Here is a 115,343-nt window from a genome sequence, read left to right on the forward strand (position 1 = left end):
CATGAACCTTGGTTACCAACGGACAGGTCGCATCAAAAACTTTCAGGCCACGCGCTTGTGCTTCTTCACGTACAGCCTTGGATACGCCATGAGCAGAGAAGACAACAATGGCACCCGCAGGCGCCTCATCGAGTTCGTCAATGAAAATGGCACCCTGCTTGCGCAGGCTTTCCACCACAAAACGGTTATGCACGATTTCATGCCTGACATAAATGGGCGCACCATGCAGCTCAAGGGCACGCACCACGATATCAATGGCCCGGTCAACACCGGCACAAAAACCTCTTGGATCAGCCAGAAGAATTTCCATTCCCGCTGCCATTACATAACCCCCAACAAAGAGACGTCCACCTTCAGGTCAAGGCCTGCCAGGGGATGGTTAAAATCGAACAAGGCCCAGGTATCGCCCCACTCCTTGAAAATACCGGAGTAGCGCCCGCCATTGGGTGCCGTGAATTCAACCATATCACCACTTTCAAACGTAGCGTCTTCTCCGGCATGTTCAGCCAGCATGGCTTTGGTCACCCGCTGCAAAAGCTCGGGGTTTCTTTCCCCATAAGCCTGTGCCGCCGTAAGGGTAAAACTGAACGAGTCTCCCTCTTTCTTGCCCAACAGGGGCTCTTCCATGGCGGGCAACCATTGATTGGACCCCATCAGAAGTGTGGCAGGGTTACCGGTAAAGGTATCCATAAACACCGATCCCGCACCTGGACCGGAAGCCAGGGTAATACGGTAGTGCAAGGTTAAATAAGAATTGGCGTGGACAATATGATTCACTTTCTCTGACTTCCCGATCAAAATCTGTCACCTTAATGGTGTCTGAAAATCACCATTTTAACTGTTATGTCAACTTACCGCTTTATTTCCGACCAGGAACGGCCAAGAGAGCGTCTGATCAGCCATGGCCCCGAGGTCTTGACCACCCCTGAACTGCTTGCCATAGTGCTGCGAACCGGCATCAATGGCTGCGATGCCGTTAATTTTGGCGCACGCCTGTTACATGAGTTTGGCGGGCTGCGCAACCTGCTGGCCGCAGATATTACCCTGCTGAAAAGTGTAAAAGGTCTGGGCAATGCCAAAACCTGCCAGTTGCTGGCCATTCACGAATTGGCCAAACGCTCCCTGGAAGAAGAGCTGCAATCGCGCAACGCCCTGGATCACCCCCATAAGGTCAAGGCTTATTGCAGCAGCAAACTGGCCCACCTGAAGGTAGAGCATTGCATGGCCATTTACCTGGACACCCGTTACCGGCTTATTTGCAGCGAACAAATATCGCAGGGCACACTCTCGCAGGCCTCGGTATATCCACGGGAACTGGTCAAGTCATCCCTGAAGCACCATGCAGCGGCGGTCATTATTGCCCACAACCACCCCTCGGGCATTCCCGAACCCAGTATGGCCGATATTTCCCTGACCAAGCATATTCAAAAGGCACTTCAACTGGTGGACATCAAGCTGCTGGACCACCTGATCGTGGCGGCAGACAAAGCCGTTTCCCTGGCAGAAAAAGGGCATTTATAACAGCCCTCCTGTTTATCGCCATGATTTTCATCTTAATTGTCATTCACATGACGGCTAAACTCATATATAGTGGCTATGGTTAACTCAATTATTCATTTTTACCTGACATTAAATGTGAGAGATCAATATGCGCTGTGATGTTACCTTTATTTTTAGCCCAAAAGAATCTCTGGAAATCAATACCAGTATTGAGTACAACACCGAGAATATGGAAAAATCCCGTGAATGGATTGCCAACAAATGGGAAGAACTGGGTTGCGAACCTTTAAGACCCAGTGGCAAGGTACTTTTGCTGGATCGCGTTCTGGCCATTACCGACACCCTGGGCCATGATTGGTTAAGCGAACACGCAGAGCAGGCTGAAGAACTGGCCCGCCACTTCGCCATTGCACTTGACTCCATGCGTGTCGTGGTAGACTTGCCCGGCCTGTCCATTCACTCCTCCTGATGCATGATTGTTGCAAATTCACTACTTGATGACGCCTCATAACCGGACTGCAACGTACCTGCATTAGGCAAAAAAGCAGGCAGTCAATAAAACTGTGGTAAAATTTGCTCCTGATTTTTTGGATACGTTGCTTTCAGGATAGACTGAGAGCTGGCGACCCGTTTAACCAAGGAAACCCCATGAAAGAAGGTATTCACCCAGACTACCGCGAAGTCGTTTTTGTCGACTTGCAAACCGGTTCTAAATTCATCACACGTTCAACTGTTAACACTCGTGAAACCATTGAACTTGATGGCAAAACATACCCATTGTTCAAATGTGACGTTACATCAGAATCTCACCCATTCTATACAGGCGCACAAACACGTATTGTTGAAACCGGCCGCGTTGAAAAATTCCGTGCCCGTTTTGCCCGTACAGCAGGTACATTGAAAAAATCTTCTTGATAATCACGGCAAATTTATTTGCCCAAGCAGATTTTCTTCAAAAAAAGCAGCCTTTATAGAAGGCTGCTTTTTTTATGGTTTAATAGGCCTCAATCCGATTGCTAAATCCAACACTACTAATATTCTGCATTCCGTGTCCTCATACCAACAAACCACCCCTGCCCGCCTGACCGAACCAGCCACACGCAAACTTCCCCGAATCGCCCTGCTCATCGTGGGAGCATTGTATATTTTTGCCGGACTTTTTTTTCGTGATCCCTGGAAAACCAATGACCTGACTGGTATGGCCACCATGATGGATGCCTATCGCGAATCGGCTTGGTTATTGCCCCAGATCGGCAATTTTGCCTTTGCCCAGGAAGGACCGCTCACCACCTGGATGGGCGCCCTTTCCATTGGCCTCTTCAGCCCCTTATTTGGCGTGTTCACTGATCCTTTAACTGCCCAGATCACTGCTGCCCGCCTGCCCACCATCCTGTATTTCTTCCTGCTATTGTGGGGGGTATGGCATGGTACCTACTTGCTGGCCCGTCGTCCCGAGTGCCAGCCCCTCCCCCTGCCCTTTGGCGGTGAACCACACCCGCGCGATTATGGACGCATGCTTGCCGATGTTGCTTTTTTGTTCATCCTTGCAACCATTGGCATTATTATTCCCATTCACGAAACCTCCTCTTTTCCGCTGCTGCTGGCCTTGTTTTCAATTGCGTTTTATGGTCTGGCCAGAATGCTGGACCACCCTGTCCAGGGCAGCATTATTCTTGGCCTGGCCCTGGCAGGCTCCCTGCTTACCCACGGTTTTATTGGCGCCACCCCCATTCTATTTATGGTTGCCTGCGCGCTGGTTTCCAGGGTATTCACAAGTCACGACAAACTGACCTTCCTGATTACCCTTTTCCTGGGCGCTGGCTGCTTTTTGGCCTGGTTCATTCCCGCACAAGCCACTAACCCTTACTGGACATCCAGCTGGCTCCACTGGAATTACTCATCATTTGGCTTCAGCAACCCCCAACTCTTCCTCAAGTCACTCAGGGACCTGCTTTGGTTTACCTGGCCAACCTGGCCATTTGCCCTGATCGCGCTGTGGAATTGGCGCAAATGGCTTCGAGCCCCCCATATTTTCATACCAGGCACCATGGCGCTAGGCAGTTTTCTCACTATCGCCCTGGTAAAGGACGCTTTTGAACCGGAATATGCCATGCTCACCGTTCCCTTTGCGGTTTTGGCTGCCATGTCCATTCCCACCCTGCGCCGCAATATTATCAATACCCAAGACTGGTTCTCCATCATGATCCTTTCCCTGTCCATGATTACCGTCTGGCTTGGATGGATTGCCCTGCATTTTGGCTGGCCCCAACAAATCAACCACAACATTACCCGCCTGTTAACCGGCTATGAACCCCGCATTTCACCACTGGCGCTATTGGCCGCCATTGTCGTAAGTATTCTCTGGTATTCGATGGTGTCATGGCGCTTGCGTATCAATCCACAGGCTTTATGGCGAGGTCTGATCCTGTCTGCTGCCGGCCTGACCTGCACATGGATTTTGCTGGCCCTGCTATGGCTCCCTTCGATTAACTACAATCGCAGCTACAAACAGGTTTCCCAAGAGCTGGAACAGGCCCTTGAAACCCACGTAAAACCAGGTGAATGTGTTCGCGAACAAGGCCTTGGCATGGGGCAGCGCGCTGCCTTGCGGGTGTTTGAAAACATTACCTTTACCTACGACACAACCTGCAAACTGGTTTTGCTGCAAACCACCCGGCAACATCTGAAAGAACGGACCTTACCTTATGCTGACAACGCCCGCATCCTTTGGCAAGGTTCGCGCAAATCCGAGCGCCATGAAATTTTCCTGCTTTTGCATCTGGACAAATAATTTTCATGCCAATTGACAGCAAAATCGGACTTTCTTTTTCTGGATGTCTTAAGCATATCCTGAAACAGGCTTGGCCAATCCTGATCAGCCAATGGGCAGGTATCGCTTTTGCCGTGCTGGACAGCATGATGCTGGGACACTACAGCCCCGACTCTTTGCAGGCCATGGCACTGGCCACTTCCATTTTCCTGACTGTCAATATCGGACTGATGGGTGTGGTGCATGCACTGATCCCCATCTGCGCCCAATTGCTGGGGGCAAATAAAAAAGAAGAAATTGGCCGCTTCTGGGGCCAGGGCCTGTGGCTGTCTTGCACGCTTTCCTTATTGGGTGGACTGGTTCTGCTGTTCCCTGAAATCTGGCTATCGATGTCCGGAGACGTACCCGACAAGGTACGCCATGAGGTGGCCATTTACCTGCGCATTATTTTTATTGCCTTGCCGGCATCCCTGATGTTCCGGGCAGTTTACGCTTTATGCACGGCAGTCCAGAAACCCAAACTGGTCATGCAAATCAATCTGTTCAGTATTGTTTTAAAAGCCCTGCTGAACTGGTTGCTTATTTTTGGCCAGTTTGGCCTGCCCGCCCTGGGCAGCGCTGGCGCCAGCACGTCCACCGCCATTGTTTCATGGCTCATGTTCTTCGCCGGCCTGTGGATCCTTTTTCACACCCCCTTTTACCGCCAGTTCAATCTGACCCTAGGCCGCCCCCAGCGCAAATATCTGGCTGAAATCCTAAAACTGGGGATCCCCATGGGTGGCTCCTATCTGGTGGAAGTAAGCGCATTTACCTTTATGGCCCTGCTCGCGGCCCGGGAAGGCACCTTTGTATCGGGTGGACACCAGGTATTATCAAACCTGGCTTCCATTCTGTATATGATGCCCCTGTCACTGGGCATCGCCACCTCAGCCCTGGCAGCCAGCGCAGTCGGCAGCCGAAACTTCCGATTTGCCCACCAGATCGCCAAAAGCGGACTGTTTCTCAGCCTGATCGGTGCTGGAATCAGCATTGCCATCGTTTTAATGGGCAAACCGCTTATTATCCAGGCCTATACCTCCGATGCCCAGGTTGCCGTCATCGCAGGCGCCCTGCTAACCATTATGCCACTGCTGCATTTTGCCGATACCACGCAATGCATGATCTCCTATATCCTTCGCGCCTATAAAATTGCCACCATTCCCTTCATTTTGCAAACCGTTTTATTGCTGGGACTGGGACTGGCGGGTGGCTGGTATTTTGGTTTTGGCAACGGAACCGGGTTTTTGCAACCCCTGAATAATCTGCTCACGCCGGGTGCACCGGTGGGCGTCTCCAGTTTATGGATCATGTGCAGTTTGAGTCTGCTGATCTGCGCGTTTTTTTTACATGTCTGGTATTGGAAAGTGATCGATGAAAAAAGAAAATTTTGGTAATAAAATTCCGTTCTGGCTACTCCTGATGGCCTTGATTACTGCCCTGGGGCCCATCACCATCGATATGTACCTGCCCACATTCCCGGCCATTGCCCAGGACCTGCAAGTACCCCCACACCAGATTGAGCTCACCGTTTCATCCTATCTGATGGGCCTGTCCCTGGCACAGTTATTCATCGGCCCCATCACCGATCGCTACGGTCGAAAAAAACCCCTGCTTTTCGGACTCAGCCTGTACTTGCTGGCCACCATCAGCTGCGCACTTTCCACTTCCTTTGAAATGCTCCTGGTCGCACGCACCCTGCAGGCTTTTGGTGCCGCGTCTTGCATTGTCATTCCCAGAGCCGTCATCAGGGATCACTACAATACCCAGGATGCGGCACATGCCCTGTCCCTGTTAATGCTGATCATGGGCCTGGCCCCTGTCCTGGCACCGGTTGCCGGCAGTTTCCTGGGGCCCATCGTCGGTTGGCGCGGCCTGTTCGCCATCATGCTGGTCGTGGCTCTTCTGTTAATTGCGCTATGTGTATTGAAACTGCAAGAATCACTGCCCCCCGAAAATGCCGTCAAACTTAGCGCAAAAACCATCAGCAGCAACTATTTTGGCCTGCTGTGCCACCGTAACTTCATGGCTTTTGCCCTTTCCGGCGGTTTGGGCATGGCTGGCCTGTTTGCCTTTATTGCTTCCTCGCCCACCATTTTCATTACGCAGTTTGGTATTGCCCCGGAAAATTTCGGCTTCTTTTTCGGCCTGAATGCCGCCGGCTTAATCCTGGGCTCCCAAATAAGTGTCCGCATGCTGCGTAAACACGCTTCAATCAAGGTTCTTAAAACAGCGCTGCTACTGGGCCTGATCAGCAGCGTAACCGGTTTGCTGCTTACCCTTACCCATCTTATCAACCTGCCTTTGTTCATGATCTGCATGTTTAGCCTTAGCGCTTGCCTGGGCCTTATCAACCCCAACTCAACAGCGCTGGCCCTGAAAGAACAGGGAGCCCGATTGGGTGTAGCCTCGGCCCTGATGGGTTGCATGCAGTTTCTGTTTGGCACGCTAGCCAGCAGCCTGGTCAGCCATTGGCAAACCGGCACCGCCCTGCCCTTGTTTACCTGCCTGTGTGTGTGCATCGGAATTTCATTTATTTGTGGCAGACATATTGGCCGGGCCTGAAAATCATGAGAAACGCACATAATCGCCAGCCCCTCATCTGCCACCGAAAAGGCAAACCCGAACTAAAAACCACACATTTCCCTTTATTTATCATGGAAATACATAATAACTTGCTAACAACATGATTTTCATATTAAAATTGATGGCTTAGCTGATTGTTAAGGGCGTTTATTGAAACCGTGCATTAAAACGCATCAATAAATGCCTTTACAAAAAAGAAGCGGGAAGTGGTAAAACACAAAGCCACGCAAAGCAGTAAAAACACATAAAGCGGCAAAACCTGTCACTGATTAATTAATAATCAGTCAGTCATATTTGCCTGAAATATTTTTCAGAAGGCTGGCCCGAGCCAAAAATCCGGCCTATAACTTAACGAGGTGTTAATCATGGCTAAAGTATGCCAAGTAACCGGCAAGCGCCCCATTACCGGTAATAATGTTTCTCACGCTAACAACAAAACCAAACGTCGTTTCCTGCCTAACCTGCAGTCTCGCCGTTTCTGGGTTGAAAGCGAAAACCGTTGGGTTCGCCTGCGCGTATCCACAAATGCACTGCGCACCATTGACAAAAAAGGCATCGATGCTGTTTTGGCTGAAATGCGCGCCAACGGTCAATCTGTTTAAGCCTTGGGTGCTTAAATATTTTCTGAATTTATTCCCAGGAGCTTAAAATGGCAAAAGGTATTCGCGAGAAAATCAAACTTGAATCTACAGCTGGCACAGGTCACTTCTACACAACGACCAAAAACAAACGCAACATGCCAGAAAAAATGCTGATCAAAAAATTTGATCCCGTTGCTCGCAAGCACGTTGAATACAAAGAAACAAAACTGAAATAAGCTTTGTTCTCTTGCAAAAGCAGCCCTTTTAAAAGGGCTGTTTTCGTATCTGTCGTATCAAGACCATACGCAACCATCCCATCCCAGCCCCTCCCTTCAATTACCTGCAGCACAATTATTCAAACATCTTTTTTCAATAAAAATTAATAGTTGATTAATTTTAACTATCATAGAAATACGAAATCTCCATTTTACTTTACAAACAATAATGATTATCATTTAATAAATGAATTCAGCCTGGAGACGAAAATGATCATCATCGAAAAAATTAGCCAGACATTGCTCCACATGAGTGTTGCTTTCAGCGTTGCCTTCGTTTTTACGGGTTCCCTCTCGGTGGGTGGATTAGCCGCTCTTGTTGAGCCCGTTTGTAATGTCCTGTTGCTGCCCTTGCATGATCGGACCTGGAAAAAAATCCGCATGCGCCTGGCCAAAAGCGAATCCAACACTGCCCTGGCCAACTGACACCTTGTTTTTCAAGTCAGACCCAGTCCCTGGCAGGACAAGGGAAAATGAGCTGCTCAAACGCCTGCGCTAGACAGCCACCATGGACAAAAAGTTATCCATGAGTCGTCCACGATAGCGCTGCTTGTGATAAATAATGGACAACTTCCTGTCCAGGTTTAAAAAAGGTGTATCAAGCCGCGCCAGGCGACCTGATTCCAAAGCATAAGTGACCGCGACCTTGGGTAAAAATGCAATACCCAACCCTGCTATAACCGCCTGCTTAATGGCCTCCACCTGGCCCAATTCCATCACAACGTGCCCTTGCGGCAATCGACTCAGCTCCCGCTCACACAACAGCCGTGTCGCAGACCCCTGTTCCCGCAAAATCCAGCGCTGATTCTCGAAATCGCTTTCCTGCAGGTGTTTTTTCAAGGCCAGGGGATGATCCGGTCTGGCGCATATCTGCAACTGATCATCACGCCAGGCGATCGCTTCGATGTCCGTATTGACCACCTCACCCTCTATACAGGCAACATCCAGTGAGTGCTCCAGAATTCCCTTGACGATTTCATCGCTATTGGCAACCTGAAGATGCACCGTAACTGCTTCGTGCCGATTGACAAAATGGCCCAATAAATCGCCCACCAGATAATTGCCTACCGTATTACTGGCACCCACCCGGAAATTTCCCCGCAAAGTATCCTGTGCGTCACTGGCCCTTTGCTCCAGTTCACGCATGCGCTCCAGGATTTCCTGGGCCAATGGAAGCAAGTCTTTCCCCTTCTCATTCAGGAAAAGCCGCCCCTTGTCACGATCAAACAGGGAGGAACCCAGTTGTTTTTCAAGTTCAGCCAAGGCCATGCTGGCTGCAGGCTGAGTTAAATGCAATACCTTGGCGGCGGCCTTCACACTGCCTTGCAGGGTAATGGCGACAAAAACTTCCAATTGCTTGGGACTGAATGAAATCATATAAGAAACCCTTATTCTATTTATAAATTATATTATCTTTATTTATATTTAACAAAGGTTTAATATACCAATAACTCATAAACATATAAGTATTGATTATGTCAGCCTATAACCCTGCTCATATTGTTAACCCTACTGTCGCAGCCCCCTCCCGGCAAGGTCTGTTCAAAAAAAGAAACAGTCTGATTCCCGGCCTCTTGCTGACTTTGGGCATCGCCAGCATTGCCTGGTTTGCCGGCAAACAGTTCCCGGTTATTGGTGGACCGGTTTTTGGTATTATCCTGGGTATTATTTACAGCAATGCACTGGGCATCAGAACCGTCATGCAGCCCGGCATTGTATTTTCCAGCAAAAAAATCCTGCAATGGTCTGTGATTTTACTGGGATTTGGCCTTAGTTTCGGGGAAATCGTCAGTACCGGCGGTGAATCCCTGGCCGTTACCTTCGTGACCATTAGCGTGGCTTTCATCAGCGCCTGGTTACTGGGAAAAATACTGGGCATCCAGGGCAAATTACGTACCCTGATCGGGGTTGGTACCGCGATTTGCGGTGGCTCGGCCATTGCTGCCGTCACCCCCATCATCAAGCCCGAAGACCATGAGACCGCGTATGCCATCTCAACCATCTTTCTTTTCAATATCATCGCTGTTTTGCTTTTCCCTGCCCTGGGGCATATGCTGCAACTGAGCGATTACGGCTTTGGCTTGTGGGCGGGCGCCGCCATTAATGACACCTCATCGGTGGTCGCTGCAGGCTATGCATACAGCCAGCAAGCTGGCGATTACGCCACGATCGTCAAGCTAACCAGAGCCACGCTGATTATTCCCATTTGTCTGTTCCTGGTTTTTCTTGAGGCCTGGCGACAGAAAAAAAATAACATGCCCAACGTGGCACTGGCCCAAATATTTCCCTGGTTTATCCTTTGGTTTTTGGTGGCCTCAGGCGTACGCAGTACCGGCCTGCTGCCAGAAGCCCTCTTGCCCTGGCTGTCTGGCGCTGCCAAATTCATGATCATTATGGCCTTGAGTGCGATTGGCCTGTCCACCAACCTGCGCAAAATCGTCAGCACCGGCATACGCCCCATCCTGCTGGGACTGGGCGTATGGGTCGCGGTAGCGGTTAGCGCGTTACTGGTTCAATATGGCATGAACCAGCTTTAAACAGCCCGGGTTCTTTCCTGTAACCATTGCAAGGCTGCGCCTTTAACCAAAGGTTGCAGCCTGTTTCTTACCTGCTCATGATACTGATTCAGCCAGTTTATCTCAGACTCATCCAGCAAGTGTCGCGCAATACAACGGGTATCAATCGGACACAGGGTTAAGGTTTCAAACTTAAGGAAACGGCCAAACTCGGTTTCATGAGCAGCCACATTGCACACCAGGTTTTCAATCCGGATACCCCATTGTCCGGGACGATACAGTCCCGGCTCATTTGACGTGATCATGCCTTCCTGCATACCGGTATTCGGATTACGGTAACCACGATGGGAAATACCTTGCGGTCCTTCATGTACATTCAGGAAGTAACCCACACCGTGCCCGGTGCCGTGACCAAAATCCAGGCCCTGCTGCCACAAGGGCATACGGGCAATCGGATCTAGCAACGGTGCCGGAAACCCTACCGGGAAAACCGCCCGCGACAGGGCAATCATGCCCTTAAGGACCAGGGTGAAGTCCTCTTTTTGGCTATCGGACACCTGGCCAACCGGTACAACCCGGGTAATATCGGTAGTGCCATTCAGGTATTGGCCACCCGAATCAATCAATAGCAGGCCATTGCCTTCAATAACCGCATGCGATTCGGGTGTGGCCCGATAATGAGGCATGGCACCATTGGCATTGAAACCGGCAATCGTGGCAAAACTGGGGCAGACAAAATGCGGCTGACGCGCGCGGGCAGCATTAATCTGCTCATCAATAGTCACCTCGCTCACGACCTCACCACTGGCCATGGCCTGTTCAAACCAGGCAAAAAATTCACACAGGGCGACACCATCGGCCTCCATGGCTTTACGCACATTCTGGATATCCGCCGGTGTTTTACGTGACTTGAACAACTGGGACGGGTTCAGCGCCTCTACCAGCTCCAGGCTGGCTGCCGCCTGGCAGATGCCAATGGTGGTGCGTGCCGGATCAATCAAGAGTTTCACCTTGTCTTCAAGCCCGGCCAGCCCCTGGGTGATTTCATTGTAAGGCCTGATCAGAATCTGTTCAGCCACCAGCTTTTCAGTCAGGGCCGGATTGAGCTTGGCCTCATCCACAAACAGCTCGCACTGCTCGGGGCCGATTAGCAAATACGACAGAAACACCGGATTATATGAAACGTCAGCGCCACGTAAATTCAAGATCCAGGCAATATCATCCAGCGATGAAAGCAGATGCCACTGCGTCCCCAGGCTGGCCATCTGCTTGCGCACCAGCGCCAGTTTGTCTGCCCTGCTTTGCGATACAAAAGGCACTTCATGTTCATACACTGCCTCTACCGGCAAGGCGGGTCTGTCAGGCCAAATATTGTCCAGCAATTTTTCATTCCAGGAAAATCGCAGCGATACCCCCTCAAGGGCCGCCTGCAAATCATGGGCGGCACGCATGCTTAGGGTAAAGCCATCGGCCCCAACCGTCATGCCGGCCTGCAATTCGCTGCACAGCCAGTCATTCAAATCCGGTACGCCATCCTGCCCCTGTCGCATCAGGACAATCTCACTGCCTTCAAGCTGGGCCAGGGCCTGCTCCCAGTAGCGACTGTCGGTCCATAAACCGGCAAATTGAGCGCTTACCAGCAGGGTTCCCGCCGAGCCGTCAAAACCACTCAGCCAGGTGCGGGCCTGCCAGTGTTCAGGCAGATATTCGGATAAATGCGGATCGGCGGATGGAATAATATAAGCATCAATACCGCGTTTTGTCATCTGTTCGCGCAATAGCGCAATTCTTTGTTTGAATAAATTCATTGCTCCAACCAACAAGTCAGCAGGCCTGCCACCCGTTAAAGGTAGCCAGGCAATAAGTAAAAATAGGATTTTCGTTTACCATGCCCATGATAAACAAATAAGGCTGTTTGCAGGCCGGTCAAACGAACCAAGCACCATAAAACATCATTGTCCCGCATGTTGATACGCATAAACGAGCCATCCTATCCAATCTGGCGTACCACATCTCCCAGGGCATCGGCAAGGCCTTCCGGCGTGAAACCTAACGATTCAAGGCTGTTTTCAATGTCAGTCAGTAAAAACGGACTGTTTTTTTCAAACTGTCTGCGGGACATTTCGATTGAAACGCGTAATCTTTCAGGTATTTTGCTGGCCTCTGCGCCGCTTCGCCGGGCAACATCCCTGGGGTTAACGCAGTTATCGAATTGTTTAATCAGCTGCCGATAGCCCTCCATCCGCTGACTAATGGCCTCTGCCAGCATCAACTGCCTATCAGCAACGTCAGCAATATCAACTGCATTGTCAAGCAACTCAGTGGCTCGCTCGAACCACTCTTTGCCTTTGTTGGCTACGGTCAACGCCACTTTGTCGGGATTATCCAGAGCGGCATCAAAGCGTGTTTTATCGAGCATTTTCTTAAGGTCAGTGCCATAGCTTTCCGCGTGCCCCAAAACATCCTCAATCACCGTTTGATCGGTTTTTTTCCCGTAGCGACTTGAAAAATCAGCATCCTTGCTCTTGAAACCTTTCGAGGCTTCAAAAAAAACTGTCGTTATAAACCTGTTCGGTGATGTGCTGATCAAAATAGGTGTATTCACCTTTGGAATTGATGTAAAAGGCCGTCCAGTCGCGATCAATAGTGACTTTCCTTCCACGTTTCATCAACGCTTGCGATGATGAACTGGCATTCAGAATCTGTATTTTTCCGGGAGGAATTCCGGTCATGGAAGACAATCTGTCTATGGCCAGGGTATCGGCACGATGATAAAAAGTCGCCAGCGTTTCGTTAAACGATTGCCGCACAGAATTCAGGCCTTCATCGGCATAATCCTGCAGCGCATACATGGCCAACTTGTTCTGCTGGACCTTAATAGTCATTTCGTTCATCAGCTTTCGATTGGCCGGGGTAGGATTCAGCTCGAATTGCCAGGCTGCCGCTTGCAGATTGTTCACCTGCTCTTGAGCAAACTGTCGGCCTTCGCGCAACGCGTCATCCCACTCGACTTGCCATATGGTTTCCTTTTGCTAAGCAGGAATTCTAACTTCCTTTATACGTTTCTTTATACGGCAAGAACGTGCGGTTTGGTGCATGCTTGTGATGTCAGTTGAGACAAGCTAAACTAGATGATATTGATTTATAAGGGAATTTTCAGAGGATTTGAGGCCGCGTGAAACTCTATGATCCGCGGGTTGGCATGCCACCCTGTCCGCCATAGTTTTAAATTAAGCCCTTGATCATCAAGGGCTTTTTTTGTTTATGTCGAAGTCAGCCTGACATTCATCATGCCCCTGGACCAAACTTGATGGCGGCTTCCAAGAGCGTGCCCATTTCACTGATCACTTGAGGAATATCCTTGCCACCGGTCAAGCTGCGGATCGTCCGGTCAGCCGTGATCGGGTCAATATTATTTTTGCCAAAGTCAGACATCACTTTACTGATTTGTTCCCAATGCGCACGAGACGCCTTGAAGCTGTCGACACTGCCCGCACCGGGCTTGATGCGATCCAGCATGGGCGTGACTTTGGTATCAAAGTCTTTGGCGGCGCCGCGGCTAACTTCTTGCAAGCGCTCGAAATAACCCAGGCCTTCGGCGTCATGCATCATGTGCGAAGTTTTATACAGGGTCACGTCTGCCGCCTGTTGACCCCAAGCCTTGCTGACCCTGGACTTGTCGGCGCCCAACCATGCCTTGTCACGGTAGCTTTCGGCATGCTTGCTGGTCGTGACACTTTCCCACGCCTGTGGGGCGCTTTTGCCCGTAACCTTGGCATAAGCGTCATTCCAGGATTGCTGAGCATCGTTTTGCCAGTTGTAGAGCATGGCAGGTTCGCCATTCTTGGTCAGAGACTTCATGGCTGTTTCGTCAAGACCAATGTCGTAGTCCATGCCGACTGATCCGGCACTGGCTGCGTTACGCATTTCTTTCAAGTCCTGTTGATTCCAGCCTTTCGCATTCTGGTTCGCGTCGAACTCGGTTTTAACCTTGCCATGCACGTCTTCCAGATGCAGCACATACGTGCGCTGGGTTTGCGGATCGCCCTTGTACTTCAGGTAATTCTTCGCATTGGGATTCCCGTTGACGTTCAACACCTTCTCGCGGACTTGCCTCTGAAGCTCAAGTAACTCTTCAGTCGGACGCCCGGCACTGCCCGCATCCGCCAATCGTTGTTGAGCATTACGCATATCCTGGACCAAATCCTCTCCTTGCTTACGCGCGCGCTTGAACTGCTCAAGGGCTTCGCGCTCGAAGGCGGTGGGTCGCGCGGGACCCGGGCCCGTATCACCATCAAAGGTTTTAGACGCGGGAGCACCATCAATTGCCGCTTTGGTCCGGGGAGCGCCATCGATAGCGGCTTTTGTCCGGGGAGCGCCGTCGATAGCGGCTTTTGAGGTGGGCGCACCGTCGACATTGGCCCGGCCGGCTTTGGTGCGGGCCAATATCTTGCCTGCCCCATATTGAAGCAGCCCGCCTTTAATAACCGCCCAGGAACCCTGTTCTATTGCCTGTTCCAGCCCACCTTCGCGGTAGCCTCGCAATGTTTCGACAGCCCCATCGGCCAGTGGACCGAAGCTGCTGACCGTTCGCAAAGCCGCTTCAGCAGGGCCTCCCTCGATGTAGCCCGTCAAGCCCTGATAGGTGCTGTCAATGGCTTGGCCACCGAAAAGCGACGTCGCCATCATGCCGTAATCTGCAGCAGTTTTAACATTTTGTGCCGCCTCCAGGCCCAGGTTGGCCAGTGCCGCATCCTCTTCGTCTTTGGCTTGTTGGCCCTGGTAATACCCTTCGACTTTTTTGCCAATCGCGCTGGCGATTTTCTTGACAGCCCCCTCGTCCATCCTGGTACGGACTTCAGGCGTCAACTGACGTTCGACGAATTCGCGGGCACTCTGGCCTTCAGAGCCAGGCAACATGGCCGCAAGCCGCAGCAGCGATTCAGTATTGCGCTGGAATTGCGCCATTTTCTGATGGGTTTCATGAATATTGGCGATCAACGCGTCGTGCGCATAGTCATCAAAAGGCGAACGCGTGCGCACCAGGCGACCGGTCTCGATCGAAGCGATCAGGTCTTTTTCACTTTGGATATCAGATAGTTCTCCGATGATGCGCAACTCAAGCGCAGCACGGCGTTGAGGATCCGCTTCTTTGGCCAGTTCGGCCTTGTCCTTGGCCAGATTAGCTTCAACAAAACGAATGTTGTGTTGATGGAACTTGACGCGATCAAGCAAGGCCTGTTCTTCAGCTTTGCGATCTTCATCAACCTTTTGGGTGCTTGCCGCAGTATCCGTGGGTACTGGTTTGGCAGTGATCTTGCCCCCTTTTGCAGGGCCTACAAAGCTGGCCACGATCGAAGACAGCTGCTTGCGGTCTTGCTCAAGGGTGGAATCTTCGGAAAAGGGCCGTTCTTTCAGCCACTTTGTGGCTGCAGCCACAAAAGCGGGTGTCAGCTCATGATGGCGACGCAGGTCTTCAAGTTGGGACTGGACCATCATTTCGCTGACTTTATTACCCAGCACGTTGGACGCCATCATGGCCCCTAAGTCCATGTTACGGCCACCGGACTCTTTGGCTTCTTCCTTCCTGCGCCTGGCTGAGGCCCCCAACGTTTCTTGAGCCGCTTTCTGGGCAAGTTCCATACTGGCGCCGGCAGGGTATTGAACGACTCCGTCGGGACCTAACACGTTCGCCTTGACGGTGATAGACCATGAGTAAGTTTCACCGTCTTCTTCGTCCACCTCGGTGATATCGAAACTCTTGTTGATCCCTCCATTTTTCATGTGGGGATAAAGCGCCGGCAGAGGCGTATCTTGATCCTCGTGCATTTCAAGCACGTCGATATAGGGGTCGGTTTTTTCATCGTATGTGTCGGCATCAAGCGTGAGGGCACGGTACCGCTTGTTGGCGGGCGGCCCAACCGAATACACCACGAAGACCAAAGGCAACTCGGTGATGCCATCAATAAACACACCTTCCTCATGGACCATGACCCCGTACCAGATCCCTTCATGCCCGTCAGTTGGCTTCAACAGGTCGAGCAAAGTATCTGTTGCCTTACGATGAACGTTTGAAGCCGCATCTTGCGCCGCCAAGGCATCAGGCGGCTCACCCAGATTCTGCAGGGCCTGAGCAATCATACGGGCGCGGGCCTCAAGGGCGACCAGGTAGTCTTTAAGCAGTATGGCTTGCGCCAGTGAGGCCTCGGCGTAGGCCTGGTTGTCGTATTCTGCGGCGGCCGATGCCTCTGCCCAGGTGTTATCAAACGCAGTCGCTGTCAGTGCGATAGCTTCGCGCACATTCAACAGCTCTGTCAGCAAAGGCGTGGCTTTACGGAAGTACTGCAAGATGTTGTCGGCGGGGAAAGCGTAAAAGCCCGCCCATCGCTGCTCGACACGTGCAGAATCGGCCGCTGATAATGGCCCCATCAAGGCCAGTGTCGCTTCTTTGGCCGTGGTGATCATGCCAGCATATTGTGCGCTGCCCAGCGTGACCATGGGCAAAGCCGCAGGTAAAGAGAACGGGGGCAGATGGGCAATATGCGACGACGGTTGACCTAAAGATACGGGCAGCTGAACTGGCGCTTGCTGCGCTTTGCCCGAGACGACAGATTGAAGCCCCTGACGAGAGGCTATGGCTTGGGCGGCTGGTGAAGAGGACGCCAGAATTTTCTGGTAAAGCAAAGGATCTTGAGCTTCATACGCCATACTCATGACCTCGTCGTTGATTTTTCCGGCCTGATAGCCTTCCTTCAGTTCCTCCCAGCGCCTTCGTTGCGACCGGAGATCTTTTTTGACTTGCTCGAATTTTTTTCGCTCATCGGCCGAGCGACGGTTAATCACGCTTTTGCCGGGGTCAAAATATTCATCTCGCCCAAGAACCAGAACACTCCCTTGGTCATCCATGACCTGCTGCAGCGTCAGGTACGCTCTGATCGCAATGTCTATTGCGTCCCGCTTCATTTTGTAGAGCACGTCTTCCTGACGCTTATCGACCACAGGTTTGATGTGATTCTTCCAAACGTCGTTACCGGCCCAGGCCCCAACAATTGAAGCACCTGGCACAAAAGAACTGGCCATGGCACCTGCCCTTTCGGCAGGGAGTTCGAGCCCGCCTTGCCAAAGGGTGCCTATCGCCCCTTTAGTGCTGCTTTCTGCCAATGCAGAACGACTGTCGGCACTGACTGGAGCAACATCAAGTTGTTTGAGGAATGGGCCTAATGTTGACAAGAATTCAGCTGTTTTCTTCGAGTTACCCAGCTTCCTTTCTGCAACCCCGATTTTTGAATCGTACTTTTGAGTGACCTCTGCCAAGGCCTTGGCCGTGACGTGCGCAGCATGACTGCTCGATTTTTTTTGTTCCAGATTTTTGGTTAGCTGAACCAGTTTCTGATCTTTCTTTTTTTGCTTTTTAAGCGCTGAGATCAGATTTTCGAGATTGACAGCGCTTTTAATGGCTTGTATGCGAAGCCCGTTAATGGCTGAATCAAATGGGCCATATTGCGAAAAATCACCGATTTTGAGAATGCCTTTCTCAAGGGAGCCAAAGCTGAAATCCAGACCTTCATGCACCCATTGCGCCGATACCCAGACCGGGCTTCTGCCTTGAATTTGCTTCTCAGTTGATGGGATCATCAGAAAACTGCTGGGCGGCGGCATGATGACCTTTGTCTGAGCCCAGACAGGTCCGGCAATACCCAGTGACAAACCAAGCGCGGTTAGTAAGCGAGTGTTCATTGGTTGTCCTTGTTGATGAAGCCGGAAAAGCTGTAAAACCCAAAATCAATGATTTCAGCAACGGACTTGTCGCCACGCAGGGTCAAGGCTGCGTAAATATCAGGATTCGCCGAAGAAGCAAAAAGTGACACGACGGTATTACCGGATTCTATGTAGGCCACCGGCTCGAGGGTCGACCAGAGAGCTGGGTCAACCGCCTTTAATAGTCTGACCGGGATGTTGGGCGGCAGTATGTTGTCTAGCGTGCCACGTTGACCCGCCACAATGATTTCATTCCAGGCAAAGCGCGTCGCCCGTGCCTTGGCTTGATCATCAAACAGGGGCAGCACAGTTGCCTGGTGCGCCATCCATTGCAACGCAGCACCTGCAACCATGGCCTGGCGACCCTCTTCTCCCAGATCAGCAAACGGACTTTCTGTTTTACCCGCCTCAACACTGGCGATGGCCGTCGTGGTAGCTGCGTTCAGCACCCCTACCGCGTCAGGCGCATAGCGTTTTTCATTCATCCAGGCCAGCCCCGTGGGAAACGGAGCTTTGGCACCACGCGCCACGCTACCCATGACCATATCTGCGGTCACAATCTGCATACGGTTATCAGTGGGGCTACGTGCCCACCCCGTCAGCAGGACAATGTCGGCCCAGGGGTGTTGAAAGGCAACGGTTTCAACCTGGTCGCCGCTGGCGACAAAGTTGATTAGGCTGTGACGAAAGAACACCGACCAGTCATCAGAGCCCGCATCATCTTGCCATAACAGTACGCCCAACTCTGCAAGCTGCAGGTTGGCTTCGGGGGTAGACATACTACGCAGTGCTGCCAAGAAGTTTATCGACGCCAGAGATCTGAACGCTTCGGCTTCCGCCCACAGCTCGATAGACAGTTTTGTGTCTTGTGGTTGTGCTTGCGCCAAGCGCGGAATGACACACACCCACAACGCAAGCACAAAAAACAGGGGCCGAAAGGCAACGGCGAAAGCGCTCATGGCAAATGTCCGGTTGTGGTGCATTATTAACAGGCTTACCTGAAATTTCGCACCGGGTTTCGTGGATTTATGTCAGTTCAGGCTTGCGCCGCACTGGTCACAAAAGTTAGCGCCAGGAACAATCTCTTGCCCGCATTGACTGCAGAATCTTGGTGTGCCGCCGGTTGTGAATGTGTCAGGTAGGGCCAGATCTTTGTCTTGATCGGCGATGAACAACCAGTCGATATCTTCCTCGTCTTCGCACAAACCAATCGAGCCCCCATCAGACACAACGTAGAAGCTGTCTTCATCAATCGGGTCTTCGGCATCGCTGGTTTGCGCCAGTACCAACAAACCTTCTGAGGCATACGCCGTATCGGAATTGATAAAAGACCACTGACCCGAAAGGCTTGTGGCATATTCGGCTGCGTCGTGCAGAGAGTTAAACTGTTTCATAAAAACTTCCTTATGTGATCATATTGTACAATATGTAAACTTGCACTACAGCAGTGGCTACCCTATTTGACGCACCGCATCTCCCACCGCATCGGCAAGGCCTTCCGGCGTGAAGCCTAACGATTCAAGACTGCTTTCCAGATCCGTCAATGAGACCGGGCTATCAATGTCCAACTGACGGCGACACATTTCAACCGAGACACGCAACCTTTCAGGAATTTTACTGGCCTGCGCACCGCCTCTTCTTGCCACATCCCTTGGATTAATGCAATGGTCAAACTGTTTGGTCAGCTGGCGATAGCCCTCCATTCTCTGGCTGACGGCGTCTGCCAGCATCAGCTGCCGGTTGGCAGGGTCGGCTATTTCCCCCGTTTTTTTCAACAGCGCACTGCCCCGCTCAAACCACTCCTTACCTTTATTGGCAACCGTTGTCGCGACTTTATCAGGATTGTCCAGCGCCATGCCATGATAGGTTTTATCCAGCATTTTCTTCAGGTCAGTGCCATAGCTTTCGGCATGACCCAGCACGTCTTCAATAACGGTTTGATCGGTTTTTTGGCCATAACGACCCGAAAAACCCGCATCCTTATTCTTGAACCCTTTTGAAGCCTCAAAGAAACTGTCGTTATAGATCTGTTCGGTCATGCCCTGATCAAAAAAGACATGTTCGCCTTTGGAGTTAACATAATAGGCGGTCCAATCACGATCGATTGTGGTTTTCCTGCCGCGCTGCATAAGCGACTGTGAAGAGGAACTGGCATTCAGAATTTGAATTTTAGCTGTCGGAATCCCCGTTATGGAAGCGAGCTTTTCTTTGGCAAGGGTGTCGGCACGGTTGTAAAACACACCCAATGTTTCATTAAATGATTTACGCACGGAATCCAGACTTTCATCTTTATAATTCTGCAACGCATACATGGCCAACTTGTTTTGCTGAACGCTGATGGTCATGTCATTAAGCAGTTTTCGATTGGCTTCGCTGGGGTTCAGCTCGAATTGCCAGGCCGCAGCCTGTAAATTCTCCACTTGCTGTTTGGCAAACAGCTTGCCTTCACGTAGCGCCTCATCCAGCTCGATTTGGCCGGCTGTCTTGCTTAATCTTCTGCGTCCGGTTTCCAACAGCAGGCTTGCCTGGCTGGCCGCCTGCTTGCCGGCCTTGACAGAGTCCTCAATCGCGGTACGGGTATTCTTGCCACTGATTGCGGTTGTGAAGCGTGCCATACTATCAGCGACATTTTCTTTCGCTTCACGCATGGCTCGCTTCGCTTCAGGACTGCCGGCCACTTTTTTAAGTTTGTCCAAACCGGCATTCATTGCCTTGTCGGAAAGATACTCAAGAGTGACAACTTTAACGCCCACATAAAAGGCTCCCCAGGCGCTATCACCACCGCTATCCACATACGCTTTCATATCGCGCGCCACTTCCAGGGAAGTAAAGACCACATCAGAGCAACCCAATGTAGTCACACCCAGTGCCATGCGCCCCATAAAGCCCAATGATTCTTCAAGGGATTCTGCCGTTTGCAAATAGCTTTCTATATAAAGCTTCACTTCATCGGCAAAGGTCACGGTCTGGGCCTGTGCATTGGCCCCAGCAACCGTTCCTTGCAAAAAACCACCCCAGGTCTGCTTGACGATTTCCACTTGCCGGGCGTCATAGCCATAAGCTTCGTCATAACCGTCCAGCATGACATCGATGAACTTAACCAATGGAAACAGCTTATTCAGGTAGTTCATCTCCCAAATCAGGGTACGAATATGTAGCAGACGTTCGGTGATGTACGCATCCGCTTTCAGCATCGCCATACCGTCTGCCATATCCCTGGACTGGCGCAAAGGCTGGGAACACAGCAGCACTTCTTTTTCAACAATGTACTTTTCATCACCATATGTAGTGGCAAGACGCACCTTGACCCTGAACCGGCTGGGTGCATCCAACGCACCTTTGCAACAGCGAAAAATCAAGGCACGACCTCCTCCTGTCACCTCGTCCATCATTTGACATTGAATGGCGAGCTTTTCCAGCATCGGCTGATCAGCCTCGTGCACGGCCTGAAGCTGGAAGTCCAGACTGTCAGGTGCAATCTGCAAAAGGCTATGGGCTTGCGGATCCCAATCAAACAGCGTGATCATCGCCTTGGACTCGGCAGGCACATACTGCTTGTCTGCCACCGTAAACAGGAATTTATTGCTGCGATGTTTATGCGAGTCATAAGGCTCTACATAACAGGCAATCGAACTGACATCAAGCCTCAACCCCATATGAAAACGGTATATCGGCAAAGTCCCGGTCAGGCTTTGCCCACCACTGACCGCCTTGACTTCCAGGGTATAAGAATCATAATCACCGGCATTGCCACCCGTCTTCTTTTTCTCGGTAATCACGGCATAGTATAGACCCGGCTCGTCTGCAGCCTCTACCGTCACACCATACCCGTCATCACGAATAATACAGGCGGTCACCACCGCGTCTTTACCCATCCCCAACACGGCAAAAGGCAGGCGTTCCGTTTTATCATGGCAGGCCGGCAAAGTAAGGTTGTCCTGGGCGAATACAATTTTTTCTTCCTCAATCTGAAAAACCACATGGTTGGTAAAACTGCCGCCCTCGCTCATGAAACAGAAAGAAACCCGTGCCTGGTCGGGAATTGATTCACCACTGGCAGGTGCTTCCACCTGTGCTGTCTTATAGTCGCCCGCCATGCTTTGCCCACTGATTTGCAAATAATAAGGTGAGCTGATATTGATTTTTGCCGTCAAGTCATGACGGGTATTTTCCTGGCCCTCGGGGGTGATTTCAACAATACGGGCATAAATCGGCACTTTTTTACCCACAGCCAGTGTATTCCCAAAATCCTTGCGAATACGCATTTCATAGCGATTGGGGTTGTCCTCGGGCGCTTCCTTTTCTTCCTTTTGTGGTTTCGTTTTACGCCTGTTTCTGCCCCAGGCAGCGGCGGCACCACCCCCGATAAGGATGCCCGCAATGGCGGCAGGAATCAGGATACCGGTTTCGCCAGCACTTTCATCGGCATCGGTGGTCACCTCGGCATGGACAGCATCAGTCACTTCAAGCCAGAAACTGAACGTGAGCATGCCGCTGCCTCCCCAATAGGTGTTCTCCAACACCCTCCGCATTTCGCTATAGGCCGACTTGTCGTTAAAAGTTTTCACACTGCCATCATTTTCTTTGTACGATATGTCCAGATCCAGCTCATAAAAAATTGCCGGCTTACCATAATAATCACGGCCAAGTTCCAGTTTGAGCCACCCGCTAACGGCATGCCAAGGCTTAATGTCCGTCACAAAGCGATCAAACGTAATTTTGACCGGCTCACCCACCTTCAGGGTCACATCATTTAATTTTTTATGGGTGCCGTCCGCATCAGGACTCTTCTTAATGTGGGAGGTAATATTCACAAAACGAAGTTTCACCGATTCAAGATCACGACTATTCTCCAGTATTTGTGCCTGAGCAGGACAGAAAATCGCAACGGTAAACAGTAGAGCCAACAATATTCTTAAAAATGAATGTGTTTTCATGCCTGTCATTTCACTATCCTTTTAGCCAGCTCACGAATCACATGGGTGAGTAAAGACTTTTGCCCCTCTGTCATGGCAATACGCATTTCACCTGCGTTGTCGGACGCGCTAACCGTCTGGTCAAGTAGCGCTGACAAAGCCTTTTTCACCGGATGGACCGCTTCTTTTTTAACTGCCGTGGCTGCTGTTTCTTTAGCTTTTTCTTTGGCTTTGGCTTTTTCCGTGGTTCTCTGTTTGGTTTTTTCTACCCCCTCTTCCGCCGCCGTGATTGATGCGGCCGGAACTTTGGTGGTTCTCTGTTTGGTTTTTTCTACCCCCTCTTCCGTGATGTGCTCTTTTTGTGCTGCTTCAACATTAGGTGGCAGATCACTCACCTGAACAGAAATAACAGGCTCACTGACAGGGATGTCAACCGTTAATGCCCGCCCAACCCCGGCACCGCATTTCGGGCAGAATTTCATCCCCGTCTTCAACGACGCACCACAGCGGTCACACTGTATTTTTAGTGGTGCAGCCTGTTCAATTCCCGGCAGGGCATGGCCACATTTCATGCAAAATTTGGCACCTTCGTGCAACGCGGTTCCACATTTCATACAGAATTTTGCCATTACCCCATTCCATTCCCGTTAAAAAACACCTTGTCAGACCCTGCTCAGGGACGCGTCATGGCCACCAAGCCGTCAGTACCATCAGGCAACGTCAGGGTACCCACCGCATATTGCGCCCCTTTGTAAGAATAGAACTGCTTGATACTAAGATTCATCGGGCCATACCCGTATAAAGTCCCGTTTTTCCAGTTCATGTTCAGCACCGTGTCTTCCATACTGGTTTCATCAATGTCCTGATCGCCTGCAAACATATGAGACCAATCAAGGATCACGGCACCATTACCCTCTGCCCCAGACAAGGTGAGTGTTAGGAAATCGTACAGCCGGCCCGTGTCTTTACCCTCGGGGTCATAAATAAACAGGCATTTCCAGTTTGCGGCAAGGTTGTTGAAATCGGTTTCTTTAATAGCCCCTTTGGGTACACCGTTCTTTTCAACATCATTTAAATACCACCGAAAATCCTCAATTGAGGGCCGTTCAGTGGTGGAAAGACTGATTCCGTTAACCGGACGGTTTTGCGTTGCCTGTGCCTGTGCAGGCTGGGCAAACAAAATGACACCCGTCATCATCATGGCGGCGCCGGCCATGAGTGCTTTTGCAGCGGTACCGGCTTTTTTCTGACCGACATTATTGGGCCGGTTTTCTTCACTTTTTTGACTATACATGAGTTTTCCTTTTTGCTTGATTGCTTGATTTGGCAGGCCTGATCAGTTCAGCTTTGCACCACATTCATCACAAAAGTTGGCGCCAGGCGCAAGACGATGACCGCATTGGGAACAAAAGCAATTGTCTGTTGAGGCTGAATAAACATCGGGCAGAACAGTGTCTTTTTCAGCATTCGCAATAAACAACCAGTCTATATCTTCCGCATCTTCGCAAAGACCGATTGAGCCGCCTGAGGACACCAGATAAAAGTTATCCTCATCGATCGGGTCTTCTTCATCGCTGGTTTGGGCAAGTGGCAGCAGACTTTCTTTCTCATAGGTCTCACTCGTATTGGCAAAATGCCAGCCATCAGACAGGGTAACGGCATATTCGGCGGCTTCCCGCAGGGAATTGAAGGGTTTCATGGAAATGTTCCTTATTTATTTGAATAGTAAATTGTCACACCGTTTGCAACGATCATTCTTGATGGGATTCATCATTGAGCAGACATTGCAGTAAATGATGCGATCTTTCGACTTGTCATATTTCTCATAGGTACCAAAGGCAGGATGGTAACGCACCCGATCTCCCACGGACAGATAGTCGTACATATGATTTCCGCTGTCCTTTTCAACAATCGTTTTTTTCTTGCCGTCCTGGGTTCTGATGACAGTCGTATACTCAATATAGGTACTGTCATTACTGTCCTCACTGCTTCGGCGTTCACTGCGTTCTTTACGGGTTTTATCCTCTACAACCCCTTCCCACATTGGCCTGCTGGCGCGGCGAAGCGCGAACAAATTCACGATAAACATGACCAGCGCAATACCCACCCCAATAACGACCGCCTCTGTAAAAGGCAGATTCTCAACCAGAAGGCCTGCAACCGGAAAGCCGATGAGCGGCACCAGTGTCAGCACCCACAGACAGCCAATGCCGGTTTTACGGTTTTTCCGGGGGCCGCCTCCAAGATGTCAGGGTGATCACAATAATTGGAAAAACCCGCCCTGACGGGAAAATTGGGGAAACCCGACTCTGGCGCGGGCATGGCCTGCCCGTCGCGATCAGCACCGGCATTCAAAATCCGGGTGCCACAATTTGTACAGAAGACAGCGTCTTTCACCAGGGCTTTACCACAGTTTGTACAAAACATTTGTGCGTTATTCCTTAGTTTTACAGGATGGTGGTCTGGTTGCTTTACCGGCCGCCGGTTTGTTTTTTTCTGCCGTTTTACTGTCCCGCTCACCAGCAGTAGCAAAAGCAGGTAAACCAGTGGAGCAAAAGTATGGTAAATGATAGCCAGCGCCCCCATCTCATCAAAATCGCTTAGCGCACTGGGTTTATTGATATAAGGAAAGAAAGGCAAATAAAGAATTCGCTCAGCCCGCGTGCCCCCCTTTGGAAGGCGTGGCCAGACCTCATCGCTGGCATAAATGACATACCCCCGGTATTGCTTTCCATTCGCGGTAAAATAGTAACCTTTGGAAATCGTGCGGGAACGGTTTTGCCCTGCGCTCCGGCCATCAAGGCGACTATCATAACTGTCTACCGTACCCATCGTGGCCTGTCCCCAAAGCCCCAGAGCAAGCGTACTCCAACTGACATACATGGCAAATAACAAACAGGCGTATATCAACAACAGTATTGGTAAAGGGATGTTATTGTTTTTTATCTTTGTCACGCAGCAAGCTCCTCTGAAGTGGTACACCTGGAAAAAACATAGCTCCCATCATTGGCTAAAAAAACTTAATATATTTACAACAAGATACACTAAGCTATCATGAACGTCAGCAGAAAATTCAATCCATGGCATTTTTTAACAGATACCCTTATCGTATTTTCTGCTTTTTATTGTCATTTTTAAGGAAGTAGTCATGAATACCCGTTTCTATCTTGTTTTCGCCGCGCTCAGTTGCCTGGTTTCGGTTGCCTTTGGCGCTTTTGGTGCCCATGCCCTGAAAGCGATGGTAACTCCCGAAAGACTGACAGTATGGCATACGGGTGTGCTGTATCAAATGACGCATAGCCTGGGATTGTTTATGCTGGTGGCCGTCAGCGCCTGGCTTGCGCCGGTCTGGCAAAAATGGGCGGCCCGCTTTCTGACGGCTGGCATTGTGATTTTTAGCGGCAGCCTTTATTTATTGGTATTAACCAACACGCCTGTACTGGGTGCCATCACCCCGATTGGCGGAGTAAGCTTTTTACTTGGCTGGTTATTGCTGGCCCTGGCCGCCTGCAAAAAACAGGCATAAAAAACCCCGCACACTGCCAGCAGCAAGACGGGGTTTTTGTTGTTGTGATCGCATAAGCGACTAATTGCTTAGCTTTGCTTTGAGCAAGTACAGGCCAAGGCAAAGCAATCGCTCACCTTAAGCGAAAGCGGAAACATCCACTTTCACACCGGTTTTTGACTGCAGTTCCTCAACAGTGACGCCGGGCGCCAGTTCAAGCAGTTTCAAACCATTTTGAGTGACTTCCAGCACACCCAGATCAGTGATGATCATGTTCACCACCCCTAAACCGGTCAGGGGCAAGGTACACTCAGGCAAGATCTTAAGGTCTTCGGTGCCATCTTTCTTGCGTGCAACATGTTCCATTAAAACCAGTACCCGGCCAACTCCGGCTACCAGATCCATGGCTCCGCCCATGCCCTTGACCATTTTGCCCGGGATCATCCAGTTGGCCAAATCTCCCTTTTCAGACACCTGCATGGCGCCCAGAATGGCCAGATTGATTTTTCCACCACGAATCATGGCAAAAGAATCTGCCGATGAAAAAATGGAAGAACCCGGCAATGTGGTCACGGTTTGTTTACCTGCATTGATCAGATCAGGATCAATCTCATCTTCAGTAGGGAAAGGACCAATGCCCAGCAAACCATTTTCAGACTGCAGCCAGACTTCCATGTTGTCTGGCACATAATTGGCCACCAGGGTGGGCAAACCAATGCCCAGGTTGACATAAAAACCATCTTGCAATTCTTTGGCAGCACGGGCTGCCATTTCTTCACGACTCCAAGCCATTTCTTATTCTCCTTATGCCTGACGGACAGTACGTTGTTCAATACGTTTTTCAGGGTTTTCATTCAGCACAATACGGTGGACGTAAATGCCGGGCAGATGTATCTGATCGGGATCCAGTTCGCCCGTTTCAACAATTTTCTCCACTTCCACCACAGTGATTTTTCCTGCCATTGCCACATTGGGGTTGAAATTGCGCGCCGTTTTATTGAATATCAGATTGCCACTGCGATCGGCGATATAGGCTTTCACCAATGACACATCGGGAGTAAGCGAACGCTCCATGACATATTGATGCCCGTCAAACTCGCGAATTTCCTTGCCTTCGGCAACCAGGGTACCCACCCCGGTACGGGTAAAAAAAGCCGGAATGCCGGCACCGCCAGCACGCAGCTTTTCGGCCAGGGTACCTTGCGGGGTAAATTCAAGTTCCAGCTCACCAGACAGATATTGCCTCTCGAACTCTTTGTTTTCACCCACGTAAGACGCAATCATTTTTTTGATTTGCCGTGTGGCCAGCAACTGGCCCAGACCAAAACCGTCTACACCGGCATTATTACTGACACAGGTAAGGTTTTGAACGCCCGTATCCCTGAGCGCAGCAATCAATGCCTCTGGAATGCCACATAAACCAAATCCTCCCACTCCTATCATTTGTCCGTCAGCGACAATGTCCTTTAAGGCCAGGCTGGCGCTTTGATACACCTTATCCATCTATTTTCCTTCGTATTAAATATAAAGCGGTCAATCGCTACAAATACCATGAATTACCCCTTTTCCTGAATTGGGGAATACACTAGAAATCACTACTCCTGGCCGAACAACTCCTGGATGATTTCACGCATTTGCTCGCTCCAGGGACAGGAACGGCCGGTCGCCAGATTGGACAAAACCAGAATCGAACGGGCTGAGGCATAAACAACACCCGGCTCACCCTCTTTTTCGATAGTGATTTTATGTTCCATGCTTGAACGGCCCATACGGGTTAATTCATGCATGACCAAAGCATTACCCGGATAATTCATGGGGCGCAGGAAATCACAGGAAAGATGGCCCACCACCACACCGGTACCCGCTTCAAAATAAGGCCTTATGGCATTAATGAATGCGATACGTGCTTCCTCCATGGCCCGAAAATAAACCGTATTGTTCAGGTGCCCCAGCATATCCATATCGCCCCAGCGCATGGCAAATGAAAAAGAGTGAATCCCATTACTAAAACTTCCCGCCAGATCTGCAGGCAAGCAGAAATTATCCATTTATGTCCTTTTGTTTTTAATACGCAATAAGCTGTTAACTCTATCAGATTTAGATTGACATTTTTTTTATCGCGTGAATTTTGTTGTTTTTCACTGCATAAACCGATTCATTACAATACAATCATGGAATCTGGCAATTTACAATCTATATAAAAGGAGTTGGCGCTCATGTCTGAACGCGAGTCAATGGAATATGATGTAGTGGTTGTGGGCGGAGGACCTGCCGGTCTTTCAACCGCCATCAAACTCAAGCAATTAAGCAACGAAAACAATAAAGATATTTCCGTCTGTGTACTGGAAAAAGGCGGTGAAATTGGTGCCCATATTCTTTCAGGCGCTGTCATGGATCCCCTGGCCCTTGACGAACTGATTCCCGACTGGAAAGAAAAAGGTGCTCCGCTGGACACGGCCGTCAAGGAAGATGAGTTTCTTTTCCTTAGCGAAACCGGTGCCCGCAAAACGCCCCACTGGATGTTGCCCCCCTGCTTCAAGAATGAAGGCAACTACATTGTCCGCCTGGGTGATGTCACCCGCTGGCTGGGCGAACAGGCTGAAAACCTGGGCGTGGATATATTCCCGGGGTTTGCCGCTACCGAAGTCCTGTACGACGACAACGGCGCTGTACGTGGCGTCGCCACAGGTGACATGGGTGTCAATCGTGATGGCAGCCATTCCGACCACTACCAGCCAGGCATGGAACTGCTGGCCAAATACACGATTTTTGCCGAAGGGGCACGTGGCCAGCTGGGTCGTCAACTCATTGAAAAATTCAAGCTGGACCAGGGTCGCGATCCGCAAAGCTATGGTATTGGCATTAAGGAAATGTGGGAAATCGACCCGGCAAAATCCAAACCGGGCCTGGTTATTCACACCTCAGGCTGGCCTCTGGATGCCGACACTTATGGCGGCACCTTCCTGTATCACCTTGATAACAACTTAGTGGTTGTGGGCATGGTGGTGGGCCTTGATTACGCCAACCCATGGCTGTCTCCTTTTGAGGAATTCCAGCGCTACAAGACACACCCCAGCATCAAACCTTATTTTGAGAATGGCAAACGTATTGCCTATGGTGCCCGGGCCCTGACCGCCGGTGGCCTGCTTTCCCTGCCCAAACTGGTCTTCCCGGGTGGTGCCCTGGTGGGTTGTGAAGCCGGCTTCCTGAATGCATCGCGCATCAAAGGCAGTCATGCCGCCATCAAATCCGGCGCACTGGTTGCTCAGGCCCTGTACGATGCACTGGTTGCCGAACGCAGCCACGACATCTTAAGCGATTACCCCATCGCTTTCGAACAATCCTGGCTGTACCAAGAGCTGAACAAGGCACGCAACTTCAAGCAATGGTTCAAAAAAGGTCGTACCGTCGCCACCATCATGACCGGTATCGAACAATTGATTTTCAAAGGCAAAATGCCCTGGACCATTCACCGCACCAAGGCTGACCATGAATGCCTGAAACCTGCCGCGGAATGCGCAAAAATCGAATATCCCAAACCAGACGGCAAAATCACTTTTGACCGTTTAAGCTCTGTGTTCATTTCCAACACCAACCATGATGAAAATGAACCGATTCACCTGACCCTGAAAAACCCCGATATTCCGGTTGAAACCAACCTGAAGGTTTATGCAGGGCCCGAACAGCGCTACTGCCCTGCCGGTGTTTACGAATTTATCAAAGACGATACCGGTGAGGATAAATTGCAAATCAACGCACAAAACTGCGTTCATTGCAAAACCTGTGATATTAAAGACCCAACCCAGAATATTGTTTGGGTGGCCCCACAGGGTGGCGAGGGTCCCGTATACAGTGGCATGTAGTTACAAAAGTCCAATATGGCACGGTCTGGCCCAAATTGGGTCGACCGTGCCTGACAGGCAGCACTGAAAAATGGCATTCACCCATGAATTGCCCAAAACGCCATTCAAGTAATGGCGTTTTTTTCATGTTTTTTACCACAGATACAAACTTATACTTATTTGTTTATTCTCAATCAAATTAACAGCAAAAACATGAATAATAAAAGAATTTAATAACAAAAACGCCTATCTCCCTGCAAAAAGCAGCCAATCATTCACAATAAGATACTTTTTCTTGTGCACAACATTTTCATCTGTGCCAAACACGAAAAATCCGCCCTTCACGGCAACAACGCAAAGGGTAAGTTACTTGCGATGTTATTGATTTTTCTATAGAATTCACTAAGCTTTTTGGATAAAGCAAGTACGAATACCTTACACTTTTAATTATATGTTACGACTATGCATCCACAATTACCCACGCAACGCCGAGGGATAATGGCTTATTGCGGCCGTTTTCTACTCACAATTTCTTGCATCACTCTCAGTTCCCTTGCTTCCGCACAAAACGTTTCCGAAGATCCCATTCGGCAAATCGTCACCACGCAAAAATCCATTGCACTGAATCAGGCCATTGAGGTCAGCGACCAGTATCCCCTGCCCGGCACCAATATCAACTGGTCTCCCAAGCTGTCAGACCCTATTGGAGACCTGATTGTACAGGCCAAACTGGATCGTTCAAACAGGGACGCCTCCATCAGTATCAATAAATCCGGATCCAGTGAACTGGCTCAGGCAGCGCTGAACTATCTGGGCGTACGCTATCGTTTTGGTGGCACAACCCCCAGCACCGGTTTTGATTGCAGCGGCTTTATTTACTATACCGCCAGCAAATATATGGGGGTTAACCTGCCACGCAACTCGCAATCCATGGCAGGCATTGGCTTAAAGGTCTCCAAAGATGCGCTTAAACCCGGAGACCTGGTTTTCTTTAACACCCGTGGATTTTCCAATTCACATGTTGGTATTTATTTAGGTGCCAACAAATTCGTTCACTCTCCACGTTCCGGAACGGTTGTCCGCGTTGAAGACATGAGCAACGAATACTGGACAAAACGCTATAACGGGGCCCGACGTCTTGAAGGCCGCACCCTGGCTGCATACTAAGAGCCAGCATCAAAAAACAAAAAACCTCATCCGCGCAACGCTGATGAGGTTTTTTCATTCAGGCCGGGAAAGTTCATTGTTTCATGGTTAATAGGCTGATCCCAAACCCAAAACATCAATGCGCCACGCCCTGTCTTTTCGGACAACGCTCGCACCCCCCATACCCACATAGTGTCAAGGCCTGCTGCATGCTGCCTAACGAACGCCGGCATGCTACCACGGGAACCCCCGCACGCTGGGCCGCTGAACGAAAAGACCTCATCACATTATGGCCCAGAAAATCGGTCAACAAAATGACCATCTGTGTGCCACTGGGCAGCTGATAGGTTTTTTTCTGATGTGCAGAATCCCTGCCACTAATATGTTGCCTGATTTCAATATTATGCTCTTTAAGCAAACCGGGAATGTTTCCCAAACGATCTGCTCCTACAATTACCGCATTCATGCTCATCACTGATTCTCCTTTAGATGAGCTGAATTATAAATAAGAATCATTATCAATTACAAGTATTTTTGCAAGTACCCTGTTGTTTTACCACTAAGTGCGGAAAGCCCTGACACAGTGGTACCATACTCATAAGACGTCCATATTCTCTTATACAGAATAATGACAAGGCCATTGTGCCCGGATTGCAGGATCGATTCATCCGTTTTCTGCCAGGAGGTTTCCCGTGCCCCTCTTTCAGCGATTGCGTAACTGGCGCAAAAATACGATCAGTGCCTCCATACTGAAGGCTTTCAAGAAAGTATTGCCCCCAATGTCTTCCACAGAAAAAGAGGCTATTGAGGCGGGCACGGTTTGGTGGGAGGCCGAATTGTTCAGCGGGCGTCCCGACTGGCAAAAGCTGATGAATTATCCGGTCCCCACCCTGACTGTGCAAGAGCAGGCTTTTCTGGACAATGAAGTTGAACAGGCCTGCGCCCTGGTGAATGACTGGGAAGTCACCACCCAGGATATGGATTTACCTGAAGCCGCCTGGCAATACCTTAAAGACAATAAATTCCTGGGCATGATTATTCCGCAGGAATATGGGGGTCTGGGTTTTTCGGCCTTTGCCCACTCTGAAGTCATTACCAAACTGTCCACCCGAAACTCGGCCCTGGCGGTTTCTGTCATGGTACCCAATTCCCTGGGACCTGCCGAACTCCTGATTCATTACGGTACCCCGGAACAAAAAAATCACTACCTGCCACGTCTTGCCACTGGACAGGAAATTCCGGCCTTTGCCTTGACCAGTCCCTGGGCCGGGTCCGATGCCGCGGCCATTCCCGATAGCGGGGTGGTCTGCAAAGGAATCCGGGAAGGTAAAGAGGTTCTGGGCATGCGCGTAAGCTGGGACAAACGCTACATTACCCTGGCACCCGTTTGCACCCTGCTGGGCCTGGCTTTCAAGCTGTATGATCCCGATGGATTGCTCGGTGAACAAAAAGAAATCGGCATAACCTGCGCCTTGGTACCACGCGACCATCCCGGTGTGGAAATCGGTCGGCGACATTTTCCGCTAAACGCCATGTTCATGAATGGCCCCACCCGGGGCAAAGATGTTTTCATGCCTCTGGATTTTATTATTGGTGGCCCGGCAATGGCAGGACAGGGATGGCGCATGTTAATGGAATGCCTGGCAGCCGGACGCGCCATTTCCCTGCCATCCTCCAATGTGGGCATGTCACAACTGGCCGTCCGCACGGTAGGTGCCTACGCTCGCATTCGTATCCAATTCAACCTGCCGATTGGGCATTTCGAAGGGGTTGAGGAAGTACTTGCCCGCATGGGCGCCAATACCTATGCCGGCAATGCCGTGCGCATCATGACCGCGGGTGCTGTTGATCTGGGCGAAAAGCCATCGGTGGTATCCTCTATTGCCAAATACCATGTGACCGAACGTGCCCGCAGTGTCATTAACGATGCCATGGATATTATTGGCGGCAAGGGAATCTGTCTGGGCCCCTCCAATTTTCTGGGCCGTGCCTATCAGCAAATCCCGATTGGCATTACGGTGGAAGGTGCCAATATCCTGACCCGCAACCTGATCATCTTCGGTCAGGGTGCCATTCGCTGTCACCCCTATCTGTTAAAGGAAATGCAGGTTGCCCAGGAACCGGACTCCGCGACATCCCTGGACAATTTCGACCGGCTTTTCTGGCAGCATGTCGGCTTCAGTGTCCGCAATGGTCTGCGAACCCTGGCCAGTGGCCTGTTCGGGGCCCGGATATTTACCCTGCGTCACCAGGCCGCCGCCGAAACCAAGAGCTACTACCAACACCTTACCCGGCTTTCTGGCGCACTGGCTTTCATGGCCGACGTGACCATGCTTGCCATGGGGGGCAGCCTGAAACGCCGTGAAAAAATATCGGCCCGGCTGGGCGATGTCCTGGCCCAGCTTTATATTGCCTCTTGCGTACTGAAACAATATGAAAGCCATGGTCGCCAGCAGGATGAGCTGCCATTTGTGCACAAAGCCGTCCAGCAATGCCTGTTTGAGGCACAAACAGCCTTGCTGCAAACCTGCCGCAATTTCCCGAACCGGAACATTGGCCTGCTGTTACGCCTGGTCAGTTTTCCCTGGGGCGCATCATTTTCCGTTCCGGCTGATGCGCTTGACCACCCCATTTGCGAACAGCTGATGCAACCGGGCAGCACCCGTGACCGCCTGACCGCCAACTGTTACTGCCCCACCCATCCTGAAGACCCGGTTAGCGCCATCGAACTGGCACTGGTTTATGCCATCAAGGCCGAACCGGTTGAAGCCAAAATCCGACAAGATGAAAAAAACGGCCTCTTCAAAAATCACCCCGAGGCCAACGTCCGGGACATAGCCCGGCTGGCCTTTGACATGAACCGGATCAGTGCCGAAGAATATGAGCTGCTGGCCACCCGTAACCGGCTCAGGGACACCGTAATCCATGTGGATGACTTCCCCGGTGAGCTGCGAAACCCTGCTGCGTTCATGAATCTCAGGAATACCCGTCAAGGAGACCCAAAATGACATTCCAGCCCGTCTATATTATTGATGGTGCCAGAACCCCGTTTCTGAAAGCACGTAATGCGCCGGGCCCTTTTTCGGCCAGCGAACTGGCCGTACAAACCAGCCGCTGCCTTTTGCTGCGCCAATCCTTCAGTGCCGCTGAACTGGATGAAGTGATTGTTGGCTGCGCTTCCCCTTCTGCCGATGAAACCAATATCGGCCGGGTTATTGGCCTGCGTATTGGCACGGGTGATAAGGTACCCGCCTGGACGGTCATGCGCAATTGTGCCTCGGGCATGCAGGCGCTGGATTCGGCACTGCTCAACATACAAAGCGGACGCTCGCACCTGGTGCTGGCTGCCGGCACCGACGCCCTATCCCATGCGCCCATCCTGTTTTCCGACAAAATGGTGAATTGGCTCAGTCAATGGAATGCCGCCAAAAGCACGGGACAGAAACTGCAGGCCCTGCGCAGCTTCAGGCCTGTCTACCTGGCACCGGTCATTGGCCTGCTAAAAGGCCTGAAAGACCCGGTCATTGGTATTTCCATGGGCCAAACCGCTGAAAACCTGGCCTGGAAATTTAACATTACCCGTCAGGAAATGGACGCCTACAGCGCACGCAGCCATCAACGGACTATTGAGGCGCAAAACCGCAAGCAGTTTGCCGAAATCACCCCCATCATCGATGCCCAAGGCAATCTTTATAGTGACGATGACGGGGTTCGACGCGACTCCACTCCCGACAAACTGGCCAAACTGAAAGCCGTTTTCGACCGTCCCAGCGGCAACATTACAGCCGGCAACAGCTCTCAGGTCAGTGATGGCGCTGCCGCCCTCATCCTGGCCTCGGAAGAGGCCGTCATAAAATGGGACTTGCACCCCTTGGGAAAAATCACCGACTGCCAATGGGCCGCCCTTGACCCGGCTCAAATGGGGCTGGGCCCCGTACATGCCAGCATCCCACTGCTGCAACGCAATGGTTTAAGCTTGCATGATCTCGATCTGTGGGAAATCAATGAAGCTTTTGCCGCTCAGGTACTTGGCTGCATCCGTGCCTTTGAAAGCGACGCGTATTGCCAGGAACATTTCAACACCCCGGCCTGGGGTACCCTGGATCAGGAAAAACTGAATGTGGATGGCGGCGCGATTGCGATTGGCCACCCGGTTGGCGCTTCGGGTGCCCGCATCGTTTTGCACCTGTTACATGCCCTGCGGGCACGCAGGCTGCGTAGGGGAATTGCAACGATTTGCATTGGCGGCGGCCAGGGTGGCGCCATGTTGATTGAAACCATGGGGGATAAGGCATGAATACCGCGTTGAATTTGAACAACTGGTCACTGCAAATTGATGACAGACAAATTGCCTGGCTCAGCATCAACTGCCCCGAACGCAGCATGAATGCGCTCTCTACCCAAGTCATGAAGGAGCTGAAAACAGCCCTTGACCATCTGGGCTCGCAGACCATCAAGGGCCTGGTCTTTTTATCAGGCAAAAACAACGGCTTTATTGCCGGCGCCGATATCAATGAATTTTCCGGTATCAGCAGCCCCGAGGGCGGCAAGCCACTGATTGAAAGCGGCTGGAACCTGTTCAACCGCATTGAAAAACTGCCCTTTCCCACCCTTGCACTCATTCATGGGGCCTGTCTGGGCGGTGGTCTGGAACTGGCCCTTGCCTGCACATACCGCATTTTGATTGACACACCCAAACCCGCCCTTGGCCTGCCCGAAGTCATGCTGGGCATTTATCCTGGCTGGGGCGGCCTGCAACGGCTGCCTGCCTTGATTGGCCCGCAAGAGGCCTTAAACATGATATTGAGCGGCAGAACCCAGGATGCCCGCAAGGCAAAAGCACTGGGGCTGGTTGACTGGGTGGTTGCCCCGCGCGTGGCCCGCCAAAGCGCCGCTGAATGGGTGCTGTCGGGACGCCCGCGCCGCCAGGCCAGGGGGTTGGCCAAATGGCTTAACAGGCAGCCCCTTAAGAAGCTGGTTGCGCACCAGGCCCGAAAAACCGTGCTCAGCAAAGACCCCGATGCCCATTACCCCGCCCCCCGGTCGATTATTGATTTATGGGAACAGCACAATGGTGATGGCCTGGCCGCGCCAGACATTGTCAACCGGCTGTTGAACTCGCCGGTAACCGCCAACCTGATCCGGGTTTTTCACCTGCAGGAAAGGCTCAAGGCATTTGGCAAGCAAAGCGGCCTGCCACCGGTATTGCATATCCATGTGATTGGAGCTGGTGTCATGGGCGGCGGCATTGCGGCCTGGTGCGCCTTGCAAGGCATCAAAACCACCTTGCAGGACACCGACTACAGCCGCATTGCCAGCGCCTTCAAGGCCGCTGCTCCGCTCTTTGCCCGCAAAGACCGACTAACCGCCCAGGCTGCCCGCGACAGACTGATTCCTGACCCCGAAGGGCATGGTATTACCACCGCCGACCTGGTGATTGAAGCCATTTATGAAGACGAGCAAGCCAAACAGACCCTTTACCAGCAACTTGAAGCGCGCATGAAGCCGGATGCCATTCTGGCCAGCAATACCTCCAGCCTGTCAATTCAGGCATTACGCACCGGCCTGAAACGGCCTGAACATTTTCTGGGTATTCACTTTTTTAATCCCGTGTCAAAAATGCCACTGGTTGAAATTGTGCATACCGAAGGCATCAGCCAGCAAACCATTGACCGTGCCTGCGCCTTTGCAGGCCAAATCGGCAAACTGCCATTGCCCGTGCAGGACACCCCCGGCTTCCTGGTCAATGCAGTGTTGGCCCCCTATATGCTGGAAGCCATGCAGTGCATTGACGAGGGTATAGACCCTGAAGTGATTGACACCGCCATGCTCAAATTCGGTATGCCCATGGGACCAATCGAACTGGCCGATACGGTAGGACTGGATATTGCCCTGGCAGCGGGCAAACAATTATCGGCAGATAAACCCGTCCCCAACTGTCTTACCCGTCTGGTGGAGCAAAAAAAACTGGGCATCAAGACAGGTGAAGGCTTTTATAACTGGAAAAACAGAAAACACGGCAACCGTTCGAGTAAACCTGTTCCGGATGGATTGGCCCAGCGCCTGATTACACCATTCATTGAACAGGCCAAACGACAAACCGAAAAAGGCATTACCCAGGATGCCGATCTGACCGATGCGGGCATCATTTTTGGCACCGGATTTGCCCCATTCAGAGGAGGACCGCTTCATTACAGCAAAACCGGTTGCGGGAAAATCCGCTGAAAACACGATTATCGGGCTCGGCTATACTTAGCGGTAAATACCAGTGATAACAAGAGGACGGAAGAGGGACAGAATGATGAAAAAAACATGGCTTACCAACTATCCACCGGGCGTCCCGGCTGACATTGATGCTACCTGCTACTCATCATTGGTGGACATCTTCAAGCAGAGCTGTCAGAAATTCGCTCCTTTAACCGCCTATATCTCCATGGGCAAAAGTCTTAGCTATGCCCAACTGTCCAGCCAATCCAGAAATTTTGCCGCCTGGCTGCAAAGCCGGGGCATCAAACCGGGCACCCGCATTGCCCTGATGATGCCCAACCTGTTCCAGTACCCGGTTTGCCTGTTTGGCGCCTTGCAGGCCGGTTGTACCGTGGTTAATTGCAACCCCCTGTACACGGCCCATGAGCTTGAACATCAGCTGAATGACTCGGAGGCTGAAGTCATTGTTATTGTTGAAAACTTTGCCGCCACCCTGCAGGCAGCACTGCCAAACCTGAGTTCGCTGAAAACCATCATCGTAACCTCTATTGGCGAAATGCTGGGACTAAAAGGGCATTTCATGAATTTTATGGTGCGACACATAAAGCATCGGGTGCCCAAATGGTCGCTGCCCAATCCTGTCCGGTTAATATCCGTTTTAAACGGATCCGGCAAACTGCCCTTTACGCCCCCGACTCTGGGCCATAACGACATTGCCTTTTTACAATATACCGGTGGCACAACCGGGGTTGCCAAAGGAGCCATGCTAAGTCATGGGAATATGGTGGCCAATGTCTGCCAGGCCTGCGCCTGGGTAAAGCCACATACCGCCGAGGGTAAAGACTTTATTATTACCGCCCTGCCGCTCTACCATATCTTTGCCCTCACGGCCAACTGCCTGACCTTCCTGATGCTGGGAGCGCGTAATCTGCTGATCCTGAACCCGCGCGACGTGCCCGCCCTTGTCAGGGAAATTGGACAATACCCGTTTACCGCCATTACCGGTGTCAATACCCTGTTCAATGCCTTGCTGAATGATGAAAATTTTAGCAACCTTGATTTCAGCCATTTGCACTTTACGCTGGGTGGTGGCATGGCAGTACAGCGTCCGGTTGCCGAACGCTGGAAAATAATTACGGGCAAACCACTCACACAGGCTTATGGCTTAACCGAAACCTCGCCTGCGGTCACTATTAATCCGCTGGACCTGTCTGAATTCAATGGTTCAATCGGATTACCCCTTCCCTCAACCGAACTGTCCATTCGTGATGATAATGGTCGTGAAATGGGCACGGGAGATATCGGAGAAATCTGTATCAAAGGCCCGCAAGTCATGAAAGGTTACTGGAACAATCCTGAAGAAACCCAAAAGATTTTTGACCCGGACGGTTTCCTGCATACCGGAGACATGGGCTATGTAGATGCAGAAGGATTTGTCTATCTGGTTGACCGGAAAAAAGACCTCATTATTGTCTCGGGTTTCAATGTATACCCTAACGAAATTGAAGAGGTCGTAGCCAGCCACCCCGACGTACGGGAAGTGGCGGCCATCGGTGTTGACAACGGTGCGGCCGGAGAAATCGTGAAAATATTCGTGGTGCGAAAAAGCCCGTCGCTGACAGAAAAACAATTGATTGATTTCTGCCGCCAAAGCCTGACGGCCTACAAAGTCCCCAAACTGGTGGAGTTCAGGGATGAACTGCCCAAAACCAATGTAGGCAAAATCCTGCGACGGGCACTCAAAGAATAGATAAACCGGCCTTTACTCGACACTATCAAAAGTCACTTCGCTGTCAATATTTTCACGGGTCAGGTTGGGGGCGCACATGCTCAGGAATGCATACACATAATCCCGTAAAAACGTCCCTTTTTTCAGACCGATGCGGGTCACGTGCTCACCAAACAAATGCCCCACAGGAATACCCACCAGTCCGGGATCTCTTCTGGGGTCAAAGGCCACCCCCGCAATAATACCCACGCCCATTTCAACATCGACATAAGTTTTGATCACGTCGGCATCAAGCGCCTCCAGAACAATATCAGGCACAATGCCCTTGCTGGCAAAAGCACTGTCTATCGAATTGCGGCCCGTAAACGCACGATCATAGGTAATGATGGGGTACTGCGCCACCTGCTCAAGGGTAATGTTTTTAGCCTGGGTTGAGGTCAGACTGGTCAGAGGATGATCAGGCGGTACAACCAGCGTGTGTTCCCATGCATAACAAGGCAAAGTGGTCAGGCCCTCGACATTGGCCAATGTTTCGGTAGCCAGGGCCAGATCAGCCTGTTCCTGCAAAACCATATTGGCCAGTTGCGAAGGACTGCCTTCGGCCAGCGACACACGCACCTTGGGAAAACGCTTTCTGAACTCAGGAATCACCTTGGGCAGGAAATAACGGGCCTGTGTATGCGTACAGCCAATCACCAGGCTTCCCTCATCGCGCTTGGCAAACTCATCACTGACTTTTTTCAGGTTGTCCACTTCACGCATGATGCGGTCAATAATGCCGGCAACGGCAGCGCCCGGCTTGGTCAAGCCCTTGATGCGCTTGCCATGCCGCTCAAAAACCTTAATACCCAATTCATCTTCGAATTCGATGATGGCCTTGGAAACCCCCGGCTGGGAGGTAAACAAAATCCGGGAGGCTTCCGTCAAATTGAAATTTCTTCGGATGGTTTCCCGGATAAAACGAAATTGCTGTAAGTTCATAGCGATCTATCCTTAATTTAGATAGATTATAAGTTATATAAGAGTTTATGTTTATAACTTATGGCTATATATTTATATTTTCTATTGCTTAGGCTTTTTGAGTGTTAAACGTTTGCGGAACAAATACACACACAGTAAAAACACGGTACCATGCAACAAGATCATGCCAGCCATCATGTCTATTTTATCGCTGCTAATCCACCCCCTGACCAGATTCATGGTATTCATGTAAAGCAAACCAATCAGCCCGGCCAGCACCAAATCGCCAGAGCGGCCAAGCCGCGGATTCACCGCCCCCAGCGGAATGGCCAGCAAGGCCAGATTAAGCGCAGCCAATGGCAATGAAATACGCCACATGATTTGTGAATCGCTTTTACTGGTTTGATCCTCGAACAGGCTGCCCGTTGGCCTTGCTTTCATCACATTCAGCGCTGCATTCCGGATATTTTCTTCGGTATTTTCTCCACCCTTGCTTTCAAGACGCATGGTGTAATTGTCAAACTTGATCATTCGAAACTCGGCACTGCCGGGTTTCATGTCATAACGGTTACCGGGACCAAGCACCAAAAAACGATCGCCATTATCTTCTTCACGCAATTTTGCATTATCGGCAGTAATGGTGCTATACCAATGCTCGTCCTCAACCCTGGCAAACACTTTGCCCATTTCATGCTCAGGATCGGTGGGTTCCTCTATGAAGAACACCCGTTTACCCTGCTCGGACTCAATAAACTGGCCAAACGCGATTTTGGCAATCTCCGAGCGCTGTTCAAAGCGCTGCCGGTACTCTTCTATTTGTCGATATGCCCAAGGCGAAGCCTGCAGGGTAAGCACGGCAATCAGCACGCAAACCGGAAGCGCCACCCGCAAGACCGGTCGAATCCAGTCAAGCAGGGAAACACCGCTGGCAAACCACACCACCATTTCAGATTCCCGATAATTGCGTGAAATGGTTGACAAGACGGCAATAAACAGGGAAACGGATAGTATGGTTGGCAGTGCCGTAATACTGGACAGGGCGGCAATACCAAATACAATATCGGCACCAATGCTGCCTGCGGCGGCTTGCCCCAACAGCCTGACTAGTAATACACTTAGCCATACAACGATAAGCGTGGAAAACACGATACCGATATGGCTGCTTATTTCAGCGACAACCGATCGTTTAAATAGCGACATGATTCATCTTGCGAGATAATAAACGTCTTTATTGACGCCTTAGGTAAATAAAAATGGAATTTAACACACAATCAACCCGATCATTACAACAACTCAAGGCTGCCGCCCTGTTCATTGGCGTCTACACCGATGGCCAGTTAAGCGAAGCGGCTGACATCATCAACCGCGCCAGCTACGAAAGCATAAGCACCGTACTTAAAAAAGAATTCAAGGCTGCCGTAGGCAGTATATTGGTGTTGCGCAATCTGGAAGGTGTCAAGGCTGAACGTGTTATTTTGGTTGGCCTGGGCAAAAAGGAAGATTATAACGCGAATGCCCTGCTCAAGGCACATGCCGGCATTGCAGCCTATTGCATCGAAACCTCACTGACCGATGCAACAAGCACCCTGCTCGAAGAGCCCTGCCAGGAACTGGACATTAAAACACGCGCACGTCTGGCCGCCCGCGCCATTGGCAATGCGCTATACCAATATGACGGCACGTTCAGCATGGCAAACCGTCCCACCCCCTATCCGCTTAAAAAAATCACCTTCATTACCGAACGTAAAGATGACAAACAGGCCAAAATGGGTGCGGAACAAGGTGCTGCCATTGCCAATGGCATGATTGCAACCCGCCAGTTGGGCAACCTGCCTGCCAATATCTGCACCCCCACTTATTTGGGTGAACAGGCCAAAATGCTGGCCAAGGAATTCAAATCCATCAAGGCTGAAGTCCTTGAAAAGAAACAGATCGAAGCGCTTAAAATGGGCTCTTTCCTGTCTGTGGCTGCCGGCTCCGACCAGCCACCACGCTTTATCGTGCTGAAATACACCGCTGCCAACAACACCAAAAAAGATGAAGGCCCGATTGTCCTGGTAGGTAAAGGCGTTACTTTTGATACCGGTGGCATTTCCCTTAAGCCAGGCCTGGGCATGGATGAAATGAAATTCGACATGTGCGGTGCCGCCAGCGTTTTTGGCGTTTTAAGGGCCATCGCCGAAATCGGCCTGACCCGGGATGTGATTGGTATTATTCCCGCCACCGAAAATATGCCTAATGGTAAAGCCACCAAACCCGGTGATGTCATTACCAGCATGTCCGGCCAAACCATTGAAGTCCTGAATACCGATGCCGAAGGTCGCCTGATCCTGTGTGATGCCCTGACCTATGCTGAACGCTTCAAACCATCAGCCGTCATTGATATTGCCACCCTGACCGGTGCCTGCGTGGTGGCGCTGGGCCATGTCAATAGCGGCCTGTTTGCCAGCGATGACACCCTTGCCGAGCAATTGCTGGCCGCCAGCAAACAGGCACAAGACCCGGCATGGCGCTTGCCCCTTGATGACGCCTATCAGGAACAGCTCAAGAGCAACTTTGCCGACATGGCCAACATTGGTGGCATGCCGGCCGGTTCAGTCACCGCTGCCTGCTTCCTGTCACGCTTTACCAAAGCCTACCGCTGGGCCCACCTGGATATTGCCGGTACGGCCTGGAACAAAGGCAAGGAAAAAGGCGCCAGCGGCCGTCCGGTTCCCTTGTTAACCGAATTCCTGCTGGCACAGCAGGACTGAAAGCTTGATGTCAACCATCGACTTTGCCTTCGGCGCGGAACACCGTATCCAAAAAGCCTGTGAAGTTGCCTACAAGCACTTCCAGGCAGGCCATCAGGTACTGGTTTACTGCACCGATGCAAAACGCATGCAGGCCTTTAGCAAAGGCCTGTGGGGCATAGAGCAAACCGCTTTTGTGCCCCACCTTGATGTCAAAGATCCCAATGCCGGCATGGTATTGATTCGCACCACAGCGGAAAACCCGGCCAATGCCCTGTTACCCGGCCAGGATCCACCCTGGCTGCTCAATCTTGATCTGGCCTGTCCGCCCGGTTATGAACAGTTTGCCCGCGTTCTGGAAATTGTTTCAGGGCACGAGCAAGACAGGCAACTGGCCCGGGAACGCTGGAAGCAATATTCAGCCAATCCCGTCAATATCGTCAAGGCGCACTCTGTCGCGTCCTGATGATATTGCCAATAACTGCAAAATACGCTCAACATTAACCTTAAATTCAGTTAGAATTCAGGGAACTGTCAGCTTTCCAGGCTGTCTTTCCTGAAGAACAATGTTGATTCAACCATCCGTATTACTGGAGACTCCATGAGTGACTTTAATCAGCCCCTTTCGCGTGGCGGCTATGCATCCACCCCCGCAGTCAAGAACCGCGTACTAAGAAACACCTACTGGTTGCTGGCCGCTTCCCTGATTCCCACCATCCTGGGTGCCGCACTGGCGTTGCAATTAAACCTGAACGCCATGCTGTCTCCTGGCCTTTCCACCATTGTGTTCCTGGTGGGCGCCTTTGGTCTGATGTTTGCCGTTGAGCGCAATAAAAACAGTTCCGCCGGTATTGTATGGCTAATGGCCTTTACTTTCTTCATGGGTATCATGCTGTCACGCATGCTGGGCTTTGTGCTCAGCATGAACAATGGTGCCCAGCTGATCATGATGGCCTTTGGTGGCACCGCCGCCATTTTTGCAACCATGGCAACCATTGCCACCACCAGCAAGCGTGATTTTACCGGCATGCAAAAAACCCTGTTTATTGGTGCTGTTGTGCTTATCCTGGCGGCCATTGGCAATATTTTCCTGCAAATCCCGGCCCTGATGCTCACCATTTCCGTACTGGCCATGGTCATTTTCTCGGCCTTCATGCTGGTTGATATCCAGCGCATCGTCAATGGTGGCGAAACCAACTATATTTCCGCCACCATGGCCATTTACCTGGACATCTACAACGTATTTGTCAGCCTGCTATCCATTCTGGGCATTACCGGTGGCAACTCCGACTAAACACAAAACCAACCGCTCAAGCGTATAAAAAAACGGCGTTCAGTTTAATCTGACGCCGTTTTTTTATGGGAAACAGGTACTCACCAGGCACTCTTCAATCGCAACCGTTCAAGGCAAACCCGTTACATCAACCTCATTGGGGTAGCCCACTGAAAACTTCTGCACCACGGTTTTCTTTTCCTTGGGTGCCAGTTTGATACGCTGCTCATAACGACCATCCGCCTTAAGGGTGATTTCCTTGTCAGAAGGGCTGATCCGCCTGATTTCAATTTTCTCATTGCGGGAAAGCGGGAAACGGTCATGTAAAACCAGCTCGACGGCCTTATCTCGGTTATTCTGGATAACCGTTTGATATTCATAGCTGATACGTTTGCCACTGCCGGTCAGGCCCGTGCTTTCAGTAAAACGCTTAAGCGGCTCACGCCTGACGGAAATGGACTCATCGGTTCCCATAGCCAGCTCAAGAGGTTCTCCCGGGAATACCGTCTTGATATTGCTGCTGGCAATCAGCTGCCCATCCAAAAATGCGTTCAGATCGCCTTGCAACAGGGGATAATCGTTGCTATTGGTGGCCTTAACCGTTAAAAACACGGCTTCCTGCAAGGCTGGCACCAGCTGATAGGTTTGATCGGTTTTAAATTCACTGACCGAAATAGCCACTTTCTTTTCTTCCGGTCCGGTAGGTACCGTTGCTTTTTTTTCTATATTGAAAACCGTATTGGCCAGACCTCTTTCTGCTGTGGCAGTATTAAATGAGGCTTCGGCCTGCACCTGCCCCGTTGAGGTATCCATGATGGGTGCCATGGCACGCCGCTGCTCTGGCATCGCCTGCAAGGCCTTTTGTCTGGCCATGGCAACCGGGGCAGGCATCTCGGGACGAGGAACCCGGATATCCACCACCCAGGGATCCAGTTCAGGCAAAACGGCCCCTATCATGGGTTGCGCGGTTGACAGCACCAGTTTGACATCATCCCAGTCTTCACCGGTTTGCTGGGAAATTTGTGCATAATAAGACACTTTAAGCTTATTGTCGGACGAGTCAAAGCTGGCATCATAATTGGGCCACCAGCTTGCGCCAGGCACCACATAAGACAGGCTCAGATCCAGTTGATCTGCCTCAGGAGCATCCAGCTGAACCACCACGGTTTTACTTCTGACCGTCTCTTCATGGGGAATTTGACCCCGTTTTTCCTGCAAGGCAGCCAGTTCAGCCTGCAATTGCGCTATTTTATTATCCAGTTCACGCTGGGCGGTGTAGTTTTCAGCCAAAATGGTCTTGCTGAAATTCATGATTTCAAGCAATTCCGACGTGCTTAAGCGAGGCATATCTTTACCCGGCTGCACACTGCCCTTCTGGTAAGCTTCCAGATAATCGCTTTTGTTCTGCAGAATCTTGCGCTGGTCTTCCAGCCGGGCAAGCTGGTTCTCAATGTCTTTGATTTGCCTGTCCAGTTCAGCAATACGCTCATGCTGGCTGATCGCCTGGAAATCATCCCGGGAACTGATATCTAAAATACGGACGGATTGCTTGCCTTTGGCATTGAACTGTAATGAACGCTGATCAAGCCAATAAGGCAGGTCTTTGAACACCAGTTCATGTTCTCCGGCCGGTATTTGCTGTTGCCCGTCCCGCTTGACCAGGGCCCGGTCTGAAAATACGGTAACCTCTCCGATACTGGAAGAAACCGGAATAACATCGGCCTGCGCCCACCCAGGCAATAACAAGCCGGCCATCATCAAGGCCATGGCAACTGCATTGCCCGATTTGAAAACCACTGCATCCAGCGGCGGCTCGGATAGCTTCCTCAACATGAACTGACTCCTTAATCACAATATAAGGCAAATATTTTCTGGCCAGGATTGGACAGAACAGTTCATATTCAATCACATCATGAAAAATGCCGCAAGGAATGCAGTACCTTGCGCGTTAACAGAGAGCGGTTTTCCAGATGCTCATTGATCCTTTCACGCAAGGCCAGACGCAGGGCCGGCTCTGCACTGCGATCATCAAAATCCGGAACTTCACCTTCTATGGCATAACCGGTTTCGTTCAGCAAGGTCCATTCAAAGCGACGTAAAGCACCCGTAGCCGGTGAGCCATCAGCCAGCTGGGCCAGCGCATCGGCATAGGCATCAAACAACACCTGATGGGGATCTTCCTTGGGCAACAGTTTTAATAACAATTCATTCATGTACCAGCCCGACATGAGAGAGCGCCCCCCCAGCGGCAGCAAACCTGCAATCTCGGCACGGGTCAGGGTTTTGATTTCACCCTGCCCTGACCAGGACAGCAACAGAGGTTGGAAGGCTGACAAAATGGGGCGCAAAACGGAATAAGGCCGCTTTGCCCCTTTGGCGATCACGGTAACGATACCGTAGTCACGGGAAAAAACCTGGGCAATGATCGAAGTTTCACTCCAGTTGGTGGCATGCATTAAAAATGCCTGCGCATCCAGTATCCGGTGCTGCCGTTTACTCATATCCCAGGTCACGAAGCGCGCTTTCCTTATCGGACCAGCCTTTGCGCACCTTGATATACACTTCCAGAAACACCGGTTTATCCAACAGCTCCCGGATATCCTGACGGGCTTCACTGGCAATGCGCTTCATGTGCATGCCTTTGGCACCCAGCAAAATGGGCTTGTGGCTTTCACGCTCTACCACCACACAGGCAGAAATATGAGCCCCACTTTCATCTTCTTCCCATTTTTCAATCACGACCGTGCAGGCATAGGGCAACTCATCGCCCACCAGCCGAAAGATTTTTTCCCGAATCAGTTCCGCCGCAATAAAACGGATGGAGCGGTCCGTCAGGGCATCCTCTTCAAACATGGGCTCCCCTTCAGGCAAGCGCCGGGATATTTCATCAAGCAAAGTATCAAGCTGGATTTTCTTGACGGCACTTAAGGGAACCACGGCATCGTAACTGAACTTGCTCATGATCTTGCCAACAAAATCAAACATCTCATTTTTATTTTTCAGGGTATCAACCTTGCTGATGACCAGAATGCACTTTTTGGACGATGGCAGCAGCGGCACGATATTATCATCTCCCACCGACCATTTACCCGCCTCAACCACATGCAGCACCACATCCACATCGGCCAGTGCCTGGGTAACCACGCGGTTCATCATACGGTTCATGGCACCGCCATGACGGGTTTGAAAACCGGGGGTATCCACAAACACAAACTGTTCCCGGCCACGGGTCAGCACACCATGAATACGATGGCGGGTGGTTTGCGCCTTGCGCGAAACGATGGAAATCTTGCTACCGATAAGCGCATTGGTAAGTGTGGACTTGCCCACATTGGGGCGCCCCACCACCGCAATAAATCCGGTTTTGAAAGGTGTTTCCTGGGTCATTTTCTATCCTGTTCCACAGCAACGGGCAAGCTCAGCTGGGCTGCCACTTTGCGTACTTGTTTGGCGGAGCCCTTTTTTTTGGGCAATATTTGTTCCAGTTGGGCCAACACCAGTGCTGCAGCGGCCTGCTCAGCAGCGCGACGACTGCTGCCACTGGCCTGTGCCCTGACATCCAGTTCGGCAATCAGGCACTCAACCTCAAACTGCTGATCATGGGCGGCCCCCGAGGTGGCAATCACATTATAGGCAGGCAGAGCGAACTTGCGTCCTTGCAACACTTCCTGCAACAGCGTTTTGGCATCTTTGCCCAAGGTGTTGAAATCAACCGTTTCCAGAATGGGACGGTACAGGGACTTGATCACCTCATGAGCCCGATCACTGTTCGAATCCAGGTAGATGGCACCAAAAATGGCCTCAACGGCATCCGCCAGAATGGAGGGTCGACGAAATCCGCCACTTTTCAACTCTCCCTCGCCCAACCTGAGAAAACGGGATAAATCAAGTCTGCCCGCAATATCGGCCAGCGTACCCTGTTTGACCAGACTCGCTCGAATACGGGACAGGTCACCCTCATCAACATTGGGCAACTGATGAAACAAAATGGCGGCAACCGCAAAGTTCAGGATGGAGTCACCCAAGAACTCAAAACGCTCATTATGCATGGCACTATGGCTACGATGCGTTAATGCCTGTATCAATAAACGCTGGTCTTTAAATTTATAACCCAGTCGGGTTTCCAATTGCGTTAAATTCATTATTTGATTGAACCAATCCGGCCCAGGTCTCCAAAATTCATCCAGACAAAGAATGCCTTGCCCACCAGATGGTTATCGGGTACAAAGCCCCAATAACGACTGTCTTCACTATTGTCGCGGTTATCTCCCATGACAAAATAATGACCTTCTGGCACGGTACACTTGAAATCGGTAGCGGCATATTCACAATTTTGCGCAAATGGAAACGATCGACCGGAAAGATAAGCACCGTCACCCGGCATATTCAGGGTTTCATACGTTTTGCCATCTATTTTTTCCTGCAGCTTCAGCGGATTTCCCGCTTGCTGCGAAGGATTGACATAAGGACCCAACGCCGTGGTATCGACCGCTTCGCCATTGATGAACAGACGTTTTCCAATATAAGCCACGGTATCACCAGGCACGCCGACAATCCGTTTGATATAATCAATATCGGGATTGACAGGGTAACGGAACACCACAACATCGCCCTTCTGGGGATCGCCAAGCGGAATGATTTTCTGGTCAACAATAGGCAAACGGATACCGTAATTGAATTTGTTCACCAAAATCATGTCGCCATCCTGCAAGGTGGGTAGCATGGAACCCGAAGGAATGCGAAAAGGTTCTACCACGAAAGAACGCAAGATGAACACAAACAGGATCACCGGAAAAAAGCTGACAGAGTACTCCACCCACCACGGCCTGTAATCTTCCTGCTCTTCCCCGTACTGCTCAATACGGCGCGGTTTAAGCACAACCTTGTCAATCAGCTTGATGACTGCCGTCAGCAGCAGCAATACAAATAAAATTAAAGCAAAATCCATTCTGTAATCTCTTGTTTTTCCAGTTGTTTATTTATCGTCAACCTGAAGGATGGCCAGGAAAGCTTCCTGGGGGATTTCCACACTGCCAACCTGCTTCATCCGTTTCTTACCCGCTTTTTGTTTTTCAAGCAGTTTTTTCTTACGGCTGATATCACCGCCATAACACTTGGCCAACACGTTCTTGCGCAAGGCCTTCACGTTTTCACGGGCAATCACTTCGGCACCAATAGCGGCCTGAATGGCCACATCATACATTTGACGGGGAATCAGGCCACGCATTTTGGACACCACTTCACGACCACGGTAACGGGCATTGGCACGGTGAACAATCATGGACAGCGCATCCACCCGGTCTCCGTTAATGAGCAGGTCAACCCTGACCACATCGGCAGAGCGGTACTCGAGGAATTCGTAATCCATGGAGGCATAGCCGCGCGACACCGATTTCAGGCGGTCGAAGAAGTCAAGAACGATTTCCGCCAGTGGAATTTCATAAACCAGATGCACCTGCCGGCCATGGTAACTCATATTCATTTGAATCCCCCGCTTGGCCGTACACAGGGTAATCACGGCGCCAACATACTCCTGTGGCATGAACAGGGTGACCGTAACGATAGGCTCGCGGATATCCCGAATCTGACCAATGTCCGGCATCCGCGAAGGACTTTCAATCATGATGGTTTCACCATCATTTTTTTCAACCTCATAAACCACCGAAGGTGCGGTGGTAATGATGTCCATATCGAACTCACGTTCGAGACGCTCCTGCACGATTTCCATATGCAGCATGCCCAGGAAACCGCAACGGAAACCGAATCCCAATGCCTGTGACACTTCGGGTTCAAACATTAAGGCGGCATCATTCAGCTTGAGTTTTTCCAATGAGTCACGCAATTGATCATATTCGCTGCTTTCAACCGGATACAGTCCAGAGAAAACCTGTGGCTTGACTTCCTTGAACCCGGGCAAAGGCGCCTCGGCCGGCTTGTTGGCCAGGGTAATGGTGTCTCCTACCTTGGCGTGCTCAAGTTCTTTGATACCGGTAATAATAAAACCCACTTCACCGGCCGACAATTGCGTACGGGCCACCGATTTGGGTGTGAAAACGCCCAATTGCTCACACAGGTGTGAAGCACCGGTTGCCATGAACGTGATTTTATCCTTGACCTTGAGCACGCCATTAACGATGCGCACCAGCATGACCACGCCAACGTAGTTGTCAAACCAGGAGTCGATAATGAGTGCCTGCAAGGGCTTTTCAGGATCACCAACCGGCGGCGGCACTTTGGTCACGATCTGCTCGAGAATTTCATCAATGCCCATGCCTGTTTTGGCACTGGCTTTGATGGCTTCGCTGGCATCAATACCAATCACGTCCTCAATTTCTTCACGGGCCGCTTCAGGTTCGGCGGAAGCCAGATCCATTTTATTAAGGACCGGTAAAACCTCGACCCCCAGTTCAATGGCGGTATAACAGTTGGCCACCGTTTGCGCCTCTACCCCCTGGCTGGCATCCACCACCAGCAAGGCTCCCTCGCAGGCGGACAGTGAGCGGCTGACCTCATAGGAAAAGTCAACGTGTCCGGGGGTATCAATCAGGTTGAGGTTATAAATCTTGCCATCATTGGCCTTATACTGCAGGGAAGCGGTTTGAGCCTTAATGGTAATCCCCCGTTCCCGTTCGATATCCATTGAGTCAAGAACCTGCTTGGACATTTCCCGGTCTGCCAGGCCTCCGCAGCGCTGAATCAGGCGATCGGCCAGGGTGGATTTTCCATGATCAATGTGGGCAATAATCGAAAAATTGCGTATATGTTGCATATAAGGCTGAATAAAGTTTTTGTAGGGGACTCATAAAAAAAGGGCGCGATGCGCCCTTTTAGCGTATGTCGTATTGTAGCCTTATTTTGACGGCGTTACAGGCACCCACTGGGTTAAATTTGCACGTCGAATCAATAAAGCGGCTGCTTTGTCTTTGGACAGCTTGCCAACCGTCTCTTCAAACTGCTTGACATCCTTGATATCCTGATCATTGACGGCAAGAATAATATCATCAACACGCAGACCGGCTGCCTGTCCAGGACCATCTACCTCGGTAATCTTGACGCCCCCCTTGATACGCAGCTTGGTCATGGTTTCCTGGGATAAATTACCCACAACCAGTCCCAACCGATCAGCCTTGGCAGACTTGTCTGCTTCCGTCTTGCTGGCGGCAAGCTCCTCGCCCGGGCTGGAAGGCACTGCACCCACGGTGATTTTCAGGTTTTGTTTCTTGCCGCGACGCCAGACTTCGATCATTGATTCGGTATCCGGTTTTGTCTGACCCACAATACGTGGAAGATCCGACCATTTCTTGATTTCCGAACCATCAAATCCAATAATCACGTCGCCAGCCTGGATGCCCGCCTTGTCTGCCGGACCACCCTGCTCGACATTGCTGACCAACGCGCCAGAATCGTTTTCAAGCCCCAAAGCCTTGGCAACCTCACCGGCCACCTCACCAATTTGTACGCCAATACGACCCCGGGTAACCTTACCGTTTTCCTTGAGTTGCTCAACCACCTGCATGGCATCATCAATGGGAATAGACAGGGAAATACCCATGAATCCGCCACTTTGGGAAATGATTTGCGAATTCACGCCCACCACCTCTCCATTCAGGTTAATCAAGGGACCACCCGAGTTGCCCGGGTTGACCGCTACGTCAGTCTGAATGAAAGGCAGATACTCACCCGTATCACGATTGATGGCACTGACAATACCCGATGTCACCGTGGAATCCAGTCCAAATGGAGAACCGATTGCCAAGACCCACTGACCTTTTTTCAGGCTATCGGAATCGCCAATTTTAAGGGTAGGCAACTTTTCATCGCTGTCGATTTTAAGCAAGGCAATATCGGTGCGCTGATCAGAGCCGATAACCTTGGCGGTATGTTCTTTGCCATTATTCAGGGTCACCAGAATTTCTGAAGCACCGGAAATAACATGGTTGTTGGTGATGATATAACCATCATCGGAAATGATGAAACCGGAACCGACACCACGTGGCACTGACCTTTCAGGCTGTCCATTACCACGATGACGGGGTTGCGGCGTGGCGCGTGGCGGCATGAAGTCGGGACCGAAGAAGAAACGGAACAACTCAGAGGGATCACCGCCATAAGGATCATAGCCATGGGAACGGTTTGAGATATTTTCCATGGTACGGATATTAACAACCGCATTTTCTGTTTGGTTAACAATGGGTGTGAAATCGGGCAAACCGACAATACTGGTGCCCACGTTCGCATTTTGTACATCCTGGGCACTGGCAACATCACCACCAACATAAGAAAGCCCGGCATACGCGGCACTCAGCCCGATCACGGTATACAGCACACTGCGTTTCAATTTATTATTAAGCATTTGTTTCATGAAAATCCCTTTCCTAATTCAATTTGGATGATACGGGTGGAATAAATTTAGCTGAAACAGCCATTTCTTCAAGTGTATTCATGGGCACGGCACCAATGACGGTTACCCAGTAATCATCCACGCGTTGACGAAAAACATTCAGGGAACCTACTTGTACTGCACCATGAGCCTGCAACGTCTTTTCCGCCTCTGGCACTTTTTGCACAAACACGGAAATCGAAGAAAGGCCGTCTGAGAGAATTAGGTGTTTAACTTGCTGATTAGTTCCTTTCGGTCGGATAATACTTAAAATCGGCACGTATCCCTGAGGGGCACGCAACTTCCAGCCCTCGCGGGCGAAATCGACTGAAACAAGTTCTTCTTTTTCGACAACCCAGTCCTTGAGTTTGTAGCCAGGTGTCAGCAAAGCGGTATCAACATCCTTGCCCATAACCAGACCGGTAAAAGTGATCTGCTCAACCACTTTATTATCCAGTCCGATCGTTTGAGATCTTAATAACAATTTTGATTTGACATCAACACACAAACGATAACCATAACGATCCGGGGTGCGCGGTGCCAATTCGAGCTGCTGGCATTCATAACCGGCAACCCGCTCTTTTTTGCCACTCAGGGTGGCAGTATAGTACTGGTTTAAATGCGTGGCTTCGGTTTGCAAAAATGCCGGAAAGCGGTCCTTGCGGGCCGGGGTCAAAATAATTTTCTTTTGCTCCGGCACAAGACACTGCACAACATCATTGGTCCGCAGATACTCCTGGGGATCACCATCAAGCAGCTCCAGCCGCTCTTTGACACCTTCGCCATCAACAATGTGCGTAACACGTGAGGACATGATCTGATCGCCTTGCTGATAGGTGAAAACACCACTGTAATCATTAGTGACCGATGCCTTTTGCACTTGCTCAAGAAATGCGACCAGATCATTGCCTGTAAGCAGCGTTGCCGTTTTGGCCATGGCCGGTGTCGCAAAAAGGACGCCAAGAAGAACCAGTGACAGCCATTTTGTTTTTGCCTTTCCTGCCACCCTGCTTGATGAATAATGCAACATTAGCGATTAACTCCGTACTCATAGGAAACCAGATGTACGGGACGTGCCCCCACCATTTGACGATGGGCATGAATATAATCACTGTAATCCCGATTCAGCTCAGTACTGGATGAGGTTTGCGACGCCACCACGGGTGCGGATACGGCAGGCGCCACCTCATCTTCAGCCATAAATGGCTGAACCACCCACACCACCGATGCCACGGCCGCCGCCACGGCCAGTCCGGACAAGCCCTGACGCAAGCCAAAACGGCGCGCGGGCACCACAGGAGCCGGTTCGGCATCAATGGCCTTGCTGACCCTTGCATAAAAAAGGTCTGAAGGCTTGATGGCCAGCTCATCGCTACGCATGACATCACCAATCAGGTGATAGGTATCCCATACCTGCCTGCCATAGGAGTTATCCAGGTTTTCCAGATCAAAATTAATATCCTCACCATCGATAAGCGCCGATATGGATTCATCCCAATCAAGTGACTGCGATTCATTTAATGTTGAATGTCTTGTGTTCATGTATCAGCTCCTTACCAGCGACGATCGTTATCCTGGCCTAAAACAGGCTTAAGGCGGGCAGCAATCGCTTCCCTGGCCCTGAAAATCCTGGATCTGACGGTTCCAATGGGGCACTCCATGGTTTGGGCAATTTCTTCATAGCTCAAACCCTCTATTTCCCGCAGTACAATGGCCGTCCGTAAATCCTCAGGCAATTCTTCAATAGCCTTGTTAACGGTCTGGGCAATTTCACTGGAAACCATACGTGACTCAGGTGTATCAATGTCTATAAGATTGTCTGATTGAGAAAAAGTTTCGCCCTCTTTCGTTTCAAAAGTATCTGGCACCAACATTTTTCGCTGATTGGATGAAAGCCAGTTACGGGCGGTATTGATGGCAATTCGATATAGCCAGGTATAAAAAGCGCTTTCCCCCCTGAACTGGGGCAAGGCGCGATATGCCTTGATAAAGGTTTCCTGGGCAATATCTTCGATTTCAGCCTGGTTGTTGAGCATGCGAGCAAGCAAACGCATGATTTTTCGCTGGTATTTAAGCACCAGCAAATCAAATGCCCGTTTATCGCCTTTCTGCACACGGGCAACAAGCTCTGCATCGACGTCACGATCACTCATGGCGCCTCCTGTTGAAGGGACCTGTTCCAACGCATCGCGTGGCACAGGACCTTAAGTTTACGCCAACCCGTTTTACCCACGGTAAATGGCCAGATGGTGATCAGTTTAGCTGACATTTGCGGATTAAATGGATTTTCAAGATACAGGGTCAGCCAGAAAGGCCCCTGCCAGAATTGTTGCAAGACCAGAAGCTGGTGTGAACCATTACCGGAAAGTTCCCATGGCTGGGCAGCATGGATCTTGAGAAAAGAAGAAGTGGATTGTGAAGACCGGGCATACGCCAGATAAATGGCCACCAGCCCAAGCCCCAAAGAAAACCCGGCAAGACATGCTGCCGCAACAAACAACATGCATGCCTTGCCATAACATTCAAACCTGCCTGGTCGTATTTCAAGCAAACACGACCAATGAAGATTCAAGTGTGAAGTGGACAAATTAAACCCGTTTCACAACCATTGAGCCGTTTGTGCCACCAAAACCAAATGAGTTGGACAGTGCATATTCTATTTTCATTTCACGAGCCTGGTTGGCACAGTAATCAAGGTCACAGCCCGGATCCTGATTGAAAATATTGATGGTGGGCGGTGAAATCTGATGATGAACCGCCAGGGTCGTGAAGACGGCTTCGACACCGCCTGCGGCGCCCAGCAAATGTCCGGTCATGGATTTTGTTGAGTTGACGACGGTTTTATAAGCGTGGTCACCCAAAGCCAGTTTAAGTGCATTGGTTTCGTTTTGATCGCCCAGCGGCGTTGAGGTACCATGCGCATTCACGTAATCGACCTGATCAGGGTTGATTTTTGCATTATTCAGGGCGTTCAGAATACCACGACGCGGGCCATCGCTATCGGGAGCGGTAATGTGGTGAGCATCGGAACTCATGCCATAGCCGGTAAACTCACCATAAATGCGGGCACCCCGTTTTTTGGCATGTTCATACTCTTCAAGCACCAGCACGCCAGCACCCTCACCCAGCACAAAACCGTCACGATCGGTATCCCAGGGACGCGAAGCGGTTTCAGGGTCATCATTGCGGGTTGAAAGCGCACGCATGGCGGCAAAACCACCAATACCCAACGGTGAAACGGTTGCCTCGGCACCACCTGCAATCATTACATCGGCATCACCGTATTCGATCAGGCGAGCGGCATCACCAATGGAATGCAAACCGGTTGTGCAGGCGGAAACCACGGCATAGCTGGGTCCTTTCAGGCCAAGCATGATAGTGAGGTGACCGGAAATAAGGTTAATGAGTGAGGCCGGCACAAAGAATGGAGAAATGCGGCGTGGACCTTTAGCCAGGTATTCGGTTTGTGTTTCTTCAATACGGTGAAGACCGCCAATGCCCGAACTGACAATCACGCCAATACGCTCGGCATTTTCTTCGGTGACTTCAAGCCCCGAGTCGCGCCAGGCATCAATACTGGCCGCAATGCCATAATGGATGAAGGTATCCATTTGTTTGCCTTCCTTGGCAGACATGTATTGGGTCAGATCAAAATCCCTGACCTCGCCGGCAATCTGTGAATTGAAGCCCGAAGCGTCAAATCGGGTAATACGACCGACTCCGGAACGTCCGTTGATAATATTATCCCAGGCTGTATCAATTGAATTTCCTACCGGGGACACAATACCCAAGCCAGTAATTACGACACGTCTTTTCACAGAAGACTCCTACCTTAATTTATATTTAAATGAATGGAATGATTGCCTTGACATACTGCCATAAACAAAAAAACGCTTGGGAAAACCATAATGCAACATAACCTGAAAATCTTCCAGACTACTGACACAACGCTTTCCCAAGCGCTTTTGCATCAACCTGCCATTGACCCGTAAAGGATCAATGGCTGGTACGGCTACATTAAGCTTTATTCTTGTTAATGTACTCAACAGCTTGCTGAACTGTTGTGATTTTTTCTGCTTCTTCGTCTGGAATCTCTGTTTCGAACTCGTCTTCCAGAGCCATTACCAGCTCAACCATATCCAGTGAATCGGCACCTAAGTCGTCAAGAAAAGAAGACTCGTTTTTGATTTCAGCTTCATTAACGCCAAGCTGTTCTGCGACAATCTTCTTGACGCGTTGTTCGATGCTATCCATTTAACTCTCCAAAGGGAATGAATCCCGCGAATTATAGCCAACTGCTTATAGAATGCAAAAGGCTGTTGTGACAAAAAAAATTATTTTAGCAAATAAGTATTAAAAAACTTATAAAACCAAAATACCATCCAAAAAGTTAAAATGCGTGTACTGCCAACTGTGCATTTTATTAAAAATTAACCTTTTGTCTTTAAAAAAAGACAAACAGTGCAAATAAATTATTTGCAATACTACCTGAAGTACCGGAAAAACCGCACTACTGCATGTACATTCCACCATTTACATGCAAGGTTGTCCCGGTAATGTAAGCGGCTGCAGGACTGGCCAGAAACGCCACTGCATTGGCGACATCTTCGGGCTGACCAAGACGGCCCAGAGGGATCTGGCTTAGCAACGCCGTGGTTTGCGACTCACCCAAGGCACGCGTCATGTCGGTATCGATAAAGCCGGGCGCCACGCAGTTAACGGTAATGTTGCGACTGCCAAGTTCACGGGCCAGCGCCCTGCTCATGCCGGCAACACCTGCCTTGGCGGCCGCATAGTTGGCCTGACCGGGGTTACCGCTTGAACCAACCACCGATGTCACATTAATGATACGACCCGAACGCGCTTTCATCATGGCCTTAAGAACACCACGTGACATGCGGAATACCGAACCCAGGTTGGTATCCATGACCGCAGACCAGTCTTCATCTTTCATGCGCATAGCCAGGCCATCACGTGTAATGCCTGCATTATTGACCAGAATATGGGGAGCCCCCTCTTTGGCCAGCTCTGCCAGCAAGGCATCACAGGCAGCAGCGTCAGTGACATCAAGCACCACACCGCGGCCACCAAAGCCGGACAATTCAGCACTAATGCCTTGTGCACCGGCCTCTGAGGTTGCCGTACCAATAACAGTGGCACCACGCTTGGCCAGCTCAAGGGCAATGGCCTTACCCAAACCGCGCGTTGCACCGGTCACCAAGGCAACCTGACCACTTAACTCTTTTACTTCAGACATTGTTATTCCTTATCCCTTCAGGGTTTCCAGAGCAGCCTGCAAAGACGCCGGGTCGTAAATGGAGATCCCCGTCATTTCAGGCTCGATTCGTTTGACCAGACCACTTAACACCTTGCCTGGGCCACACTCAACCACGTGGGTCACACCCTGCTGTTTCATGGCACGGATAGTTTCCACCCAACGCACGGGATGCCATGCCTGGCGAACGAGCGCATCACGGATCGCATCCGGTGTTGCAGCCACTGCCACATCAACGTTATTGATCACATCAACGGATGGCATGGCAATTTCAATGCCAGACAGGGCTTTTTCCAGAACACTGGCGGCCGGCTTGAGCAGGCTGGAATGAAAAGGAGCGGAAACAGGCAATGGCAGGGCACGTTTGGCACCCGCCTGTTTGGCCAGGTCACAGGCACGCTCCACCGCAGCCTTATGACCGGCAATCACAACCTGGGCGGGCGCATTGAAATTGACGGCCTCAACCACTTCACCCTGGGCCGCATCGGCACACACCTGGCGTACGGTATCGTCGTCCAGACCCAAAATGGCCGCCATGCCGCCTGTTCCCACCGGAACGGCAGCCTGCATGGCATCAGCACGTATTCTGACCAGACGCACGGCATCTTCAAGTGAGAATGAACCCGCTGCCGCCAGCGCGGAATACTCACCCAGACTATGACCCGCCATTAAGGACGGTTGCGGACCTGCCGCTTCCACATATGCCTGATACATGGCATAGCTGGCAGCCAGCATGACAGGTTGGGTATTGGTGGTTAAATTAAGCTGCTCAGCCGGGCCTTCGGCAATCATTGCTGCCAGATCCTGGCCAAGCGCAGCTGAAGCACGTTCAATAACTTGCGTGACGGTCTGGTTTTCAGCCCAGTTATTAAGCATGCCCACGGTTTGCGAGCCCTGGCCCGGAAATACAAAAGCAATTTTCATATTGATCTGTCTCTTGAAATTAGTTTACAGGCGCACCAGGGCAGAACCCCAGGTAAAACCACCGCCAACACCTTGCATCAGTACGCAGTCTCCCGCCTTGATGCGACCATCTTTACGGGCAGCATCAAAAGCCAGGGGAACGCTGGCTGCCGAGGTGTTGGCATGATCGGCAACGGTTGCCACGATTTTTTCAGCAGGCAGGCCCAGTTTGCGTCCAAGATAATTGATAATGCGGATATTGGCCTGATGGGGCACCATCCAGTCAATGGCATCCAGGGACACGCCGGCTTTCTCACAAACCTGATGGGCGGATTTCTCGAGTACGGTTACTGCCTGCTTGAAAACAGCCTGCCCATCCATACGCAGGAACGGATCACCAGTAACCACCCCGTTTTCGATGCGTCCCGGTGTATTCAATATCGTGTTAAGAGAACCGTCGGCATTAAGCTGGGTAGCCAGAATGCCTGGCTCATCGGAAGCCTGAAGCAGCATGGCCCCGGCACCATCACCAAACAGTACGCAGGTACCGCGGTCATTCCAGTCCAGAATGCGGGAAAAAGTTTCTGCACCTATGACCAGGGCACACTTGGCATTGTTGGCCTTGATGAAACTGTCTGCCGTTGCCAGCGCATAAACAAAACCACTGCACACAGCCTGCACATCAAAAGCGGCGCCGCCCTTGATACCCAGACGGGATTGCACCAGACAGGCCGTGCTGGGGAAAATGAAATCGGGTGTAGAAGTGGCAACGATAATCAGATCAATGTCAGCGGCATCGATACCGGCATCTTCAATGGCACGCTGTGCGGCAATGACAGCCAGATCACTGGTTTTTTCATTGTCGCCGGCCAGATGACGCTGACTGATACCGGTCCGGGTCACAATCCATTCATCGGATGTTTCTATGCCTTTTTCCGCCAGTCTGACGGCCAACTGGTCGTTAGTAACACAGTTTTCGGGCAAATAACTGCCTGAACCTATAATTTTTGCAAAACTCATGACCAACTCCTTGGGCCATGCCTGGATTGGAGGAGCAGGCACAGCGTTTTATATTTTTTATTTCTGTCCGGTGGTACTTTCAGTATTGTCCCGGTCTATTCTTTGCGTCATCTGGGTGACTGCCGTTGCGGTTTTTTCAATCAAACCCCTGACGACTGCACCACGGGCCCGTTCAATGGCCTTGGTATAAGCAAAAACATCGGCCGAACCGTGACTTTTAAAAACTATACCGCGCAAGCCCAACAGGGCAGCACCATTATAGTTGCGATTATCAACTCGGTCACGGAAACGGCTCAGCACCGGCCGGGCAACCATACCTGCCGCCATTGTAAGATAGTTTCGGGTAAATTCCTGTTTTAGCATGGTACCAATCATTTTGGCCAGGCCCTCAAGCGATTTCAGGACCACATTACCCACAAAACCGTCACACACCACAATATGGGTGGTACCCTTGAAAATATCATCGCCTTCGACATTGCCATAAAAATTCAGGCCACTGCATTGCAGCAGGCTTGAGGCTTCCTTGACAGTCTCATTACCTTTGATGGCTTCTTCACCAATATTAAGCAAGCCAACCGTTGGATTCTGGATATTGTCGATTGCTTCGCACAGCGCCACACCCATGATGGCAAATTCCAGCAAATGCTGGGCAGAACAGTCGACATTGGCACCGAGATCCAGCATGGTGGTGGCTCCACCTTTCTGGTTGGGTATGGCCGTGGCAATGGCAGGCCTGTCAATGCCTTCCATGGTTTTCAGCACATACCGTGAAATAGCCATCAAGGCACCGGTATTACCTGCCGAAACCAGTGCATCCGCCCTTTTTTCCTTGACCAGGTTGACGCCCACCCGCATGGATGAGTCTTTTTTACGACGCAAAGCGACCTCAACCGGATCATCCATTGCCACCACTTCAGAAGCGGGAACAATTTCAAAACGGCTGAGGTCGCCTGGATTTGCTTGCCTGAGAGCCTGTTCGATTTGTTCAGGAACGCCGGTTAACAGAAAATGTGTGTCAGCGTACTGCCGGGCAATTTGCACAGCAGCAGGAACAGTCACGGGCAGGCCGACATCACCGCCCATGCAATCTATAGCAATACGTACCACGATAGTAATAAACAGGCCACGCCTGACAACGGCGCGGCCATATTCTCAACGTAACCGATTATTCGTCGTTTTTTGTTTTCAGAACTTTACGGCCACGATAAATGCCGTTAGGACTGATGTGGTGACGCAGGTGCAATTCACCTGTTGTAGACTCGATCGCTGTCGCGGGAGATGTCAGGAAATCGTGTGAACGGCGCATATTGCGTCTTGAAGGTGACTTTTTGTTTTGTTGAACAGCCATGATGACTCCAAAAAATGTTGTATTAAATAAGGTAATACAAACTAAAAACTATAAACTGTAAAAATTACCGCTTTTTGAGCTGTTCCAGCACCGCGAATGGCGAAGAAGGCTTTTCAAGCTCATCATCGGGCAGCACCGCTTGTGAAGGACAACTCTCGTGCCGTGGCACGTAAGGCAGACTTAAAATCAAATCGTCCTCAACCAAATCAAGCACACTCATGTGCCGGGAAGAGAGGATTTTCTCATCGAAAGGCTCCTCTATTTCGCCCGATTCAGTCAAATCACTGTGAAGATCGGCCTCGGAAGCAACCAATTCCAGCACCGACTCATTATTTACATCAAACCTGAATAAACCAAGACAACGCTGGCAGACAAGTTGCGGACTGGCTTGTACATGCAAACGCAATAACCGTTTGCCACGCGCGTCCTTTTCACCTTTCAGTGACCAGACAACCATACCGCTTTCATCTGTTAATTGCTCAGGCAAATCTTGTGTAAGTCTTAAAAAAGCACCTAAAGGTGTTTTACCACTTAACTCGCCAGCGCGGCGCACAAAATCAAGGGAATCAATAAAAAGACCCTTGCCTGAACCCACCTGGCCTTGTGCTGCCAGGCCCTCAGTTTGGCTTTTTTCAGCCTGGCCCTTTTCGTTACTCATATCCCCGCCTGTTCCTTATTCCCCGCACTTCTTGATTCAAGGTTTGCACAAATATCGGAAAACATAGGATAATAACCCGTTATTTATCATTTGGTCAATTAAAACAATGACAAACCGCTTTTCCCGTCTTATTCTTGCGTCATCTTCCCGCTACAGAAAAGAAATGCTGGAACGATTCCGCATCCCGTTTGAAGCAATCTCCCCTGACATTGACGAAACCCCACAACCGGGTGAAACACCGGCCCGGCTGGCCCTGCGCCTTTCGGTTGAAAAAGCGCTGGCCATTGCGGCCCACAACCCGAACAGCGTCGTTATTGGCTCGGACCAGGTCGCCACACTGGATGGCTCGCCCATTGGCAAACCCGGCAACTTTGACGCTGCCAAAAAACAACTGCAGGCGCTATCCGGACATTGCGTGGAGTTTCATAGTGCACTGGCCGTTACCGATGGCAGCAGAACCGAATCAGCCGACATTATTACGCGCTGTTATTTCAGGGAGCTGAGCGATGATGAAATTGTACACTACCTTGAAATTGAAAAACCCTTTGACACCGCCGGTAGCGCAAAAGCCGAAGGGCTGGGCATTACCCTGATGGAAAAAATGGAAAGCGATGATCCCACTTCCATCATCGGACTGCCTTTGATTACCCTGGCCCGGATGCTCCGCTCGTTCGGCATTAATCCCACCCTGTCTGCCCAGGAAAACACGCACCATGACTAAAACCCTGCATCTCATACCCGTTGGACTGGGCCAGGCCCCCACTTCATCATGGCTGCCTGCCGACACCCAGGCTGTGGCTTCACGCCTTACCTGCTATATCGCTGAAAACGCCAAAACCGCCCGTGCTTTCCTCAAACTGATTGGTACCCAAAACCCTCTTCAGGAAATCACCATTCATACACTAGGCGCAAAAACCAGCGCAGGCGAGATCAACCAATGGCTGAATGAAGTCACCCCGAACGGTGAAATTGGCCTGGTCTCCGAGGCCGGCTGCCCCGCGGTTGCCGACCCGGGAGCCAAAGTTGTAATGGCCGCCCATAAAATGGGCATTCGCGTCATTCCCTGGGTAGGCCCTTCTTCCATCTTGCTGGGCTTAATGGCCAGCGGTCTTGACGGGCAACGCTTTACGTTTCATGGCTACGCCCCAGTCAACCCGGCCGAACGCACCAAACAGCTGAAAGCCTGGGAAACCCAATCGGCCAAACTGCAGCAAACCCAGCTGTTTATAGAAACCCCCTATCGCAATGCCGCCATGTTTGAGTCTTTGATTAACGCACTGCGACCCGATACCCGCCTGTGCATTGCACGCTCTGTCACCACTCAGGACGAATGGATCAAGACCAAAACCATTGCCCAATGGAAAGCCGGCCCAGCCCCCGAATTGGATAAAAAACCCACCCTCTTCCTGTTTTTGGCCAGTTAATAGCGTTTGGAGCCAGTTAGTCGCTTAACCGTCTTCCTGAGCGGCCAAGTCCATCAGGATGGCAGCCGTCCGGATATCGGGCTGACCATCATAACGCTGCGGGCGGTAGTGCATCTGAAACGCCTGCAACACCCGCCGGGTTGACACCTGGGCCCCGGGCCCGAATTCCACCTCATAACCGATACGCCGCAGCTTTTCCTGAAACCACGGCCAATCCGGCACGCCATCCACCGCAAAGCGGGCCTCGTATTGCCGGACACGGTCTTCATCATACCAACGCCCTATGCCTTGCCTGGCCAACGCCTCCCAGGGAAACAGGGGGCCGGGATCAATTTTTCGCTGCGGCGCAATATCGCTATGCCCCACAATATGCTTTGCCCTGACCTGATGACGCTGGGCCAAATCACGCAACAAGGCCACCAACAGATCTATCTGTTCAGGCGAATAAGCGTCCCACTGTGTTTTTTGCTCATTTAATGGCCCAAGATTGACCACTTCTATGCCGATAGACATGGCATTAAGATTCTTATAACCGTACCACTGGCTGATACCAGCGTGCCAGGCCCGACGGTTTTCATCCACAAGACGATACAACACAGGGCTCTTCCCGGCAGTCAGCAAATAATGGGCACTGACCTTGTTTTGGGTAAGAATCCGCAATGAATCGGCATTGTTTTCAGAGGTGTAATGCAAGACAATAAAACGCACCCGACTATCCTGGGCTGCCGCGGTGAAGGACTCATCGACCGCATATTCCTGCTGCGAGCAGGCCAGCAATACCGACAGGCCGAACACCCCCGACAATCGCTGAAACCATCGGACAGCAAAACGCAAAAAATCTGCTTGCAACATGGCCTGCCTCCCTTCCATGCAAGTATCGTTTTCTTATCTGCCATCTTCTCTGGGATGCCGGCCAGAACCTGATACATTACCCACTGAATCGACAATAGTCTGCACCTTGCGACGCAACACCAGCGCATTCACCACCCGCCAAAGCAACAAAAAAGCCATCAGCAGTGTAAACACGACAGGTGCCACCAGACTTTGCCCCGCCGGGTGCATTTTCCAGAAATGAATAATAACCAGTATGCCCACCACATACACGGCACGATGCAAACGTTGCCAGTTACGCCCCAGCTTGCGAATGGATTGCTGGCGCGAAGTGGCCGCCAGCACACACATGATGGCAAAGGACAGCATGCCCAACAGGATATAGGGGCGCTCGACCAAGTCCTGAAGCATGAACGAAAAGCTGAGCTTGCGATCCAGCCAGAGCCAGGCGATCATGTGCAAAAAAGCATAAAAGAAAGCATACAAACCCAACATTCTGCGCCAGCGCAACAAGGCCGGCTGCCCCAACATTTGCCGGATGGGCGTGACCGCCAGCGCAAGACACAACATGCCCAGGGCCCATTGCCCGCTGGAGCGGGCAAAAAACAGTGCCGGCTCGGCCGTCATACCCCCCACACTACCCAGATAAAACCAGCGAATCACCGGCAACAGGCACAGCAAAAATACAAAGGGCTGAACGCGATCAATACTTTCGGCTTTCCAGGTTTTCATTTTATTTCCCAGCCCAACTCAGGAAAATGCCTGGTTTGCATTGGTTTTACAATGCATCTGCAACAGATCCGCCAAACCGGTAACATCGTCAACAATACGGGTGGGTTTGCTTTCATTAAGCTCACGCAGGCTATGTGCACCATAAGTTACCGCGATACTTTCAACACCGGCATTATGCGCCATCAGGATGTCGTGCGAGGTGTCACCAATCATGACAGTCTCTTCAGCCGGCACGGCCAGGGTTTCCATGAGCTCATTCAACATTTGCGGATGGGGTTTGCTGAATGTTTCATCGGCCGTGCGGGTAGCGGCAAAATAATGCCCCAGTTTTTTCTGCTCAAGCACCCTGTTCAAGCCCACGCGGCTTTTACCGGTCGCCACGGCCAGCATGACGCCATTGTCGCGAAGTTCATCAAAAAGCGTGGTCATGCCATCAAAAAGGCATAAATCGGGGTCACGGGTGAAATAATGAAACTTATAACGCTGAATGAATTCTGGCAACTGCTCGGCCGTCAGGGTTGGCACCACCTTATAAAGAGCACTTTCCAGCGACAGGCCAATCACCCATCTTGCCTGTGCCGCAGGCGGCACTGCCAGACCCAGATCTCTGCAGGCCGACTGTATGGCCTGGACAATAGACTGGGTAGAATCAATCACTGTTCCATCCCAATCGAATACAACCAATGAATATCGCATATGACGTTACCAACCTATAAAAATCAAATTTGTTGCTGTTCCAGTTTTTTCAGCACTTGCTGGCAGGTTGCCGGCAACGGTGCCTCAAAATCCATGGTTTCCCCACTGACGGGGTGTGGCACCTGAAGCCGGTGCGCATGCAAAAACATGCGATTGAAACCCTGGCACGCAAAATACGCCCGAACTTCATCCTTGCCGTACTTTTCATCACCAACAATCGGGAAACCGCTGGCCGCCAGATGCACCCTGATTTGATGAGTCCGGCCAGTGCGCAGCTCGGCACCCACCAAAGTATATTTCCCGAACCGTTGCAAACCGGTGACAATGGTATGGGCAAAGCGACCTTCCTTATCCACCCGGACCCGGCGCTCTCCGCCTGGCGTCAGGTATTTGGTTAAGGGCAATTTAATATGCTGCCGGTCATTGACCCAATCTCCGCATACCAGGGCCAGATATTGCTTGCGCCCACGCGATTCTCTCATGATTTCATGCAAGGCAACCAGCGCCGGGCGTTTTTTGGCAATCATGAGCAAACCCGATGTTTCCTTGTCCAGGCGATGCGCCAGCTCCAGAAACCGGGCCTCGGGCCGGGCGGCACGCAGTTGCTCAATCACCCCAAACGAAACCCCGCTACCGCCATGCACGGCCACACCGGCCGGTTTATCGATCACCAGCAAGGCATCATCTTCATAGACCACGGGAAATTCGGCGCCCGGCACCTTGCGGGGCGCATCGGGTTCGGCCGTACGCAAGGGAGGAATACGCACCTGGTCTCCGGCCTGCAAACGGTATTCCGCCTGTATGCGACCTTTGTTCACCCGCACCTGTCCACTGCGAATGGCTTTGTAAAGATGACTTTTAGGTACTCCCTTGCACACCCGGATCAGGAAATTATCGATGCGCTGATCGGCAGATTCGACGTCAATCGTGACCACTCTTACAGAAAAAGATGAATTATTATCAGAAGTTTGTTTCCACATACACAAAAGAGCTCTATAATTCCCTCACCATATGAAGACCGGCGTGGGAAGATCGGGCGTAGAGAAGCTAAAAAAGCTGTTTCCGCCAAATCGTTAAAATCACATTGTACTGCTAGTATCAAACAGCCGTACCTGTATTTCTCACCCGCTTCAGAGTTATTGGTCACCAAACAGACAACGCTTACTGTTTTTGTTATTCAATGCGGCAGGAAAATCATCTGCCCACAAAAAAGCCTCTTAGCCTGTTTGCTGTACGAATGAATGAATAAAAAACGCCTAATTTTCATTCCAGACTGGCATTGTCTATACGCTGTCTGGAATATACACAGAAGTTATTAAAAAATTGAGTTTATCAATAAATATCAATTATCTGCAGACCGGGACCCATCCTGCTTTCAAACAGGGAACCGCACCCGTCAAACAAGCGTATACATGCGCGGGGCACCTGCGCGCGTTCATTTTACCCTTTCATTCGCACCCAAGTAACTCTGTGGTTAATGCATACGATGTCCGTTGCATTAGTTAAACGGAGAATACCTTAAATGAAACGCATGTTATTTAATGCGACGCACCAAGAAGAACTACGCGTCGCGATTGTAGATGGGCAAAAACTCATCGACATCGACATCGAAACAGCAGGCCGGGAACAACGCAAAGGCAGCATTTACAAAGCCGTCATCACCCGGATCGAACCCGGACTTGAGGCCTGCTTTGTCAACTACGGCCATGATCGTCACGGTTTCCTGCCCTTCAAGGAAGTGGCCCGCAGCTACTTCAAGGAAGGTATTGATGTCCGGGGCGCCCGCATCCAGGATGCCTTAAGTGAAGGCCAGGAACTCATCATCCAGGTCGAAAAAGAAGAGCGTGGCAACAAGGGCGCTGCCCTGACCACCTTTATTTCCCTGGCAGGCCGTTACCTGGTCCTGATGCCCAACAACCCGCGTGGCGGTGGTGTTTCACGCCGCATTGAAGGTGAGGAGCGCCAGGAACTGCGTGAAGCCATGGACCAGCTTGACCTGCCCGCTGGCATGAGCATGATCGCCCGCACGGCAGGGATCGGCCGTTCGGTTGCCGAACTGGAATGGGACCTGAAGTACCTGCTGCAATTATGGAACGCCATCGATTCTGCCGCCAAGGAATATCCTGCGCCGGTTCTGATTTATCAGGAATCCAGTCTGGTCATTCGCGCCATCCGCGACTACTTCTCACCCGACATCAGCGAAATCCTCATCGACACCGATGCGATTACCGACCAGGCTGTCGCCTTCATGAAAGACGTTATGCCCGATAACGTCAATCGCGTCAAACGCTACCGTGACGATATCCCCCTGTTCTCCCGCTTCCAGATCGAACATCAGATTGAAACCGCCTATTCCCGTACGGTACAGCTTCCGTCTGGCGGCGCGATTGTGATTGATCACACAGAAGCCCTGGTGGCCATCGATGTCAACTCGGCCCGCTCCACCCGCGGTACCGACATCGAGGAAACCGCCTTGCGCACCAACCTTGAGGCAGCCGAAGAGGCAGCCCGCCAATTGCGTCTGCGCGACTTGGGTGGCCTGATCGTTATCGACTTCATCGATATGGAAGACAGCAAGAACCAGCGCGCGATTGAACAAAAATTGCGTGACGCCCTGCACTTTGACCGGGCTCGCGTCCAAATGGGCAAAATCTCGCGTTTTGGCCTTATGGAACTGTCACGCCAGCGCCTGCGCCCGTCCCTGAACGAAGGTTCACACATTACCTGCCCGCGCTGTAACGGCACCGGTGTTATCCGTGACGTGGAATCCAGTGCCCTGAATATCCTGCGCCTGCTGCAGGAAGAAGCCATGAAAGACAACACGGCAGCCCTGCATGTCCAGTTGCCGGTAGAAGTGGCCACTTACCTGATGAATGAAAAGCGGTCCGACATTGTCAAAATGGAATCCCGCCTTAAAATCAACGTGGTGCTTATTCCCAACAAGCACCTGGAAACCCCTCATCATCATATCGAACGCATTCGTTACGATGACAATCGCCTTGATGAACCCAAAACCAGCATTGACCTGATTGAACAGCCCAGCACCATCGTGACCTGGGAGTCCAGTACGGAAAAAGCCGTTCATAACGAACGTCCCGAAGCCCTGGTCAAGAGTATTTCACGTGACCAGCCTGCACCGATCGTTCCGGCCCCCAAAACAGAACCTTTAACCCCCGCTCCGCAGCCTGGTTTATTCAAACGCCTGCTAAGCTGGTTTGCCGGCGAAAAAGCGGTAGCGCCCGAAGCCGAACCAGCCAAAGAAGACAAGCCACGTCAGGCAAGCCGTGGTAAAACCGGCCAACGCAACGAGCGCAACACCGGCCGTAACCGCCGCAACACGGAAAAACGCCCCGAGGCCGCTGAAACCGAAGAAGACAAGCGTCGTAATCCTCGCGCGGCAAAACCACGCGCACAGGATAACCGCAACAAAGAACGCGACGCCAAGGCCACACCGGCAGAAATCGTGAACGATACCGATAGCAGTCCATCTGCCGATGAAAACAGTCCACGCTCACGCAGCCGTCGCAGTCGCACCCGTAACCGTCGTGAAAACACAAACGACAGCAAAGAACAGAACCTGAACCAGGGCACTGACATTCCTGAAAGTGCAGGCGATGAAATCGCGGTCAAACAGCGTCCGGCCCGAGTGAAAGCCGAACCGGAAGTCGTTCAGGAAACTGACGGCACCCCCTTCACCGCCGCAACTGCTGTGGTCGCCACCATGGCTGCCCTGCCCGCTACCGAAGCTACTGAAGAAACGGCTGGCGAAGAGCTGGCAGACAACGCCACCGCATTCGATGAGGAAACCGGTGAAGCGCTTGATCCAAACAAACGCCGTCGTCCACGCCGTCGCAGCCGTCGCACCCGTCGCCCGGCCGATGAACAGGGAAGCACAGAAAACACATCGGCACCTGCTGCTTTTGTGCCGAACGAAGTGCTTTTGGCCGAAGCGGAAAGCCTTTCCCAACAAGCCCCAGAGGCAGCACCAGCCGCCAAAGTGGAGCCCGTGCAAGACAGCGTGACTGAAACCATGCAGGAAGCCCCGGTAACAGCTACAGCGCCCGAGGCACAGGCTGAAGAAGCCGTTTTGGCCAGCCCTGCGCAGGCAGAGCCTGTGGCAAGCCCGTCTTCTGAATCTGCCCCTGTCGCCAGGACTGAAACGATTGAAACGGAAAAAACCGAATCAATGCCCGTCACCCAGACAGAACCCACGGCGTCTGCCGCAGATGACTCAACAGCCATCAACAGCCAGCCTGTTTTGCCTGAAGAAACCAGCCAGCCGGCCACTGCCGAACCTGCCGTATCAGCCAGCGAGACAGCAGAACAGCCAGCTGCTACAGAAACGCTACCTGAAAATGCCACTGATAACAGTGCGGCAATTGAAAGTACGCCAGCGCCTGTGGCAGAAACCGCCACTGAAGAAGTATCCAGCCCGGCAGTCGCCTCTGCAGAAAGCGAAACTGTCATAGAAAGCACTGAGGTCACACCGACACCAGTACAAACCGTGACATCCGTCTCCGCAACCGGTACACAAGCTTCACTTGAGGAAATTGCCTCCAGCACCGGCATGCAATGGGTTGAAACCAAAGCCAGTCTGATACAACCTGTGGAACTTCCCAAACCCAAATTGGGACGTGCCCGCAAAACGGTTGCAAAAACCGAAGAAGTCCCATTGGAAATAGTGGAAACCAAAAAATAAGTTTCCTTGACTTCAAGGCCTAAAAAAAGCCCCTGGAAAACCCAATTCCAGGGGCTTTTGACTGCTGGACGCCTTCTTAAGACTTGCCCATTGCCTGTGACCTAAAAATACTCAATATTGTCCGCCCTGACAAGAACAAGAGCGGACAATAAGCTTGCATAACCTCAATCCAGCGTGATATTACCTGCCTGAATGACTTTGGCCCAGTCTTCACGTTCTTTATCCGAGTAGGCCTTGAACTGCTCGGCTGTCATGGGCATGGTTTCAATACCCATACCGTTGATTTTTTCAACCAGTTCAGGATCTTCCAGGGTAAGCAGCAAATCGGCAGATACTTTATCGACGACTTCCTTTGGCAAACCGGCGGGGCCCACCAGACCCTGCCAGGCGTAAGCTACAAAATCACCCACACCTGCTTCGCCCATGGTAGGCACATCAGGAAGCACAGCAGCCAGACGTTCAGGTACCGCCACAGCCAGCACACGAACCTTGCCTGCCTTAATATTAGGCAAACCGGACCCCAGATCGGCAAACATCAGGTCTACCCGTCCGCCAATCAAATCCTGCAAGGCAGGTGCTGCCCCCCGGTATGGGACATGCAAAATATCGGTATTGGTCTGCTGTTTAAAACGTTCCAGCGCCAGATGGTGTGGAGAACCGGCACCTGCCGAACTGGCCGACAGTTTACCTGGCTCTTTACGTGCAGCCTCAATCAAATCATCCAGTTTCTGATAAGGTGAGTCAGCCGGAACCGCCAACACTAACGGAAAACGGGCCAAACCACCAAGATAGGTGAATTTGCCGGGATCGTAAGTTAACTGCTTGTACAGCGACGGGTTAAACGCCAGGGTACCGGAATCGGCCGTACCAATCACATAACCGCTTGGGTCGGCATTGGCCACAGCCGTTGCACCAATACTGGTACCACCACCGGGACGATTTTCAATAACCAGCTGTTTGCCCAGATGTTTTTCAAGATTCATGGCAACCGTACGGGCGATCACATCAGTGCCACCACCGGCTGGGTAAGGCACCACCCAGCGGATGGGCTGCTCGGGCCAGGCAGCATGCGCCACGCCTGCCACACCCATCGCGCCAACTATAAATACTTTACTGATCGCTTTAAACACTTTTATCTCCTTCCATCGAATAAACAAAAAAATTTTCATTGACGGCACCTGCCTCAGTATTCAGGTAACAGTCAATCGCATGCAGCCAGAAGAAGACAAGACTTCCCCTGTCGGAAAAAGGCCGACATGCTTGAAATAATCGGGTTGTGATTTATAACCGTATCATCATGGCCAATAAGTCTTCACTTACTGCAATGAGTTTTATCTGTTCCTGTTGCGAAAGCCCTGCGCTGGCATATGCATGTGTCTCCATATCAAAGTGTGATAGATGTTATGGCTTTTTATAATAATGCCCGTTTTTACGTGCTTACACTAGCAATCATTTTAGTTGTGAAAGCAACTATATTCAAGCGTTTTTTGATCTATATTAATAATTATTAAATTTTCACTGGATTTTATAAGGATAAAAAAACACCTGCCCGGCCTGTTTTAAGGCCGGGCAGGTGGTATTCCCATGCATTTATTTATGCTTCAAAAACCAGTGCCTCATTTATAAGGCGGCAAATCAGTTCAGCATCCTTAATTTCATTGCTTAACAACAAAACCAGTTTGGTCAGGAACAGGCTGCGTTTTTCTTCGGGTAACTTGTCAATGGCAAATGACAGGTTATCGTATACTTTCTCAAGGCTCAGGATATCAATACTCATTTTTCATTCCTCCTCAGGCAGATTTTTTAATGAATTTCTGGAACGCGTTTTCCAGGGAGCCCGGTACGTATTGTTTCCAGCGGCCGCAAATATGATGATCGGGACGAACCAGATACACCTGGCCCTGGCTGGCCCCATAGCGGTTTTGCAGCAATTGCGCATCCACCTTGAAGGTTTTACCGGCACCGGCGGTAACCGTATTTTCAGAAGACAGGACAATGACCTTGACAGGCACACCCTGCGCCTTAAGATCATTGACTTCTTTTTGCAATGAATCAGGCAGGCTGGCTTCGTTGCTAAAGTAAATAATATTGAAGTCCAGCCCCAATTCGTCATACAGATACTGTTGATCGGATAATTTCAGATTAGGAAGGGGCGCGCCATTTTCCAGCTCTGGCAGCATATCCTGATTATCATCGCCAATACTGTTAACCGGAGAAGAACGGTACACGTGGGCACGCGACGTTCTCCAGTGAAACAGCGGACGAACGAATTCATGCTTCAGGGACAGGGACAGTGTGGCATCACGCAACAAACGGAAACCATCGGTGGGGGGGGCCATGAAACGGGTGCTTTTGCCCGCTTCATCAATAATTTCCATGGCTGCGCCAACACGGTCATGGGTATAAGAATGAAGCAAATAAGAAGAGCCCCAACCTTTAATGGTGGCCACCAGCTTCCAGCATAAATCCATCACATCCTGAAAACCGGTATTGGCACCACGCACCCCAAAGATGGGGAGCATATGGGCCGAATCACCGGCAAACAAAATACGGTTGTGGATGTATTCAGGCAAGGTAAGCGCACGGGCGGAATACACCGAATACCAGTCAAGCTCCCATTGTTTGCCTTCATATCCCATCATTTTCAGCTGGGCATTGACCGCGTGGGTAATGTTTTTCAGATCCAGCGCCTCTTCATTGGACACATGGGCCGGCAATTGATAATCAAAACGCCAGATATTGTCGGGTTCCTTGTGCAGCAAAATGGTATTGCCCGGGTTCCAGTCAGGTGAAAAGTAAGCCAGGCGCTCGGTAGGCAAAGGCAGATCAATGCGGATATCCACAATCACAAAACGCCCCTCGTAGCTATTGCCCTCCATATTCAGACCCATACTTTGGCGCACACTTGAGCGGGCCCCGTCTGCGGCAATCAGCCATGGGGTTTTGTACGAATACTCGCCTTCGGGGGTATCCACCACCAGGGTCACTTCATGGTTATCTTGTGAAAATGAAGTCAAATGATTACCCCAGCGCAATTCAATCAGTGGCTGCTTGGCGGCCTCTTCAACCAGATAGGTTTCCAGATAGTTTTGCTGCAAATTGTTCAGCGGTGGATAGCTGTCCTGGGGGTCTACCGGTGTTTCCATACGGAAAACGCGCTCACCACAATAAAAAGAATTGCCGCTGGTCCAGGAAAGCGCTTTTTCCATGATTCGATCGGCCACACCGGCCACTTTCAGGATCTCCATGGAACGACGCGTATAAACCAGGCCGCGACTGCCTTCGGATACCTGCTGCTCGGATAACAACACGATGTTCTTGATGCCGTGTTTGGCCAGGATAAGCGAGGCAACCAGACCAATCGGCCCGCCGCCGACAATGGTGACTATTCCATTGGACTGGGCCGGATCAGACGGAAAAGTGTGTGGATAGACGGTGTATTCGTGATACAGGGATTTACGCGGAACAGTAACAGGCGTATGCATAATGTCTCCATGAATGGAAAGTATTCAATTTTTGTTTATAAAAAATATGCAATACGTAGGGGTATTTGCATTTGCAACCAATTTTAGTTGCAAAAACAACCATTTTCAAGCTTTTTTTGATCTGCGTTAATTGTTTTCCAGATTATGCTGGATTTTATTGATCAAATTAAGCAAATTCTGTTGTTCTTCTGCCGATAAAGTCTTCATCGCAATGTCATTGCGATGCATAATAAGTGCCACCACTTCCTCATAGACCTGCTTTCCTTTTTCAGTCAGGGACAAGTCAAAAGCCCGGGCATCCTGTTTTTGCTGACGTTTTTCAATCAGGCCCTTGTCAACCAGGGAAACCACGGCACGGCTGCCCTGACTTTTATCAAGGTTGGCTTTTTTGGCTACCTGTACCACCGACAGCACTTTATTAAAACCAATCACGGCCAGCACCCTGCCCTCTGCTGAAGAAATACGGACAGGCTCCAGGTCAGTATAGTCTGCATGTCTGTCAATTAATTTAGCCAGGGAATGCAATTTATAGGTAAGAGAATTTTCAAGATTAAATGAATCAGCCGACATTTTATTTTTGACCTGAATAATTAAATTGTCATTATTCTATCAGCCATTATGGCAATTCCATGTTTTTTATGCAAACAACCCCGACCATACTCATACAGCCAGGGTTGTAAAATATCGAAATATCATGGCAAAGGGCCCCAAAAGCCCCACCAACATTATTTATGCCGACAAGGCTTCATTGGACTGACGGGTCAGTAAAGCCATCAGGCGGGCCAGCTCTTCACGCAAGTCGTGACGATTGACCACCATATCGACTGCTCCTTTTTCCAGCAGGAATTCGGCACGCTGGAAACCTTCAGGCAATTGCTCACGGACGGTCTGCTCAATCACCCGGGGACCGGCAAAACCGATAAGCGCCTTGGGTTCGGCAATGACCACATCACCCATAAAGGCAAAACTGGCGGATACCCCACCCATGGTTGGATCAGTCAGCACACTGATAAACGGCAAACCTTCAGCGGAAAGGCGGGTCAGCATGGCATTGGTCTTGGCCATTTGCATAAGTGAAAACAGGCTTTCCTGCATCCGCGCACCACCCGATGCTGACACACAGACAAACGGGGTGCGGTTTTCTATGGCGGCCTTCACACCGCGCACAAAGCGTTCGCCTACCACCGAACCCATTGATCCACCCATGAAGTTGAACTCGAAACAGGCAAGCGTTACCGGCAAAGACATGATTGAACCGCTCATGACGACCAAGGCATCGGTTTCGTTGGTTAATTTTGTGGCTTCAGCCAAACGCTCGGGATATTTGCGACTGTCCTTGAATTTGAGGGGATCGGTTGAACGAACCTGATCACCAATTTCAACCCGCCCTTCCGCATCAAGCAGGGAGTCGATGCGCGCGCGCGCACTTAATCGCATATGATGGTCGCACTTGGGGCAAACATTCAGGGCCCGTACCAGATCTTCCTTATACAAGGCAGTCTCGCAAGAAGGGCATTTGACCCATACGCCCTCGGGAACACGCCGTGCACCCGAATCGGACTTCTTGTTGATACGGGGGGGGAGAATTTTATCGAGCCAACTCATTATTTATCCTTGTTTTGAACCTTGTCGAGCGCTTCACGTACGCCCTTGAGCCATTCGCTTGCTGCAGCAACGGCCACTTCGGTGACCTGATCTTCGGGCTTGCCAGCAATCGCCTGTTCCATGGTTTCGATGATTTTACTGCCAATCACAACGGCATCGGCCACTTGGGCAATTTTCGCGGCACTTTCGGCATCACGAATGCCAAAACCGACACCCACCGGAATTTTTACGTGTTTTTTGATATCACGCACACGTTGCTGGACATCTTCCACATTGAGTGCCCCCGAACCGGTCACGCCACGTAAAGACACATAATACACATAGCCTTCGGCCACTTGGCCCACTGACTGGATGCGGGCTTCGGTGGAGGTGGGTGCCAATAGAAAAATCGGAGAAATACCCTTTTCTTTCAGCATCCCGGTAAATTCATCAAATTCCTCGGGCGGATAGTCTACCACCAATACGCCGTCCACACCTGCGATAGCGGCTTTTTCCGCAAAAACAGCCCTGCCCATGGCTTCAATAGGGTTGGCGTACCCCATCAACACAATGGGCGTTTCGTTATTGAGCTGACGGAACTCGCTGACAATATCCAGAACCCGTGACAGGCCAACTCCCTTGGCAATGGCTCGCTCAGCAGCCCGCTGGATAACCGGACCATCGGCCATGGGATCGGAAAAAGGCACGCCCAGTTCGATAATGTCAGCCCCGGCCTCTGCCAGACTGTGCATTAATGCCAGTGTGGCTTGTGGACTGGGATCTCCAGTGGTTATGTAAGGAATCAGGGCTGCGCGTTGCCCTGCCTTTGCAAATGCATTGTCAATTCTATTTAAAGCCATTATTGTTTTCCTTTACAGCTCGATTCCGCTAAATTCAGCCACAGTATGCATATCCTTGTCACCACGGCCTGACAGGTTGACCAGAATGATCCTGTCGGCAGGCAAAGTGGGAGCCAGCTGGGCGGCATACGCCAGGGCATGGGAGGATTCAAGCGCGGGAATAATACCCTCAAAGCGGCAGCAATCATGAAACGCCTGCAGCGCCTGGGCATCATTGATGCTCTCATAGGAAACACGGCCGATTTCATGCAACCAGGCATGCTCGGGCCCCACACCGGGATAATCAAGACCTGCGGAAATGGAATGGGTTTCCTGCACCTGCCCGTCTTCGTTTTGCATGACAAAGGTACGGTTACCATGCAATACGCCTACCTGGCCTGAATTGATGGATGCGGCGTTACGTGGCGTATCAAGACCTTCGCCGGCGGCCTCAACGCCAATCAGCTTGACGTCTTCATAAGGGATATAGGGATAAAAAATACCCATGGCATTGGACCCCCCCCCTACGCAGGCAACCACGTAGTCGGGCTGACGACCTGCATCTTTGGGCATTTGCTCAAGGCATTCTTCGCCAATGATTTTCTGGAAATCACGTACCATGGCCGGATAAGGATGCGGGCCGGCAACCGTACCGATGATATAAAAAGTGTCATCTATGTTGGTCACCCAATCGCGCATGGCTTCATTCAGCGCATCTTTGAGTGTTTTGGAGCCGGACTCGACCGGCACGACAGTTGCACCCAGCAACTTCATGCGATAAACATTAAGGGCCTGACGGCGAACGTCCTCGGCCCCCATATACACCACGCACTCCAGACCATAACGGGCCGCCACGGTTGCCGTGGCCACACCGTGCTGGCCGGCACCGGTTTCGGCAATAATGCGGGTTTTACCCATTTTACGGGCCAGAAGAATCTGGCCAATACAATTGTTAATTTTATGGGCACCCGTGTGATTCAGGTCTTCGCGCTTGAGCCATATCTGGGCACCACCGAGCAACCCGGACCAGCGCCTGGCATGGTAAACCGGGCTGGGACGACCCACAAAATGGGTCAGCTCATCATTATATTCAGCCACGAACTCGGGGTCATTCCGGTATTTTTCATAAGCTTCATTCAGTTCCTTGATGGCATGCATTAATGTTTCGGCAACAAAAACTCCGCCAAACCGGCCAAAGTGACCTTTCTCATCTGGGTAATTATAGGGTTTCAAAACGCCTCCTGCAGCGCATTCAATTATTTTATTTAACAGCCATTTTACTCAATTTAACAACGGGACGCAGACATTACCCCGGGGATCTCCAATAAGGCCTGCAAAGCCCGGGACAATTGATCGCCATTCTGGATTTCGATGGTAAAGTGCATATGGGCCAGTGAACGCTTGCTTTGCGTATTAACGCCAACCACCTTAAGCTTGAGCCTGGAAAAGGCTTCAGAGACATCCCTCAGCAGACCGGTACGATCCTGGGCATGGACAGCAATATTGACCGGATAGACCGCATCTTCGGTATTGCCCCAGGCAACATCAATGACCCGCTCGGGATTTTTATGCTTTAACACGGCAAACGAGGCGCAATCCTGACGATGGATCGACACCCCTCGGCCACGGGTGACAAAACCCACGATCTCATCCGGCGGGGCCGGACGGCAACAGCGGGCCAGCTGGGTCATTAATGAATCGACCCCCACCACCAGCACACCGCCTTTACCTGTCTGGCGGGTCTCGGTCTGGCGGGCCACCTGAATTTTGTCTTCGGTACCGGTTTCGGTGGTCGGCTCGACAAAAGCCGAAGCAATCGAGCGCAGGCTGAACTCGTCTTTGGCAACGGCCACATACAGGTCATCAGCACGGGCAAAACCCAGTTTTTCAGCCAGCTGCTCCTGATTGACGGCTGTTTTGCCCAAACGCTGCAATTCTTTCTCGACCTGCTCTTGTCCGCTGGTAATACGCTTTTGCAACTCAATCGCATTAAACCACAACCGCACTTTTGCCCGGGCTCTGGGGCTGGCCAAATAACCCAGTTGCGGATTCAGCCAGTCACGGGAAGGCCCACCCGATTTGGCGGCAATGATTTCAACCGTCTGTCCGGTTTTCAGTTTGGTATTAAGCGCAACCATTTGACCGTCAACCTTGGCCCCCCTGCATCGGTGCCCAAGGTCGGTATGCAAATGGTAGGCAAAATCAACCGGCGTGCTGTCTGCAGCCAGCTCAATAACCCTGGCCTGCGGTGTGAGCACATAAATACGCTCATGCCTTTCGCCCTCTTTCATTTGCTCTAACTGTTCACCGGTTTTTTTCAATTCGGCTTTTTTGCGTTCCAGTCCGTCCTGACCGACTCCATTTTCTTCAAGGGCTTTCTTTTCTTCTTTTTCGGTAATGCCGACTTCCTTGCGCCATGACAGCAATTGGCGCATCCAGGAAACCTGGCGGTCATACAGGCTGGAAGCGGATACCTGTCCACCTTTTACCCCGGCCTCTTTATAGCGCCAGTGGGCCGCCATGCCATATTCGGCAAACTGGTGCATTTGCCGGGTGCGAATCTGCACTTCAAAGGCGCGACCGTCATCACCCATGACCACAGTATGCAGGGAGCGGTAACCATTAGGCTTGGGATTGGCAATATAATCATCGTATTCGTCCATGACCGGTGTCCACTTGGCATGCACCAGTGACAAGGCGGTATAACAATCCCGCTCGGTATCCACAATAATGCGCAGGGCCTGCAAGTCGTACAACTGGTCAAAATCAAGCTTTTTATTGCGCATCTTGTTGTAAATGCTGTAAATATGCTTGGCCCGACCGGCCACATCGGCCTTGATGCCCATTTCCTGCAAAGAGTCGCGAATTTCATTAACTGTTGCGGCCACAAGGCTTTCACGCTCTACACGACGGCTTTCCAGCTTCTTGGCGATATCCTTGTACACTTCGGGCTCAAGAAAACGGAAAGAAAGGTCTTCCATTTCCCATTTGATTTGCCAAATCCCCAGTCGATTGGCCAGTGGCGCATACACATCACGGGTTTCAATGGAAATATCTTCAGGGCAAGGTTTCTTGGTTTCGGCAAACCAGCGCAATGTTTGCAACCGTGAAGCCAGACGCACAAGCACAATTCGCAAATCGGTCGCCATGGCCAGCAACATTTTCCGCAACATTTCCTGCTGGTTGCCACTATTGCCGCTGTCCTGGCTGACCGTGCCCGCATTACGGGCCACCAGACCTATTTTGACCAGTTCCCGCGACCCCTGGACCAGATTGAAAACTTCCAGCCCAAAATGGTTAATAATTTCGTTCTTATAATTTTTTTCCAAAGCCGCTTCCTGCTCTGCCGGCATGGAAGCGATAAGACCTGACACCATCGTGGTCACATCCACCTGAAGCAGGGATAAAATCCTGACGACCCCTGCCGCATGCTTAAGGGCCGGTTCTCCGGTTTCAAGCGTCTGCCCCGCCATGGCGTGCACGGCCCAGTCAACCGCTTTTTCCAGCAACCGCCTGTCTTCGGCCCCAAGGTCTTCACACACCGAATTAAGCCATACTTCATCCAGGGCATTTGTATTGTCGCTATCGGGTATCATGTGAATCATGGTTGAAAAATAAATAAGAAATCAAATGGAACACCTCGTATTGTACAGGTCGGAACTATGGACGCAAATACAAAATCGTTGTTAATCATATGGCATTCCCGTACCCATGCGGCAAAACAGGCCGCCCAGGCTGCCTTTGACGCTGCCTGCAAAATTCGTCAGGAACTGGGCCAGCAAGATCAAATCCTCATGTTATACGCCAGCGAGGTACGCCTTGAACAGCTTTTACAGGCAGATGCCTATCTGTTTTGCGCCCCTGAAAACCTGGCCAGCCTAAGTGGCGCGATGAAAGAGTTTTTTGACCGTTTTTATTATGACTTACTGGGCAACATAGAGGGTCGGCCATACAGTGCGATTATTACCGCCGGCTCTGATGGACAAGGTGCACTTCGACAGCTGCAGCGCATTTGCACCGGCTGGCGCCTTAACGAAAAAGTAGTGCCCATCATACTGAACACCGCCAGCCAGACCAAAGAGGAAATCCTGGCGCCCAAAACCCTGACTGCCGAACAACTGGCCCAGGCAGCGGAAGTGGGAAGCACGCTTTATGCCTGGCTATGAAATACGCATTCCCACGCGGGAGCGTGGGAACGAGTAAGCCGGATATGCATTCCCACGCGGGGGCACGGGAACGAGTAAGCCGGATATGCATTCCCACGCGGGAGCACGGGAACGAGTAAGCAGGATATGCATTCCCACCCTCTTGTTCCCATGCTCCGCGTGGGAACAAGAAACAGGATATTGATGCTGCTATCCGTAGGCATTCCCACGCGGAGCGTGGGAACGAGTAAAAGTTCAGAGCGTGGGAACGAGTAAAACTTAAAGCGCTGCTGTCACAACGATTTCAACCTTGAAATCGGGATTGGCCAAGCGGGCCTCCACCGTTGCACGGGGTGGTGCATTTTCTTTGGATACCCATTGATCCCATGCTTTATTCATGGCAGGAAATTCGGCCATATTGGCCACGTAAATCTGTGCCATCAGGATTCTTTCCTTACTGGTACCGGCCTGCGCCAGCAAATCGTCGATAATAGCCAGCACCTGGGCGGTTTGGCCCTCCATATCCAGCGATGCATCATTGGGGACCTGTCCTGCCAGATAGGCAACACCATTATAAACAGCCATATCGGACAAGCGGGCACCCACATTGGTACGTTTAATATCGCTCATTCAAGGTTTTCCTGTAAAAGGTTGAGAAAAAATCAGGCAGCGGGCAAATCAAAAACATGCCGCAAATAAGACAAATAGGCCGGGTCATCACACATGGTTTTCTCGGGCTCATCCGAAACCTTGGCAACCGGCTGCCCATTGCAACGAACCATTTTCATGACCACCTGCAAAGGTGGTACGCCCATATCATTGGTCAGGTTGGTGCCAATCCCGAAGGACACCTTGCAACGCCCCTGAAACCTTCGGGCGATATCCATGGCAGTTTGAAAATTGAGATTATTGGAGAAAACCAGTGTTTTGCTGCTTGGATCCACCCGGTTGGCCTGATAATGAGCCAACAGGCGTTCACCCCATTCGAACGGATCGCCGGAGTCATGCCGCGCCCCATCGAACAGCTTGCAAAAATACATATCGAAATCACGCAGGAAAGCATTCAGGCCGTAAACGTCAGAAAGCGCAATACCCAGGTCGCCGCGATATTCCTTGGCCCACATTTCCAGGGCAAACACCTGGGAATCACGCAGGCGTGGTCCCAATGCCTGGCAGGCCTGCAGATATTCGTGCCCCATGGTACCCAAAGGCGTGGTATTGTACTCTTTGGCCATGAACACATTACTGGTACCCACAAAATGATTACCCATTTTCTCTTTCAGGGTCTTGACCACCTCATGATGCCAGGCTTTAGAGAACCGCCGGCGCGTACCATATTCGGAAATCTTGAAACTTTTCACGTCGGTACTGGCATTGACCAGCTCAATCTTCTCATTCAGACGGCGCCTGCCCTCTGTCCAGTCAAGCGTTTTATATTCATTGCGAAAATACACTTCATTCACAATGGCGAGCACCGGAATTTCAAATAAAATCGTATGCAGCCAGGGACCTTTGGCCTCGATGGTGATTTCCCCTTTCTCTTGGCCCTCGCCCACCTCAATACACTTTTCGGGCAAATGAAACAGGCCCAGGAAATCAACAAAATCACTTTTGATGAAACGCATGTTGCGCAAATAGTCCAGTTCATCTTCGGTAAAACGCAACTGGCACAGATGATGAATTTCCTCGCGTATTTCATTAATGTAAGGACGCAGGTTGACACCCTTGGAACGGCACTTGAAGCGGTACTCCACCTGGGCACCTGGAAACTGATGCAGCACGACCTGCATCATGCTGAATTTATATAAATCGGTATCTAAAAGCGAGGTAATAATCATGTCGGTAACAGTAATTTTTTTATAACCATATCACAGCTATCAGGGTTTTGAGCGCCAAGTATTTCAAGATTAGGTAAAATCACATTTTTAATGTCGTTTATTGGAGTTTTAAATGACTCACGTTGTTACCGAAAACTGTATTAAATGCAAATATACAGACTGTGTCGATGTATGTCCCGTCGACTGTTTCAAGGAAGGCCCCAACTTTCTGGTTATCGATCCCGATGAATGCATTGACTGCGCCGTCTGTATACCGGAATGCCCTGCCAATGCCATTTTTGCCGAAGAGGACGTGCCACAGGATCAAATCCACTTCATCAAAATCAATGCAGACCTCAGTCCCGAATTCCCGACCATCAGCCGCTCCAAAAAACCGCTTGATGATGCTGATGAGTGGAATAACGTCCCCAACAAACTCCAGTACCTGGAAAAATAGCTGACTGAAATAAAACAGGAAAATATGACTGACCAGAAATATACCCGTGAAACCGTAATCAGCATGACCGAATGGGTGCCCGGCAAGCTGTTCTCGATCACCACCACCCGCGATCATGCCTTCCAGTTTGAACCGGGACAGTTTGCCCGGCTCGGCCTGCCCGCCAGTGATGACCCCACAGCCGAGCCCTCCATATGGCGTGCCTATTCCATGGTCAGTACCCCAGAGGATGAATTTCTGTCTTTTTACTCTATTGTGGTGCCTGAGGGGGAGTTCAGCCCACGCCTGGCCGGCCTGAAAACCGGCGACCCGATTTATATCGACAAAACCGCTTTTGGTTTCCTGACCATAGACCGTTTCCCACAAGGCGGCAACTTGTGGCTCCTTGCGACAGGCACCGGCTTATCGGCTTATATCTCCATGCTCAACACGCCTGCCACCTGGGAACGGTTTGACAAAATCATTCTGGCCCATGGTGTTCGCACCAGCGAAGAACTGACTTATCAGGATGACATAGCCAAATGGCAACAACAGTTTGGCGATCGTTTTGTTTATCTGCCCCTGCCCACCCGGGAAGCATACAAAAACTACCCACAGGAACGTTTGACCACCCTTATCAGCAATAGCAAACTTGAGCAGTTAAGCGGCTTGAAACTGGATCCGGCAACATCAAGAGTCATGTTGTGTGGCAACCCTGAAATGTTATCGGAGGCACGAAAAATACTGGCTGAAAAAGGCTTCGCTGCCGGCAGACGCGGTATCCCGGGCAATCTTGCCGTTGAAAATTACTGGTAATAATTTATTTTCACCTGTCCAAAGCATTCATGAATAGTAACAAAATAGTAATTTCCCTAATTTTTGTCGGTTTTAGGTGAAAATTCACATTTCCTGATGTTTTATCCATATTACTGGTGCTAGACTTAAATCATGCACCCGTTTTTTTTCGCTGCAAAACAACAATAAGGAAGTGAGCTTATGCTGTACCAATTTCATGAATTGACCCGTTCCATACTGGCCCCTATTTCAGCTTTCACGAATATAGGCTCTCAGCTGTTTTCCAATCCTTACAGCCCTTACGCCTATATCCCCAATTCAAAACAGATCTCAGCCGGGCTTGAACTCATTCACCGACTGGGTAAGGATTACGAAAAACCCAAATGGGACATCAACTCGGTTACTATCGAAGATCGCGAAGTAGCGGTTCATACTGAAATTGCCCAAAGCAAACCTTTTTGCAATTTGGTTCACTTCGTTCGCGACCTTGAACCCAACGCACCTGCCTGCCCCAAAGTCCTGATCGTTGCCCCGCTATCCGGGCATCACGCCACGTTGTTACGTGATACGGTGCGCACCATGCTCAGCGCCTTCGATGTATACGTGACCGACTGGGTCGATGCTCGCATGGTTTCACTGGCCGAAGGCCCTTTCCATCTGGATGACTACATTGAATATATCCAGGACTTCATCCGCAGCCTGGGACCTGACTTGCACGTTATGTCGGTTTGCCAGCCCACCGTACCGGTTCTGGCCGCCATTTCTTTAATGGCCGGCAATAATGAGGCGGTTATGCCCAAAAGCATGATCATGATGGGTGGCCCATTGGATACCCGTTACTCACCCACCGAAGTTAACGGACTGGCCAGCACCAAACCCTATTCATGGTTTGAGAACCAGCTGATTCACATCGTGCCTTCCCGCTACCCGGGTGTGGGCCGCAAGGTGTATCCGGGCTTTTTGCAGCACGCCGGCTTTGTTTCAATGAACCCCGACAAACACATGCAGTCGCATTACGACTACTATCTCAACCTGATGAAAGGCAACGAGATGGAGACCAACAGCCACCGCAAATTCTACGATGAATATAATGCGGTGCTGGACATGCCGGCCGAATATTACCTGGACACCATCCGGGTCGTCTTCCAGGAGCACCTGCTACCCCGTGGGCTTTGGGATGTTCGTGGTGTACGGGTAGATCCCGACCATATCCGCAACGTCAGGCTCATGACTGTTGAAGGAGAACTGGACGACATTACCGGTCATGGGCAAACCCGTGTGGCCCATGAACTGTGTGGCAATATTCCCAAAGCCGATAAACACCACCTGTTGGCCAGCAGCTGCGGACATTACGGAATTTTCTCAGGCACCAAATGGCGCACCCGAATCTTTCCTGAAGTGAAAGAATTCATCAATAACGTCGATCGGGACTGATTTCCGGTTAAAATAAGAAGGCCTGTCCAGCAACAGGCCTTTTTTATTTTTACCATGACCAATAAATCCCTACTTGAAAAAATTGATGCCATCCTGCCGCAAACCCAATGTACAAAATGCGGTTACGATGGCTGTAAACCTTATGCACATGCACTGGCTCAGCAAGAAGCCAGTATCAACCGTTGCCCCCCAGGCGGCAGCCAGGGTATACAACAACTGGCCGCTTTACTGCAGGTACCGGTTTTACCCCTTGACCCGGAATGCGGCACGGAAATCCCGCTGCAGGTGGCGGTTATTGATGAAGCCCACTGTATTGGATGTACCCTTTGTATCCGGGCCTGCCCGGTAGATGCCATTATTGGTGCCAACAAATTCATGCACACGGTAGACCCGCAAATATGCACCGGTTGCGACTTATGCGTTGCGCCCTGCCCGGTCGACTGTATCAGCATGGTTGATGCCAACCGCACATGGACCACGGAAGATGCCAATGCGGCCCGAGAACGCCATGAGCAGCGTGCCGCACGCCTGCAAAAGCTCAGGCTGCAGGAAGAGGCCCGTCTTAACCAAAAATCCATTCAAACCGCCACGAATTCCAAAGAGCTGGCCAAACCGGCCCAACCACTACCCAATGAAAAAACCGCTGAGCAACTCAAGAAAGAAGCCATTGCCCTGGCATTGCAGCGGGCCCGGGAACGACGCCAGCAAGTCATGAAAAAAGACTCCACCACCCCATAACCATGAATGCAGAAAAAAGAAAAGAGATTTTTGCCCGCTTTAAAGCCGCCAACCCCAAACCCACCACAGAGCTGGAATATGAAAACAATTTTCAGTTGCTGATTGCCGTACTGTTATCGGCACAGGCCACTGATAAGGCCGTTAATATTGCCACCAGAAAATTTTTTGATACCTGCAAAACTCCCCAGGATATCCTGGACATGGGGCTGGAAAAATTTACCGAAGCCATTCGTACCATCGGCCTGTACAAAACCAAGGCCAAAAACACCCTGGCCACCTGTGAAATCCTGCAAAACCGGTATAACGGCCAGGTTCCCGGCAACAGGGAAGCGCTGGAATCCCTGCCTGGCGTGGGCCGCAAAACCGCCAACGTGGTACTTAACACCGCTTTTGGTCAACCTGCCATGGCAGTGGACACCCATATTTTCCGGGTTTCAAACCGCACCGGCATTGCACCGGGCAAAAACGTACTGGAAGTGGAAAAAAAGCTGCTCAGGCTGGTGCCCAAAGAGTATTTACTTGACGCGCATCACTGGCTGATTTTGCATGGCCGCTATGTGTGTGTGGCCCGCAAACCCAAATGCCCGCAATGCGGAATTGCGGACCTTTGCGATTACAAAGAGAAAACCAAAGCGTCCTGAAAAGACCAGGCTCTTCTGAAGCCGGCAGGACAGGCATCAGACACGGCCAAAAATGACCTCCCGAAATGGCAACTCAAGCTGGCGACCCGCTAAAGGGGACGCCAGACCATCGTTACTTGTCCTGCTTGCCAAAACCCAGGTAACTCTCAATCACACGGGGATCATGGAGCAACTCTGAAGCCTTGCCCTCAAGACGGACCTCACCCATTTCAAGCACATAGCCGTAATCGGCCACCTGCAGGGCGGCACGGGCATTCTGCTCGACCAATAAAATGGATACGCCGCTTTCACGAAGTCGCATAATGGTATGAAAAACCTCGCGCACCACCAATGGTGCCAGCCCCAGACTGGGCTCATCAAGCATCAGCACTTTGGGTTTACCCATTAATGCACGCCCAACCGCCAGCATCTGACGTTCTCCGCCCGACAAGGTACCGGCATTTTGCATGCGGCGCTCTTTCAGGCGTGGGAACAGCTCATAAACTTCATCCAATGTACTTCGCCAGTTTTTTTCGCGGGAACGATACCGGCGAAAACCACCCAGCAGCAGGTTATCTTCAACCGGCATACTGGAAAACAACTCGCGTTTTTCCGGTACCAGACACAGGCCATTGGCCACTCTGTCCTCTACAATCAGGCGACTGATATCGTGTTCCTGGTAAAGCACCTCACCATTGGCCGAACCGGGAAGCGGCAATGAACCCATGATGGAGTTGAGCAAAGTGGACTTGCCCGCCCCATTGGCACCAATCACCGTCACCACCTGGCCGCTTTTCACTTGAAGATTGATATTTTGCACAGCCAGCACCTTGCCATACTGTGCACTCAGATTTTTTGTTTCCAGTAAGATACTCATACGTTTGCACCCTTTGCGTCAATGGAAATACCCAGGTCATCATCGACACCGCCCAAATAGGCTTCAAGCACCACAGGATTAACCTGAATCTGCTCGGGCGTACCTTCTGCAATACGGGTACCAAAATCCATCACCACCAGATGGTTGGTCAGGCGCATGACAAAATCCATATCGTGTTCCACCAGCAAAATACTCATGCCTTCATCGCGCAAACCGGACAGCACGCTGGCCAGTTCCTGCTTTTCTTTATAGCGCAAACCGGCCGCAGGCTCATCAAGCAACAGCAAGGTGGGATCAAGCGCCAAGGCACGGGCAATTTCCACAATGCGCTGCTGGCCCAAAGACAGGTTACCGGCCTGCTCGTGCAGGTAATCACCCAATCCGACCCGCTCAAGCTGCTTTTTGGCCTCTTGCAACATTTGGGCCTCGGTATCACGCTCCAGATGCAGCAAACTTTGCACAATCCCGGTATTGACGCGCAAATGCGCCCCCAGTGCCACGTTTTCAAGCACACTCATGGTAGGCAGCAACTGTACATGCTGAAAGGTACGACCTACGCCAAGGGCGGCAATTTTACGCGATGACAGCGAACCGATTTCCTGCCCCATAAAACGCACGGAACCGCGAGTGAGCGAATGCACCCCGGTAATCAGGTTGAAAGTGGTACTTTTACCAGCGCCATTGGGCCCGATCAGCCCCATGATTTGACCCGCATGGATATTGAAACTGATGTCATTGACAGCTACCAGTCCACCAAACTCCTTGCGAATGTTGTCCACTTCAAGAATGAGCTCACCATGTTGTGGCCTGGCCCGCTGCGGCAACACTGAAAAGGCTTCAGGAATGGGTTTGGGCTGCACCAGCTGGTTGCCGGTGAATTTAGCCACAAAATTAACCAGAATGGGCCACAGGCCTTCGCGTGCATGGTGCAAGATAAACACCATCAAAATACCAAATACCACCATTTCAAAGTTGGCCGAGGTATTCAACAGTTGAGGCACAATATCCTGGATATGATCTTTCATGGTAAGGATTAGCGTAGAGCCGAAAACAGCCCCCCAGATATTGGCTGAACCGCCAATAACGGCCATGAACAGATACTCAATACCGTAATTGATCCCAAACGTGCTGGGACTGACCGCCCGTTGCTCGTGAGCATACAGCCAGCCTGCCAACCCGGCCAATACACCAGCGTAGACAAAAGCCACTACTTTATAATATTTGGTATGCACCCCAAAGGACTCGGCCATGCCTGCCCCGCTTTTCAGCGAACGAATCGCCCGTCCGGGACGGGAGTCCAGCAGATTCTTGCTGAACCAGACGGCCAGCAATACACATGCCCAAATCAGAAAATAAATATGCTTGGCCTTGAGCAGGGAAAAACCAAAAATCTCAATAGGTGGAATACCCGGAATGCCATCGTGACGCCCCAGGAAACCCAGGTTGCCATACAGGTAATAAAAAACCAGACAAACCGCAATCGTACTAAGCGGCAGGTAATGCCCCGACAGACTTAAGGTTATTTGCCCCAGGACATACGATACGACAAAGGTTAACACCAGGGCTGCCAGCAGACCCACCCAGGGTGAATAACCCGCAGTGGTTGACAGGTAAGCGGTGGCATAGGCACCAATACCGACAAATGCGGCCTGACCAAAGGAAGTCAGCCCCCCCACGCCAGTCAACACCACCAGACCCAATACCACCAGGCTGGCAATACCGATAGAGTTCATCTGGTTGATCCAGAACTCGGGGGTACCTGGGAAGACGGGCAGGCCCACCAGAAAAACGATAAATAATGCAAGAAATAAACGTTTCATTTTATTATTCTTCATCCTCTTCGTGCTTGACTAAAATGGCGCGTAACAGCAGAACAGGAATAACAAGACCAAAGACAATAACTTCTTTGTAATCACTGGCCCAGAATGTGGTGAAGGCCTCGATAATGCCGATGGCAATGGCACCAAAAGCCGCCAGCGGGTAACTGACCAGACCACCAATGATGGCACCGACAAATCCTTTCAGGCCAATCATGAAGCCGGTTTCGTAGGTAATGGTAATGAATGACACAATCATGATGCCAGACAATACCCCCACCAACGCGGTCAAAAAGAAAGTCAGGTGTCCCGACATGGAAGTACCGATACCCACCAAACGGGCACCGCGACGGTTAACCGCCGTTGCACGCAAGGCACGACCATACAGGGTTTTGCCAAAAAACAGCCACAGGGCGCCAATAATGGCCACCGTCATGCCAATCACGAACAGGCTTTGGTATGACCAGTTTAACGAGGCAATTTCAACCGTGCCATCAAAGAAAGGCTCGGAAACCAGCCAGCCTTCGGCCCCAAAAAACACCAGCCCCAGACCCACCAGCGCATAATGCACGGCAATCGACACAATCAACAGGGTAAGCACCGAATGCTCGGCAACCGGTTCGTAGGCAAGCCGGTAAAGCATGGGGCCCAATGGCACGACCAGAAGCAGGGTAAGAAAGGCCTTGACCCACAGTGAAGGATCGGTAGCCAGAACGACCGGTACCGCCCACAGCAAGAACAAGGGGTAAATAACAAAAAACCCCAGTGATTTAAGCAGGGTTTTCCTGTCTTTGCCCTTATAGACAAAATACAATTCTTTCAGGAACAAAACCGCGCCAAACATGGGCAACAGCCAAATTGTGCCGGGCTTGCCACCGTCGGCCATAATCGCAAAGGTAAGTGCACCAAACGTGACAAACTCACCCTGGGCAATAAAAATAATGCGGGTAACAACAAATACAAGCACCAGCGAAACAGCCATCAGGGCATAAATAACCCCGGTAACCAAGCCGTCCTGCATGAGTATTTTGGCAATAGACCAATCCATCTTCTGCTTTTTCTCTTTTTGATATTTAGAACAATAATAGTGCCAGCGTATTTGTCACAATGGCCCGCCTGCTAACAGGACGGGCCACCAGAACCTTCATGACACTGGCCGGGCCTGCTTATTCAGTACCCAGCTCGGGGGCATACACCCACTTGCCGTCAACCACCTTGACCAGCACGCGCGAGCGCTCGTCAAGACCGGTGTGATTGTCCGGGTTCATATTGAAAATGCCATGCACACCTTTCACATCGCTGGTGTTTTCAAGCGCATCGCGCATGGCCACGCGGAACGCTTCGGTACCAGGTTGGGCACCTGTGGCGATTGCCTTGGGAATGGCCGCATTAATTAACGCTGCAGCATCCCACATATGGCCACCAAATACACTCACGGAGCCTTTACCGAATTTGTCTTCATAGCGTTCAATGTAAGACAGGCCTTCTGCCTTGACTGGATTGTCATCGGCAAGCTGCTCGGCCACCAGCAATGGGCCAACGGGCAATACCAGACCTTCACAGGCTTTGGCACATACTCGCAGGAAATCGCTATTGGCAGAACCATGGGTATGATAGATTTGGCCTTTATAACCACGCTGTTTTAGTTCGCGCTGCGGCAAGGCACCGGGTGTACCGGCAGTCGCTACCAGAACCGCATCGGGTTTGGTGGCCAGCAGTTTAAGCACCTGTCCGGTCACGCTGGTATCGGGGCGGTTATAGCTTTCCTCTGCCACAATCTTGATATCAGTGTCTTTCAGGACACTTTTCACTTCATTCAGCCAGCTTTGGCCGTAGGCATCGGCAAAACCAATCACACCCAGGGTTTTGACATTCGCTTTTTTCATGGCGTCAGCCAGGGCCTGAGCCATCAGGAAGTCATTTTGGGGGGTTTTGAACGCCCATTTCTTGGCACCTTCCTGGGGCTCAACCACCACCGCATTACCTGCCAGGCTGATAACCGGCACTTTGTTTTCAGCGGCAACATCCACCATGGCCAGTGAGCCAGGCGTTACCGTGCTGCCGATCATGACATCGATTTTGTTTTCACTGATCAGCTTGCGCATGTTCTTGACGGCTTGCGTGGTATCTGTCGCATCATCGTACACCACGTAATTGACCTTGACGCCACCTACGTCAACAGGAACCACATCTACCGTGTTTTTTTCGGGAATACCCAACGAGGCAGCCGGACCGGTAGCGGAAATGGACACACCCACATTGACCACATCCTGCGCCATCGCAGCACCCACGAATGCGGTGGCAAGCACCATACTTAAAGAGGTTAATTTAGCAAGCTTCATGTTTAATTTGTCTCCATGGACACAATAATCGGGCAGTAAAACCGCAAGTAACAAAAGGCAAACGTGAATCTTACCATTTGTCTGCCGCCAAAATAGCGCAGAACCGGTTTTTACGCTAACATAGTGTCTTGAAATGGGCGCTTGACGCACATTTTTCCTGCTTTCAAACAATGTGTAACAAAAAAATGAACTTATCCGGAAAACAAAACACATAATACTCATTTCAATTAAAATGATTCGTTTCATTCCTCAAGCAGGTGAACAGTGAAAATCATCAAATCCGATGCGCAATGGCAACAGGAACTTACTCCTGAAGAATATTATGTAGCGCGGCAAAAAGGCACCGAACGCGCTTTTACCGGGCGCTACTGGGATACTTTCTCAGCCGGCATCTACCGTTGTGTAGGGTGCGGAACCCCCCTGTTTTCCTCTGACACCAAATTTGATGCAGGTTGTGGCTGGCCCAGTTATTTTGAACCAATCAACCCCGAGCATGTCAGAGAAGAACGCGACACCAGCCATGGCATGGTTCGTACCGAAATCCTGTGTAATATCTGCGACGCCCATCTGGGCCATGTTTTTCCCGATGGACCGCCTCCCACAGGCCTGCGTTATTGCATCAACTCTCTTTCTTTACGTTTTGAACCCGCCGAATGAAAAAATTCCTGTTTGATTTTTTTCCGCTTGTCCTGTTTTTTGTCGCCTTCAAGGTGGCCGGCATTTACGTTGCCACCTGGGCGGCCATTGCAGCCAGTGTGGCACAAATTGTGTGGCTTAAATTACGTAAAAAACCTATCGAAGCCACCAACTGGATGAACGTGATTATTATTGTCGTGTTTGGTGGTGCCACCATCTATTTCCAGAATGAAGCCTTCGTCAAATGGAAACCCACCGTTCTGTACTGGATGTTTGCGCTCATTCTGCTGGGTGGCAAACTGTTTTTCAGAAAAAATCTTATTCAAAAGCTGCTTGGTGCCCAGATGAAGATGGAAGATCATGTCTGGGACAAGCTGAATTACAGTTGGTCCGGCTTTTTCATTATTGCCGGTGCCATCAACCTGTTTGTTGCCTTTTCCGGCTACTTCACACTAGACCAGTGGGCCACTTTCAAGGTATTTGGCATGACCATTCTCCTTGTCATTTTCGCCATCGGCCAATCCCTCTGGATCAGCCGTTATATAGAACTACCCGAGAACTGAACTGCCTATGTCAGATCGCATTAAATTAATAGAAGAAAGACTAGCCAAACTTTCACCACTCAAGTTGCAAATCATTGATGATTCCCATTTGCACGCAGGGCATGCCGGCAGCAAAAACGGTGCCGGCCATTACACCGTCATTATTCAGTCAGCCCAGTTCAACGACTTGAGCCGGGTTGCCCGACAAAGGCTGGTTTATGATGCCCTTTCCGGCCTGATCCCATTTCCAATCCATGCGCTTGCCATTCAAACGCAAACCACTCTCTGACTCATAAAAGGAAAACCATGAAACGTTTTATGTTACTTGCCGCAACCTGCGCGGTTGCCTTGCCTGCTTTTGCACAGAACGTTGCAACAGTCAATGGCCAAGCCATCACTGAAGCTGAACTCAACAACACCATCAAGGCCCTGGTGGCCCGTGGTGCCCAGGACACCCCTGAATTTCGCAAACAGTTAACCGAAGAACTCATTAACCGTGCCGTTCTGGTTCAGGCTGCTGAAAAAGCGGGTGTTGACAAAAAAGATGAGGTTGCCCTTGCCCTGAACAATGCAAAGCAGGAAATCCTGATTGCATCTTTACTGCAGGACTGGAGCCAGAAAAACCAGATTTCCGATGCTGAAATCCAGAAAACCTACGATGAGCTCGTTAAGGAAAGCGCCAACCAAAAAGAATATAAAGTAAGGCATATTCTGGTTAAGGATGAAACCGCTGCCAACAAACTGCTCAAAAGCATCAAAGACAAAAAAGCCAAGTTTGCCGATGTAGCCAAGAAAGAGTCTATTGACGCCGGTAGTGGTAAAAACGGTGGCGAACTGGGTTGGGCACCTGCCGAAAACTATGTACCCGAATTCGCCAATGCTGTAAAAGCAGCCAAGAAAGGTGAACTGGTTGCCAAACCCGTGAAATCACAATTTGGCTGGCATATTATCCAGGTTGAGGACGAGCGTGCTGCCCAACCACCCAAACTGGAAGAAGTCAAACCACAACTGCAGCAAATGCTGAGCCAGCAAGCGCTGCAAAAGCACATGAAAGAACTGCGCGACAAAGCCAAGGTTGAGATTACCGAGAAAAAATAAGTCGGATCTGCAGACGTAGGGGTTCCCACGCAGGAGCGTGGGAACCAGGAAGCGTGGGAACCAGGAAATGCTGAAATAGGCCTTCCCACGCAGGAGCGTGGGAACCAGGATCAGGATAGAACATTGACTCGCTCCCATGCTCTGCGTGGGAGTGCATGCCCTTCGCATTGACTGACTTGTTCCCACGCGAGAGCGTGGGAACCAGGAGCAAGCAATCAGGACAGGCCCAGCATTTGCCTTAACTGGTCTTCATCTATTACGGTTACGCCCAATTGGCGTGCCTTTTCCAGTTTGCTGCCGGCATCGTCTCCGGCGACCACGTAGCTGGTTTTTTTGGATACCGAACCGCTTACCTTGCCACCGGCCTCCATAATAAGCTTGCCGGCCTCTTCGCGTGACCAGGCAGGCAAAGTACCGGTAAGCACAAAAGTGCTGCCCGCCAGCGTATCATTCTGGCTTTTTTCAATCTGTTTGGGCTGCACACCCACTTGCAGCAAATCGGCAATCACGTCCTGATTATGCTGCTCGGCAAAGAAGCGGCGAATAGAGCCCGATACCACCGGCCCAACTTCAGCCACTTTCAGCAATTCCTCTTCGGAAGCCTGCATCAGCGCATCCACACTCCCAAAATGAAGCGCCAGATCCCGTGCCGTCGTTTCGCCTACATGACGGATGCCCAGGGCATAAATCAGGCGGGAAAGCTCAACCTGCTTGCTTTTTTCTATCGCATTCACCAGGTTTTCGGCCGATTTTCGCCCCATCCGCTCAAGACCCATTATTTTTTCAACAGACAGGCGATACAAATCAGCCAGGGAGTGAACCCAGCCCTGATCAACCAATTGATCGACGATTTTTTCACCCAGACCTTCAATATCCAGCGCCTTGCGACTGGCCGCATGCAAAATGCTTTGTTTGCGTTGGGCCGCACAAAACAGCCCACCACTGCAACGTGACACCGCTTCATCAGGCAAGCGCTCAATAGCTGAACCACACACCGGACAAGCCGTGACCATCACAAACTCACGGGCATCGACCGGACGCAACTCGGGCAATGGGCGTACCACTTCGGGAATCACATCGCCTGCACGCCGCACAATAACCGTATCGCCAATCCGGACATCCTTGCGCCTGATTTCATCTTCATTATGCAAGGTCGCGTTGGTAACCGTAACACCGCCCACAAACACCGGCTGCAAACGCGCAACCGGCGTAATGGCACCCGTGCGTCCGACCTGCACCTCGATATCCAGCAATTTGGTGCTGACTTCTTCGGCCGGGAATTTATGTGCAATGGCAAACCTGGGAGCCCTGGAAACAAAACCCAGTGCCTGCTGGGCTTCCAGACGATTGACTTTATAGACCACACCATCAATTTCATAAGGAAGGTCAGCACGTATACGACTGACATGACGGTAAAATTCCAACATCCCGTCCACGCCTCTGACTACCCTGCGCTCTTGCGCCAATGGAAAGCCCAGCTGGGCAAACCAGACCAGCATATCGGCATGAGTCAATGGCAAGGGGTTTGTAAAGCCGGAGATTTCTCCCCAGCCATAGGCAAAAAACCGTAATGGACGCTTGGCGGTAATACGCGGATCAAGCTGACGCAAACTGCCGGCAGCGGCATTACGCGGATTCACAAACATCTTTTCCCCACGGGCACCCTGCTGCTGATTCAGCTTTATAAAATCCTGGCGATTCATCAGCACCTCACCACGAACCTCAAAAACGGCCGGCAGATTGTCGCCCTGCAAACGTAAAGGTACCGAAGCAATGGTACGAATATTACCGGTCACGTCTTCGCCGGTTTGCCCGTCTCCACGGGTCGCCGCATGGGCCAGTACACCATTTTCATAGCGAATGCCAATCGCCAGGCCATCAAGTTTTAACTCACAGTTGTACTCAACCCTATCGGCCAGGTCCAGCAGACCGGCATCACGCAAACCATCAGTAACCCGTTTGTCAAATGCGGCAATATCCGCTTCATCGAACGCATTACCCAAAGACAGCATGGGTACGGCATGCCGGATACTGGAAAAAGAAGACAGCGGAGCGCCACCTACCCTTTGGGTGGGAGAGTCGGGAGTAATCCATTCTGGATGGGCGGCCTCGAGTTTTTGCAGTTCGCGCATAAGTGCATCGTATTGCGCATCAGAAATAAGCGGCGCATCCTGCACATAATAAGCCTGGTCGTGTTTTCGGATTTCATTGCGAAGCGCCTGCAGTGCCAGCGCTTCAGGGTCATGCTTGATTACCATTTTTTATACTTCAACGATCAGGAAAACACCAGCAAGGCACGGCTTGAACCGGCCGGGATACCCTGCCTGTCAAGTTCCTCATAAAGCTCCACAAGCTTGCGATCAATACCCACTTCGGCGCCATCCATGACGGGGCGTCCAGAGTCATCCACCAGCTGGGCCTTTAAGGCAACCGCCAGCTCTTTGGCGACCCCCAACATGCGACCAAATGAGTGCTCATCAGCAGGGCTGCGCGGGACATCGAGCAACAAACCGATATGATCAATACCCGCAGAACGCACACCCTGACCGGGCTCGTTACCCAGCAACAACAGAAAACGGGGGATGCCATCTTCGTTGCACCAGGCAAAATCATTGCCATACTCCACAAAACTCATGCGACGGATAATCGATACAATCGCCGCCACAGGTTGAGTACCCTGGAGTTTCAGGGTCAGTCCAACCTGCGTATCCAGGTTGGCACACAACTCATCAAGAGACTGTGCCCGTTTAAGCAGGCTATCAGCATCAGGGCTCTCTGTGCTTGCATCAAGAACATGGGCCAGCTTGTCGGCCATCACCAAGGCCTGGGACCATTCGATTTCATTCAGGGGACCCTGACGATTGGCCAGCACCACGGCCATTTGCAATGAGGTATAAGACTCGTTGGGATGCAGACGGGCACGATGATAACCATCGGCGGTTTCGGCAAAATAACGAATGGACTTGGTGCCTGCCTGACGATAGGGCTGGATATGTGCCAGCAACCTGGCACCGGGAATCGCTGAAGCAAAATGCAAGTCAATCACCCCTTCGCAGACTTCATCAACCGTTTCCTCGTCATGGGCCTGTTTGATGGAGGCAACCGCCACACCGGCCTCGAAGGCGGGATCTTCATCTGGCAGGCCAAATGCCGGCTCTTCACGCAAGGAGCCAGTATGTGTATGGATGGGTTCCGCACTTAACAAAGGGTCTTGCTCCGGCTCGGGGAACCTGTTTCGCATTTTGTTCTGGATGCGCTGCTCCTGCCACCAATTGAACAGCAACACCAATAAAATCAGTACAACACCAAGTGCGATCAGACTTAGCTGCAAATTACTCATATCTTTTTAACCCTATGATTATCATGCTTCATTGGCCAGTTGGACAGCCGAATCAATATCTACGGCAACGATTCTTGAAACACCCTGCTCCTGCATCGTAACACCAATTAATTGCCGGGCCATCTGCATGGCTATTTTATTATGAGAAATAAATAAAAACTGTGTCTGGTCACTCATGCTTTTGACCAGGTTTGCGTATCGTTCGGTATTGGCATCATCCAGCGGCGCATCAACCTCATCAAGCAGGCAGAACGGTGCCGGATTCAGCTTGAACAGGGCAAACACCAGCGCGGTTGCGGTCAAGGCCTTTTCTCCGCCTGACAACAAGTGAATCGTGCTGTTACGTTTGCCCGGAGGCTGTGCCATCACCTGCACACCGGCATCCAGGATTTCCTCGCCGGTCATGATCAGGCGGGCTTCACCGCCCCCGAACAACTTGGGAAACAGTTCTCCAAAATGACCATTAACCTGATTAAAGGTTTCCTGCAACAAATCCCTGGTTTCGCGGTCAATTTTGCGAATGGCATCTTCCAGCGTATCGATAGCCGAGATCAAATCATCATGCTGGGCATCAAGAAAACCCTTACGCTTACGGGCCTCGGCCAATTCTTCAAGCGCAGCCAGGTTAACCGAACCCAAGCTGTCCATTTGCCGTGAAATCCTCTGGACCTCTGACTGAAGCCAACCGGTTTTTTGCCAATCGGGCGGCAAATCGGCCAGCATGGCCCGCAACTGAGCACGGTCAACCTGGTGCTGATCCAGCTGATCGGCAAATTGTTCAACCGCCAGCCGGGCCGCCTGTTCATCCAGCTGCAACTGCATGATGCGGGCCCGTAGCGGCTCAATGGACTGCTCAAGGGCCAACCGCCCCTCATCGGCATTACGCAATGTAGCGGCAATATTTTCCAGTTCAATCCGGGCCTGCGTCAGGGCCTCTTCTTTTTCTGCCCTGGTTTCCAGCGCCTCCTGCAGGCCGCTGCGGATGGCCTCTTCATCGAAATCAAACAGTTCCTGCTCAAGGTTATCCAGCTCCAACCTGGCTTGTCCACTTTGATGACGGGCCAAATCCCTGTTCTTTTCAAGCTCGGTAATGCGGGCTGCCAGCGAACGCTTGCTAAACTCGGCTTCCTGTGCTGAACGTTCAAGATCGCGCAGCGTCTGTCTGGCCTGTTCAACCTCTTGAGCCAGGTCTTCTCCGTGCATTTGTGCATCGGCATAACGGCCTTGTATTTCTCCCAATTCGATATCCAGCGTTTCGAAACGGGCCTCACTGGTTTCCATGACAGCATGCAGCTCTTCACGCTGCATATCCAGATCGGCCAGGTCCTCATTCAAGCGGCGGGCGCGTTCGTCTGATTGCTGGATTTGCTGTTGCAAACGGGTGTATTCCAGTTGCAGGTCATGACTGCGACGCGTTAGCTCTGCCAGTCGCTGGCGGGCCGGCACCATTGCCTGCGACACCTGGCTCCAGGCACTTTCACTGCGGGCAACCGCACTGATGGCCTGGTCGGCGATTAGCTGGACTGCCTTGATTTCCCGCTGCAGGTTTTCTATTTCATTCTGACGGGCCAGCATACCGGCCTGCTCGGAATCCGCCGCATAAAAACAAACCCCATTGGCATCCACCACATGGCCACTTTTCAGCACAAACTGGCCACCCTCTGGCAACTGCTCACGGCGGGCCAGAGCTTCGGACAGGTCATCGGCCACATAAATGCCACGCAACCACTGCGCCAGCAGAGTCTTGAGATCATTATCGTTACAGCGCACCAGAGACAACAAGGGCTTCATACCCTGTACGCCTGGCTGAACCATCAAGGGAGCCGCCGGTTTCTGGTAAAACGCCAGCCGTGAGGGTGGTGCATCCTGGTCAAAAGCACGGGTCAGCGCAAGATTACGGACTTCGATAGCCGCCATTCTTTCACGCAACACCGATTCAAACGCACTTTCCCAGCCCGGTTCAACCTGAAGCTTTTGCCACAGGCGACCAAGGCCGGACAATTCATGTTTTTGCAACCAGGGTGCCAAAGTTCCCTGTTTTTGCACGTCTTCCTGCAGTTTTACCAATGCCGCCAAGCGGGCTTCCAGACGGGCCAGATTGGCATTTTCGGCTTGGGCGTTTTCATGCGCCTGACGACGGGCCTCCTCAAGCCCGGGCAGACGCTCTTCAAGACTGATCAACTGTGCCTGCGCCTCTTCCAGCTGCAAAGCGGCAGCGGCACTGTCACCAGCCAACTGTTCACTACGGCCGGTATCGGGCAGGGCTATTTCACTTTTTTCCTTAAGCAGCCTTTCGCGACGCTGTTCAAGCGCCTGTAGCTGACGGTTGGTTTCCCTTTGCTGCTGCCCCACCAAAGCCAGATTTTGCTCAATACCGGCCAAGGTGCTACGCAAACTCTCCCTTTCTGCAGCGGCTTGCCTGAGCCGGTTTTCAAGTTCGGGCAGGCGCGACTGCATTTCTTCCACCCGGGCATGTGATTCTTCAGCCCGCTCAGCCGACACCGCGCTTTCCTCTTCAAGCAGGGCTATTTGCTCTTCACAATGCTGGTACTGCGCTTCCCACTCCTGGATTTGCGTTGTTAATTGTGACTTGCGACTGTGCAGACGATTACGTGAATCAGCCACATGCCTGATTTCTGTTTCAAGGCGGCTGACCTGCGTATTGGCTTCATACATGGCGGTTTGGGCCGCATGAACCGCGTCACTGGCCTGATAATGTGCCTGACGTCGCGCCTCCACCGCTGTTTCAGTAGAACGCAACTGAGCCAGGGCCGCCTCGAGATCGGTTTGTGCCTTTTCGCTTTCCTCGGCCTTGCGTTGCCTGTCCTGCCGGGCATTTTCTTCCCGAATCATCCACAGCACATGCTGTTTCTGCTCGCCCTCTTGCTGCAGGCTGCGATACTGCGTGGCCACTTCGGCCTGTGACTCGAGTTTACCCAGCTGGGTATCAAGCTCACGCAGGATGTCTTCCACGCGCGTCAGGTTCTCACGGGTATCAGCCAGACGATTTTCTGTTTCACGGCGTCGCTCTTTATAGCGGGAGACACCAGCTGCCTCTTCAAGGTACACACGCAGCTCTTCGGGCTTGGCTTCGATAAGACGATTGATCATGCCCTGCCCAATAATGGCATAGCCCCGGGAACCCAGACCGGTACCCAGGAACAAATCGTGAATATCGCGACGACGTACCTGCTGGTTATTGATGAAATAACTGCTGGTGCCGTCTTTGGTCAGGACACGGCGAACAGAAATCTCGGCGTAAAGGCTCCATTGCCCTATCGCACGGCCTTCGGTGTTGTCAAACACCAGTTCGACAGAAGCCCGTCCTGCAGCCTTTCGATTGGCTGAACCATTGAAAATGACATCTTGCATGGACTCGCCACGCAGCTCGGAGGCCTTGGTTTCACCCAGTACCCAACGCACGGCATCAATAATATTGGATTTCCCACAACCATTGGGGCCCACCACACCTACCAGCTGACTGGGAACAGGAATGGTGGTTGGATCGACAAATGATTTAAAACCGGATAATTTTAGTTGGGTTAAACGCACGTTAATGAACAGAAATACTTTATCAAATTGGATTCATGCATTTTATGACGGACACGTTGCATGAAGCCTCAAACCTTATATAATAACCTAGCTGCACACAAAATATAGTCAATAAAAGTCACCGTACATCTAAATTTTACCGGCCCGTTTTTACATTCACGGTAACCGAAAAAAACGGATGGCAATACTTTATTTCTTCGTGCAAGTGGTCAGCAAACAGTAAAAAACAAAAAATTGGAATTCGGTTGAAAAAAGGTTTTTATCTCGTCATGATCGCGCAAGCACTCTCTTCGCTTGCCGATAACGCTTTATTTATTGCCGCAATCGCACTTATTGCCGAGTTAAACGGACCAGACTGGATGACTCCGGCCATGAAATGGTTTTTTGCGTTTTCTTACGTGATACTGGCCGCTTTCGTGGGTGCCATTTCCGACTCTTACCCCAAAGGCAGGGTCATGTTTGTGACCAATGCCATTAAAATTTCGGGCTGTCTGCTCATGTTCGGCTTCGAGTTTGTCTCGGGTAACAACCACGCCCTTCACGCTTATATCGTTTGTTTTTCATACGCTTTGGTGGGCATTGGCGCTGCCGCTTATTCACCGGCCAAATACGGCATTGTCACCGAGCTGCTCCCCCCCAACGACCTGGTCAAGGGAAACAGCTGGATAGAAGGCCTTACCGTGCTTTCCATTATTCTGGGAGTAGTACTGGGCGGCAAGCTGACTGAACCGGCCATGTCTGGCTGGCTGCTGGCCAACCCGTTTATCAGCACCATTGCCAAAACACCGGCAGAAGCCGCCATCGTGGTAATCGCCACCATTTATATCCTGGCAGCCCTGTGCAACCTGCTCATTCCCAATACGCACTTTGTTTACCCCAAACAGGAAACAAACCCTGTCAAGCTGTGCAAGATTTTCTTCAGCTACGTCAAAATCCTGTGGCAAGACAAGGTAGGACAAATCTCCCTGGCCGTGACCACCCTGTTCTGGGGGGCCGGTGCAACCCTTCAACTGGTGGTTTTGCAATGGGGACAAGACCATTTAAACCTTACTATTGCCCAATCGGCCAATTTAATGGGCGTCGCCGCCATTGGCACCGTACTGGGCTCGGTCCTGGCCGGCAAGGTCCCTTTACGCAAAGCCCTTTTCGTGTTGCCTGTCGGCATTATAATGGGTCTGGCCGTCATGCTCATGACCATCACCCAAAGTGACTGGAGCGTTTATCTGGTCCTCATCCTGATTGGTGGCCTGGCCGGCTTCTTTGTGGTACCCATGAATGCACTGCTGCAACACCGCGGACATGTCCTGCTTTCTGCCGGGCATTCAATTGCGGTACAAAACTTCAATGAACAACTGAACATCCTGTTCATGGTCGCCGTCTATGGTGCCATGGTGGCCTTTGACATGCACATCAATACCATCATTATTATTTTTGGCTCCATTGTGGCCATCTTGATGGCATTCATTATTGTCTGGTGCCTGATCAATAAAAACCGTTACCCTGATACCTTCGATGAAATTGGTGATATTGGCCACGGACGGGCCCAGCAAAGTACATGACGTTGGGTCCTGGCCTGAAACCGGCCAGGGAAAAACCGTTTGTACCTGCCCTGTTGGCAGGCTATGAACAGGAACGCACAATCCGCAAGGCTGTTTGCAGGTCTTGCCAAACCCTGGCCTTATCAGCTTGCGCAACCATTAAATGGTTGGGGTGATACGTTACGACTACAGGTATTTTTTGCCCATTTGCATCATTAATAAAACAGTCTTGGGCACGCAAGGCCTCAATGGTTTCATTACTGCCCAACAATAGATTGGCGGCACGCCCGAAAACCACGATACACTTGGGCCGGACCCGTTCAATCTGCGCCAGCAGAAAACCCTGGCAACTGGCCACTTCTTCTTTTGAAGGCGCAATATTGGCAACCGGCCGACATTTGACCAATGGTGTGATAAACACCGTTTCACGCTGCAAACCCAGGGCCTTCAGCATATTGTCAAACAAGGTTCCCGCTTTGCCCATAAATGGCTGCCCATGCCAGTCATCCTGCTCTCCGGGCGCTTCCTCGACAAACAACCAGTCGGCAGGCAGCGCACCTTCGCCAAAAACTGTGTGCCTGCGATGCTCACTTAAGGCGCAACGGGTGCAATTAGCCACACTTTCACGCAGACCAGGCCAGTCAAGTTGACCAAGATCGGGCCGCAGCACCATGGCGGTCGGAGTTTCTTCTTGTGGTGTTTGCGCGGGCACCGGCCTTTGCACCTGACGGGAAGGCAAATGTGAAACCACCGGACGGGCAGTGGTGAAGGCCTGCCCTTCGGCTTGCCGGCCAGACTCTTTTGTCCCTGCCAAATGACCAGGCCCTGCCACACCGGGCTTGACAGCCGAAACAGCCCCCTGACGGCCACCCCCAAGCGGCAACAGGGGCTCGCCCCAAAGACGGTCTATGCCAGCCTCTTGCAACCACAATGCCTGCAATCCGTTTATATTGGGCCGAACCGGAATCGGAGGGATTAAATTATTGGATACCATGAGCCATTATGCCACATGCTTTTGCATGACCAGCGCATCTTCACTTTCACCATTATTACCCGCATAATACCCCTTACGCACCCCGATTTGCACATAATGATGTCGCTCATAAAAAGCCCGCGCCTGACGGTTTGACGGTCGCACTTCAAGCACCTGCATATCCAGTCCCGCCTCTTTGAGACGATTCTCGGTAAAAGCCAATAAACGGGTACCCAGCCCCTGCCCCTGAAAACCGGGTTTAACGCCAATTAACAGCAAATGGGAGACATCAGGCGCCAACATTTGCATGGCAAACCCCAGAACGGTATTTTGCCTGTCTGTAACGACCCAGCCCGGATAATTGGCTTTCAGCGCGTCCCGGAAATTACCTACGGTCCAGGGGTTTTCCTGCACAGCCTGTTCAATCGCCAATACCGCATCAATATGCGACTCATCCATGGCCAGGACAAGATAATCATCTGCGGGCAACGGGCCTGGCTGTTCAGGCAAAGCCTGGCTACTGTTAACGGACGGCAAGCCTGCCTTGGGATTGCCACCTGCCCCCTGCTCACGCTCTTGGGTGGTAAATGCCACCTTGTCACGGACATACAGCGGACTGGCGTGATCGGCCTGGATAAACAACTTGTCATGCCAGGCAGGCAGGGCCAGCCGCACAATCGTATCGGCCTCTGCCCAGCCAGAAGGCCCATAAACAATACCCTCATGTCCCTGCAACAGATCGGGATAAGCGGCCAAGGCGTTACCGGCCAGCAAGAAACGGATCGGCCGGCCTGCATGACGCTCCCATTCAGGCCGCCGGCTTTCCAGCCAGAAAAAAACCTGATCGGCCGCAATCAGGCACGGCCCCTGGACGGTTTCCAGCTGATCGGGATGATTGGCATCCTGGCAGTAAACCGCCATGAAAACCTCATGCATGCGGGCATCAAGCACACTGACAATATAATAAAGGCCATCGGCCTGCGCACGCGCCAGCTCGGCAGTGGCACGCAATGAAGTGACCGGATAAACCGGCACCCCAAGACCAAAACCCAGCCCCTGTGCAGCACCACAGGCGATACGCAAACCGGTAAACCCGCCCGGCCCCTGCCCGAAAGCGATGCCATGGATATCGTTTTTCTGCAAACCGGCCTCTTCCAGCAACTCATCAAGCATGGGCAACAAACGCTCCGCATGCTGCTGGCCAAGAGCATTGTGACGGAGCATTACCCTGGCATTGCCTTGGGCATTGGCGCATAGCAAGGCCACACTGGAGCTGGAGCCCGAGGTTTCAATGCCAATCAAATTAATATTCGTCATAAAAAAATTCAAGAAACTATCGTATATACCGATATGCAACAAACCTTATTTGTTACAAAATGCCAGGGTGCACCTAAGAAAACAAAAATACACCAAACCCGATTTAACGCAAATATTTTGAGAAAATCTCTTTTAAATTTGTTTTATTTCACCAATCATGGTGCATTACCCATCATAAAATAGCATTTTAATGGTTTAAAGTTCCGTATCTGCAAAATTTGGTTCAATCTCATGCAAACAAATGGATCTTGTTTATTACAGGCACAAATATCCGTTACACAAGAATCACAATTATCCGGACTTTTTTTGTGTAACATGTTGTGAAACCCCCTAGTTAACCTTTTTGAAGGCTGTTACATTTCCGGTATGAATACTCAAAATCAAACTTCACCTCGAAAAATACTGGTTGTAGACGACGATCAACGCCTGCGTGATCTACTGCGTCGCTACCTGTCTGAACAAGGGTTCAATGTTTTTGTCGCCGAAGATGGCAAAGAAATGTCCAAACTCTGGCAACGCGAACACTTCGACCTGCTGGTCCTTGACCTCATGCTGCCAGGCGAAGATGGCCTGTCAATATGCCGTCGCCTGCGTGGCGCCGGTGACAACACCCCCATTATCATGCTAACGGCCAAAGCGGAAGAAATCGACCGCATCCTTGGTCTTGAAATGGGTGCCGACGACTACCTGTCCAAACCCTTCAACCCCCGCGAACTGCTGGCCAGGGTCAATGCCATTTTGCGCCGTCGCGGCTCCGATGAACACCCGGGGGCACCCAGCCAGGAAAATGAATCCATTATTTTTGGTCCTTACACCCTGAACCTGTCAACCCGCACCCTGAGCAAAAACGATGAGGTCATCCCCATCACCACGGGCGAATTCTCGGTACTTAAAGTATTTGCGCGTCACCCTAAAGTACCCCTGTCCCGTGACAAACTCATGGAACTGGCACGCGGACGCGAATACGAAGCCTTTGACCGAAGCCTGGATGTTCAGATTTCCCGTCTTCGCAAGTTAATCGAACCCAATCCTGCCAAGCCGGTTTTCATTCAAACCGTTTGGGGGCTGGGTTATGTTTTCGTACCCGATGGCGGAAACTGATTCCTCTTATGCTAAATGCTGGAAGATAAAAACCACTTAAAAGGTTTATTTCACAAAACGTTATTCAAGGCCCGGCTGAGTTTATTCAGCCGGTCTTTTTTACTGCTGGCCGCCTTGCTGATTGTCAGTCTGAGCACCTGGCTGGCCGTTTTTTTCAGTATGCAGGAAGAGCCCCGTGCCATTCAATTGGCCCAACGGGTCGTGACTGCCCTCAAAATCACACAAAAATCCCTGCTGTACGTTCCTTCCTCAGAACGTAACGCCCTGGTTATCGACCTGGCTACCGATAGTGATATCCAGTTTTTCCCCCGCCAGCTCGACGACACCATCATTGCCTTGCCCAACACCTTTTTCTGGAACACCTTCATTAAGCATATCAAGCTGGAAACCAATGATCTCAACACCCTGGTGGCTGCCAACATGAACGGTGAGCCAGGCATCTGGATCAGCTTTATGACCAATGATGACCTGTACTGGCTTTTACTCAAAAATGACAATTCCAAAGTATCCCTGATCAATGAATGGCTGGGCTGGGGGATTATTGCCCTTATATTGGCGGTAACCGGTGCCGCCATTAGTGTCCGGTTTGTCAACATCCCCCTTTCGCGTCTGTCCAAAGCCGTGCAGCAGGTAGCCCGTGGTGAAAACCCGGCCCCCCTTCCCACCAATGAAGGCCCGCTGGAAATCCGCGACCTTAACCAGGCCTTCAATCGCATGGCCCGTGACCTGCGCCAGATCGAAGCCGATAAGGAACTGATGCTGGCAGGCATTTCCCATGACCTGCGCACGCCATTGGCACGCATGCGACTGGAAATTGAACTGAGCAATGTCAGTGATGACGCCCGTGCCGCCATTGACGGAGACCTGGCCCAGATTGATCACAGTATTGGCCAGCTCATGGAGTATGCCCGACCGGCCGGTGCCATTCCCGATACCGCCATTGATGTATCAGAAGTGCTGACCATGCTTTGTCGACGCGAAAAGAACTATACCGAATCCCTGTCCGGCACACTGGATTTCAGTATAGCCCCGGGACTCTACGCCAAAATCGGCGAATTGAATCTCAAGCGCATCGTCAGCAACCTGATCGAAAATGCCCGCCGTTACGGCAAATCCGCTGACGGTGTCGTCCATATCACCGTTACTGCCCGGGAAACCGGCTCCCTGATTCATATTGATATCAGCGACCAGGGACCTGGCATCCAGAGCAAAGACATAGAGCGCCTGCTCCGCCCCTTTTCCCGTGGCGAGGTTGCCCGTACCGGCGTGAGCGGTGCAGGCCTTGGTCTTTCGATTGTCGAACGGCTGCTCAAGCACGTCGGCGGCTCGCTACGGCTCTTGCCCAACAAACCCACAGGCCTTACCGGCCACATTGAGATACCCAAAGCCAAACAGACAAACAATCAGGCAGACATCTGAAAGCGTTAGCGTTATACTGATCCGGATCTGGAAACCTTGAGAAATAAGGAAAAAAACATGAAAACCATTGGTGACAAACTGGAAGCGTTTAAAGTAATCGGCGTCAAGCCTGGCTTCAATACACCCGAAGAAAACGGTGTTTCCGCCTTCGAAGACATTACAGAAAGCTCTTTCCCGGGAAAATGGAAAATCATCTATTTTTACCCTAAAGACTTCACCTACGTCTGCCCCACCGAAATTGTCGGTTTCAACAATCTGGTACAGGAATTTGCCAACCGTGACGCGGTTCTCATGGGCGGCTCGGTTGATAACGAATTTTGCAAATTGGCCTGGCGCCGCGAAAATGCCGAACTGGACAAACTGGGCCATTATTCATTCGCCGACTCTACCGGTTCATTAATAGACCAACTGGGCATCCGTGACAAATCGGCCGGTGTTGCCCTGCGCGCCACCTTTATTGTCGACCCCGACAACATCATCCAGCATGTCTCAGTGAACAACCTGAATGTTGGGCGCAACCCGGAAGAAGTCCTGCGTATTCTGGACGGCCTGCAAACCGACGAACTCTGCCCCTGCGGCCGTGAAACCGGCGGAAGCACACTTTGACATCGCCGCCGCCCTGAAGGACGGCGATTTTTACGGCGCTCAGGCGGCAATCGCCTGAATTTGCTACTTGAATCGCCTGAATTTGCTACTTGAATCGCCTGAATTACTCGTTCCCACGCTCCTGCGTGGGAATGCATAACCCGTGGGCGTTACCACGCAGGAGCGTGGAAACGAGGACGGCAAGATCACCCCTTCGCCAGCAACACCACCACCGTTGCCGCAATCCCCTCTTTCCGGCCCAAATATCCCAAATGCTCATTGGTTTTGCCTTTCACATTCACACAATCTTCTGGCAAGCCCAAATCACTGGCAATATTGGCTACCATGGCCGGTGCATGCGGCATGATCCTGGGTGCCTGGGCGTGAATCGTGGCATCCACGTTTACTGCCTGCCAACCCGATTCCCGTACTTTCGCATAGGCCGCCCTTAGCAACACACGACTGTCCGCCCCCTTATATGCCGGATCGGTATCGGGAAAATGCCGGCCAATATCACCCAGGCCCGCTGCCCCCAGCAAGGCATCGGTAATTGCGTGCAACAGGGCATCCGCATCAGAATGCCCCTTAAGCCCGTGCGTGTGCGGTATGGTTACACCACCCAAAATCAAAGGCCGGCCCTCAACCAGTGCATGCACGTCAAACCCCTGACCTACTCTGAAAGGTACTGTCATTTCTTTTCCTGTTCAATTCTTTACTTTACATCCAAACTTTTTTTTCAAGCCTCAGACCACTTCACCAGACCTGATTCAAACACGCCCCGGCAAGCGGCACCGTCAATAAAGACGCTCGCCTGTCAGGCATTATAGCCAATGCGCCATCATGTCAAAATCAGCCGGCCAGGTCACCTTCAGGTTCTCGATACTTCCCTTAACCAGCAAAGGGGCATACCCGCAAAATTCCATGGCCGAAGCCTCGTCCGTTACCTCAAACCCCTGCGCCCTGGCCTTTTGCAAGGCATCGCGCAAAGGCCCGGCCCTGAACATCTGCGGTGTTTGCGCCAGCCACAGGCCGTCACGCGGCACCGTGCTTTCGATCACCTCCAAACCATTATCCACCACCGCCCTTTTAACCGTATCCGGAACGGGCGTTGCCAGAATACCGCCCCGGTCATGCAACAGACAGGTTTGAATCAGCGCCGCCAGGGAATCGGCACGCAAACCCGGACGGGCCGCATCGTGCACCAGCACCCAATCGTGATCGGCCGCCTGGCTGGCCAACAAGGTATTCAGCACCGTATCGGCCCGGCTGGCACCACCACTATGATGAATGCTGACCCGTGCCGGTTCTGGCATGACACAAGCGGCAATATAGGCATCACCCGGTGCCACGCCAATATGCACCCGGTCAATACCGGCATGGCTTAACAAAGCCTTAACCGTATGCACCAGCATGGGCACGCCATTAATCACACGATACTGTTTGGGGCCCGAATGGCCGCTACCTTGTGCACGTGCACCAACACCACCGGCAGGAATCAGGGCGATTATTTTTTCATTCATCATGCTTCAATACCGGGAAATCCCGTCAATACACAAAAACAGCATTATTGCACACGCGAGGCCGCCTGCATGACAGCGGCCCTGAATACGGTTAAAACCGGCAGGCAAAGACCCGCCCGCCCAGGCTGCCCAACTTGCCACACATGACACCGGGTCAAAAGTATCCAAGAACTGTGCAGGTCTTAAAAGCACCCCACATCGCTGTTAAAATAGACCCTTTGAATCCCCCACTTTCCGACTGCTGTGTCTTTACCTTCAATACCCAAACTGCTTTCCAGCCTGAAGCCCGGCCAACGATTCAACCATCCCTGCCCGGCCGGTTCGGGAGATGCCTGGCTATTGGCTGAACTGGCCCAGGCCACCCGAAAAACCATTGTTGTGCTGTGTGCCGACCCCTTGCAGGCGCAGCGGTTGGCCGAAGAAACCAAACGTTTCAACCCGCAAGTCAAGGCACGCCAGCTCCCCGATTGGGAAACCCTGCCCTATGACGGCTTTTCACCCCACCAGGACCTTATTTCCGCACGCCTGAAAACCCTGCATGCCCTCATGCTTGAAGAGGTGGACATCCTTACCGTACCGGTCACCACGGCCCTGTACCGGCTACCGCCCCCCTCTTTTCTGGCTGCCTACACCTTTTCATTCAAAAAAGGCGATCGCGTTAATGAGTCAGCCCTGCGTGAACAACTCATCCTGGCCAACTACACCCATGTAACCCAGGTAACCGCCGCCGGTGAGTTCTGCATCCGCGGCAGCTTGATTGACCTGTTCCCCATGGGTTCGGTGGTGCCTTACCGGATCGATCTTTTCGATGATGAAATAGACTCCATCCGCAGTTTTGATATCGACACCCAGCGCAGCCTGTACCCGGTCAATGAAATCCAGCTCTTGCCCGGCCGTGAGTTTCCCATGGATGAAGAAGCCCGCACCCGGTTCCGTTCGCGCTTTCGGGAAGTATTTGAGGGCGACCCGTCCCGCTGCCTGCCCTATAAAGACGTGGGTAACGGCATTGCCTTTGCCGGCATCGAATACTACCTGCCGCTGTTTTTTGATGAAACCGCCACCCTGTTCAATTACTTGAAGCCTGAAACCATCACGGTCACCCTGGGTGATCTGGAAGATGCAATTGCACGCTTTCACAGTGACACCCACAGTCGCTACAACTTCATCAAATCAGACCGCGAACGGCCCGTGTTGCCGCCCGAACAGCTGTTCCTGTCACGAGAACAAATTTACAACCAGTTCAAAAATTTCGCCCGCCTTCACCTGGACAGCAAACAGGCCTCGGAAGAAATCATCCCCGCACCCGATGTAGCCGTTGCCCGTCGTGCCGAACACCCCTTTGCCAAGTTGCAGGAAATGCTCGAACGCGGACAACATAAAATTTTACTGTGCGCCGATTCGGCCGGCCGTCGCGAAACCCTGCTGCAAATGTTGCAGGAGCACATGCTGACACCCGCCACCAGCCAGGAAACCATTCACGAATTTATCGGATCCGAGTCCGCTTTCGGCATGGTGGTGGCTCCCATCAATACCGGCTTTCTGGTCAAGCACCTTAACTTTGTCCTGCTCACCGAAAACGAACTGTACCCCGGCACGGCCACTTACACCCAACGCCGCCGCAGGCAGCAGGAACGCAGCAGCGATGTGGACGCCATGGTGCGCGACCTGTCCGAACTGCGCGAAGGCGACCCGGTGGTGCATGTCCAGTACGGCATTGGCCGCTATCATGGCCTGGTCAATATGGACTTGGGCGAAGGCAACGTCGAACTGTTACACCTGGAATATGCCAATAAAAGCACCCTGTACGTACCGGTTTCACAATTGCATGTCATTGCCCGCTACAGCGGTGCCGACCCCGAACATGCCCCCCTGCACCAGCTGGGCTCGGGCCAGTGGGACAAGGCCCGTAAAAAAGCCGCCAAACAAATCCGCGATGCCGCTGCCGAACTGCTTAACCTGTATGCCCTGCGGGCCGCACGCCAGGGTTATTCCTTCAAGCTGCCCTTTAGCGATTACCAAAGTTTTGTGGAAGGCTTCGGTTTTGAGGAAACCGCTGATCAGGCCGCTGCCATTGAGGCCGTCATCAATGACATGACTTCAGGCAAACCCATGGACCGGCTGGTGTGCGGTGATGTGGGTTTTGGCAAAACCGAAGTGGCCCTGCGCGCTGCCTTCCTGAGTGTAGCCAATGGCAAACAGGTGGCCTTGCTATGCCCCACCACCCTGCTGGCCGAACAACACGCCCAAACCTTCGCCGACCGCTTTGCCGACTGGCCTGTGAACGTGGCCGAACTGTCACGTTTCAGGTCTGGCAAAGAAGTGGCAGCCACCATAGAAGGCATTGCCAAAGGCACGGTGGACATCGTCATTGGCACCCATAAAATCCTTTCCAAAGACGTCCAGTTCAAGGAGCTGGGCCTGGTGATTATTGATGAAGAACACCGCTTTGGCGTGCGCCAGAAAGAGGCCCTGAAAGCCCTGCGCGCCGAAGTCGATGTGTTAACCCTGACCGCCACCCCGATTCCGCGTACCCTGGGCATGTCACTGGAAGGCATCCGTGATTTTTCAGTGATTGCCACCGCCCCGCAAAAACGGCTGGCCATTAAAACTTTTGTGCGCCGTGAAGACGGCAGCACCATTCGCGAGGCCGTGCTGCGTGAACTCAAGCGTGGCGGACAGGTTTACTTCCTGCATAATGAAGTGGAAACCATCAACAACCGCAAGGCACGTCTGCAAGAGCTGGTGCCCGAGGCACGCATTGCCGTGGCCCATGGCCAAATGCCCGAGCGAGAACTGGAAGAAGTCATGAAAGGCTTCTACCAGCAGCGTTTCAATGTGCTGCTGTGCACCACCATTATTGAAACCGGGATTGACGTGCCCAGCGCCAACACAATTATTATCCATCGTGCCGACCGCCTGGGTCTGGCCCAGCTGCACCAGTTGCGTGGCCGGGTTGGCCGCTCACACCATCAGGCCTATGCCTACCTGTTAACGCCGGGCGAGGATGCGATTACCAACAATGCCAAAAAACGCCTTGAAGCAATCCAATCCATGGAAGAACTGGGCTCGGGCTTTTTCCTGGCCATGCACGACCTGGAAATCCGAGGTACCGGCGAAGTGCTGGGCGAATCACAATCGGGCAATATCCATGAAATCGGTTTTTCCATGTACACCGACATGCTGAACGAGGCGGTACGCGCCCTGAAAGCCGGTGAAGAACCCGATCTGGAGTCGCCTTTTGCCCCCGTCTGTGAAGTCAAGCTGCATACTTCCGCCCTGCTGCCTTCGGATTACTGTGGCGATGTCCATGCCCGCCTGGCGATTTACAAACGCCTGTCACACGCCAAAAACGAAGACGAGCTACTGAGCATACAGGAAGAACTGATCGACCGTTTTGGCAAACTGCCCGAACCGGCCGTCATGCTGATCACCACCCACAGGCTGCGTATTCTGGCCGAACCGCTGGGCATTATCCGCCTTGATATCAGCGATGAACAGGCCATGCTGCATTTTGGCCCCAAAGCCAATATAGACCCCCTGCGCATGATAGAGCTGGTGCAGAGACAAAAACACATCCGCTTTAGCGGTGCCGACAAACTGCGCATGGAACTGGCTAAAATGCCCGATATCAACCAGCGCATGAATGCGGTACGCCAGCTGCTGAAATCCCTATACTGACTGTTTGTTTACACTTAAAATCACTCAAGCATAAACCAATTTATTTTAATCCAAACCATGACCACACACCTTATCCTGCAAACTTCAAGCATTCTTGGCAACCTGATTGAACATGCTGCCGCCATTTCAAGCGCCAATGGCATTCATCACATCAACAGCTGCGCTGCCCGCCTGATCGACGTGGATCCCGCCAGCCGTGAAGAAATCATGCAATGGGCAGCCGCCAACCGGGTGGATACGGCTTTCATCAATGATTACAAACCTCTTACCGAGATGAAAGTGCTGGCCATGGATATGGACTCTACCTTGATTAACATTGAGTGCATTGACGAAATTGCCGATATGGCCGGACGCAAGCAACAGGTGTCGGCCATTACCGAAGCAGCCATGCGGGGTGAAATCAAGGATTTTTCAGAAAGCCTGCGTCGTCGGGTGGCCTTGCTCGAAGGCGTACCGGCCAGTGCGCTTGAAAAAGTGTATGAAGAACGCTTGCGCCTGAATCCCGGCGCGGAAAAACTGGTCCAGGGTGCACAAGCGGCCGGCCTGAAAGTATTGCTGGTGTCCGGCGGCTTTACATTCTTTACCGAAAGGCTGCAGGCACGGTTGGGGCTTGATGAGATTCATGCCAATACGCTGGAGATTGAAAACGGTGTGTTAACCGGCCACGTGCTGGGAGATATTGTAGATGGCCAGGCCAAGGCAAATTTCCTGAAAGCGCTGGCAGAAAAAGAAAATGCCCTGCCCGAGCAATGCATTGCCATGGGTGATGGTGCGAATGACCTGATTATGATGGGCCATGCGGCTTATTCAGTGGCTTACCGGGCAAAACCGGTGGTGCAGGCACAGGCGGCTTTCAGCATTAATTATTCGGGGCTGGATGCGGTGCTGAATTATTTTAAACAGGATGCCTGAAGCACCTCGTTATACGCTGGTTTCCTTAAACAGGTATAAGGGGTATTGCCCCCCTATTGGGGGTGCGATTCTGCCCGCAGGGCGGTTGGAGCAACACCAATAGGGGCAATACCCCGCTTTATAACGAAGCCGAAGCCACTACCCCAGCCTATCCCGTTTCATCACAAACCCAAAATCCTGGCTTTGGCCTCACCCTAATTATTATGATAGGGTACACGGCCAGTTCCGTTTTGTACTAAAAAAGCCTGGCTATTTGCATAACCAGGCTTTTTCATGAAATACTTCCGTATATCACATATCTTAAACGTGTTTTTTGGGGTGCCGCAATAAATGCCGGAACACAAATCCCGGATAGGCCATCACGACATACAAACAGGCAAAAATGGCCCAGAACTCCCAACCCTGGGCAATCGGATTGGTATAGTAAGCCTCTAGTGCAAAACCCACGGCAGCAACCACAAAGAAAAACACAGTCACTTCCATCAGCCGATTTACAAAAGTTTTCACCTTAAGATGGGGAGTCATTACTTGCCCTGGCAGATAAACACCACCCACTATCAAGGCCACACCCACCGCCAGCATCAGGGTATCAGAAGCAGGCCGTGACAGCAAATAACAACCCGCCCCTACCGCCACATAAGCCAACAAGGCCCGCAAAAAGTAAAACAGGCCATTTTTATCAGGTTCACCCTGCTGCTTCCACGGCACGAAAGCAAACGCCCTTTCAGTCAGAAATGGCAACAATGCCGTGGCAAAAGCCAGAAGAATCAGTAACCAAATGGCAGAAGCAGGAAACATATGCAGAACCCTAGAATTTCAGTGAGGCGTCAATCACCTGCACACACAATGTCATTAAACCGCCAGGCAAGATGCCCAACAGGATAATAAGCAATACGTTGACAGACATGACACCACTACGGAAAGACAGTTGGTTGCCAATAACCGGTGCATCGGCTGCCGGTTCGTCAAAGTACATGACCTTGACCACGCGCAGGTAGTAGAACGCACCAATTAACGAGAACAGAATGGCAATAATGGACAGAGACAGGTAACCGGCGGCAATCGCTGCCTGCAGGACAACCAGTTTCGCATAGAAACCAACCAGCGGGGGAATACCAGCCAATGAGAACATCAGGACAAGAACCCCGAATGCCATCATTGGACTGCGGCGATTAAGACCTTTCAGGTCACTGATTTCCTCGCACTCAAAACCCTGACGGCTAAGTAGCAGGATAATGCCAAAGCTGGCCAGCGTGGTCAACACATAGGTAATCATGTAAAACACGGCTGAACCGTAAGCACCAATCGCCAGGGTACCGTTGGCATTCACGCCAGACAGCAGCCCAAGCAGCACAAAACCCACGTGCGAAATGGTGGAGTAAGCCAGCATACGCTTGAAGTTGGTTTGCATGATGGCAGTCAGGTTACCGATAGCCAATGACAATACAGCCAGGATCACCAGCATTTGTTGCCAGCTTTCGGCCAGGCCGTGCAGACCCTCAATCAGGAAGCGCAACACCATGGCCAGTGCAGCCAGTTTGGGGGCAGCACCAATAGTCAAGGTGATCGCGGTAGGCGCACCCATGTACACGTCAGGGAGCCACATGTGGAAAGGCACGGCACCCAGCTTGAACGCCAGGCCGCAAACCACAAACACCGTACCCAGTACCATGGCCATATAGCTGACATTACCGGACTTGATCACCTCGGCAACACCTGCCAGGTCGATATGACCGGTGGCACCGTAAACCATGGAAATACCATACAGCATGAAACCGGAGGCCAGTGAACCCAGCACGAAATATTTCATGGCTGACTCAACCGCAACCAGTGAATCACGACGAACGGCAACCAGTGCATACAGAGCCAATGACATCAACTCCAGACCCAGATAAATGGTAAGCA

The 115,343-nt window shown here is 51.4% G+C and carries 106 protein-coding genes (2 of these 106 only partly in view); 39 read left to right on the plus strand and 67 right to left on the minus strand.

What is annotated here, in order from left to right:
- Window positions 1-322 carry the start of a 4-hydroxy-3-methylbut-2-enyl diphosphate reductase gene (ispH, locus tag KU392_RS01395; protein WP_169294142.1) on the minus strand. 620 nt of this gene lie to the left of the window's left edge, so the window shows 322 of its 942 coding nt (coding positions 1-322); the start codon lies at window positions 320-322; its stop codon lies off the left edge, out of view.
- The gene (locus KU392_RS01400) at window positions 322-798 is read right to left on the minus strand and encodes an FKBP-type peptidyl-prolyl cis-trans isomerase (RefSeq protein WP_211182295.1); all 477 of its coding nucleotides are present in this window, start codon (window positions 796-798) and stop codon (window positions 322-324) included. The genes ispH and KU392_RS01400 overlap by 1 nt, the downstream gene beginning before the upstream one ends.
- A 45-nt stretch (window positions 799-843) precedes the next feature.
- Between KU392_RS01400 and radC the strand changes: the two genes are divergently transcribed.
- The 9 genes from radC to KU392_RS01445 all read left to right on the plus strand — a co-directional run bounded on the left by radC (window position 844) and on the right by KU392_RS01445 (window position 8,174).
- On the plus strand, window positions 844-1,521 hold the full coding sequence (gene radC / locus KU392_RS01405) for a RadC family protein (RefSeq protein ID WP_169294141.1): 678 nt from the start codon (window positions 844-846) through the stop codon (window positions 1,519-1,521).
- A 127-nt stretch (window positions 1,522-1,648) separates the two neighbouring features.
- Window positions 1,649-1,969: a hypothetical protein gene (locus tag KU392_RS01410; RefSeq protein WP_169294140.1), complete on the plus strand. Its 321-nt coding sequence runs from the start codon at window positions 1,649-1,651 to the stop codon at window positions 1,967-1,969.
- A 179-nt stretch (window positions 1,970-2,148) separates the two neighbouring features.
- A complete protein-coding gene (locus tag KU392_RS01415; protein ID WP_169294139.1) occupies window positions 2,149-2,415 on the plus strand; it encodes a type B 50S ribosomal protein L31 in 267 nt (88 codons plus the stop codon).
- Between the two features lie 133 nt (window positions 2,416-2,548).
- Window positions 2,549-4,291: an ArnT family glycosyltransferase gene (locus tag KU392_RS01420; protein ID WP_169294138.1), complete on the plus strand. Its 1,743-nt coding sequence runs from the start codon at window positions 2,549-2,551 to the stop codon at window positions 4,289-4,291.
- Window positions 4,292-4,296: 5 nt separating this feature from the next.
- Entirely contained in the window at window positions 4,297-5,703 is a 1,407-nt protein-coding gene (locus KU392_RS01425) for an MATE family efflux transporter (protein ID WP_217734348.1), read from the plus strand.
- Window positions 5,681-6,871 (plus strand): multidrug effflux MFS transporter, encoded by a 1,191-nt coding sequence (locus KU392_RS01430; protein WP_246587181.1) that lies wholly within the window; start codon window positions 5,681-5,683, stop codon window positions 6,869-6,871. The genes KU392_RS01425 and KU392_RS01430 overlap by 23 nt, the downstream gene beginning before the upstream one ends.
- Window positions 6,872-7,257: 386 nt before the next feature.
- Complete coding sequence (rpmB, locus tag KU392_RS01435; RefSeq protein ID WP_169294136.1) at window positions 7,258-7,494, plus strand: 50S ribosomal protein L28; 237 nt, start codon at window positions 7,258-7,260, stop codon at window positions 7,492-7,494.
- A 47-nt stretch (window positions 7,495-7,541) separates the two neighbouring features.
- Entirely contained in the window at window positions 7,542-7,709 is a 168-nt protein-coding gene (gene rpmG, locus KU392_RS01440) for a 50S ribosomal protein L33 (protein WP_094854780.1), read from the plus strand.
- A gap of 249 nt (window positions 7,710-7,958) precedes the next feature.
- Complete coding sequence (locus KU392_RS01445; RefSeq protein ID WP_169294135.1) at window positions 7,959-8,174, plus strand: DUF2061 domain-containing protein; 216 nt, start codon at window positions 7,959-7,961, stop codon at window positions 8,172-8,174.
- A 69-nt stretch (window positions 8,175-8,243) separates the two neighbouring features.
- On the opposite strand, the gene KU392_RS01450 is transcribed toward KU392_RS01445, so the two are convergent.
- Entirely contained in the window at window positions 8,244-9,125 is an 882-nt protein-coding gene (locus KU392_RS01450; protein ID WP_169294134.1) for a LysR substrate-binding domain-containing protein, read from the minus strand.
- A 98-nt stretch (window positions 9,126-9,223) separates the two neighbouring features.
- On the opposite strand from KU392_RS01450, the gene KU392_RS01455 reads away from it, so the two are divergent.
- On the plus strand, window positions 9,224-10,285 hold the full coding sequence (locus KU392_RS01455; RefSeq protein WP_217734349.1) for a YeiH family protein: 1,062 nt from the start codon (window positions 9,224-9,226) through the stop codon (window positions 10,283-10,285).
- Here KU392_RS01455 and KU392_RS01460 read toward each other — a convergent pair.
- The 12 genes from KU392_RS01460 to KU392_RS01515 all read right to left on the minus strand — a co-directional run bounded on the left by KU392_RS01460 (window position 10,282) and on the right by KU392_RS01515 (window position 25,821).
- A complete protein-coding gene (locus tag KU392_RS01460) occupies window positions 10,282-12,072 on the minus strand; it encodes an aminopeptidase P family protein (RefSeq protein ID WP_217734350.1) in 1,791 nt (596 codons plus the stop codon). The two genes, KU392_RS01455 and KU392_RS01460, sit on opposite strands and share 4 nt — an antisense overlap.
- Window positions 12,073-12,254: 182 nt before the next feature.
- Window positions 12,255-12,737: a hypothetical protein gene (locus KU392_RS01465; RefSeq protein ID WP_217734351.1), complete on the minus strand. Its 483-nt coding sequence runs from the start codon at window positions 12,735-12,737 to the stop codon at window positions 12,255-12,257.
- A 70-nt stretch (window positions 12,738-12,807) separates the two neighbouring features.
- Window positions 12,808-13,257: a hypothetical protein gene (locus KU392_RS01470; RefSeq protein WP_217734352.1), complete on the minus strand. Its 450-nt coding sequence runs from the start codon at window positions 13,255-13,257 to the stop codon at window positions 12,808-12,810.
- Window positions 13,258-13,552: 295 nt separating this feature from the next.
- Complete coding sequence (locus tag KU392_RS01475) at window positions 13,553-18,001, minus strand: hypothetical protein (RefSeq protein ID WP_217734353.1); 4,449 nt, start codon at window positions 17,999-18,001, stop codon at window positions 13,553-13,555.
- Window positions 17,998-18,981 carry a hypothetical protein gene (locus KU392_RS01480; RefSeq protein ID WP_217734354.1) on the minus strand — a complete coding sequence of 328 codons (984 nt, stop codon included), beginning with the start codon at window positions 18,979-18,981 and terminating at the stop codon, window positions 17,998-18,000. Before KU392_RS01480 ends, KU392_RS01475 begins: the two co-directional genes overlap by 4 nt.
- A gap of 72 nt (window positions 18,982-19,053) precedes the next feature.
- The gene (locus KU392_RS01485; protein WP_217734355.1) at window positions 19,054-19,416 is read right to left on the minus strand and encodes a zinc ribbon domain-containing protein; all 363 of its coding nucleotides are present in this window, start codon (window positions 19,414-19,416) and stop codon (window positions 19,054-19,056) included.
- A gap of 57 nt (window positions 19,417-19,473) precedes the next feature.
- Window positions 19,474-22,968, minus strand: coding sequence for a hypothetical protein (locus tag KU392_RS01490; RefSeq protein WP_217734356.1), 3,495 nt, complete (start codon window positions 22,966-22,968; stop codon window positions 19,474-19,476).
- On the minus strand, window positions 22,965-23,567 hold the full coding sequence (locus KU392_RS01495; RefSeq protein WP_217734357.1) for a zinc ribbon domain-containing protein: 603 nt from the start codon (window positions 23,565-23,567) through the stop codon (window positions 22,965-22,967). The genes KU392_RS01490 and KU392_RS01495 overlap by 4 nt, the downstream gene beginning before the upstream one ends.
- A gap of 44 nt (window positions 23,568-23,611) precedes the next feature.
- Window positions 23,612-24,232: a hypothetical protein gene (locus KU392_RS01500; RefSeq protein ID WP_217734358.1), complete on the minus strand. Its 621-nt coding sequence runs from the start codon at window positions 24,230-24,232 to the stop codon at window positions 23,612-23,614.
- 42 nt (window positions 24,233-24,274) lie between these two features.
- Window positions 24,275-24,637, minus strand: a complete 363-nt coding sequence (locus tag KU392_RS01505) for a zinc ribbon domain-containing protein (protein WP_169294128.1) — start codon at window positions 24,635-24,637, stop codon at window positions 24,275-24,277.
- Between the two features lie 15 nt (window positions 24,638-24,652).
- Window positions 24,653-25,132, minus strand: coding sequence for an MFS transporter (locus KU392_RS01510; RefSeq protein ID WP_217734359.1), 480 nt, complete (start codon window positions 25,130-25,132; stop codon window positions 24,653-24,655).
- Complete coding sequence (locus KU392_RS01515; RefSeq protein ID WP_217734360.1) at window positions 25,126-25,821, minus strand: zinc ribbon domain-containing protein; 696 nt, start codon at window positions 25,819-25,821, stop codon at window positions 25,126-25,128. Before KU392_RS01515 ends, KU392_RS01510 begins: the two co-directional genes overlap by 7 nt.
- Window positions 25,822-26,086: 265 nt before the next feature.
- Between KU392_RS01515 and KU392_RS01520 the strand changes: the two genes are divergently transcribed.
- Window positions 26,087-26,464, plus strand: coding sequence for a DUF423 domain-containing protein (locus KU392_RS01520; RefSeq protein WP_217734361.1), 378 nt, complete (start codon window positions 26,087-26,089; stop codon window positions 26,462-26,464).
- Between the two features lie 117 nt (window positions 26,465-26,581).
- Here KU392_RS01520 and KU392_RS01525 read toward each other — a convergent pair whose 3' ends face one another.
- From KU392_RS01525 to KU392_RS01535, 3 genes are all read right to left on the minus strand, one after another.
- Window positions 26,582-27,235, minus strand: coding sequence for a CoA transferase subunit B (locus KU392_RS01525; RefSeq protein ID WP_169294126.1), 654 nt, complete (start codon window positions 27,233-27,235; stop codon window positions 26,582-26,584).
- 12 nt (window positions 27,236-27,247) lie between these two features.
- Complete coding sequence (locus KU392_RS01530; protein WP_169294125.1) at window positions 27,248-27,946, minus strand: CoA transferase subunit A; 699 nt, start codon at window positions 27,944-27,946, stop codon at window positions 27,248-27,250.
- A 92-nt stretch (window positions 27,947-28,038) separates the two neighbouring features.
- Window positions 28,039-28,491, minus strand: coding sequence for an acyl-CoA thioesterase (locus KU392_RS01535; RefSeq protein WP_217734362.1), 453 nt, complete (start codon window positions 28,489-28,491; stop codon window positions 28,039-28,041).
- A gap of 168 nt (window positions 28,492-28,659) precedes the next feature.
- Here KU392_RS01535 and KU392_RS01540 point away from each other — a divergent pair, with 168 nt between their 5' ends.
- Both KU392_RS01540 and KU392_RS01545 read left to right on the plus strand, forming a co-directional pair.
- Window positions 28,660-30,306, plus strand: coding sequence for an electron transfer flavoprotein-ubiquinone oxidoreductase (locus KU392_RS01540; protein WP_217734363.1), 1,647 nt, complete (start codon window positions 28,660-28,662; stop codon window positions 30,304-30,306).
- A 477-nt stretch (window positions 30,307-30,783) separates the two neighbouring features.
- A complete protein-coding gene (locus tag KU392_RS01545; RefSeq protein WP_246587182.1) occupies window positions 30,784-31,452 on the plus strand; it encodes a C40 family peptidase in 669 nt (222 codons plus the stop codon).
- 115 nt (window positions 31,453-31,567) lie between these two features.
- Here KU392_RS01545 and KU392_RS01550 read toward each other — a convergent pair whose 3' ends face one another.
- The gene (locus KU392_RS01550) at window positions 31,568-31,903 is read right to left on the minus strand and encodes a DUF2325 domain-containing protein (RefSeq protein WP_169294279.1); all 336 of its coding nucleotides are present in this window, start codon (window positions 31,901-31,903) and stop codon (window positions 31,568-31,570) included.
- Window positions 31,904-32,123: 220 nt separating this feature from the next.
- On the opposite strand from KU392_RS01550, the gene KU392_RS01555 reads away from it, so the two are divergent.
- The 4 genes from KU392_RS01555 to KU392_RS01570 all read left to right on the plus strand — a co-directional run bounded on the left by KU392_RS01555 (window position 32,124) and on the right by KU392_RS01570 (window position 39,388).
- Window positions 32,124-34,439: an acyl-CoA dehydrogenase gene (locus KU392_RS01555; RefSeq protein ID WP_217734364.1), complete on the plus strand. Its 2,316-nt coding sequence runs from the start codon at window positions 32,124-32,126 to the stop codon at window positions 34,437-34,439.
- Window positions 34,436-35,728: an acetyl-CoA C-acetyltransferase gene (locus KU392_RS01560; protein WP_217734365.1), complete on the plus strand. Its 1,293-nt coding sequence runs from the start codon at window positions 34,436-34,438 to the stop codon at window positions 35,726-35,728. Before KU392_RS01555 ends, KU392_RS01560 begins: the two co-directional genes overlap by 4 nt.
- Entirely contained in the window at window positions 35,725-37,656 is a 1,932-nt protein-coding gene (locus tag KU392_RS01565; protein WP_217734366.1) for a 3-hydroxyacyl-CoA dehydrogenase NAD-binding domain-containing protein, read from the plus strand. The genes KU392_RS01560 and KU392_RS01565 overlap by 4 nt, the downstream gene beginning before the upstream one ends.
- A gap of 76 nt (window positions 37,657-37,732) precedes the next feature.
- Window positions 37,733-39,388, plus strand: a complete 1,656-nt coding sequence (locus KU392_RS01570; protein WP_217734474.1) for an AMP-binding protein — start codon at window positions 37,733-37,735, stop codon at window positions 39,386-39,388.
- Between the two features lie 12 nt (window positions 39,389-39,400).
- Here the strand turns inward: KU392_RS01570 and KU392_RS01575 are convergent, their stop codons facing one another.
- Window positions 39,401-40,348, minus strand: a complete 948-nt coding sequence (locus KU392_RS01575; protein ID WP_169294118.1) for a CysB family HTH-type transcriptional regulator — start codon at window positions 40,346-40,348, stop codon at window positions 39,401-39,403.
- Between the two features lie 81 nt (window positions 40,349-40,429).
- Entirely contained in the window at window positions 40,430-41,527 is a 1,098-nt protein-coding gene (gene lptF / locus KU392_RS01580; protein ID WP_169294117.1) for an LPS export ABC transporter permease LptF, read from the minus strand.
- A gap of 53 nt (window positions 41,528-41,580) precedes the next feature.
- Between lptF and KU392_RS01585 the strand changes: the two genes are divergently transcribed.
- From KU392_RS01585 to KU392_RS01595, 3 genes are all read left to right on the plus strand, one after another.
- A complete protein-coding gene (locus KU392_RS01585) occupies window positions 41,581-43,080 on the plus strand; it encodes a leucyl aminopeptidase (RefSeq protein WP_217734367.1) in 1,500 nt (499 codons plus the stop codon).
- A gap of 7 nt (window positions 43,081-43,087) precedes the next feature.
- Window positions 43,088-43,525 (plus strand): DNA polymerase III subunit chi, encoded by a 438-nt coding sequence (locus tag KU392_RS01590; protein WP_169294115.1) that lies wholly within the window; start codon window positions 43,088-43,090, stop codon window positions 43,523-43,525.
- Between the two features lie 135 nt (window positions 43,526-43,660).
- The gene (locus KU392_RS01595) at window positions 43,661-44,353 is read left to right on the plus strand and encodes a Bax inhibitor-1/YccA family protein (protein WP_169294114.1); all 693 of its coding nucleotides are present in this window, start codon (window positions 43,661-43,663) and stop codon (window positions 44,351-44,353) included.
- A gap of 108 nt (window positions 44,354-44,461) precedes the next feature.
- Here the strand turns inward: KU392_RS01595 and KU392_RS01600 are convergent, their stop codons facing one another.
- The 19 genes from KU392_RS01600 to KU392_RS01690 form a co-directional block, all read right to left on the minus strand.
- Complete coding sequence (locus KU392_RS01600) at window positions 44,462-46,165, minus strand: mucoidy inhibitor MuiA family protein (protein ID WP_217734368.1); 1,704 nt, start codon at window positions 46,163-46,165, stop codon at window positions 44,462-44,464.
- A 77-nt stretch (window positions 46,166-46,242) separates the two neighbouring features.
- Window positions 46,243-46,833, minus strand: a complete 591-nt coding sequence (gene recO, locus KU392_RS01605; RefSeq protein ID WP_169294277.1) for a DNA repair protein RecO — start codon at window positions 46,831-46,833, stop codon at window positions 46,243-46,245.
- Window positions 46,826-47,719, minus strand: coding sequence for a GTPase Era (era, locus tag KU392_RS01610; RefSeq protein ID WP_169294112.1), 894 nt, complete (start codon window positions 47,717-47,719; stop codon window positions 46,826-46,828). Before era ends, recO begins: the two co-directional genes overlap by 8 nt.
- Window positions 47,716-48,474, minus strand: coding sequence for a ribonuclease III (rnc, locus tag KU392_RS01615; RefSeq protein ID WP_217734369.1), 759 nt, complete (start codon window positions 48,472-48,474; stop codon window positions 47,716-47,718). Before rnc ends, era begins: the two co-directional genes overlap by 4 nt.
- Window positions 48,474-49,280, minus strand: a complete 807-nt coding sequence (gene lepB, locus KU392_RS01620; protein ID WP_169294110.1) for a signal peptidase I — start codon at window positions 49,278-49,280, stop codon at window positions 48,474-48,476. Before lepB ends, rnc begins: the two co-directional genes overlap by 1 nt.
- Window positions 49,281-49,307: 27 nt before the next feature.
- Entirely contained in the window at window positions 49,308-51,101 is a 1,794-nt protein-coding gene (gene lepA, locus KU392_RS01625; RefSeq protein ID WP_169294109.1) for a translation elongation factor 4, read from the minus strand.
- An 81-nt stretch (window positions 51,102-51,182) separates the two neighbouring features.
- Window positions 51,183-52,694, minus strand: coding sequence for a DegQ family serine endoprotease (locus tag KU392_RS01630; protein WP_217734370.1), 1,512 nt, complete (start codon window positions 52,692-52,694; stop codon window positions 51,183-51,185).
- Between the two features lie 13 nt (window positions 52,695-52,707).
- A complete protein-coding gene (locus KU392_RS01635; protein WP_169294107.1) occupies window positions 52,708-53,742 on the minus strand; it encodes a MucB/RseB C-terminal domain-containing protein in 1,035 nt (344 codons plus the stop codon).
- The gene (locus KU392_RS01640) at window positions 53,742-54,254 is read right to left on the minus strand and encodes a sigma-E factor negative regulatory protein (RefSeq protein WP_169294106.1); all 513 of its coding nucleotides are present in this window, start codon (window positions 54,252-54,254) and stop codon (window positions 53,742-53,744) included. The genes KU392_RS01635 and KU392_RS01640 overlap by 1 nt, the downstream gene beginning before the upstream one ends.
- 11 nt (window positions 54,255-54,265) lie before the next feature.
- Window positions 54,266-54,865, minus strand: coding sequence for an RNA polymerase sigma factor RpoE (rpoE, locus tag KU392_RS01645; RefSeq protein ID WP_217734371.1), 600 nt, complete (start codon window positions 54,863-54,865; stop codon window positions 54,266-54,268).
- The gene (locus tag KU392_RS01650) at window positions 54,862-55,215 is read right to left on the minus strand and encodes a hypothetical protein (RefSeq protein WP_217734372.1); all 354 of its coding nucleotides are present in this window, start codon (window positions 55,213-55,215) and stop codon (window positions 54,862-54,864) included. The genes rpoE and KU392_RS01650 overlap by 4 nt, the downstream gene beginning before the upstream one ends.
- 85 nt (window positions 55,216-55,300) lie before the next feature.
- The gene (gene fabF, locus KU392_RS01655; protein WP_169294103.1) at window positions 55,301-56,530 is read right to left on the minus strand and encodes a beta-ketoacyl-ACP synthase II; all 1,230 of its coding nucleotides are present in this window, start codon (window positions 56,528-56,530) and stop codon (window positions 55,301-55,303) included.
- A gap of 199 nt (window positions 56,531-56,729) precedes the next feature.
- On the minus strand, window positions 56,730-56,966 hold the full coding sequence (gene acpP, locus KU392_RS01660; protein ID WP_169294102.1) for an acyl carrier protein: 237 nt from the start codon (window positions 56,964-56,966) through the stop codon (window positions 56,730-56,732).
- A gap of 256 nt (window positions 56,967-57,222) precedes the next feature.
- Window positions 57,223-57,969: a 3-oxoacyl-ACP reductase FabG gene (gene fabG / locus KU392_RS01665; protein WP_169294101.1), complete on the minus strand. Its 747-nt coding sequence runs from the start codon at window positions 57,967-57,969 to the stop codon at window positions 57,223-57,225.
- 9 nt (window positions 57,970-57,978) lie between these two features.
- Entirely contained in the window at window positions 57,979-58,911 is a 933-nt protein-coding gene (gene fabD, locus KU392_RS01670) for an ACP S-malonyltransferase (protein WP_217734373.1), read from the minus strand.
- Between the two features lie 24 nt (window positions 58,912-58,935).
- Window positions 58,936-59,910 (minus strand): beta-ketoacyl-ACP synthase III, encoded by a 975-nt coding sequence (locus KU392_RS01675; RefSeq protein ID WP_169294099.1) that lies wholly within the window; start codon window positions 59,908-59,910, stop codon window positions 58,936-58,938.
- A 57-nt stretch (window positions 59,911-59,967) separates the two neighbouring features.
- Window positions 59,968-61,017, minus strand: coding sequence for a phosphate acyltransferase PlsX (plsX, locus tag KU392_RS01680; protein WP_217734374.1), 1,050 nt, complete (start codon window positions 61,015-61,017; stop codon window positions 59,968-59,970).
- Between the two features lie 58 nt (window positions 61,018-61,075).
- The gene (rpmF, locus tag KU392_RS01685) at window positions 61,076-61,258 is read right to left on the minus strand and encodes a 50S ribosomal protein L32 (RefSeq protein WP_169294097.1); all 183 of its coding nucleotides are present in this window, start codon (window positions 61,256-61,258) and stop codon (window positions 61,076-61,078) included.
- 64 nt (window positions 61,259-61,322) lie between these two features.
- Window positions 61,323-61,916 carry a YceD family protein gene (locus tag KU392_RS01690; RefSeq protein ID WP_217734375.1) on the minus strand — a complete coding sequence of 198 codons (594 nt, stop codon included), beginning with the start codon at window positions 61,914-61,916 and terminating at the stop codon, window positions 61,323-61,325.
- Between the two features lie 106 nt (window positions 61,917-62,022).
- Here KU392_RS01690 and KU392_RS01695 point away from each other — a divergent pair, with 106 nt between their 5' ends.
- Both KU392_RS01695 and KU392_RS01700 read left to right on the plus strand, forming a co-directional pair.
- Complete coding sequence (locus KU392_RS01695; protein WP_169294095.1) at window positions 62,023-62,637, plus strand: Maf family nucleotide pyrophosphatase; 615 nt, start codon at window positions 62,023-62,025, stop codon at window positions 62,635-62,637.
- A complete protein-coding gene (locus KU392_RS01700; RefSeq protein ID WP_217734376.1) occupies window positions 62,630-63,340 on the plus strand; it encodes an SAM-dependent methyltransferase in 711 nt (236 codons plus the stop codon). The genes KU392_RS01695 and KU392_RS01700 overlap by 8 nt, the downstream gene beginning before the upstream one ends.
- 24 nt (window positions 63,341-63,364) lie before the next feature.
- Here the strand turns inward: KU392_RS01700 and KU392_RS01705 are convergent, their stop codons facing one another.
- Genes KU392_RS01705 through KU392_RS01720 form a run of 4 tightly spaced genes read right to left on the minus strand, consistent with a single transcriptional unit; the run spans window position 63,365 to window position 66,579 of the window.
- Window positions 63,365-64,192, minus strand: coding sequence for an N-acetylmuramoyl-L-alanine amidase (locus KU392_RS01705; RefSeq protein ID WP_217734377.1), 828 nt, complete (start codon window positions 64,190-64,192; stop codon window positions 63,365-63,367).
- A 33-nt stretch (window positions 64,193-64,225) separates the two neighbouring features.
- Window positions 64,226-64,903, minus strand: a complete 678-nt coding sequence (locus KU392_RS01710) for a protein-methionine-sulfoxide reductase heme-binding subunit MsrQ (RefSeq protein WP_169294092.1) — start codon at window positions 64,901-64,903, stop codon at window positions 64,226-64,228.
- Between the two features lie 18 nt (window positions 64,904-64,921).
- Window positions 64,922-65,599, minus strand: a complete 678-nt coding sequence (locus KU392_RS01715) for an HAD-IIIA family hydrolase (protein ID WP_169294091.1) — start codon at window positions 65,597-65,599, stop codon at window positions 64,922-64,924.
- 23 nt (window positions 65,600-65,622) lie between these two features.
- Window positions 65,623-66,579: an RluA family pseudouridine synthase gene (locus tag KU392_RS01720; protein WP_217734378.1), complete on the minus strand. Its 957-nt coding sequence runs from the start codon at window positions 66,577-66,579 to the stop codon at window positions 65,623-65,625.
- A gap of 542 nt (window positions 66,580-67,121) precedes the next feature.
- On the opposite strand from KU392_RS01720, the gene KU392_RS01725 reads away from it, so the two are divergent.
- Window positions 67,122-70,298: an Rne/Rng family ribonuclease gene (locus tag KU392_RS01725; RefSeq protein ID WP_217734379.1), complete on the plus strand. Its 3,177-nt coding sequence runs from the start codon at window positions 67,122-67,124 to the stop codon at window positions 70,296-70,298.
- Between the two features lie 164 nt (window positions 70,299-70,462).
- On the opposite strand, the gene KU392_RS01730 is transcribed toward KU392_RS01725, so the two are convergent.
- The 8 genes from KU392_RS01730 to KU392_RS01765 all read right to left on the minus strand — a co-directional run bounded on the left by KU392_RS01730 (window position 70,463) and on the right by KU392_RS01765 (window position 79,811).
- On the minus strand, window positions 70,463-71,389 hold the full coding sequence (locus KU392_RS01730) for a Bug family tripartite tricarboxylate transporter substrate binding protein (RefSeq protein WP_169294276.1): 927 nt from the start codon (window positions 71,387-71,389) through the stop codon (window positions 70,463-70,465).
- Window positions 71,390-71,892: 503 nt separating this feature from the next.
- Window positions 71,893-72,075, minus strand: a complete 183-nt coding sequence (locus KU392_RS01735; protein WP_169294088.1) for a hypothetical protein — start codon at window positions 72,073-72,075, stop codon at window positions 71,893-71,895.
- Window positions 72,076-72,088: 13 nt separating this feature from the next.
- On the minus strand, window positions 72,089-73,783 hold the full coding sequence (locus KU392_RS01740; protein WP_217734380.1) for an FAD-dependent monooxygenase: 1,695 nt from the start codon (window positions 73,781-73,783) through the stop codon (window positions 72,089-72,091).
- A gap of 126 nt (window positions 73,784-73,909) precedes the next feature.
- Window positions 73,910-74,353 (minus strand): MarR family winged helix-turn-helix transcriptional regulator, encoded by a 444-nt coding sequence (locus KU392_RS01745; protein WP_169294086.1) that lies wholly within the window; start codon window positions 74,351-74,353, stop codon window positions 73,910-73,912.
- Between the two features lie 159 nt (window positions 74,354-74,512).
- Window positions 74,513-75,388 carry an acetyl-CoA carboxylase, carboxyltransferase subunit beta gene (gene accD / locus KU392_RS01750; protein WP_169294085.1) on the minus strand — a complete coding sequence of 292 codons (876 nt, stop codon included), beginning with the start codon at window positions 75,386-75,388 and terminating at the stop codon, window positions 74,513-74,515.
- A complete protein-coding gene (gene trpA / locus KU392_RS01755) occupies window positions 75,388-76,230 on the minus strand; it encodes a tryptophan synthase subunit alpha (protein ID WP_217734475.1) in 843 nt (280 codons plus the stop codon). The genes accD and trpA overlap by 1 nt, the downstream gene beginning before the upstream one ends.
- Window positions 76,231-76,239: 9 nt before the next feature.
- Window positions 76,240-77,439 (minus strand): tryptophan synthase subunit beta, encoded by a 1,200-nt coding sequence (trpB, locus tag KU392_RS01760; protein ID WP_169294083.1) that lies wholly within the window; start codon window positions 77,437-77,439, stop codon window positions 76,240-76,242.
- A gap of 53 nt (window positions 77,440-77,492) precedes the next feature.
- The gene (locus KU392_RS01765; protein WP_169294082.1) at window positions 77,493-79,811 is read right to left on the minus strand and encodes a RelA/SpoT family protein; all 2,319 of its coding nucleotides are present in this window, start codon (window positions 79,809-79,811) and stop codon (window positions 77,493-77,495) included.
- 57 nt (window positions 79,812-79,868) lie between these two features.
- Here KU392_RS01765 and KU392_RS01770 point away from each other — a divergent pair, with 57 nt between their 5' ends.
- Window positions 79,869-80,372 carry a flavodoxin family protein gene (locus KU392_RS01770; protein ID WP_169294081.1) on the plus strand — a complete coding sequence of 168 codons (504 nt, stop codon included), beginning with the start codon at window positions 79,869-79,871 and terminating at the stop codon, window positions 80,370-80,372.
- 258 nt (window positions 80,373-80,630) lie between these two features.
- Here the strand turns inward: KU392_RS01770 and KU392_RS01775 are convergent, their stop codons facing one another.
- Window positions 80,631-80,981 (minus strand): RidA family protein, encoded by a 351-nt coding sequence (locus tag KU392_RS01775; RefSeq protein ID WP_217734381.1) that lies wholly within the window; start codon window positions 80,979-80,981, stop codon window positions 80,631-80,633.
- Window positions 80,982-81,013: 32 nt separating this feature from the next.
- Complete coding sequence (gene pncB / locus KU392_RS01780; protein WP_217734382.1) at window positions 81,014-82,189, minus strand: nicotinate phosphoribosyltransferase; 1,176 nt, start codon at window positions 82,187-82,189, stop codon at window positions 81,014-81,016.
- 112 nt (window positions 82,190-82,301) lie between these two features.
- Between pncB and fdxA the strand changes: the two genes are divergently transcribed.
- From fdxA to nth, 5 genes are all read left to right on the plus strand, one after another.
- Entirely contained in the window at window positions 82,302-82,625 is a 324-nt protein-coding gene (fdxA, locus tag KU392_RS01785; protein WP_169294078.1) for a ferredoxin FdxA, read from the plus strand.
- A 24-nt stretch (window positions 82,626-82,649) separates the two neighbouring features.
- The gene (locus KU392_RS01790) at window positions 82,650-83,420 is read left to right on the plus strand and encodes a ferredoxin--NADP reductase (RefSeq protein ID WP_169294077.1); all 771 of its coding nucleotides are present in this window, start codon (window positions 82,650-82,652) and stop codon (window positions 83,418-83,420) included.
- A 180-nt stretch (window positions 83,421-83,600) separates the two neighbouring features.
- Window positions 83,601-84,833 carry a polyhydroxyalkanoate depolymerase gene (locus tag KU392_RS01795; RefSeq protein ID WP_217734383.1) on the plus strand — a complete coding sequence of 411 codons (1,233 nt, stop codon included), beginning with the start codon at window positions 83,601-83,603 and terminating at the stop codon, window positions 84,831-84,833.
- Window positions 84,834-84,887: 54 nt separating this feature from the next.
- Complete coding sequence (gene rsxB, locus KU392_RS01800; RefSeq protein ID WP_169294075.1) at window positions 84,888-85,571, plus strand: electron transport complex subunit RsxB; 684 nt, start codon at window positions 84,888-84,890, stop codon at window positions 85,569-85,571.
- Window positions 85,572-85,573: 2 nt separating this feature from the next.
- A complete protein-coding gene (gene nth / locus KU392_RS01805) occupies window positions 85,574-86,212 on the plus strand; it encodes an endonuclease III (RefSeq protein WP_217734384.1) in 639 nt (212 codons plus the stop codon).
- Window positions 86,213-86,324: 112 nt separating this feature from the next.
- Here the strand turns inward: nth and KU392_RS01810 are convergent, their stop codons facing one another.
- The 4 genes from KU392_RS01810 to KU392_RS01825 form a co-directional block, all read right to left on the minus strand.
- On the minus strand, window positions 86,325-87,068 hold the full coding sequence (locus KU392_RS01810) for an ABC transporter ATP-binding protein (protein WP_217734385.1): 744 nt from the start codon (window positions 87,066-87,068) through the stop codon (window positions 86,325-86,327).
- On the minus strand, window positions 87,065-88,888 hold the full coding sequence (locus KU392_RS01815; protein WP_217734386.1) for a branched-chain amino acid ABC transporter ATP-binding protein/permease: 1,824 nt from the start codon (window positions 88,886-88,888) through the stop codon (window positions 87,065-87,067). The genes KU392_RS01810 and KU392_RS01815 overlap by 4 nt, the downstream gene beginning before the upstream one ends.
- A 4-nt stretch (window positions 88,889-88,892) precedes the next feature.
- Window positions 88,893-89,933, minus strand: a complete 1,041-nt coding sequence (locus KU392_RS01820; protein WP_217734387.1) for a branched-chain amino acid ABC transporter permease — start codon at window positions 89,931-89,933, stop codon at window positions 88,893-88,895.
- 118 nt (window positions 89,934-90,051) lie between these two features.
- Entirely contained in the window at window positions 90,052-91,227 is a 1,176-nt protein-coding gene (locus tag KU392_RS01825; protein ID WP_169294070.1) for an ABC transporter substrate-binding protein, read from the minus strand.
- A 264-nt stretch (window positions 91,228-91,491) separates the two neighbouring features.
- On the opposite strand from KU392_RS01825, the gene msrB reads away from it, so the two are divergent.
- Genes msrB through KU392_RS01845 form a run of 4 tightly spaced genes read left to right on the plus strand, consistent with a single transcriptional unit; the run spans window position 91,492 to window position 93,503 of the window.
- On the plus strand, window positions 91,492-91,884 hold the full coding sequence (gene msrB / locus KU392_RS01830) for a peptide-methionine (R)-S-oxide reductase MsrB (RefSeq protein WP_169294069.1): 393 nt from the start codon (window positions 91,492-91,494) through the stop codon (window positions 91,882-91,884).
- A complete protein-coding gene (locus tag KU392_RS01835) occupies window positions 91,881-92,426 on the plus strand; it encodes a septation protein A (protein WP_169294068.1) in 546 nt (181 codons plus the stop codon). The genes msrB and KU392_RS01835 overlap by 4 nt, the downstream gene beginning before the upstream one ends.
- 7 nt (window positions 92,427-92,433) lie before the next feature.
- Complete coding sequence (locus KU392_RS01840; protein ID WP_169294067.1) at window positions 92,434-92,694, plus strand: BolA family protein; 261 nt, start codon at window positions 92,434-92,436, stop codon at window positions 92,692-92,694.
- A gap of 17 nt (window positions 92,695-92,711) precedes the next feature.
- Window positions 92,712-93,503, plus strand: coding sequence for a foldase protein PrsA (locus KU392_RS01845; protein WP_169294066.1), 792 nt, complete (start codon window positions 92,712-92,714; stop codon window positions 93,501-93,503).
- Window positions 93,504-93,718: 215 nt separating this feature from the next.
- Here the strand turns inward: KU392_RS01845 and ligA are convergent, their stop codons facing one another.
- The 3 genes from ligA to smc are packed head-to-tail and all read right to left on the minus strand — an operon-like array spanning window position 93,719 to window position 100,395.
- Window positions 93,719-95,761, minus strand: a complete 2,043-nt coding sequence (gene ligA, locus KU392_RS01850; protein WP_217734388.1) for an NAD-dependent DNA ligase LigA — start codon at window positions 95,759-95,761, stop codon at window positions 93,719-93,721.
- A gap of 17 nt (window positions 95,762-95,778) precedes the next feature.
- A complete protein-coding gene (locus KU392_RS01855) occupies window positions 95,779-96,843 on the minus strand; it encodes a cell division protein ZipA C-terminal FtsZ-binding domain-containing protein (protein WP_217734389.1) in 1,065 nt (354 codons plus the stop codon).
- 21 nt (window positions 96,844-96,864) lie between these two features.
- The gene (gene smc / locus KU392_RS01860) at window positions 96,865-100,395 is read right to left on the minus strand and encodes a chromosome segregation protein SMC (protein WP_169294063.1); all 3,531 of its coding nucleotides are present in this window, start codon (window positions 100,393-100,395) and stop codon (window positions 96,865-96,867) included.
- Window positions 100,396-100,640: 245 nt separating this feature from the next.
- Here smc and lplT point away from each other — a divergent pair, with 245 nt between their 5' ends.
- The gene (gene lplT / locus KU392_RS01865; protein WP_217734390.1) at window positions 100,641-101,954 is read left to right on the plus strand and encodes a lysophospholipid transporter LplT; all 1,314 of its coding nucleotides are present in this window, start codon (window positions 100,641-100,643) and stop codon (window positions 101,952-101,954) included.
- A 61-nt stretch (window positions 101,955-102,015) separates the two neighbouring features.
- Here lplT and KU392_RS01870 read toward each other — a convergent pair whose 3' ends face one another.
- Both KU392_RS01870 and tsaB read right to left on the minus strand, forming a co-directional pair.
- On the minus strand, window positions 102,016-102,927 hold the full coding sequence (locus KU392_RS01870; RefSeq protein ID WP_217734391.1) for a uracil-DNA glycosylase: 912 nt from the start codon (window positions 102,925-102,927) through the stop codon (window positions 102,016-102,018).
- A gap of 6 nt (window positions 102,928-102,933) precedes the next feature.
- Window positions 102,934-104,223 carry a tRNA (adenosine(37)-N6)-threonylcarbamoyltransferase complex dimerization subunit type 1 TsaB gene (gene tsaB / locus KU392_RS01875; RefSeq protein ID WP_169294060.1) on the minus strand — a complete coding sequence of 430 codons (1,290 nt, stop codon included), beginning with the start codon at window positions 104,221-104,223 and terminating at the stop codon, window positions 102,934-102,936.
- A gap of 366 nt (window positions 104,224-104,589) precedes the next feature.
- Between tsaB and ompR the strand changes: the two genes are divergently transcribed.
- The 3 genes from ompR to KU392_RS01890 are packed head-to-tail and all read left to right on the plus strand — an operon-like array spanning window position 104,590 to window position 107,349.
- A complete protein-coding gene (gene ompR / locus KU392_RS01880; protein WP_169294059.1) occupies window positions 104,590-105,324 on the plus strand; it encodes an osmolarity response regulator transcription factor OmpR in 735 nt (244 codons plus the stop codon).
- 15 nt (window positions 105,325-105,339) lie between these two features.
- A complete protein-coding gene (locus tag KU392_RS01885) occupies window positions 105,340-106,743 on the plus strand; it encodes an ATP-binding protein (protein ID WP_217734392.1) in 1,404 nt (467 codons plus the stop codon).
- Window positions 106,744-106,800: 57 nt separating this feature from the next.
- On the plus strand, window positions 106,801-107,349 hold the full coding sequence (locus tag KU392_RS01890; protein WP_169294057.1) for a peroxiredoxin: 549 nt from the start codon (window positions 106,801-106,803) through the stop codon (window positions 107,347-107,349).
- Window positions 107,350-107,534: 185 nt separating this feature from the next.
- Here KU392_RS01890 and ispF read toward each other — a convergent pair whose 3' ends face one another.
- Entirely contained in the window at window positions 107,535-108,020 is a 486-nt protein-coding gene (gene ispF, locus KU392_RS01895) for a 2-C-methyl-D-erythritol 2,4-cyclodiphosphate synthase (RefSeq protein ID WP_217734393.1), read from the minus strand.
- 129 nt (window positions 108,021-108,149) lie between these two features.
- Window positions 108,150-108,848, minus strand: a complete 699-nt coding sequence (ispD, locus tag KU392_RS01900) for a 2-C-methyl-D-erythritol 4-phosphate cytidylyltransferase (RefSeq protein ID WP_217734476.1) — start codon at window positions 108,846-108,848, stop codon at window positions 108,150-108,152.
- A gap of 243 nt (window positions 108,849-109,091) precedes the next feature.
- Between ispD and mfd the strand changes: the two genes are divergently transcribed.
- Together mfd and serB are read left to right on the plus strand one after the other, a co-directional pair.
- Window positions 109,092-112,526, plus strand: coding sequence for a transcription-repair coupling factor (gene mfd, locus KU392_RS01905; RefSeq protein ID WP_343212390.1), 3,435 nt, complete (start codon window positions 109,092-109,094; stop codon window positions 112,524-112,526).
- Between the two features lie 57 nt (window positions 112,527-112,583).
- Window positions 112,584-113,438, plus strand: a complete 855-nt coding sequence (gene serB, locus KU392_RS01910; RefSeq protein WP_217734394.1) for a phosphoserine phosphatase SerB — start codon at window positions 112,584-112,586, stop codon at window positions 113,436-113,438.
- Between the two features lie 300 nt (window positions 113,439-113,738).
- On the opposite strand, the gene KU392_RS01915 is transcribed toward serB, so the two are convergent.
- Together KU392_RS01915 and nuoN are read right to left on the minus strand one after the other, a co-directional pair.
- Window positions 113,739-114,236 (minus strand): DUF2818 family protein, encoded by a 498-nt coding sequence (locus KU392_RS01915; protein WP_217734395.1) that lies wholly within the window; start codon window positions 114,234-114,236, stop codon window positions 113,739-113,741.
- Between the two features lie 10 nt (window positions 114,237-114,246).
- Window positions 114,247-115,343: the 3' portion of an NADH-quinone oxidoreductase subunit NuoN gene (gene nuoN, locus KU392_RS01920; RefSeq protein WP_169294053.1), read on the minus strand. Its footprint extends 388 nt past the window's final position; 1,097 of the gene's 1,485 nt are visible here — the last part of the coding sequence; its start codon lies beyond the right edge, outside the window; the stop codon is at window positions 114,247-114,249.

It is taken from the genome of Advenella alkanexedens (assembly GCF_019132845.1).
In the GTDB taxonomy this organism is placed as follows: Bacteria; Pseudomonadota; Gammaproteobacteria; order Burkholderiales; family Burkholderiaceae_B; genus Advenella; species Advenella alkanexedens.

Excerpts from the sequence above, each read along its gene's own strand:
- lptF (WP_169294117.1), bottom strand. The coding sequence starts at position 41,527 with ATGTCGCTATTTAAACGATCGGTTGTCGCTGAAATAAGCAGCCATATC.
- KU392_RS01495 (WP_217734357.1), bottom strand. The coding sequence starts at position 23,567 with ATGGCAAAATTCTGTATGAAATGTGGAACCGCGTTGCACGAAGGTGCC.
- KU392_RS01475 (WP_217734353.1), bottom strand. The coding sequence starts at position 18,001 with ATGAACACTCGCTTACTAACCGCGCTTGGTTTGTCACTGGGTATTGCC.
- KU392_RS01530 (WP_169294125.1), bottom strand. The coding sequence starts at position 27,946 with ATGGATAAGGTGTATCAAAGCGCCAGCCTGGCCTTAAAGGACATTGTC.
- rnc (WP_217734369.1), bottom strand. The coding sequence starts at position 48,474 with ATGAATTTAACGCAATTGGAAACCCGACTGGGTTATAAATTTAAAGAC.
- lepB (WP_169294110.1), bottom strand. The coding sequence starts at position 49,280 with ATGGATTTTGCTTTAATTTTATTTGTATTGCTGCTGCTGACGGCAGTC.
- ligA (WP_217734388.1), bottom strand. The coding sequence starts at position 95,761 with ATGGTAATCAAGCATGACCCTGAAGCGCTGGCACTGCAGGCGCTTCGC.
- KU392_RS01740 (WP_217734380.1), bottom strand. The coding sequence starts at position 73,783 with ATGCATACGCCTGTTACTGTTCCGCGTAAATCCCTGTATCACGAATAC.
- KU392_RS01815 (WP_217734386.1), bottom strand. The coding sequence starts at position 88,888 with ATGAAACGTTTATTTCTTGCATTATTTATCGTTTTTCTGGTGGGCCTG.
- KU392_RS01775 (WP_217734381.1), bottom strand. The coding sequence starts at position 80,981 with ATGAGCGATATTAAACGTACCAATGTGGGTGCCCGCTTGTCCGATATG.
- KU392_RS01675 (WP_169294099.1), bottom strand. The coding sequence starts at position 59,910 with ATGAGTTTTGCAAAAATTATAGGTTCAGGCAGTTATTTGCCCGAAAAC.
- rsxB (WP_169294075.1), top strand. The coding sequence starts at position 84,888 with ATGACCAATAAATCCCTACTTGAAAAAATTGATGCCATCCTGCCGCAA.
- KU392_RS01640 (WP_169294106.1), bottom strand. The coding sequence starts at position 54,254 with ATGAACACAAGACATTCAACATTAAATGAATCGCAGTCACTTGATTGG.
- KU392_RS01745 (WP_169294086.1), bottom strand. The coding sequence starts at position 74,353 with ATGTCGGCTGATTCATTTAATCTTGAAAATTCTCTTACCTATAAATTG.
- KU392_RS01820 (WP_217734387.1), bottom strand. The coding sequence starts at position 89,933 with ATGGATTGGTCTATTGCCAAAATACTCATGCAGGACGGCTTGGTTACC.
- KU392_RS01570 (WP_217734474.1), top strand. The coding sequence starts at position 37,733 with ATGAAAAAAACATGGCTTACCAACTATCCACCGGGCGTCCCGGCTGAC.
- KU392_RS01790 (WP_169294077.1), top strand. The coding sequence starts at position 82,650 with ATGACTGACCAGAAATATACCCGTGAAACCGTAATCAGCATGACCGAA.
- KU392_RS01545 (WP_246587182.1), top strand. The coding sequence starts at position 30,784 with ATGGCTTATTGCGGCCGTTTTCTACTCACAATTTCTTGCATCACTCTC.
- KU392_RS01410 (WP_169294140.1), top strand. The coding sequence starts at position 1,649 with ATGCGCTGTGATGTTACCTTTATTTTTAGCCCAAAAGAATCTCTGGAA.
- KU392_RS01450 (WP_169294134.1), bottom strand. The coding sequence starts at position 9,125 with ATGATTTCATTCAGTCCCAAGCAATTGGAAGTTTTTGTCGCCATTACC.
- serB (WP_217734394.1), top strand. The coding sequence starts at position 112,584 with ATGACCACACACCTTATCCTGCAAACTTCAAGCATTCTTGGCAACCTG.
- lepA (WP_169294109.1), bottom strand. The coding sequence starts at position 51,101 with ATGCAACATATACGCAATTTTTCGATTATTGCCCACATTGATCATGGA.
- KU392_RS01715 (WP_169294091.1), bottom strand. The coding sequence starts at position 65,599 with ATGCGATATTCATTGGTTGTATTCGATTGGGATGGAACAGTGATTGAT.
- KU392_RS01845 (WP_169294066.1), top strand. The coding sequence starts at position 92,712 with ATGAAACGTTTTATGTTACTTGCCGCAACCTGCGCGGTTGCCTTGCCT.
- KU392_RS01710 (WP_169294092.1), bottom strand. The coding sequence starts at position 64,903 with ATGAAAACCTGGAAAGCCGAAAGTATTGATCGCGTTCAGCCCTTTGTA.
- KU392_RS01735 (WP_169294088.1), bottom strand. The coding sequence starts at position 72,075 with ATGAGTATTGATATCCTGAGCCTTGAGAAAGTATACGATAACCTGTCA.
- ispD (WP_217734476.1), bottom strand. The coding sequence starts at position 108,848 with ATGAATGAAAAAATAATCGCCCTGATTCCTGCCGGTGGTGTTGGTGCA.
- KU392_RS01765 (WP_169294082.1), bottom strand. The coding sequence starts at position 79,811 with ATGATTCACATGATACCCGATAGCGACAATACAAATGCCCTGGATGAA.
- KU392_RS01445 (WP_169294135.1), top strand. The coding sequence starts at position 7,959 with ATGATCATCATCGAAAAAATTAGCCAGACATTGCTCCACATGAGTGTT.
- KU392_RS01840 (WP_169294067.1), top strand. The coding sequence starts at position 92,434 with ATGTCAGATCGCATTAAATTAATAGAAGAAAGACTAGCCAAACTTTCA.
- rpmF (WP_169294097.1), bottom strand. The coding sequence starts at position 61,258 with ATGGCTGTTCAACAAAACAAAAAGTCACCTTCAAGACGCAATATGCGC.
- KU392_RS01480 (WP_217734354.1), bottom strand. The coding sequence starts at position 18,981 with ATGAGCGCTTTCGCCGTTGCCTTTCGGCCCCTGTTTTTTGTGCTTGCG.
- ispF (WP_217734393.1), bottom strand. The coding sequence starts at position 108,020 with ATGACAGTACCTTTCAGAGTAGGTCAGGGGTTTGACGTGCATGCACTG.
- KU392_RS01575 (WP_169294118.1), bottom strand. The coding sequence starts at position 40,348 with ATGAACTTACAGCAATTTCGTTTTATCCGGGAAACCATCCGAAGAAAT.
- rpoE (WP_217734371.1), bottom strand. The coding sequence starts at position 54,865 with ATGAGTGATCGTGACGTCGATGCAGAGCTTGTTGCCCGTGTGCAGAAA.
- KU392_RS01725 (WP_217734379.1), top strand. The coding sequence starts at position 67,122 with ATGAAACGCATGTTATTTAATGCGACGCACCAAGAAGAACTACGCGTC.
- KU392_RS01705 (WP_217734377.1), bottom strand. The coding sequence starts at position 64,192 with ATGTTGCAAGCAGATTTTTTGCGTTTTGCTGTCCGATGGTTTCAGCGA.
- KU392_RS01430 (WP_246587181.1), top strand. The coding sequence starts at position 5,681 with ATGAAAAAAGAAAATTTTGGTAATAAAATTCCGTTCTGGCTACTCCTG.
- acpP (WP_169294102.1), bottom strand. The coding sequence starts at position 56,966 with ATGGATAGCATCGAACAACGCGTCAAGAAGATTGTCGCAGAACAGCTT.
- KU392_RS01560 (WP_217734365.1), top strand. The coding sequence starts at position 34,436 with ATGACATTCCAGCCCGTCTATATTATTGATGGTGCCAGAACCCCGTTT.
- KU392_RS01595 (WP_169294114.1), top strand. The coding sequence starts at position 43,661 with ATGAGTGACTTTAATCAGCCCCTTTCGCGTGGCGGCTATGCATCCACC.
- KU392_RS01585 (WP_217734367.1), top strand. The coding sequence starts at position 41,581 with ATGGAATTTAACACACAATCAACCCGATCATTACAACAACTCAAGGCT.
- KU392_RS01425 (WP_217734348.1), top strand. The coding sequence starts at position 4,297 with ATGCCAATTGACAGCAAAATCGGACTTTCTTTTTCTGGATGTCTTAAG.
- radC (WP_169294141.1), top strand. The coding sequence starts at position 844 with ATGTCAACTTACCGCTTTATTTCCGACCAGGAACGGCCAAGAGAGCGT.
- nth (WP_217734384.1), top strand. The coding sequence starts at position 85,574 with ATGAATGCAGAAAAAAGAAAAGAGATTTTTGCCCGCTTTAAAGCCGCC.
- KU392_RS01835 (WP_169294068.1), top strand. The coding sequence starts at position 91,881 with ATGAAAAAATTCCTGTTTGATTTTTTTCCGCTTGTCCTGTTTTTTGTC.
- KU392_RS01650 (WP_217734372.1), bottom strand. The coding sequence starts at position 55,215 with ATGTTGTTTGTTGCGGCAGCATGTCTTGCCGGGTTTTCTTTGGGGCTT.
- fdxA (WP_169294078.1), top strand. The coding sequence starts at position 82,302 with ATGACTCACGTTGTTACCGAAAACTGTATTAAATGCAAATATACAGAC.
- fabG (WP_169294101.1), bottom strand. The coding sequence starts at position 57,969 with ATGTCTGAAGTAAAAGAGTTAAGTGGTCAGGTTGCCTTGGTGACCGGT.
- KU392_RS01525 (WP_169294126.1), bottom strand. The coding sequence starts at position 27,235 with ATGGCTTGGAGTCGTGAAGAAATGGCAGCCCGTGCTGCCAAAGAATTG.
- KU392_RS01915 (WP_217734395.1), bottom strand. The coding sequence starts at position 114,236 with ATGTTTCCTGCTTCTGCCATTTGGTTACTGATTCTTCTGGCTTTTGCC.
- KU392_RS01500 (WP_217734358.1), bottom strand. The coding sequence starts at position 24,232 with ATGTATAGTCAAAAAAGTGAAGAAAACCGGCCCAATAATGTCGGTCAG.
- KU392_RS01540 (WP_217734363.1), top strand. The coding sequence starts at position 28,660 with ATGTCTGAACGCGAGTCAATGGAATATGATGTAGTGGTTGTGGGCGGA.
- era (WP_169294112.1), bottom strand. The coding sequence starts at position 47,719 with ATGACCCAGGAAACACCTTTCAAAACCGGATTTATTGCGGTGGTGGGG.
- KU392_RS01700 (WP_217734376.1), top strand. The coding sequence starts at position 62,630 with ATGACTAAAACCCTGCATCTCATACCCGTTGGACTGGGCCAGGCCCCC.
- KU392_RS01485 (WP_217734355.1), bottom strand. The coding sequence starts at position 19,416 with ATGAAACAGTTTAACTCTCTGCACGACGCAGCCGAATATGCCACAAGC.
- KU392_RS01565 (WP_217734366.1), top strand. The coding sequence starts at position 35,725 with ATGAATACCGCGTTGAATTTGAACAACTGGTCACTGCAAATTGATGAC.
- KU392_RS01490 (WP_217734356.1), bottom strand. The coding sequence starts at position 22,968 with ATGACAGGCATGAAAACACATTCATTTTTAAGAATATTGTTGGCTCTA.
- pncB (WP_217734382.1), bottom strand. The coding sequence starts at position 82,189 with ATGATTATTACCTCGCTTTTAGATACCGATTTATATAAATTCAGCATG.
- KU392_RS01415 (WP_169294139.1), top strand. The coding sequence starts at position 2,149 with ATGAAAGAAGGTATTCACCCAGACTACCGCGAAGTCGTTTTTGTCGAC.
- KU392_RS01825 (WP_169294070.1), bottom strand. The coding sequence starts at position 91,227 with ATGAAGCTTGCTAAATTAACCTCTTTAAGTATGGTGCTTGCCACCGCA.
- KU392_RS01810 (WP_217734385.1), bottom strand. The coding sequence starts at position 87,068 with ATGAGTATCTTACTGGAAACAAAAAATCTGAGTGCACAGTATGGCAAG.
- KU392_RS01550 (WP_169294279.1), bottom strand. The coding sequence starts at position 31,903 with ATGAGCATGAATGCGGTAATTGTAGGAGCAGATCGTTTGGGAAACATT.
- KU392_RS01455 (WP_217734349.1), top strand. The coding sequence starts at position 9,224 with ATGTCAGCCTATAACCCTGCTCATATTGTTAACCCTACTGTCGCAGCC.
- fabD (WP_217734373.1), bottom strand. The coding sequence starts at position 58,911 with ATGAAAATTGCTTTTGTATTTCCGGGCCAGGGCTCGCAAACCGTGGGC.
- recO (WP_169294277.1), bottom strand. The coding sequence starts at position 46,833 with ATGAGTAAACGGCAGCACCGGATACTGGATGCGCAGGCATTTTTAATG.
- KU392_RS01795 (WP_217734383.1), top strand. The coding sequence starts at position 83,601 with ATGCTGTACCAATTTCATGAATTGACCCGTTCCATACTGGCCCCTATT.
- KU392_RS01635 (WP_169294107.1), bottom strand. The coding sequence starts at position 53,742 with ATGTTGCATTATTCATCAAGCAGGGTGGCAGGAAAGGCAAAAACAAAA.
- KU392_RS01855 (WP_217734389.1), bottom strand. The coding sequence starts at position 96,843 with ATGAGTAATTTGCAGCTAAGTCTGATCGCACTTGGTGTTGTACTGATT.
- KU392_RS01695 (WP_169294095.1), top strand. The coding sequence starts at position 62,023 with ATGACAAACCGCTTTTCCCGTCTTATTCTTGCGTCATCTTCCCGCTAC.
- ompR (WP_169294059.1), top strand. The coding sequence starts at position 104,590 with ATGAATACTCAAAATCAAACTTCACCTCGAAAAATACTGGTTGTAGAC.
- rpmB (WP_169294136.1), top strand. The coding sequence starts at position 7,258 with ATGGCTAAAGTATGCCAAGTAACCGGCAAGCGCCCCATTACCGGTAAT.
- KU392_RS01460 (WP_217734350.1), bottom strand. The coding sequence starts at position 12,072 with ATGAATTTATTCAAACAAAGAATTGCGCTATTGCGCGAACAGATGACA.
- tsaB (WP_169294060.1), bottom strand. The coding sequence starts at position 104,223 with ATGACGAATATTAATTTGATTGGCATTGAAACCTCGGGCTCCAGCTCC.
- KU392_RS01690 (WP_217734375.1), bottom strand. The coding sequence starts at position 61,916 with ATGAGTAACGAAAAGGGCCAGGCTGAAAAAAGCCAAACTGAGGGCCTG.
- KU392_RS01535 (WP_217734362.1), bottom strand. The coding sequence starts at position 28,491 with ATGGATAATTTCTGCTTGCCTGCAGATCTGGCGGGAAGTTTTAGTAAT.
- KU392_RS01885 (WP_217734392.1), top strand. The coding sequence starts at position 105,340 with ATGCTGGAAGATAAAAACCACTTAAAAGGTTTATTTCACAAAACGTTA.
- KU392_RS01890 (WP_169294057.1), top strand. The coding sequence starts at position 106,801 with ATGAAAACCATTGGTGACAAACTGGAAGCGTTTAAAGTAATCGGCGTC.
- KU392_RS01520 (WP_217734361.1), top strand. The coding sequence starts at position 26,087 with ATGAATACCCGTTTCTATCTTGTTTTCGCCGCGCTCAGTTGCCTGGTT.
- KU392_RS01505 (WP_169294128.1), bottom strand. The coding sequence starts at position 24,637 with ATGAAACCCTTCAATTCCCTGCGGGAAGCCGCCGAATATGCCGTTACC.
- KU392_RS01515 (WP_217734360.1), bottom strand. The coding sequence starts at position 25,821 with ATGTATGTCAGTTGGAGTACGCTTGCTCTGGGGCTTTGGGGACAGGCC.
- KU392_RS01870 (WP_217734391.1), bottom strand. The coding sequence starts at position 102,927 with ATGGTATCCAATAATTTAATCCCTCCGATTCCGGTTCGGCCCAATATA.
- KU392_RS01730 (WP_169294276.1), bottom strand. The coding sequence starts at position 71,389 with ATGGGTGTGGCAGGCGTGGCGCATGCTGCCTGGCCCGAGCAGCCCATC.
- KU392_RS01600 (WP_217734368.1), bottom strand. The coding sequence starts at position 46,165 with ATGTTGAGGAAGCTATCCGAGCCGCCGCTGGATGCAGTGGTTTTCAAA.
- rpmG (WP_094854780.1), top strand. The coding sequence starts at position 7,542 with ATGGCAAAAGGTATTCGCGAGAAAATCAAACTTGAATCTACAGCTGGC.
- KU392_RS01720 (WP_217734378.1), bottom strand. The coding sequence starts at position 66,579 with ATGTGGAAACAAACTTCTGATAATAATTCATCTTTTTCTGTAAGAGTG.
- KU392_RS01590 (WP_169294115.1), top strand. The coding sequence starts at position 43,088 with ATGTCAACCATCGACTTTGCCTTCGGCGCGGAACACCGTATCCAAAAA.
- accD (WP_169294085.1), bottom strand. The coding sequence starts at position 75,388 with ATGAGTTGGCTCGATAAAATTCTCCCCCCCCGTATCAACAAGAAGTCC.
- KU392_RS01630 (WP_217734370.1), bottom strand. The coding sequence starts at position 52,694 with ATGAAACAAATGCTTAATAATAAATTGAAACGCAGTGTGCTGTATACC.
- KU392_RS01770 (WP_169294081.1), top strand. The coding sequence starts at position 79,869 with ATGGACGCAAATACAAAATCGTTGTTAATCATATGGCATTCCCGTACC.